The sequence below is a fragment of the Shewanella sp. SM87 genome (assembly GCF_025653705.1).
Classification (GTDB): Bacteria; Pseudomonadota; Gammaproteobacteria; order Enterobacterales; family Shewanellaceae; genus Shewanella; species Shewanella oncorhynchi.
This window is the reverse complement of sequence record NZ_JAKKSC010000004.1, coordinates 57,672-173,014: the sequence shown is the minus strand read 5'-3', so window position 1 is coordinate 173,014 and position 115,343 is coordinate 57,672. Positions and strand designations below refer to the sequence as shown.

Sequence of the window (115,343 nt, the reverse complement as noted above, 5' to 3'; positions counted from 1 at the left end):
GTATTAAAACCCTCTGAAAAGTCACCCTTAACGGCTATCCGTATGGCGCAACTGGCTATTGAAGCTGGGATCCCAAAAGGCGTACTCAACGTGTTGCCAGGATTTGGTCATACTGTGGGTAAAGCCTTAGCGTTGCATATGGATGTGGATACGCTGGTTTTCACAGGTTCCACCAAAATTGCCAAGCAATTAATGATTTACGCTGGTGAGTCGAACATGAAACGCGTGTGGCTAGAGGCAGGAGGCAAGAGCCCTAATATCGTCTTTAATGACGCGCCAGATCTGAAAGCCGCTGCTGTTGCTGCGGCTGAAGCCATTGCTTTTAACCAAGGTGAAGTTTGCACCGCAGGTTCGCGTTTGCTGGTGGAATCCGGGGTGAAAGATGAGCTTATCGCGCTTATTGCTGAGGAGTTAGCCTCATGGCATCCGGGGCATCCACTCGATCCCGCCACTGTAAGCGGCGCCGTTGTCGATAAACAGCAGTTAGACACAGTACTCAGTTACATCAAAGCGGGTAAAGATGAAGGTGCAACCTTAGTCCACGGTGGCAGCCAAGTTATGGCCGACACGGGCGGTGTGTATGTGCAGCCAACGGTATTTTCTAACGTAAATAACCAGATGAAGATTGCCAGTGAAGAAATCTTTGGCCCAGTGTTATCTGTTATTGAATTTAATGGCATGGAAGAAGCGATATCAATAGCCAACGATACCATCTACGGTTTAGCCGCTGGCGTGTGGACATCGGATATCAGCAAGGCCCATAAAACCGCTAAAGCCCTGCGTTCTGGTATGGTATGGATCAACCATTACGATGGCGGCGACATGACAGCGCCATTCGGTGGCTATAAACAGTCTGGTAATGGCCGAGATAAATCTCTGCACTCCTTCGACAAATACACAGAACTGAAAGCGACTTGGATCGTGCTATAAGCGGACTATTTTTATAACCGCTCTTTTTTTTCTATATAAGAGAAGGAGCCGCTTTCGCTCAATACTAAAACCTCTTTTCATATAACATGGAAAGAGGTTTTTTATTTTTTGGAGCTCAAGCCGTCCCCATTTTTTCTAAGCCATATTTTACTTGTAAAATCTGTATCTGTTGCCGTGAATAACATGTTACCGTCTTGATTCATAATATTATTGCTCACTTATGCCCGATAGAATATTGACTTTAAACACTCCCATTAATATCTCAATTTACTTCCATTCTTATCTGCTTCATAAATATCGTATGCTATCGCTTATAAATTTGTGGCTTTCAAACATTACCATTAATGCACTTAGTCATAGTGTAGTGGCATAGTGTGAAAAGTGTTGTAAGTTATTTGTGATATTATAGGGTGCTTAGATCATTGAATAAGAAGATAAGTATGAACAACGTAGAAGAGTTTGGGGCAATCGTCAATAAAGCTCTCGATAGTTACAAATCCGATTTTATGGAACTTGTTAGGGAATATGCGATTTCTTGTAAGAATCAAGGTGAAGCATATTGCGATTTTTTTGTCGATATCGCCTCTATGATGAATGGCGCATGGCTTTTAACCGCAGTATGTGAGTTTGAGGATGTTTCTGAATTTAAAGCCTTTAATTGGTATCAATTATTGAATGTTGATATAGACAATATGCCAGAAGATGATTTGTTCTCCCTACAAAATAAGCTATATGAAATCGGTTATATTTGGTTGGTGGAGCAATTAAATTCCTCTAAAAAAGAAATAAAATGTATCGAAATTAGGTTCTTTCATAATGGCAGCAATGAATACCAATCTTTGGCATAATTAGCTTCTAACAGAGCTAAACGACATCAGTCACTGGGCTCATTGGATAGAATTTTTGTGTGTGGTTATGTCATATCGTTGGTAGTATTTATCTCTAGGGCAAGTATGAAGAACTTTATTAGCAAAGATCTAGATATTGAAGAGTTCAAAAAAAGATTCGATAACACCAGAGAAAGTTTTATAAATTCTCTAAAAACAGCAAGTAAAGGTTATCGAAATGTAAGGTTCTTCGCTTGTGATGAAAGTGGAGTCCCCATTAAATGGGTATGGGATGATGAAACGTTCACACATAACTGGGAAGAGGGCACTCTTGAAGACGCTATTCAGTTTGCCCGTCACATGATAAATAGTGGAATGTATTTTGCGTTTATGGGTTGTTTGTCTGGTTCCAGTGATCTTGATATTTGGCTGACCACCTTTGAAAACCCCATAAAGAAACCTACATGGCCAAGTGGTAAAGAACCCAAATTTGAGATTATCCATGAAGTGTTAACTCGTTAGGGCTTTGTTTACCGATCTAAATTAGGAAACAAAGCCTCGTTATGACTGCATATTTTATCTCAACGTAAGAGCATTCACCTGTAAATACGTGATTTTAGCGTGCAACTGCTGTAGCCTCGTGGAAATTTATTGTTTCTTATTTTGATCTTTTAGGATGCAGGTATTGAGCTTTGCCATCTAAGGTTGTTCGTTATTTCCCTGTGATTTTTGCTGAGCCTATCACTCGTCAGCAAAGCGTTCACTCATTAGAGAGGGTGTCATGTGAATGCACTTCAAAACCCAATTAGGCAGTTCAATGTCGTCAAACTATTTGTACTGGCATTGCTAAGCTTTTTGGCCGGCTGTTCTTCAATGCAGACGGGTGAGAATGGAAACTGGGTGGGATTCACGGAAGCTGGTCAGGCTTCATTTTATGGGGATAAACATCAGAATAAGCAGACGGCCAGCGGTGAACTTTACCAGCATAAATTAAAGACAGCAGCGCATAAAAAGTTACCCTTTGGCTCGAGTGTTAAGGTCACCAATGTCGATAATGGCAAAAGTGTGATTGTAAAAATCAATGATAGAGGGCCTTTCGTGCGTGGCCGCATTATTGATCTGTCTAAATCGGCGTTCAGTAGCATAGGCAACACTTCTTCTGGCTTGATTGACGTGAAAATTGAAGTCATTAAATAGCGGCTATTTTGAACACTGCTATCTCGAAAAGATCGTTTTGAAAGCAGCATCATTAAAAATGAGCAGTTTGAAAGCACTCTCTTCAAAACACGGCTTCGACGCAATCTAATGATTGAATGTACTAATGATTGAGTGCATAAAATCGAGTCCACGCTTTTAAAGAAATATCAAAACAGGCAATTTGTTAAGCCGATATTTGGGCTTTACGGTATTTGATGAGAGACTAGCGGCAGATTTGGATAACAGTAAAAGGACCCGCTATGGAATACCCACTTGTTAGTACGCAGTGGCTCGAAGCACATCTCACCGATCCCCATTTAGTCTTGCTCGATGCCAGTATGGAAACCGTTATTGGTAAAGAACCTCTGGTTTACGATGAGCCTATTTGCATTCCGCGCTCACGTCGATTCGACTTGGAAAATGTGTTTTGCGATAAGACTTCAACCCAAATTCATGCCTTGCCGACGTTTGAGCAGTTCATCCAAGGGATAGCTCAACTTGGGATTGAGGTCGACAGTGTTATTGTTATCTATGATAACCAAGGCATTTATTCATCTCCACGGGCGTGGTGGACCTTTAAAGTCATGGGCTTTAATCGAGTCTATGTGCTTGATGGTGGCTTGCCTCAATGGATAGAAGAAGACCGCATTACCTCATCGCGCTATCAAGCCGAAGGCGTCGATTATGGCCCGACGGATATTGATACTTTGGCGGATGTGCTGCAATACCACCCCGAGCTTGTGATGGATGCCGAGGCAGTGTTATCACGAATTGAAGATGCCGGAACGGCGATTGTCGATGCCCGTGGTGCACCACGCTTTTTAGGGCAAGTGAGTGAGCCGCGCCCAGGTGTGCGCTCAGGACATATTCCTTGCTCGGTTAATTTACCCTTCGCTCAAGTGCTCGATGGTAATAAAATCAAAACGGTCAGTGAGCTACAGTCTATTTATCAAGGGCTAGCAGCGGATAAATCCGCACGGATATTCAGCTGTGGTTCTGGGATTACGGCGTGTATTTTGATCTTAGCTTCGGTCGCCGCGGGGCATAAAAATCCTATCCTCTATGACGGTTCATGGGCGGATTGGGGCAGCCGTAACGATCTGCCGATAGAGTGTTAATTGAGTATCACCATTGAAATTAGTGCTGTAGATTAATTAAGTTAGCGTGGTTTTTGTTGAACATCATGTGACTTCTACGTCGTTTGGCTAAATGCCAAGGAGAAACCTTTGATAGCGAGATTGATCGATAAGTTGGTATTTGGATTTATTTTAGTGATTGCCTTACAGTTACCACAACTGGCTGATCATTATCAGCAATTTTTATCAGGCCTTTATGAATCCACTCGATGGCAGGTAGAAGGTTACGAGGCAACGGCTAAGGAATATCATTACGCCGATGTTGATGCCATGATTGCCCGCCACCAGCAAAATGAGGAGCCAAGTGTGCGTGCCGACGCTGAGCAAAAGGTACAGACACTGGCGCTTTATAAAGCGTTAACACAGGGCGTGGCGATCTTTAATACGGGCAATTTGTTTGAGAAAACTGCCTATATGTTTAACCCTGTTCGCTTTGATTATCTTGAGAAAACCATCAGCAACTTTAAGCCAGGGATACCTTTAACTTCTAGTGGTATTGGCTTTGGTGTGTTGGTGGCTTTAGTCGTGCATTATCTTGGATCTATCCCTTTTATCCTGTGGGCAAGGCGTAACAAGCGACTTAAAACAAGTCCTTAAATCTGTGATACAGCATGCCTGCAGCGAGCATAGGTGAGCGGAATGTTGGGCCGCCGGGGAAGGTGATGTGTTTGATTTTAGCAAACACATCGAAATGTCCCGCCTGTTGGCAAATGGCCTCGGCAAGCAGTTTTGCCGCCATGTGAGTGGCATTCACACCATGTCCCGCATAGGCTTGGGCGTAAAAAATATTATTGGCATCAGGAAGGCGACCAATTTGTGGCATACGGTTAGCACCGATACCTATCATGCCGCCCCATTCATAATCGATACGTACCCCTTTTAATTGCGGGAAAACTTTCTCAAGATTCGGTCTCAGTGCCGCTTCAATATCTTTCGGATCTTTACCCGAATAGGTACAAAGGCCGCCAAACAGCAAACGACGATCTGCCGATAAGTGAAAGTAATCTAGGGCAATTCGCATATCCGCGAAGGCCATGTTTTGCGGGATAATACTCGCGCATTGGGCCTCAGTTAGGGGCTCTGTCGCCAATAAATAACTGCCTGCAGGTAATACTTTTCCCCCTACAAAGCTATTAAGTTTGTGGCCGATATAGGCATTGCCCGCCAGCACTAAGTATTGGCATGTGACTTCGCCCTTAGCGGTAATGACCTTAGGTTTGGCGCCTTGAATGATTTTTTCAGCAGCGCTGTACTCAAACAACCTAGCGCCGAGATTACGGGCGACGCGAGCTTCACCCAGAGCAAGATTCAGCGGGTGTAAATGGCCGCTGCCCATATCTACCAACGCACCTTGATAAAAATCTGAGCCTATGATTTCACCTAATTGTGGCTTAGTTAACAGCTTGATTTCTTGCTGATAACCCATGGCCTTGAGTGCGCTAAATTCTTCTTCAAGCTCATCCATGTGGCGAGGTTTTACCGCTAAGTCGCAGTAACCCATTTGCAGATCGCAGTCGATATTGTGTTCTTGTATGCGATTTCGCACAATTTCGACGGCTTCAAAGCCCATCTGTTGAATTGCTTGAACACCTTCAGTGCCGATTTCACTTTGAAATTGTGCAGGGTCATGCCCTATGCCGCGAATGAGTTCGCCGCCATTACGCCCCGATGCGCCCCAACCAATTCGCCTCGCTTCTAACAGCACTACACTCATACCGCGCTGTGCGAGTTCTATGGCGGTATTGATACCGCTAAAGCCGCCGCCCACGATACAGACATCGGCACTGATATTGCCTTCGAGTTGTGGATGCGCGTAAATTTCTTTAGCAGTATCAACATAATAAGAGTGTGGATACTGTTCGCTGTGCACTGGAGGTTTGCTTGCCATTATGGCTCCAAAAAATTGTTTTTATTGTAAATTGGACTTGTCTCAGTATACTCATCACACTTTTAATATGACGCAAAAAAGTGTTCGTTTTATTTAACACGCTTTTTATGTAGAATACAATGAAAGCAGTAAAACATGCGCTTTTTGGGCGAAAATGCGTTCTGGATGGTGTTTATCCTGAACAACCTGTTCGTCATCTATCGGGATCGACCCGAGCCTTTAGGGGGATGTGAAATTTGGATATTGGAGCCAACCTCAAAACTGTTCGAAAAATGAAAGGCTTATCTCAACGAGAATTAGCCAAACGTGCTGGTGTGACTAACAGTACGATTTCAATGATCGAGAAAAACAGTGTTAGCCCGTCAGTCAGCTCTTTAAAAAAAGTGCTGTCGGGTATCCCGATGTCTTTAGTGGACTTTTTCTCCATTGAAGCCTCAACGGATAGTGAGCAAAAGGTCGTCTATCGATCCAATGAATTACTGAATATCGGTACTGGACCACTTGAATTTAAACTGATTGGCCGTGATTACCCGAACCGCGCAATGTCAGTGATGAATGAGATTTACCCACCCGGTTCAGATACGGGTGAAGAGATGCTAAAGCACGAAGGTGAAGAGGCCGCTATGGTGATAGAAGGTAAATTCGAACTCACTGTTGGGGATGAAGTGTATATTTTGGAAGCGGGTGACAGTTATTATTTTAACAGTGAATTGCCCCATAGATTCCGCAATCCCTTCGATGAACCTTGTCGCCTAGTGAGTGCGACTACGCCTGCAAACTTCTAATTAAGTCATTAACTTACCCTATTATTCAACATATTAGGCCACTTATTCGCTAAAAGTGAGTGGCCTAATACTGTTATTCAACATTCCTGCGGATTTATACCAATCACATTAAATATCTAATCAGTTCAGAGCCTCACAGGCATTTCAATCCAAGGCGCATTGACGCAGAAATGGTCATTCCCTTTTAAGTCAATGCAACACGGGAGTGGGATGCCTGTGAGGCTCCCGAAGGGCGGGTTTCAACGCACTTTATACTGCGTTTAAGGCTTTCGACAGAGCACCACTATGCCTTCAAGCCTTCGCCTTGTCTAAAGCGCGTTGAACTCCCGCTGAATGAACAGATATTTAATACGATTGGTATTACCTACTTTCTAACCCTGTCATATTGGTTATATATCCTCTTCTTTGTGTAAATAATATTGGTTCAAATTTGGTTCGAATACGGTTTAATTTACCCTGTAAAAAGTGAGCTTTATGCTGGTGTAACCGCTGGTTTATATACATGAATTAGCGAGAAATGGGGTAAATATACATTTAACTACATGTTATTTATGCTTATTAAGAATAAGTGGATTAAATAACCTTTAACAAGTGTTTAACCTCTTGCCTAGTGCTAAATTTCGGTGTACTGTGTGAAAAAATGAACATTTAAAGGCAAAGTGTTCGTTATGCTAGTAAAATCAATTCTAAAGGTGAGATATGTCAGCCGATTTACCCCTCATAGGTGTTATTGCATGCAATCAACAATTGGGATCACACCCCTTTAATATTGTTGGTGAAAAATACCTTTTAGGCGTAGTTAATGGCGCGAAAGGCTGGCCGTTAGTGATCCCATCTTTAGGTGGCGATTTACCGATAGACGCTATTTTAGAGCGTCTTGACGGTATTTTGTTTACTGGCTCTCCTTCTAATGTAGAACCCCATCTTTATGCAGGCCAGCCGAGTGAGCTTGGTACACACCATGATCCTAAACGTGACGCGACAACCTTGCCGCTGATCCACGCTGCTATTGCTGCTGGGGTACCTGTATTAGGTATTTGTCGCGGTTTTCAAGAAATGAATGTGGCTTTTGGTGGCAGTTTGCATCAGAAGCTCCATGAGGTGGGTGGCTTTATTGAACATCGAGAAGATAAAACCGCATCCTTAGATGTGCAGTATGGGGCTTCTCACAGTATTACTGTTGAGCCCGGGGGGCTTATTTACGAGGCCTGGGGCCGTAACTCTGCAGAGATTAACTCTGTACATACTCAAGGCGTGGAGCGCCTGGGTGTTGGGTTGCGGCCAGAAGCTTATGCTCCAGATGGGTTAGTGGAGGCTTTCTCCGTAATTGGTACTAAAGAATTTGCCCTCGGTGTGCAATGGCATCCAGAGTGGAAGGTGAGCGAGAATCCGTTTTACCTCTCCATTTTCAATGCCTTCGGTGATGCATGCCGACGTAGGGCTACAACTCGAGTGAAATAATAATGAATAAGCTAATCGCTTTTTTAAAAGAACGAAAAATCACAGAAGTCGAATGTGTTATCAGTGACATGACTGGCATCGCCCGCGGCAAGATTGCTCCAGTCGATAAGTTTCTCGATGAAAAAGGCATGCGTTTGCCCGAAAGTGTGTTGTTGCAAACTGTGACCGGTGATTTTGTCGACGAAGAGATTTACTACAGTTTGCTCGATGCAGCCGACATCGATTTTGTTTGTGTACCCGATGAAAATGCCGTCTTTATGTTGCCTTGGACCATCGAAGCCACGGCACAGGTTATCCACGATTGCTACGACAGAATGGGTAATCCTATTGAGCTTTCACCACGTAACGTATTGAAAAAAGTGTTGTCTCTCTATGACGAACAGGGCTGGGAACCTGTTATCGCTCCCGAAATGGAGTTCTATTTGACTCGTCGTAGTGACGACCACGATTTACCCTTAAAGCCTCCAATTGGTCGTTCAGGTCGCCCCGAAGCGGGTCGCCAGTCATTCTCTATTGATGCTGCCAACGAATACGATCCTATGTTTGAAGACATGTACGATTGGTGTGAGCTTCAAGGTTTAGATATCGATACTTTAATCCATGAAGATGGTCCCGCACAGATGGAGATTAACTTCAGTCATGGCAATGCATTATCTTTAGCTGATCAAGTGTTTATCTTTAAACGCACTTTACGGGAAGCCGCGCTGAAGCACGATGTGTGCGCCACTTTTATGGCAAAACCCGTGACGGATGAGCCTGGCAGTGCGATGCATATTCATCAAAGCGTGATCAATAAAGAGACGGGCAAGAATATTTTCACCAATGAAGATGGTACTAAGAGCAAGCTATTCTTGGGATATATTGCAGGCCTACAAAAATTCATTCCTGAGTTGCTGCCACTGATGGCGCCAAATGCGAACTCGTTTCGTCGTTTCCTCCCCGGCACTTCGGCACCTGTAAACTTAGAATGGGGCGATGAAAACCGTACCTGTGGTTTACGCATTCCAGAATCTTCACCACAAAACCGTCGCATTGAGAACCGCATTCCCGGCGCCGATGCTAACTGTTATTTGGCGATTGCCGCGAGCTTGTTGTGTGGCTATATCGGCATGGTTGAGTCGCTAAAACCTTCGACGCCTGTGCAAGGTAAAGCCAATGAAAGCCGTAGCAATAATACCCATTGTTTACCGCTGACATTAGAGGAAGCATTAGCGGCGATGGAAGAAAGTGATGCCTGTAAGCAATATTTAGGCGAATCCTTCACCACTGGATTTGTGGCGGTAAAACAGGCTGAACTTGAAAACTTCCGCCGTGTTGTCAGCTCATGGGAACGTGAATTCCTATTACTCACTGTGTAATGTTTTGGATTGATTGCACTGACCGTGTTGCCGCGTTAACCCAAGGAATAAGGGGTTAACGTTGGCCATAACGATACTGATGCGTGCACTGTTTTAGTGAGGTTGCACTTAACTGGTGCAACTCGCTTGTTAAATAATATGATGGTTTTTAATGGCTTGTCCGTTAAAGTGATTATTCAATTCCATTGCTTGTCTGCAAGGGAAGTAAAATAGGTTTAACAATTTTAGGTTGTTCGCTTACTAGCGTTACTAACTAATTGTTAGTCATATTTAAAATGTGTTTATCTAAGTGTTTTTTTGCGATTGCTTAGGGACTTGAGGCATTTGCCTTAATGTTGCAAAATGTACAAGCAGTGTCATATCTAGTCTATTTTTTTGAGTGTTAATGCAATACCGATGCCTCGAAAATTTGGCACGAAACCTGATACTTAACAAATTGCAGCAAGATATAAAGTAGGCATGGTTATCATGCCGTAGAGACTGCCGATGCGGTTTTTAAGGTGTAGCATTGGTCGAAAATAACAACAATATCCGGGCAGCCCGGTGACACAATGTCAGAATTTGCTTAAGCAGTTCTGCTACCCGAGAAAGGAGAAAGCATGAAGCTATTTAATAAGACGACCACATTAGCGCTGGTGACTGCGAGCGTATTTGCGAGCGCAGTGGCCCAAGCGGAAGAAGTGGTTCGCGTGTATAACTGGTCAGATTATATCGCGGAAGATACCTTAGAAAACTTCAAGAAAGAAACGAGCATTAGGGTAATTTACGATGTATTTGATAGTAATGAAGTGCTTGAGGCTAAATTACTGTCTGGTCGTAGTGGCTACGATATCGTTGTACCTTCTAACCACTTTCTCGCTAAGCAAATCAAAGCGGGTGCTTTCAAACCTTTAGACCGCGCTAAGTTACCTAATTTTAAAAATTTAAATCCAGCCCTGATGAAGTTGCTTGAAAAAGCCGATCCGGGTAACCAATATGCCGTGCCTTATTTATGGGGAACCAATGGTATTGGTTACAACATAGATAAAGTGAAAGCCGCTGTGGGGGAAGATGCGCCATTTAACTCAATGGAACTGATCTTCAATCCTAAATACGCTGAAAAAATTTCTAAGTGTGGCTTTGCTATGTTGGACTCTGCCGACGACATGGTGCCACAGGCGATGATTTATTTAGGCTTAGATCCTAACAGCACTAAGGCTGAAGATTATGAAAAAGCTGGTGAGTTACTGGAAAAAATTCGTCCTTATGTGACGTATTTCCATTCTTCACGTTATATTTCTGACTTAGCAAACGGTGACATCTGTGTCGCTTACGGTTTCTCCGGTGATGTATTCCAGGCGAAGGCCCGTGCTGAAGAAGCAAAAAATGGCAATAAGATCGGCTACTCCATTCCAAAAGAAGGTGCCAATCTGTGGTTCGATATGTTAGCTATCCCAGCTGATTCAACGAACGTTGATAATGCACTCACGCTGATTAACTATTTTCTACGTCCAGAAGTCATAGCGCCTATCTCTAACTATGTGGCCTATGCTAACCCGAACGATCCCGCTCAACCTCTGGTTGATGAGGCTATCCGTACCGATCCTGCGATCTATCCACCACAAGAAGTGTTAGACAAACTTTATATCGGTGAAATTCGTCCTTTGAAAATTCAGCGCGTATTAACCCGTGTTTGGACCAAAGTGAAGTCAGGACAATAGTCGATAGGGGGCAAGCCTAGCTTGCCCCCAGCTTGGCAAACTTCTATGTCCAATCCTATGCATAGTTAATCCACGTATAGGATTTGACACAGTTTGTTTAACCACTTTTCATTCATTAATCGTGTTGAACCTAGAGTTTGAGCGTATCTACGCCTCATTTTCGGGTGGAGAAGTACTATGGCAATCACCTCGAGCGTCACCAATAAACCGACAACAAAGACGCAAGAAAAAGTACTGCTCAAGATTGAGCGGGTAAGCAAATTATTCGATGACGTGCGGGCTGTCGACGATGTGTCATTAACTATCAATAAAGGCGAAATTTTTGCCTTACTTGGCGGGTCAGGCTCGGGTAAGTCAACACTACTGCGCATGTTGGCGGGTTTTGAAAAGCCCACCTCTGGCCGTATTTTCCTTGATGGGGAAGATATCACCGATTTACCGCCATACGAACGTCCCATCAATATGATGTTTCAATCCTATGCTTTGTTTCCCCACATGACAGTGGCACAAAACATTGCATTTGGTTTGAAGCAAGACAAGCTGCCTAAAGCCGAAATTGAACAGCGTGTGCAAGATATGCTGAAACTCGTGCATATGGAGCAATACGGTAAGCGTAAACCGCATCAGTTATCCGGTGGTCAGCGCCAGCGTGTTGCACTGGCCCGTTCACTGGCGAAACGGCCTAAATTATTACTGCTCGATGAGCCTATGGGCGCATTGGATAAAAAACTGCGTACCCAAATGCAGCTAGAAGTGGTTGAAATCCTTGAGCGTGTCGGCGTGACCTGCGTGATGGTGACCCACGATCAGGAAGAAGCCATGACAATGGCAGGTCGAATTTCGATCATGAGTGATGGCTGGATTGCTCAAACTGGCTCGCCAATGGATATTTACGAAAGCCCTAACAGCCGCATGATCGCCGAGTTTATCGGTACTGTGAATTTGTTTGGTGGCGCGATTGAAGTGGATGAAGTCGACCATCTGATCATTAAGTCTAATGATTTGGCCCAACCTTTCTATGTTGGTTATGGCGTCACGACTAACGTTGAAGATAAGAATGTTTGGCTAGCAGTGCGTCCCGAAAAGACCATTATTAGCCGTGAGCAGCCTGAAGGTCAGTACAACTGGGCGAAAGGAATCGTACATGATATCGCGTATTTAGGTGGTATTTCAGTCTATTACATTCGTTTAGAGAATGGTCAAATCGTACAGTGCAGTATGACTAACCGTGAACGCCGCGCCGATCATGCCACATGGGATGACGAAGTGTTCATTAGTTGGGAGGACACCAGTGGAGTGGTGTTGAGATCATGAAGAAACCCATTAAATTAAAGTGGCTTAAGGGCCGCTTCTGGACCATAGGTATTCCCTACGCTTGGCTGCTGCTGTTTTTTGCCTTACCGTTTGCGATTGTCCTTAAACTGAGTTTTTCGACGGCGGCGATTGCTATCCCGCCCTATGAAGCAACATTCCAATATGCTGACGATGTATTAAATATCTTCCTGCATTTGGGTAACTATTTGATGTTGCTCGATGATTCGCTATATTACATGGCTTATCTCAGCTCATTGAAAATGGCGTTAATTTCGACCTTGGGCTGCTTGATTATTGGCTACCCAATGGCCTATGCCATTGCCCGTGCCCCTGCGCGGTTGCAAACCGTGCTGTTGCTGTTAGTTATGTTGCCTTCTTGGACCTCATTTTTAATCCGTGTTTACGCTTGGATGGGGATCTTAAGTAACACAGGGATCATTAACAATTCACTGATGTGGTTGGGGATTATTTCTGAGCCGTTACAGATCCTCAATACCAATATTGCCGTGTATATCGGCATCATCTATGCGTATTTACCCTTTATGATTTTGCCCTTGTACGCCACCTTAGTGAAACTTGATATGAGTTTGATTGAAGCTGCGTCTGACTTAGGTTCGAGCCGTTTGAATACCTTCTGGAAAATCACTTTCCCGCTGTCAAAAAGTGGTGTGATTGCTGGTTCTATGTTGGTGTTTATTCCTGCCGTGGGTGAGTTTGTGATCCCAGAGCTACTCGGTGGTCCCGATTCCTTGATGATAGGTCGAGTGTTATGGCAAGAGTTTTTCAATAACCGCGACTGGCCTGTGGCTTCGTCACTGGCGATTGTGATGTTGGGTCTATTGATTATTCCGATCACTTTATTCCATCGCTATCAGGCGCGTAGTTTGGAGAAAGACCTATGAAAAAATTAAGCTTTTCTTCAGTGATGCTCTGGTTTGGCTTGTTTTTCTTGTATGCACCTATGTTAGTGCTGGTGATTTATTCCTTTAACGACTCTAAATTAGTGACGGTATGGGGCGGATTTTCACCTAAATGGTATGGCGAGTTATTTCAAGACCAACAGATTTTAGATGCAGTATGGACCAGCCTGCGGATAGCGTTTTATAGCTCAACTATGGCGGTCATTATCGGCACTATGGCAGCCTTTGTGATGACACGCTTTAAGCGTTCATGGGCAAAACTGACCCTGTCGAACATGATTACTGCACCGCTGGTAATGCCTGAAGTGATCACTGGTCTGTCTTTGCTTTTACTGTTTGTGCACATGGCAGATTTGTTGGGCTGGCCTAGGGAGCGTGGCATGATGACAGTGTGGATTGCACACTCAACATTTTGTGCTGCCTATGTGGCTGTGGTGGTGTCTTCAAGATTGCGCGAGCTTGATATGTCAATCGAAGAGGCGGCAATGGACTTAGGGGCAACACCGCTCAAGACTTTCTTCTTGATCACTGTGCCTATGATTTCGCCGGCGCTGGTGGCGGGTTGGTTGTTGTCATTCAGTTTGTCCTTAGACGATTTAGTGATCGCAAGTTTTGCCTCTGGTCCTGGTGCAACGACCCTGCCTATGGTGGTGTTCTCTTCGGTACGTTTAGGAGTTTCTCCTAAGATCAATGCCTTAGCGACGCTGATCATACTGTGTGTTTCACTCATCGCTTTCCTTTCTTGGTATATGGCAAGACGGGCAGAGAAACGCGACCGTACACCAATGAACTAGTTAGTTTAATTTGGGGATGGCTTTGGTATTGCTAAAGCCATCCTTGATATTTGTCACCGCTCCCATCACCCGCTTTGCTTTGCAGGCTAGTCCTGTTACTCAAGATCACCAGAATTGAATCACTGAGCTAAAAATAATCTCGTGTTTGATATATCAAACAAAATGTAAATTATTGCGCTTTTCTGGCTAGTGTTTCGTTTTATGAAGGTGTAGGATGTGATGGCTGTTTAAAATAATGAACATTAGAATTCAAGGGAACAACATGTCTGCCATAGCTCACGCTGGATCATATTATGCGGCATCGGCCAACGATAAGGTTGAACGTCCGCGTCTACAGGAATCGATTGAAGCCGATGTTTGTGTGATTGGCGCAGGTTATACAGGCCTTTCTGCCGCGCTGCATTTATTAGAATCGGGCATGAGTGTGGTGGTGTTAGAAGCCGCTCGCATTGGCTGGGGCGCCTCGGGCCGTAATGGCGGACAAATCGTTAATAGTTATAGCCGTGACATTGATACTATTGAAAAAACAGTCGGTAAAGAACAAGGTAAACTCTTTGGCCAAATGGCCTTTGAGGGCGGGCAAATCATCCGCGATCGGATTGCTAAGTATAATATTCAATGCGATCTAAAAGATGGCGGCGTGTTTGCCGCGATGAACGAAAAACAAATGGGTCATCTACGCCATCAAAAACAACTGTGGGAAAGCCACGGCCATGTTAATCAGCTCGAACTTCTCGATGCTAAAGGTATTCGCGGTGTGGTAAATACTGAGCGTTATGTCGGTGGTCTACTCGATAAAAGCGGTGGCCATATTCACCCGCTTAATTTAGCCCTAGGCGAAGCGCGCGCGGTTGAATCCCTCGGCGGTAAAATTTTTGAAGACTCAGCAGTGCTGAGTGTCGATGAAGGCGATAGCCCGGTTGTGCATACGGCGCAGGGCAGTGTAAAAACCAAGTTTGTGGTCGTGGCGGGTAACGCCTATCTAGGTAAGTTAATGCCAGAGCTGCAGGCAAAATCTATGCCCTGCGGCACGCAAGTGATTACCACAGAGCCTTTGAGTGCCGATCTGGCTGCGAGCTTATTACCGCAGGATTACTGCGTCGAAGACTGTAACTATCTGCTCGATTATTTCCGTCTGTCTGGCGACAAGCGGATGATTTACGGCGGCGGCGTAGTGTATGGTGCCCGCGATCCGGCGGATATCAAATCGATCATTATTCCGAACATGCTCAAAACCTTCCCGCAATTAAAGGATGTGAAGATCGATTATGCGTGGACAGGCAACTTCCTACTGACGCTATCGCGCCTGCCACAGGTCGGTCGTATCGGTAAGAACATCTATTATTCACAGGGGTGTAGTGGTCACGGTGTCACTTATACCCATCTGGCAGGCAAGTTACTTGCTGAAATGCTCAACGGCCAAGCCATGCGCTTCGATGCCTTTGCTGCATTGCCACATTATCCTTTCCCCGGCGGTCACGCACTTCGCGTCCCTTTTAGTGCTATCGGAGCTTGGTATTACACGTTAAGAGACAAACTAGGTCTTTAACATCATCACTTTTAAGAAGCTAGGTAGCTTCATAATACGAGGAAATCCTTGTGCAATTAAATGATCCGAGTTTGCTACGTCAACAGTCTTTTATTAATGGTCAATGGTGTGATGCCGTTTCTGGTGACACGCTAAAGGTGTTTAATCCCGCAACCAATGCCGTAATTGGCTACGTTCCTAATATGGGACAAGTTGAAACTGAAATGGCGATTAAGGCGGCAGAAGCGGCTTTACCTGCATGGCGAGCGCTCACAGCCAAAGAGCGCGGCGCTAAGTTAAGGCGTTGGTTTGAATTACTCAATGAAAACAGTGATGACTTAGCATTGCTCATGACGACTGAGCAGGGTAAACCGCTGGCAGAAGCGAAAGGTGAAGTAACCTATGCCGCTTCGTTTATCGAGTGGTTTGCCGAAGAAGCGAAACGTATTTATGGCGATACCATTCCTGGGCATCAAGTAGATAAGCGCTTGATGGTAATTAAGCAGCCTGTCGGCGTAACCGCCGCGATTACGCCGTGGAACTTTCCTGCCGCGATGATCACCCGCAAAGCCGCTCCAGCGTTAGCTGCGGGTTGCACTATGGTGGTAAAACCTGCGCACCAAACACCCTTTACCGCATTAGCGATGGCTGAACTCGCTAAGCGTGCCGGTATTCCTGCGGGCGTATTTAGTGTGTTAACGGGTGATGCGGTGCAGATTGGTAATGAAATGTGCAGCAACCCGATAGTGCGTAAGCTGTCTTTCACTGGCTCAACCAATATCGGTATTAAATTAATGGCGCAATGTGCGCCTACCTTAAAAAAACTGTCACTAGAGCTTGGCGGCAATGCACCATTTATCGTATTTAACGATGCCAATATCGATGCCGCTGTCGAAGGCGCCATGATAGCTAAATATCGTAATGCCGGCCAAACCTGCGTCTGTGCTAACCGTATTTATGTACAAGACGGTGTATACGACGAGTTTGCCTTAAAACTCAGCACTGCTGTGGGCAAGCTTAAGGTTGGAGAGGGCATCAAGGAAGGTGTGACTACTGGCCCGTTGATCAATGCTGCCGCAGTCGAGAAAGTACAAAGTCACCTTATCGATGCCATCGCCAAAGGCGCCTCTGTGCTCGCAGGCGGCAAAGTCCACGATCTTGGCGGTAATTTCTTCGAGCCAACCGTGCTCACCAATGTCGATAAAAGCATGCTTGTTGCCCGTGAAGAAACCTTTGGTCCACTCGCGCCGCTGTTTAAATTCAGCGATGTCGACGATGTGATCAAACAAGCTAATGATACTGAATTTGGCCTCGCCGCCTATTTCTATGGCCGCGATATTTCATTGGTGTGGAAAGTCGCCGAAGCCTTGGAATATGGCATGGTTGGGGTCAACACTGGTTTGATTTCGACGGAAGTCGCGCCCTTTGGTGGGATGAAATCCTCTGGACTGGGCCGTGAAGGCTCTAAGTTCGGTATCGAAGAATATCTAGAAATCAAATACATCTGCATGTCCGTTTAATACGGTCCGATTTGGCGAGTGAGGAACACTAAATGACAACAACCAATGATTCATTGATGGCACGTCGCCAAGCCGCAGTTGCGGGTGGTGTCGGGCAAATTCACCCTATTTTTACCGCCCGCGCCGAAAATGCGACTGTGTGGGATGTTGAAGGTCGTGAGTTTATCGATTTTGCGGGTGGCATTGCCGTGCTCAATACGGGTCACCTTCACCCTAAAGTGAAGGCGGCGGTTGCAGCTCAGCTGGATAATTTCTCCCATACCTGTTTTATGGTGCTCGGCTACGAGAGCTATATCCAAGTATGTGAAAAGCTCAATCAACTGGTACCAGGGGATTTTGCCAAGAAGACGGCACTATTCACTAGTGGTTCAGAAGCGGTTGAAAACGCAGTTAAAGTGGCGCGTGCCTACACCAAACGTGCTGGCGTGATTGCGTTTACCTCGGGCTACCATGGTCGTACTATTGCGGCTTTGGCATTGACCGGAAAAGTCGCGCCTTACAGTAAAGGTATGGGGCTGATGTCGGCGAATGTGTTCCGCGCTGAGTTTCCGTGCGAAATGCATGGCGTGTCCGATGATGATGCTATGGCCTCGATTGAACGTATCTTTAAAAATGATGCCGAGCCGAGTGATATCGCCGCCATTATTTTAGAGCCAGTGCAGGGCGAGGGCGGTTTCTACGCCGCATCGCCCGCCTTTATGCAACGTTTACGCGCACTATGCGACCGTGAAGGCATTATGCTGATCGCCGATGAAGTGCAAACAGGCGCGGGCCGTACTGGCACTTTCTTCGCTATGGAGCAAATGGGGGTTGCTGCAGATATCACGACCTTTGCTAAATCTATTGCGGGTGGTTTTCCACTCTCAGGTATTACCGGCCGCGCCCAAGTCATGGACGCAGTGGGTCCCGGTGGTCTTGGCGGTACTTATGGTGGTAATCCGTTAGCGTGCGCTGCTGCGCTTGCTGTCATTGAAGTGTTTGAAGAAGAAAAGTTGCTAGAAAGAGCCAATGCCATTGGTGAGCGAATTAAGTCTGCCCTGAATGTAATGCAGGTCGAACATGCGCAAATCGCCGATGTGCGTGGTTTAGGCGCTATGATCGCCATCGAATTGATGGAAGAGGGTAAACCTGCGCCGCACTATTGCGCGCAAGTGTTGGCTGAAGCCCGTAACCGTGGATTGATTTTATTATCCTGCGGTACCTACGGTAATGTGCTGCGTATTTTGGTGCCATTAACGGCGCCGGATGCACAAATTGATGCAGGCCTTGGTATTCTTAGCGCCAGCTTTAATGCCGTACTGAAAAGCTAATATCGCTTTGATATAAAAACGATTTAGATGACAGTTTTGCCCAATAAAAATCCCGCTTCTGCGGGATTTTTTATGGCAGTCGTTTTGACTGCCAATGACTTTTAGAACGAGTCAGTTTACTGAATCACTACTTTTTAATATCCATTAGGATCTGTAATGCTTTTTTGCGTTTATCAAGATCATACAAGTCATTGGTGAAGATAAACTCATTCACGCCGAGTTCTTTGACGATCATTTCCAAACGATGCTTAATCGTCGCTGGGCCACCAGTAACGGATAAACCTAAGAAATTATCGACATAGGTTTCTTCTTGCGCACTCCACAAGCCATCCATAGTATCAACTGGTGGCTTTAGCCATAACTCGTGACCACGGATAAGTGCCAGCACGCGCTGTTTTGAGGTCGTTCCCAAATATTGGGCCTCTTCATCTGTATCGGCGGCAACTAACGGCAAGCCAAGCATCACATAGGGCTTATCAAGCACTTGAGAAGGTTTAAAGTCGCGGCGATAGATTTCAATCGCATCGTAGAGAAAACGTGGTGCAAAGTGGCCCGCAAACACATAGGGTAAACCGCGCTGCGCCGCTAACTGTGCGCTAAAGAGACTCGAGCCCAATAACCAAATTGGCACATTAGTGCCTTCTCCGGGAATCGCTCGCACCGCATGACGACCATTGTAAGGGCCAAGTAGAGTTTGTAATTCACTGACTTCTTCAGGGAATTGTTCGGCGCGACTGGTATCACGATTCAGTGCTCGGCTGGTAATTTGATCGCTGCCGGGCGCGCGGCCTAGTCCTAAATCGATTCGACCAGGATATAAGCTTTCAAGGGTACCGAACTGTTCGGCGACCACTAACGGCGCATGGTTTGGCAGCATAATGCCACCCGCGCCGACGCGAATACGCTGCGTATTGCCAGCAATATAACCAATTAATACCGAGGTCGCCGCGCTGGCGATACCGGGCATATTGTGGTGTTCGGCAAACCAAAAACGATTAAAGCCGAGTCTGTCGGCTTCCTTGGCATACTGCAAACTGTTTTGAAGCGTTTCGCCCACGGTTGAGCCTTGGCGCATAGGCGCGAGTTCCAATAGCGAGAAGGGAATATCGGCCAATATTGATGTCGGTTGTGACATAGTGTCTCCAAGTGACTGCCGTTTTTTGCTAGCAACAAGAGGCGCTAACAGTGTTAGGCGTTTTGTTGCATTGCTAGGCTCATTGCTAAGAAAAAGCGTTAACGGCTCAGTCTTGATGAATAAAAGGTATTCAGTGTTATTGATATGGGGTTAACGACACGGCTTATCAAGCTTTAATGGATAACACTTTCCCCTTCATTATTTCAATGTGAGTCTGCACTTGAGCATCGCCATGCAACTGAGAGTGTACTCGCTTTGTAACAAATTGAGGGGCTGAAGTCATCCGCGTGTGAGGGCCGATAATGTGGAACTGAAGTTCTTATTCTCAGCAACTCAGCGCTAAGCCAGTCACAGTAAGATTGCATGACTTTCGCTAAAGCACATTTGGTTATGAGTAGCAATATAAGGGTATAAACGATGTTGAATGAAGTGATAAAAAACTGCCGATAGCAGGGCTATCGGCAGTTAATGTTATGCAATAGAAAAATTGCTATTGTCAGTCGAGTATTACTGCTCGGCTTTCACATCCCGTAGCGATGCTGCAGCACTTTCATTAAGATCATGATCAGCAGCATTGTTATGTGAATGGTGAGTCTCAGTCAGGCGACGCATCAGAGGTAATACCGCAAGTGCGATAAAGGTACAGACCACAGCGGCTATACCTAGTTTATTAAACAGACTTGTGTATACGGGTAAGGTTTGCAGTGGGTCGACTAAATCCTTGGGTACACTGGCGAAGTTAGCAACTACACCGCCCAGATACTGTGAAATACCTGATGCGACGAAATAGGCACCCATCATAAAACCGCCCATGCGTGCAGGTACGTAGCGAGCAATCATGGCAAGTCCAAGACCACTCACCAGCAATTCCCCTAAAGAGTAAGAGGCATAGCCCCAGATCATGATCCATGAAGAGGTTTTACCATTGACGGCAAATTGGCCCGCAAAGCCATAGATAAAGAAGCCAATCGCCACAACGGCAAAACCGAGAGCAAACTTCGCCGCGATAGAAAAGTCTTTATCATTGCGTCCTGCCCACGAATAGCTCCATGCGAGTACTGGACTTAATACCATAATCCATAATGGATTTAATGCTTGGAACTGGGCCGGAGACCAAGTCCACAAGTGGGTACCAAAAACTTGAAAATCCCAATCCACGTTACGCAGGGCAAACAGCGCGAGTGACGTTGACATTTGTTGATAGAAAATAAAGAAGAACACGGTTTGCACGGTAAGGATCAGTGCTGCAATCAGTCCCGCTCTTTCACTGGTTTCGCTGGTGCGGATCAAGTGGAAGAAGATTGCCAATACGGCTACGCCTGCTGCATAAACGAAGACGCGCGCAACAGCTTCGTATTCAAGAATAATGGCTGAAGCGACAACCGACAATGCGGATAGACCCAATACAATCGCGAGGTTTTTCTTGTTCACTGGGCGAGTATCTGGCTCAGAACCGTAATGGACTAGACTCTTACGCATGAGTGCATAGTTACCTAACCCCACCAATATACCGACACAGCACACAGCAAAGGCCGCGTGCCAGCCAAATTCGTTGCCATATTGGGCGTTAACGTAATCTTTAATCCAAGGCGTGAGCAACATAGAGAAGGTCGAGCCGACGTTGACCGCCATGTAATAGATGGTAAAAGCACTGTCGATTTTAGAATCGTCACCTTCATAGATTTTACGGACTAAGTTACCCGCATTCGGCTTGAATAGGCCGTTACCGACCACAATCACGCCGAGCGCTGAAAACATAAACCACGTATTTTCAGTGGGTACGGCCATTAGCGCATAACCCAGAGAGAGGATCCCCGCACCGAGCAGCATAGTGCGTTTGGTGCCGAGAATTTTATCCCCAACCCAGCCACCAATCGCCGGTGATACATAAATAAGTGCCGCACAGGCACTCCATACTAAGTTTGCACGTGAGTCATCAAAGCCAAGGCGCTGCACCATAAAGTACACAATCAGCGCTTGCATGCCGTAATAACCAAAGCGTTCCCATAATTCGATAAGAGACACAGTCATAAATGAATGTGTTTTACTTACCGGAGCAGTCCCAATAGTCATATCGCTTGCTTCCAACATTGTTGTTTTAATATTTGAGCTCAAAAGTATAAGGCGATAACCAATTCAAACCAATGGCAGACATAGGCAAAAACAGACTTTGTTACAAATGACCTTATCAATTTTAAGGTGGATTTAAGCGGAGACAGTTCTATCCAAGTTTTTCTGCTGCGGATAAATCAAGGAACATTCGCAGTACTATCGGATAAGCAGATAATGGCATGTGCGGGTATGCGCTATGGTGTATTTAAATACATTGAGGTTGATTGCTGTTTGTCCAGCAGGCATAGTGCGCTTGGAAATTCTAATGTAGATAACTTTAAAACGAAAAGTTCTACTTAGCAGCGTCTCTACAGTTGCAGATATGCATCAGGTTGTTAATGTACCGCTTTGCGTTAAATATATTTAAACGGAGTATATGAATGTTACGAATTGGTATCGATCTTGGTGGCACAAAAATCGAGGTAGTCGCATTAGATAGCGATGGTAACGAAGTCTTTCGTAAACGCATCCCGACACCGAGAGAATATGTTGCGACAGTCAATGCTTTGGTTGCATTGGTAACTGAAGTCGAAGACAGCCTGCAGAAAACCGCCACTATCGGAATAGGTATTCCTGGGGTTGTTTCTCCTTTTACTGGCCTAGTAAAAAACGCTAATTCAACTTGGATCAATGGTCATCCACTTGATGTGGATCTGGGGACTCGATTAAATCGTAAAGTAAAAATTGCTAATGATGCGAACTGTTTTGCCGTATCAGAAGCGGTAGATGGCGCTGCCGCAGGAAAGTCAGTTGTATTTGGTGCCATTATTGGAACGGGATGTGGTGCTGGTATCGCAATTAAAGGCCAAGTACATGATGGTGGCAATGGTATTGGTGGTGAGTGGGGCCATAATCCTTTACCGTGGATGAAAGCCGATGAATTTAATACCACGACGTGTTTTTGTGGTAATAGAGACTGTATCGAAACGTTTATATCTGGAACAGGCTTTGTTCGCGACTTTCGCGCTGCGGGCGGTATTGCTGACAGCGGTATTGAAATTGCCCAAATGATGCAAGCGGGAGATCCGCTGGCAACTCAAGCATTTAACCGCTTTATTGATCGTTTAGCCCGTTCATTGGCCCATGTGATCAATATGATGGATCCTGATGTTATCGTCCTTGGTGGCGGCGTGTCTAACATCGATGCTATTTATACCGAATTACCGAAAATTTTGCCGCTCTATGTGGTTGGCCGAGAGTGCCACACACCCGTTGTTAAAAATTATTATGGTGCTTCATCTGGGGTGCGTGGCGCCGCTTGGTTGTGGGGACGCTAATCCTAGACTCAATCAAGAATAGTGTTTGATATTAAAGGCTGAATTCATTTATTTGAATTTGGCCTTTTTTTGATTTAGTCATTCAAAAGTTTTACATTTCATTGACAACTCTTTATCTTAAGTACTGGTAATTCTTACCCTAAGTGCTATTTTTAATGCTGTATAGAAAGTATAAAAATAAAGTAGATCAAAATAATTACGCTATTGTCGTTCTCTTGGGAGTTTACTAGATGAAGCATTTATCCATCAGTACTAAATTGTTGTGGATTACTTCCGCATTGTTCTTATTGATTGTTGCAATTTTAACGATAAGTCTTTGGCAGGCATTATCCGCACAAAATATCCAGGTTTCTGAACAAGTACAAAAAACCCTGCAACTGGAGACTCGCGATAAGCTAGAGGCACGAGCAGGCGAGTATGGTGAAATGGTTGCGGGGTTTATTAATGAAGCTTCTCGTATTCCTTTTTCTTTTGCGGGGATTGTTGAAAGCACCGCTGAAGAATTACCCTTAAAGCGCGATAGGTTAGAGCTTGCTCTTGCGGCCGTGCTAAAGAAAAGTTCGCAAACCTCTTCTATGTACGCGCAATTTGAACCGAATGGTTACGATGGTCTCGATAGCGAATTTTTAAATGTAGAGATTAGTCATAGTGTGGCATCTTCTGGTGCATTAGAAGTGTATTACACCCGTAATAGTGATGGCAGTGTGAAACAAAGGCAAGTTGATGATTCACAAGAAAAATATCTTACTAGCCTGAATGAGTTTGGTGTGCGTGATGCAGAATGGTATCTGTGCGCTAAAGAAACGCTAAAACCTTGTTTAATGGAGCCATATTTAGACGAAATCAGCCCTGGTCATACTGAGCTAATGACCTCCCTGACAGTACCGATAGTCAAGCATAAGCAGTTCATCGGTGTAATAGGTATTGATGTAAACTTACCGGTATTCCAATCGTTAATTGATCGATTAGCAAAGAGCCTTTATGACGGACAAGCTAAGGTCACATTGCTGAGTAATCATGGCTTTATTGTTGCGTCCAGCTATGACAGTAAAAAAGCCCGTCCTCTATCAGAATCAATAGATCCTAAATTAGCGACTAAAATTAGTTCATTGCATAAGAATGGTCAATACATGACGGACGGCGATGAAATTATTGTCGCTTATCCGATTAAAATTTCACTCGCGAATACTGAATGGTCACTTGTTATTCAAGTCCCTAACGCTCAAGCCTATAAAAGCTCAATTGAACTCAATAATAAAATGGATGAAATGGCTACATCACTTGGCAGCCTACTATTGATAGTGGGGTTAGTCGTATCAGTTATTGCCGTTATCACCATTAGTTTGGTGCTTCGCAGCATTATTTCGCCACTGAAGATGATTCAAAATAGAGTAGAGCATCTTGCTAGTGCAGAGGGTGACTTGACCCAATCGATTGAAGTCGACTCACATGCTGAGCTCATCGCTCTAGCAAAAGGCTTTAACTCCTTTATTTATAAGCTAAAGAGTCTCATTGCAGAATTAAAAGTTTTAGCGAGTCGTACTCAGCAAGAAAGCCAATCATCAGCAGAAATAGCCCAATTAACTCGTGATAGCGTCCAACGACAACATGGTGAGATTGAAAGTGTTGTTACTGCAGTAAATGAAATGAGCGCAACAGCGCTCGAAGTCGCTAAAGCATCAGAGCAAACGGCGGTAGAAACAGAGGCGATGTCGCGTAACATTCGTGCAAGTGAGGAAAGTTTAACTAAAGCAATGGATTATGTAGACACGATGTCGAAAGAGTCATTGCAAGCTAAAATAGCCGTTAGTAAAGTGGCCGAAAGTAGCACCAATATTAGTCGAATTCTTGAGGTGATTAGTTCGATTGCGGCGCAAACAAATCTACTCGCTTTGAATGCGGCAATTGAAGCCGCTAGGGCGGGTGAGCAAGGTCGTGGTTTCGCCGTCGTTGCCGATGAAGTCAGGGCGTTGGCGTCCAAGACTCAAAGCTCCACCGATGATATTAGTGTGCTTATCGATGCCCTCCAAAAAGAAGTACATAGTGCTTCAAATATTATCGATAAAGGGGCTGAACGGGCGCAAATGGCCGTGACTCAGACAGAACAAGCTTTATCTTCTTTGAATTCAATGGTAAGCCAAATTGAGGAAATATCAGGGCAAATTACACATATAGCAACTGCAGCAGAAGAGCAAAGTGCCGTAACTGAGGAGGTTAACCGTAATATTACTGGGATTTCAGAGTCCGCATCTGAACTTGCTCATCTTGCCGATGAAGCACAGCGAAGCAGTGTGGTATTGGCGGATTTAGTTAGACAACAACATGAAGAATTAGGTAAGTTAAAAACCTAAACGTCAGTTTGACAGTGTTCTATGTATTTAAAAACTCTTAGAATGAAGGCGATTCATCTAAGAGTTTTTTATTAGATAAATTAAATTTATCACGTTGTTATTCTACGTAATTTATATCACGTAGAAAGAATATTACTTATAGAACCAATAAGCAACGCGACTATTTTAAATACGAAAAAGCCGTAGTAGGGGTTAACCTACTACGGCTTATCTGAATTGGTGGCCCCTCACGGACTTGAACCGTGGACCTAACGATTATGAGTCATAAAAATGGCAAGATTCAATGAGATAATAAATTAATCTAATGAGACATAAAACTTAGTAAGATTAATGCTTTACTATGTTGCTGGTGGTCTTGTATTGTTTTGTTATATCTCATTCAGTCTTGCCACTACGTCACCCGTTACAGCAACTGTAACACTAGGCTATGGCAATGCTTTAACTCAAGGCCATGCCATGACAACAAAAGCCCTCACGGAACGCGAAGTCAAAGGTGCAAAACCCAAAGACAATAAGTATGAATTAATTGACTCATCCCGCGAGCGTGGAGCAGGTCGTTTAGTCATTGCTGTTTACCCTTCAGGTGCCAAAGTCTTTTCGTTCAAATATCAAATTGACAGTAAGCGGCAATATGTTCAATTAGGCCGTTACCCCTCTATGACGCTTGCACAAGCGCGCGAAATTTCTCAGCCGCTAGCGGGGATGTTAAAGCAGGGGCTTGATCCCAAAATTGAAATTGAAAAGGAGCAAGCAAAAGAAAAGGCCGCTCAGCAAGTTGAGGCAAAGAAAGGTAGCCTAGGCCAGCTATTTGAAGGTTATACCCAGCAAATGAAGGTTGACGGCAAACGAACCTTTAAAGCCGTGTTACATGCGCTTGAAGCGGAAGTTTACCCAATAGTAAAGCCTGAAACTAAGGCTAAGGACGTAAGCGTAGATGACATTAAGTTGATTCTAGGACGGATCATTCGCAGAGGGGCAGCAGTTCAAAGCAACCGTATTCGCTCATACCTTAGTGCCGCTTTTAACTATGGTCTTAAGCATGATAATGATCCTGCCAAAATGGGCTGTGATGTTTTATTTGGCATTGGCTTTAATCCTGTACTCGCAATACCAAAGCAGACGGCCGCCGAAAGCGTTGGTGAAAATTACCTTACCTTTGATGAAACGCGAGAGTTATTAGCCATACTCGAAACCCGCGAAGGTTTTAGGATGGGGTTTCATGTAGCCAAGTTAATACAGCTTTGTTTTTATACTGGTGGGCAACGTCCCTACGAGCTAGCGGCTAGCCGATGGGATGCAATCAACTGGAATGAAGCGACACTTGAAATTATTGCTGATGTATCAAAAAACAAACGTGCTCACCTGTTACCTTTGGTTGAGTCTGCAATAACAATACTTGAACAGCTTTATGCTGAAAGAGATCCATTAAACCCCTTCATTTTTCCGCATAAATTCGACCATAGCCAGCATATGCGGCTTGATTCCTTATCGCAAAGTCTTTGCCGTTATCGGGAAGCTAGACCAGACGCGAAACACTTTGTTGCTCGTGATATTAGGCGCACTTGTAAAACACTTATGGGCGCGCTAGGCATATCTAAGGACATTAGGGACAGATTACAGAACCATGCCCTTAATGACGTATCTAGCAAGCATTATGACCGTTACAGCTACTTGCCCGAAAAGCGCATAGCCCTTGAAGCATGGGAAGCTAAGTTAAACGAAGTTGAGCAGGGAAATGTTGTTAGTTTGAGGCCATGTCATGCCAAATAAGAGATTAATTAATGCAGGATCTGATGGATTTTCATCTACAGAAGACATAAAGGTGTTATTGAAAAGTCTTGAAAAAATGATTTCAAAATTAGAGTTAATAGATGATGTAAATATCCCAGATGACATAGGGGAGATTAAACGCGAAATGCTAGAAAAGGCTAATGACAGTGTTTTAAATTATCGAGATGGGAAGCGTCTGACTGTGCTCAGCGATATGTTCAAAGGAATCGTAACAGACCCTAAACTACTGGAGATTCATAATTCACTACTTGCCGCAGCATTATTGGCAAGAGCGTGTGGTCTTGAAGGAATGTATTCTCATTATTATAGGCAAAGTTTTGTATTAATTGAGAAGTTTGTAACGGAAAGGCTAGCGTCTGTTCATCATTCTGAAAAAAGAACTACTTCATCGCAGACGGAAGCTAGAACGTTAGCTAAACAATTCTGGCAAGAATCCCCTCACTTTACTTTGCAAAATGTATCCGAATTGGTGGCTAGTAAAATGAACCTTGCTCCAGTGACAATTAGACAATACATATCCGATTTGAACCCACGAAAAGGTCAGCGTGGACGCCCAAAAAAGTAGGGAGTTAGTAACTACCTTTTTTTTATATCTCAAAAATGCCTCATTCTTACGATGTCTTTTTAAGTAACATTGAGGTTCAACACATGACACAAACTAATCAACTACAACCGCTTATCAACTATAAGCAAATGGAAGTACTTACAGGTCGCGATCGTCGCTCTATCTGGCGTTGGTGGGCCAAAGATAAATCTTTCCCGAAACCAATAATGAAAGGCGGGCGCGCAATAGGCTGGAAGCAAGAGCAATACAATGAGTGGCTAGCTCAGTTAGAAGGGGCTAATCATGAGTAAAGATAATAAAAAGGGCTGCGTGTATCTTGGCGGATCGGACGCAGCCCGTGTAACAGCCTTAAGCAAAGCTATCGGTTCAAATACTAGCCTAATTAATATTGAAGGGCTACCAAATGATTTAAAGCATGTTAGTGGTGGATATTGTGGTCAGCTTCTTTTATTGCTTATTTATCACAACCCTCTAATTGATACCCATAAAATTCATGAAATACTGGGCGTTTCAAATGCCCATGATATTAGCAAAAAGCTATCAAAGCGCCTTGCTAAAGCTGGCTATAAAATTGAAAAACTACCGCGGTATGGAACGAAAAAGCCCTATTGCTGGCAGTTAAGAGAGGTCGATCATGAGTGAGAACTTAATTCGTGATGTGGTTACCCTCGCTAGCGGTCAGTGGCTGAATATCGTGAATAGTCTTTGTGGTGACATAGTTTATAAGAAGGCGCAACCATGCCCTAATTGCGGTGGCTATGACCGTTTTACCTTTGATGATTTAGAAGGTCGTGGAACCTATGTTTGCCGTGGGTGTGGTAGCGGTGATGGTTTATCGCTGGTGGCAAAGGTGCACAGCGTAAACGCACGAGGAGCGGCTTTAATGGTCGCGCCTTATGTTGGTTTATCCATTGGCCATAAAGTTGATACCGCAGCCCTTGAGAGCAGTAAACGAAAGGCTGAACAAGCAAAGGTACAAGAGGGGCTAAAGCTTACCGCTAAACAAGCAAAAGCCGCTACAAGGGCGCTCTGTACAATTAAAACCTGTAAGCCTGCCCTCGCCAGCAATATTTATCTACAGGCAAAACAAGTGCAGCCATTTGATACGTTTGAGCTAGCAAACACGCTTTACTTATACGGCGATCACAAGATGGATATTGGCTCGCTGGTGGTGCCAGTATTTAACCCGCAATTGGCTGGCTTGCAGTTTATAAAGCCTAACGGTGAAAAGCATATTTTGGCAGGCACAAGGCTAAAAGGCGGCTTTTATCCGTTATCAGGTAAAGACAGCAATCAGGTCTACATTGGTGAAGGTTTTGCCACTTGTGCAGCGGTGGCTGAATGCGTACCCAATGCGTTGGTATTGTGTGCCTTCAGTGCAGGTAATTTGATTAATGTTGCTTTAGGTGTGCGGAAATGTAGGCCAAAGGCTGACATTGTGATTATTGCCGATAATGACGAAAGCGGAACGGGCGAGCGCGAAGCTATCAAGGCTGCCTTAGCGGTAAATGGCGCATACATAATGCCACCAGCAGTACAGGAGGTGGCCTAATGAGTACGGACTGTGCTGATATTTCAAAAGCTGAACGAATGGACGTTATTGATCACCCTATAAAGCCGCAAGTGGCTGATGTTTATTTAGAACCACTAGCAAAGATAAGGGAGCGTGAATCACTGTTCTCGCTAGCGCAGGGGTGGGAGGGCTACGATCAACAATTTAGCTATTTAATCAAAGGCTTTTTACCTGCTAATTCGTTTGGCATGATTTACGGGGCATCGGGTAGCTACAAATCATTTCATGCGTTGTCATGGGCTGTTCATATCGCTTTAGGCTTAGATTGGAATGGCTGCCGTGTTCAGAGTCGCCCAGTCCTTTATATTGCGGGTGAAGGTGGCGTTGGTGTTAGCCGTAGGTTGAAGGCTTTAGCCATGAGATACCATAATGGTTTGCAGCTTTCACGGCTGTACCGTATTGATTTTGGTGTGCAGGTTACAGACGGTTTCCAGATGAATGAATTAGTGAAGCTTATTCAGAATAAAGCGAAAGAAGTTGATGAGCCTTTTGGGTTAGTCATCATTGATACTTTGGCGCGGAGTTTTGGCGGTGCGGATGAAAACCAAGCTAGAGATATGGGGGCGTTTATATCTGCTTGTGATCAAATAAGGGCTAATACTGGTGGTGCTACATTGTTGATCGTTCATCATAGCGGAGTACAAGACAAGGAGAGGGCGAGAGGCTCATCATCGTTACGGGCGGCATGTGATTTTGAATATCGCATAGAGCGAGAAAGCGGGCCTAAATTGGCTTACATTCTCACAGCGACTAAATCCAAAGATGAGAAAGAGCAACCCGCTCAGGCGTTCGAGTTAGTAGAACATAAGTTATTTACAGATGATGATGGTGATGACGTACGATCATTAGCTGCTTTAAATGTGGGCATGGTGCCTTTAGAGCCCGTTACCCAAGATATAAAGCCACTATCTGCTAGCGAGCAGGCATTGTATCAGGCGGTTCGCTCAAGAATGGTCAGTGAGGAATCTACCGCCATTGCTGTGATAAGGGATGACTTAAAAGCTCAAGGCCAGAAGGGGATCAGTAACTTCTCAAAGTGGCTTAAGGGCTGTATTGATAAAGGCACTTTAAAGGAAATTGACGGTAGGTTAGTCACTGTGGTTGTAGATCCTGATTGACCTTTTTTGCTCGTTCGTTTGCTATGGCTCTTAGGGGGAAATAAAACGAACGAGTAAAATAGAGGCTAATCACAAGTATTTTTTGCTGCTAGCTAGACCTTTGAACTAAGCCTCCTTAGCTGGGGGCTTTTTATTAGGTGGGTGCCGCAAGGTTTTACGGGGATCTATACACATTCAAATACAGCTTTCAAATGAGTAGCGTAACTGGCGTATTTTTAAGCTGTGGCGGTCAAGAAAATTACGCACACGTTAGTTAATCTAAATTCGATACGCATTAGCGATAGTTTTCGGAAGTCATGCTCATTGTAAAAATGAGCCAAATAATGTTCTTTCTAAAAGGTGTTAAACAATAATATTTGGAAGTCACGTGGGCATTAAAAGAGCTAGAACTATGAGATTCTGCGCACGTTAGAGGATTAAGGCTTATCAGTAGTTTTGTGATGTGTTTAGTCATGGTCGATAGCCGTTTGACTCATTAGCAATGGAATATGGTTATTCAGATTAAATCTTGATAAATTGAGCTTGAAATTTAAACCTTCAGCGTTTAGTTCGGTTGATATTTTAGTCCTATAAAAGACAAAGGAATGCTTAACTTATGATTTCACTTGCCCGTTTTTTAGCTTGGTTTTACCTGATTATTAGCACAATTATCGCAGTTTTTATCCTTGTAAGTGATTCAGCTGTAGCAGAAAGCTACTTGATGGTTATTGGTATTTTCATGCAAGGCTTGGTTATTTTTTGCGTACTTTCACTAGTCGCACAGATAGCCGAAAATACTGCCCCTGCGCTTACCCAGCTAAGTGATGCAGGAGTTGAGGCTGCATCTAAACCTAAAGTTGTTACTAATGACTATAAACTACATGATGCTGCTTGGAGTGGGAACTATTTAGGCGTTAAGAATCTGATACTTTATGGTGCAGATGTTAATCTGAGAAATTCCGATGGAAAGACACCATTAGACTTAGCCAAAGAGCGAAGAGATGATTTGATCGTTAAGTTGCTTCAAGCTCATGGCGCAGCGTAACTAATAGATGATATTAGGCCCAAGATTAATACAACCTTGGGCTACGCAACCTAAATTGCAGCTTCACAGCCTTTACGGCTTTTATCAATAATTAGATCACCCTCAACTCTAAAGCCAATTGAACCGATTAAAAATGAGTGATTTAGTTGTGTAACCACAATATCTGTTAAGCCCACCGCACATTTATCACTTTCAATCGCTCTATCCATAGCTGTTTTAACATTAGGTATTCCAAAGGGGAATATAAAAACAGGATATGAATCCTCACCCGTTACTCTGGTTCCTTTAACAAGTTGACCAGAATTTAAGTCAAAGTTTTTTGTACTTCCAACAGTTAAATCTGCCACACGGACAGTACAGCCTGACATGGCTAGTAAACTAAGAGATAGTGCGATTAGTGGAATTTTTTTCATTGTTATTTCACTTATGTGGATGAGTTATTATTTAAGTCGTTTGGTACAAGATGTGATTAAATTTATGACATTTTTTAATGCGAGTTTAAACACTACGTCACCCATTACAGCAACTGTAATGCCTAGATATGAAAAAGGCGTAGTGGTTACTAACCAGCTACGCCTTATCAGAATTGGTGGCCCCTCACGGACTTGAACCGTGGACCTAACGATTATGAGTCGTGTGCTCTAACCAACTGAGCTAAGGGGCCGACTAAAGACAGTCGTCACTGTCTAAAGCGAGTGGAATTATACTAAGCTTGTTTGCGCTTGTCACTGGTGTTTTTGCTTCTAATTCACCTAATTGATTCAAGTGGTTATCTGTTAATCAACTTTATTGATTTATCGGGTGTGCGCTTAGCTATTTTTATCCTATTACAGGTTGTGACCTTAGTGAAGACGGATTAGTGACATAAAAAAGCCCTGCAAGAGCAGGGCTTTGTCGTTTTAGCTTAGTGTGGATTTTATATCCAACTATTCATCTAAGAACGATTTTAATATTTCTGAGCGTGAAGGGTGGCGAAGCTTGCGCAGCGCTTTAGCTTCAATTTGTCGAATACGCTCGCGGGTCACGTCGAACTGTTTACCCACTTCTTCAAGTGTGTGGTCAGTGTTCATATCGATACCAAAACGCATACGCAGTACTTTCGCTTCACGGGCGGTTAGACCTGCTAACACTTCGTGAGTGGCGTTTTTCAAGCTTTCGCTGGTCGCTGAATCCAGTGGTAATTCGAGGGTAGTATCCTCGATAAAATCACCTAAATGCGAATCTTCATCGTCACCGATTGGGGTTTCCATGGAGATAGGTTCTTTAGCTATTTTCAGTACCTTACGGATCTTATCTTCCGGCATCATCATACGCTCAGCCAGTTCTTCAGGTGAAGGCTCGCGGCCCATTTCCTGTAGCATTTGGCGAGAGATACGGTTCAGCTTGTTGATCGTTTCGATCATATGTACTGGAATACGAATCGTGCGCGCTTGATCGGCGATAGAACGGGTAATCGCCTGACGGATCCACCAAGTTGCATAGGTCGAAAATTTGTAACCACGACGGTATTCGAATTTATCTACGGCTTTCATTAAGCCAATGTTACCTTCTTGGATTAAGTCCAAGAATTGCAGACCACGGTTGGTGTATTTCTTCGCGATAGAAATTACTAGACGTAAGTTCGCTTCAACCATTTCTTTCTTCGCACGGCGTGCTTTGGCTTCACCGATTGACATACGACGGTTGATGTCTTTTATGGCAGAAATCGCTAAGCCAGTTTCTTCTTCTACTGCAGCAAGTTTGCTGCGACAACGAATGACATCATCTTCAACCATTCTTAGGCCTTCGGCATAAGGTTTCGTTGAGGCTTTCTCAGTATTGAACCAATCGAGGTTGGTTTCGTTGCCGGTAAAGAATTTGACGAAGTTTTTCTTCGGCATTTTGGCTTGTTCAACGCACAGTTTTAATACTAAACGTTCTTGAACACGCACGCGGTCCATCATAGTGCGCATGCTTTTGACTAAACGGTCAAACTGCTTAGGCACTAAGCGGAATTCTTTGAATATTTCGCCGATTTCGAAGAGGGCTTTTACCGATTCAGGGTGTTCACGGCCCTTAGCTTCGATAATTTTCAGTGCGCTTTCGTAAGCGGCTCTAAGTTGACCGAATCTTTCACGAGCTTCTTCAGGATCAGGCCCTTTGTTGCCTTCTTCTTCATCTTCGCTGTCATCGTCATCTTCTTCGTCATCTTCATCGTCCAGCTCTTCTTCAGATAATTCTGAGCCGATGTGAGTGGCGGTCGGGGCGACGTCATCTTCGTCCGGGTTTACAAATCCAGAGATAATATCAGATAAGCGCAGTTCGTCGGCTTCAAATTGGTCGAATTGCTCAAGGATCATAGCGATCGCTTGTGGGTATTCGGCGACTGAACTTTGAACTGTGTTGATGCCTTCTTCGATGCGTTTGGCGATAACAATTTCGCCTTCGCGGGTCAGAAGCTCAACGGTACCCATTTCACGCATATACATGCGTACGGGATCGGTTGTGCGGCCAAGTTCGCTTTCTACTGTTGCCAGTGCTGCGGCGGCTTCTTCTGCTGCATCTTCGTCTGTGTTGTCTTCCGACATCATCATGTCATCGGCATCGGGGGCTTCTTCGAACACCCGGATACCCATGTCATTTATCATCTGGATAATATCTTCGATCTGGTCAGAATCGACCATGTCTGCAGGTAAGTGATCGTTCACTTCTGCATAGGTTAAGTAACCTTGCTCTTTACCTTTGGCAAGCAACAGCTTAAGTTGCGACTGCGGAGTATGATCCATAGATATCATCCAAGTTGGGAAACTGTTACAACGACGGACACTTAGCATAAGCCAAGTGCCGCGCAAATCGTCAATTATAGCCGTGTGCACATATCTGTGCTAGTCACTGGGGTAGCGAATGAGGACATTTTTGCCTCAGTTTAACCCTTTCATGACTGAGATCAGCTTCGAGAGCTGTATCTTCTCTTCTTTTGTATGAGTCTGTTTTAGACTCAATTCCTGATATCGTTGTTCAATATATTGATTGTTCAACCAAACCAGGGTTTGTTTAAACTTTTCGAGCAAGTTTTCATCCGCCACTTGATGGTCCCATTGGGCCAATTTATGGAGAGTGCCGCTGTAGGGGTGCTCTCGGAATTGTTCAAGTAGTTGTGCGCTGTTTAACGTTTGCTCTCGAGTCATCTCCAATAACAGTGGCAGCAATTCTATGCCTGGCATCTGCAAGTGGGCGAGTGCGGGTTGTGGGGGTAAACCCATACCCAGTTTAGGATGTTGTACTAACAGTGCGATGGCGAGTCGCAATGGTGTACCGCGTCCTTTTAATCCTTTACTTGCCATTGGTTTAGCTTGTTTCACGCTAAAGCCTAGCTTCTTTTTCATATCTTCTGAGCTGTTCATTCCTAACTTGTGAGCTAAGTTCTCAAGCAGTAAATTTTGCAGCACAGTGTCTTGAATTTTTTCAATTAAGATAAAAGCTTGTTTCGCTAAGTTGCCTTTATCTGTACCGTATTTTGTCGCTAACGTGTCAAATAGAAACTCGGGTAGTGCAATGGCAGAGTCCATTAAGGTTTCAAATGCATCTTTACCAATTTTACGTACCATAGAATCAGGATCTTCTGCCTGAGGCAGGAACATAAATCGCACTTGATCGCCCGGCTTTAATAATGGCAATGCTGTTTCTAAGGCGCGCCATGCCGCTTCAGTACCCGCTCTGTCGCCGTCGTAACAGCAAATCACTTCTTTAGCGCTGCGCAGCAAAAGCTGGAATTGCTCTGCTGTGGTCGAGGTGCCTAATGATGCGACAGCATAATCGACGCCAAATTGCGCCAATGCCACCACATCCATATAGCCTTCAACGATCAGTACTTTGTTTGGATCGCGATAGCGTTGCTTTAGTTCATAGAGACCATAAAGCTCATTGCCCTTATGAAATATGGGCGTTTCTGGAGAATTCAAGTATTTGGGTGTGCCATCACCTAAAACTCTGCCACCAAAACCAATGACTCGTCCGCGCCTGTCGCGGATAGGAAACATGAGGCGGTCACGAAATCTGTCGTAACGTTTCCCACTGTCGTTGCTAATTAACATCCCCGCAGTCAGTAACTTATCCTGCGCATCTTGATTCTGACGATAGCGGCCCAATAAGCCATCCCAACCGTCTGGCGCAAAGCCAATACCAAAATGTTCTACTACATCATCGGATAAACCGCGATAGGCAAGATAATCGATAACTTTTTGTTTATCTTGGTGTTGTCTAAGTTGGTTTTGAAAGTAAAGGCTTGCTTCTTCCATGAGTTGATATAAGTCACGGCTTAAACCGTCATCATGTCGCTTGCCTGTGCCTTGTTCTCTGGGAACCTCTAATCCAAGCTGGCCCGCCAAATCTTCAATGGCATCAATAAAATCGAGTCGGTCATACTCCATCACAAAATCGATGGCGTTGCCGTGAGCACCGCAGCCAAAGCAATGATAGAACTGTTTATCACGGCTGACGGTAAACGAAGGTGATTTTTCGCTATGAAAAGGACAACAGGCCGAGTAGTTCTTACCCGCCTTTTTCAAGGGCACCTTACGATCGATAAGTTCGACTATGTCAGTGCGAGCGATTAGCTCATTGATAAAATCACGAGGTATTGCCATTGAGTGCTTAAAATCCCGCCTTGCGCGAATTTAAACAAACAAGCCGCGCATAGGCACGGCTTGTTCATACAGTGAAACGCTAATTATTGCAATTTAGCACGGATCATAGCGCCGATAGCGCCCATGTCTGCACGTCCTTGCACTTTAGATTTCAATGCTCCCATTACTTTGCCCATATCCGCCATGGCGGATGCACCTACTTCTACAATAGTTGCATCGATGAGCGCCGCGATTTCCGCCTCTGTAAGAGGGGTAGGCAGGAAAGCTTCAATAACTTGAATCTCTGCTGCTTCCACGTCGGCCAACTCGTTACGACCCGCTGCTTCAAATTGAGCAATCGAGTCACGACGTTGTTTCACCATTTTGGTTAAGACCGCTATAACCTGTTCATCAGTCAGAGATTCGCGGGTATCCACTTCAATCTGTTTGATGGCGGCTAATGCCATACGAATAGTGCTCAAGCGCGCCTTCTCTTTGGCGATCATGGCCTGTTTCATATGGTCTTTTAGCTGATCAATTAGGCTCATATGAGATTAATATAAACGTACGCGACGTGCGTTTTCGCGAGAAAGCTTCTTAGCTAAACGTTTAACTGCAGCTGCTTTTGCGCGCTTACGTGCAGTAGTTGGCTTCTCGTAGAATTCACGAGCACGCACGTCGGCTAAAATACCAGCTTTTTCACAAGAGCGCTTGAAACGACGCAGAGCTACGTCGAATGGTTCGTTTTCACGTACTTTAATAATTGGCATACGCCATCACCCCTTAGGTGTAGGTTGTTCTGGTTCAATTGCTCGAACCAAGTCTATTTAAAATGGTGCGGAATTTTATACCGAGACACCTAGGCTTGTAAAGCCCTAAAACTGAGCTCAGTCCTATAGTGGACTCAATATGGCCTGCGCGACTGGAGTAATCGAGCGCTTGCAGGTAGAATTGGCGCCCTTTAGTTAGCAATTGATGAGACACCATGCGGGTTTTAGGTATTGAAACATCCTGTGACGAGACAGGTATCGCCGTCTATGACGATGAACTGGGCTTATTATCTCATACTTTATACAGTCAGGTTAAGCTGCATGCTGACTATGGTGGTGTGGTGCCTGAGTTGGCGTCGCGTGACCATGTACGCAAAATTGTGCCGCTTATTCGTCAAGCGCTGAAAGATGCGAATACTGAAATTGCTGATCTCGATGGGATTGCCTATACCAAGGGCCCAGGTTTGATTGGTGCTTTGCTTGTTGGCGCCTGTGTGGGGCGGTCTCTGGCATTTGCTTGGGACAAGCCTGCCATTGGTGTGCATCATATGGAAGGACATCTACTGGCGCCTATGCTTGAAGATGACGCGCCCGAGTTCCCATTTGTGGCCTTATTGGTCTCTGGTGGCCATTCTATGTTGGTTAAAGTCGATGGAATTGGCCGCTATGAAGTATTAGGCGAGTCTGTTGATGATGCTGCGGGTGAAGCGTTTGATAAAACAGCTAAGTTAATGGGGCTGGATTATCCCGGCGGTCCGCGTTTAGCAAAGCTTGCTGCTAAAGGTTTACCTGCAGGGTATAAGTTTCCGCGGCCTATGACCGATAGACCTGGACTCGATTTTAGCTTTTCGGGTCTAAAAACCTTTACCGCTAATACCATTGCTGCCGAACCTGACGATGAACAGACTCGTGCCAATATTGCGCGTGCTTTTGAAGAAGCTGTGGTTGATACGCTAGCGATTAAATGTCGCCGTGCACTGAAGCAAACAGGCTATAACCGCTTAGTGATCGCCGGTGGCGTGAGTGCGAATACGCGCTTAAGAGAAACCTTGGCTGAAATGATGAGCTCGCTTGGTGGACAAGTGTTTTATCCCCGTGGTGAGTTTTGTACCGATAACGGCGCCATGATTGCCTTTGCAGGATTGCAGCGTTTAAAGGCGGGGCAGCACGAAGATTTGGCGGTAAAAGGTCAGCCCAGATGGCCGTTAGATACCTTGCCACCTGTGGCATAAAACGCCTTTGATGTTGATAGGTTATGTTGAGACAAAAAAACTGCGCTTATAGCGCAGTTTTTATTGGGATAATGTTGTCACATTAAGATTTTTTAGGCGTTTTTTTACGTGAAACTTTGGACTCTTCACCTTTAAGTAACCGTTGGATATTGTCTTTATGACGAATAATGATAAGCGTCGATAGCATGGCAACGGGAATGGTAAATCTGTCGTCTAACAACCAAGTATAAAGTGGTGCAAGTAAGGCCGTCAGAATGGCTGCAAGGGACGAGTAGCGGCTAATTAAGAGTAGAACAATCCAAGATGCCATTAAGCAAATGGCTAAATCATCGCCAATGGGAGCCATAGCACCAAAAGCTGTTGCGACACCTTTTCCCCCCTTAAATCCAAAAAATACGGGATAAATATGCCCAAGGCAGGCGGCGATAGCGATAAGTCCGAGTGAGACTGCATCTATGCCCATCAGATAGGCTAAATAAGATGGCAGGGCGCCTTTGAGCATGTCGAAAAACAACACCATGGCAGCCGAACTCGCGCCGCCAATTCGCAGTACATTGGTGGCTCCCGGATTACCTGAACCCTGTAATCTTGGATCGGGTAAACCCCTCATTCTACAAACCAGCACAGCACTCGAGATTGAACCTGCCAAATAGGCGGCCAAAATCATCAAAAGTGTCAGTGTTAATGGACTCACATTGGTTTCCTTACGCGTCTTAAGGTATTATCGCGCAACAATTTAAAAAGCTGACTCAGTTGTCAATCCCGCTATAGGTTTGTGGAATAACTCGCCCATTTGAGGTTGAGATATTTTCTGAATGAGCAAATCCTTTTAGGGCGTTATCCTACTGTGGATTGGCTCGAGTAGAAAGCAAATTAGTTATCTGTCAGAAGATTGCGGATTATACAGCTAGGATCGCTTTTAGCTTATCAGACCTCATAGTAGTAAGTTAGTTGGAGAAAGCATGGATAAAGTACTTATACGGCAATTACGCGTCGATACTGTGATTGGTGTCTATGAGTGGGAAAAGACAATCCATCAGAGCCTGTTGCTAGATTTAGATATGGCGTGGGATAACAAACCTGCCGCCGCGACAGACGATTATCAATATGCGCTTTGCTATGAGACAGTTTCCAATCGATTAACAGAACTTATTACTGAACATCCAATCGAGTTAATCGAAACGGTTGCCGAGCGCGTAGCGGATTGCTTACTTCAAGAATTTAACGTGACTTGGGTGAAAGTTGTCGTGATGAAGCCGGGGGCGTTAGCCACTGCCGCTTCTGTTGGCGTTGAGATAGAGCGTTCACGTTAGATAAGAGTTTGATCAACTCGACTGTTGATTAAGAAATCATATTTATCTTCAGATAAATTGGACATTGCATGGCACGTATTTTTATCAGTTTAGGTAGCAATATCGAGCCTGAACAACATCTGCAAGCGGGATTAAAATCGCTGCGAGCGTGTTTTGGGCCACTGCGTCTCTCATCCATGTATGAAAGTGAAGCGGTAGGTTTTAGTGGCACTAACTTTTTGAATATGGTTGCTAGTGCTGAAACTGACCTTAATATTGCTGCGGTAGTTGCGCAGTTTAAGCAAATCGAGCAGAATCACGGCCGGCTTGTCGGGGCGAAGAAATTTAGCCCAAGAACTTTAGATTTAGACCTGCTGCTTTATGACCATGTGGTATGTGAAACGCCCGTTACGCTCCCCCGTGCAGAGATAGTTAATAATGCCTTTGTGTTATGGCCATTAGCCGAGTTAGCGCCGGAATTGATTCATCCCGTGGTTGATAAAAGCTATGCCAGTTTGTGGCAAGAGTATGATAAAAAGTCACAGCTACTTTGGCCTGTGATGTTTGAATGGCCCCAAGGGCTGACGTTTTAATTTATTGATAGGATTGTCATGGATACGTTTCAGGTCATTATTTTAGCGCTTATTCAAGGGCTAACTGAGTTTTTACCTATTTCTAGTTCTGCCCACTTAATTCTGCCTGCTCAGCTTCTAGGCTGGGAAGATCAAGGTTTGTCATTCGACGTGGCGGTGAATACTGGGTCGTTATTTGCTGTGGTGATTTATTTTAGACACGAGTTATGGACTATGTTTAATGCTTGGGTTGCAAGCATTTTTAAAGGTCAGCAATCCGAAGACAGCAAGCTGGCATGGTGGATTATTCTGGCGACGTTACCCGCTGTATTTTTTGGTTTTATGGCTAAGGATTTTATTGCAACTCACCTACGTAATACAGAGGTTATCGCGGTCACGACAGTCGTTTTTGGTTTATTGCTGTGGTGGGCTGATAAGATGTCGCGCCGCGATTTAACAATCTATCAGACTGGATGGCGCAAAGCCTTGTTAATTGGTTTCGCCCAGGCGCTTGCTTTAATCCCTGGAACTTCACGTTCTGGTGCCACTATGACAGCGGCGCTAATGCTAGGTTTGAGTCGAGATGCTGCGGCTCGCTTCTCATTCTTAATGTCAGTGCCAGTGAGCTTAGGCGCGGCAATTTTAGTGGGTAAAGATTTGGCGGAAAGCGAGCTGCCAATTGATTATCAAGCATTGATCTTAGGCACTTTGATTTCCTTTGTTGCAGCTTATGCATGTATTCATTATTTCTTGAAAATCATCAGCCGCATGGGAATGACCCCGTTTGTTATTTACCGTTTGGCACTGGGTGCTGTGCTGTGTGGATTTATTTTTTTGTAGTCATTCCAGCTTAGTCATCATAGTGAAATTATGAATAATAGAATCGGGTCAAGTACCCGATTTTTGTTTTTGGAGCTTCCTCTTTTTTCTGAAGCTTAATTTATTTTTGGAGCTTTATATGGGTCTCGAATATCAGTGTCCAACCTGCGGACTTGCGTTAAAACAACACAAAGCCTCCCAAGGTTTTTATTGTGTAAATAAGCATCATTTTGATCGAAATGAGCAAGGTTATTGGGTTTTTACTAAACCACAACGCCAAAAGCCGACAGGGGATTCGCGCGAGCAAGTTAGGGCTAAGCGTTTTCTTCTCGAATCAGGCATCTTTTTGCCTTTAATCGATAAATTGGCTGAGATAATCACCGACTCTATCAAGCCTGACGCTTGTTTATTGGATTATGAATGTGCTGAGGGCTTCTATTTGCGTGCTTTAGCTTCCAAGTTGGCAGAGGTCGAAAATCCGCGAAACGTCCAGTATGTGGGTGTAGCGGACGCAGAAAATGCTATTTTTGCTGCAGCAAAAGCGCAGACTCCTGGGATCTTGTGTTTAAGCTCTTCTAAAAAATTACCCTTTGCCGATAATTGTGTGGATTTTATTACTGTTATTGATAGGCCGTTAAAGGGAAAAGAGTCAGTCAGGGTATTGAAAGATGATGGGACCATGTTACTGGTTATGCCTGGGCCACGACATCTATGGCAACTCAGAGAATATATTTATTCCGACTTGGCTGAAAAACCTTTCCAAGTGAATTTACCCTCAGCATTATTGGTAAAAGAAACTCAGTCACTGCGCTTTACTTTATCAGTTACCGGTGAACAGGCATTAACGTTATTGGATATGGCACCCTATGCGTGGCGTGCAACTGACAAGATGAAACACGATATTCAAGCTAATCATTTTGAGTCGCTAGAAATTGACTATGTATTAGTCTTAGCACATAAACGCGTGAGTGAATCGCTATAGGTTAAAACTTGCAGTCGATGCGGTTAATTTTAAGACAATTCATAGGCTTAGTTAGATGGTTTTTTGATGTTTTAAAAGGCTATATTACTCAAGTCTATGATTCTGTTTGACGTTTTGATGTTATTTTTATGTTGGATAGGCTGGAGGTGTTATTATTTTTAACTTTAGGCCTATTTGTTCAGTGACAAATACAACCTTCTTATTGCCTTTGTTTCCCATATAACCTCGATTTTTTTATCTATAGCTGTGCTTTAAATTAATAGCTTTCACTTCCCATAAATACATTTTTTATGATAAATGAGGCTGATTGTTAGGGATGCTTAAAAATGCAAACGAGAAGTTTAGATTAATAACGCGACTTTATTTAAAAGAGGAATAGCACTCGTTTATACAGAAGTATGCCAAGGCTAACTTTTAGGGGGAGGTAGGCGAATCGCCTTTAACATGCTTTTGGAAGTTTAAAACCAATTTAGCGATTTTGTATTGCAGCATTCGCTATTCTTTGCATGGCAATCTTGAATTGCAGGCATAAAAAAAGGCTTAGATTGATGTGCTTATCGCTTTCATCTTTCTTAAGCCTTTTGTCTTAACTTACTAAATAGTAAGCTAAATTACCTTTCATTACTTCTTGTAACGAGAAGCAACGTTGTCTAAACGGTCGTTTGCGCGTTTAGCTTCTGCTTGTGCGTCCATAGATGCTGCTTTTGCATCTTTAACGTCTGCAGACAGTTTGCTTTGCTCTGATTTCAGAGAACCAACATCAGCTGACAATTGATCAACTTTGTTGCCCAGAGTTGCAACGCTTTCTTCCAGAGCAGTAGTGTTCGCGCAACCACCTAGTAGGGCAGTCATTGCTAAACCAGCAATCATCAGTACTTTTTTGTTCATTGTAAAAAATCCCTTAAAATAGGTTGGATTTGAATGTTTCGTTACTTTGTAAGCGAAACTGCCTAATTATGACATAGCTATTTTAATTTGCTACGAATATTAATGTGTTTAACCACTATAGGCATATAAATTTTTTTTAAAAGCTTTTTTTCTATGTGATATCGACATTTCTAATCGTAAAAAGGGGCATTATTCACCATGCAGTGATGCACGACTTACAAATCCTTTACAAATTACTGGTTATCCGTCGGCAGTTTTGTTTGCATTTTTTGTTTAAACTGACAGACGGCTTCAACTCGATGTAAATTTACGGCTTGTTTTATCTCTGCGCCTTGGAAACCAGTGGCAATGATGGCGGCAATATCGACATTATTGGCGACAGTGAAGCACTGAGTTAAATACTCTCCCTGAGGATATGGGATGTTTTCAAATCCTGTGCGGCCACGCATATCTGCGGTGCAAGCTAATATAAGTTGCGTTAAGCGCTCTGGTTTACGCCAAAAGTCAGCTTTATCGAATATTTTAACGATAGTTTCGGCTCTGAGCTCGAATGCCTGATGGACGTTCTGATGTTGGTCGCTGACGAGCAACGCCAGATCGCGTGCCTCATTCGGTACTCGTAAACGTGTACAGAGTGCTTTTATGAGTGGCAAGCCTTTCTGGCCGTGGCCGTGATGCTTTGGTAAATGCTCTTTTGGGCTCAGTGCTTTGCCCAAATCATGTACTAGGGCGGCAAACCGAACGCTTTTATCCTCAGTGAGCAGTGCGGCTTGAGCGAGCACCATTAAGGTATGCACGCCAGTATCTATTTCAGGATGCCATTTTTCAGGTTGAGGTATGCCAAATAAGGCGTGAATTTCAGGGAATAGGACTTCGAGTGCGGCACATTGGTGCAGTACCTCAAAAAAGACCTCTGGGTGAGGTCCGCCTAAACTTTTATCAACTTCTTGCCAAACTCGCTCCGCCGTTAAAGCGCTAAGCTCATCGCTTGCGCTAATTTGACGCATCAGTGCCAGGGTTTCTGCGGCAATTTCAAATCCTAAGGCATGAAACCTTGCGGCAAAGCGGGCGACGCGTAACACTCGCAGTGGATCTTCAACGAAAGCATCCGACACATGGCGTAACAGGCGCGCGTTAATATCCTCAATACCATTGAAAGGATCATATAAGTTGCCCTTTTCATCTTGGGCGATGGCATTGATGGTTAGATCTCGGCGCAACAAATCTTGCTCTAAAGTCACATCAGGGCTGGCGTGGCAACTAAAACCACCATAACCCAGACCAATTTTTCGTTCGGTTCGGGCTAAAGCATATTCTTGTTGATTTTTAGGGTGTAGAAATACGGGGAAATCTTTACCCACTTGGCGGTAACCCTGTTGCAGCATTTGTTCTGGTGTTGCTCCAACGACGAGGTAATCTTTATCTTTAATGGGAAGATTGAGCAGGCTGTCACGTACAGCACCGCCGACGAGATATATTTTCACAGGCAAGATTCGGCTAATGTGTCATGAACATAGCTTATCACGCTCATTAAGATGATGGATAAAGTCGTTGCGAGATATTTGCGCACTTATCTGTCACATTGATGTTGCAGATATTTTGACAATAACATTGGGACGCTTTAACGTGGGGCGTTATTTTTAAATTAGGATGATTGGTGGTATGTACAAGGCCTTTTACGGACTCAGCGATAACCCTTTTTCAATTGCACCCAATCCCCATTATTTGTTTCTGAGTGATAGGCACAGAGAGGCGTTAGCCCATTTAACCTATGGGTTAGGGGAAACGGGCGGTTTTGTGTTGTTAACAGGGGAAGTCGGTACGGGTAAAACAACAGTATCTCGCTGTTTACTTGGGCAATTACCCGACAATACCGATACTGCTTTTATCCTTAATCCGTCGTTAACTGAGCTTGAATTACTCGCAACGCTTTGTGATGAGCTTAAAATTTCCTACGGCGACAATCCTACACTCAAGCAATTGACTGATCACTTGAGCCGTTTTTTATTGGCGAATCACAGCAAAGGTCGTAATACCGTGCTCATTATCGATGAAGCACAGCATTTACGTCCTGAGGTGCTGGAGCAATTGCGTCTTCTGACCAATTTGGAGACGGACACTAAGAAGTTATTGCAGGTGATTTTAATCGGTCAGCCGGAATTACAGCTGTTATTGAAGCGCCAAGAATTGCGTCAGTTAGCCCAGCGGATCACGGCTCGTTATCATTTATTGCCGCTCAATGAAGATGAAATCGCCCTCTATGTGCTGCATCGTTTGCAAGTGGCAGGGCGGTTTGAGCCTTTATTCACCCGTAAAGCCGTTAACGTTTTGCAGAAATACAGTGGCGGCATCCCTCGATTAATTAACCTTTTATGTGAACGTTCACTGATGGCAGGCTATGCACAATCGCGGGTGCCCATAGATCATCATATGGTGCGGCAAGCTGCGGCTGAAGTATTAGGTGAAGAAGAACCGACTCAAAATAGATATCTGTGGCCGACAGCAACTGCTGCGGCGTTATGTGTTGCGTTTGGTGTGTCTTATTGGTTATTTACTGATAAGTCAGTCAATACGGTGCCAGCGTCCAATTTGGTTTCTGAGTCTGTGCCAACTAATGTGGCGTCATTAAATGCTCAAACCTTAGGCGGGGAATACATCGCTGATAAGTCAGTAAAACCGACTAATCAACCAAGCGGTCAGACTTCCATTCCCGATCCCAATCAGCGTCTGTTAAACGAGGCGATTAATCAGAGTCGCAATATCGATACTGCTTTTGCAGGTTTATTTAGCGTGTGGGGCAAAGTGCCCTATAAAGGCTTGACGGCTTGCCAATCGGCGGTTGAGCAAGGATTAGCTTGCTATCAACAGCAGGGTAACTGGATGTCACTGACTCGGCTTAATTATCCGGCTGTCGTGTATTTGGTTGATGACAAGCAACAAGATTTTTATGGTGCAGTGCTTGCGGTAGAGGGGGAACAATTACTGATGCAACTGGGTGAGCAGCAACTTTGGGTTGATAGAGCTTGGTTTAATCAACATTTCAGTGGCACCTTCGAAATATTATGGCAAGCACCTAATTTGCCTATGATGGATATCAGTCAAAAATCGAGTCCTGGTCAATTACAGTGGTTAGAGAATGCGTTAGCCCATGTGAATGGTCGTAGCCCCCGTCGGGTTAATCAATTTGATGTGCAATTGGAAAATGATCTTAAAACCTTCCAAAGTCAGCATGGATTAAAAGCCGATGGTATTGCAGGGAATCAAACATTAGTGAGATTAAATTTGTATTTAAGTCAGCAAGGCCCACGGTTAACTGATGATGGGGCGCGCAGCTGATGTCCATTTTACTCGATGCCGTAACCCGCAATAAACAACAGCAACAATCACCGTTACCTGATGCTGTGATGACGCCAAGGGCGAATTATCCACAGCCTCGTAAATCGGGTGTGCCGATAGGAAAACTGTCTTTATTAGTCGTTGCAGTTGCCGCAGGAATCGGTGTGGCTTGGGGATTAAGCGTTTGGAATAAAACTCGACTTCCCCAAAGTAATACTGTGGCAGTGGCTAATGTACTGCCATCAACGTCATCATTGCCAGCTTCGACTGGGATTAAAAATGAGCTTCAGTCTAACGCGGTTGGATCTGCCTCTGAGCTCCAAGTTGAGCCCAGTGCTGCTTCAGGTGTTCGGCTTGCTGGGAAAGTGGCGCTTCCTCGGACGCAGACTTTACCCGAGCTAACGGTATCGCCGCAATTTCAGGCTGAGACTGTAGTATCAAATGCGCCTGAAATGAATGCTAGCGCGAATATAACGACCAATTCTGTTGGTATGCCGGCTCAAAGTGATAGCAATTCGGGTTTTAGTGATTCAAGCTACGCAGATTATATGTCAACGTCAGCTCAAGTTGATGCGGCAAGTCAGGAAGCGGTTGTGCCAGCAGCAGAGACGCAAGCACAGCAGCCTATGATGTTAGGCGCTAATGCCAATGAGTCGGGTCTAGCGAGTCTTGAAGCCCTGCGTCAGCAAGTCAGTGCCGCGGCGGAAGATGTCGGTTTAGAGACCAATAAAAGTCGCGATGAAGATAAGTTAGTGGCTTCCTTTCAAAATGCATTAAAGGATGTGGAATATGTTAATGCTGCAGAGACGAATGTCACTGAAGCTAAATTAGATCCTATTCCTAAAACTGCTGCGGATGAAATTCCGAAATATGGCCAATTACCTGCAGGTCTGCAATTACAAGTGCCTGAATTTAATATCGTTGCTCATGTTTATTCCAGCGACCCCGCCCAGAGATGGCTGAATGTAGACGGTGCAGAGTTACAAGAAGGGGATATGATTGCTGGTAAGCTGAAAATTATCTCTATTCGTCCAAGGGACATAGTGTTAGATATTCAAGGTACCCAGTTTAAGGTGCCCGCAATCTAATCAGGTATTACGATAAGTCATGCTAGCGGTTATTTGTGGTAACAATGAATAAGTAGTTGATAAAAAAGGCGCACTAGGCGCCTTTTTTGATCTTAGTGAATCTCAACTTAATCAAACAGTCTGTTGGCTAAGAATAGGGTCAGTGCGTAACCGACGCTGTAGCAGAGGAAAAGTGCAGGAACATATTTCAAGTAACTCACAAAAGTCAGTTCTTTCACTTTACTCATGGCAACAATACCTGATGCTGAACCGATAATCAGCAGTGAACCACCGACTCCGACGCTGTAAGTCAAGCCAAGCCATTCAGGAGTACTCAGCACTGGATTGGCTTTTAACAATGCCGCTGTTAGCGGTACGTTATCAATTAAGGCTGAGCCCATACCCGTGACGAAGTTAGAGATGTTTGGATTAAACTGAGTATAAGCTTCAGTCAACATGTCTAAGGTGCCAATTTCTTTAAGCATACCAACGAGCAGTAAAATACCTAAGAAGAACAACAGGGTGTCGTATTCAACTTGGCGAATATACTCTAGGATCTTGATTTCTTCTTTATCACTGCGCGTGGTATGGCCAATCAGGAACATAATTGATAGACCCGTTAAGAAGGTTAACACTGGCGGGATACCAAACAATATGTTGAGTAGCATGGTCATTAAAATGGTGCAGAAGAAGACGAGGGCAATCAATACATCAACGGTTTGATAAGTATGTTTGATTGGCGTCGTGCTCACAACACCTTCGGCTTTGAGTGAGAACAGGGTTGCCAGTAAAATCACGCTCACGGCCGATGGGATAAATAACATCAGCAGTTCAGACATATGCACATGCCCAGCTAAGAAGATCATCAGTGTCGTCACATCGCCAGTGATCAGGGCCACACCGCCTGAGTTCACCGCGAAGATAATCAACACTGCCATTCTACGGCGCATTTGCTTATCGAGTTTGAAGGTGGTTAATAAACCTAAAGACACTAAAGTCGCGGTGACGTTATCACAAAATGCTGAGAGCACGAGTGCAAACAGGGCGACTTGGATCATTAACATACGCACTGATACTTTCTGCGGAAACAGCTTTTGCACCATGATTTGGATCATACCCTTAGCATTCAAATATGCTACGAAGGTCATGGTCGACATCAGAAAGAGCCAAAGTGTGGCAATCTCGAGCAAATTTTCATTGAGCTGATGGGCAACGATTTTCTCATTAGCCGGTTCCCCTGCAGCCATAAACAGCGCTACCCAAGAGATACAACCAAAGAATAAGGTGGTTTTTGCTTTATTAAGGTGGGTCACTTCTTCGAAAATAATACTGAGCAATGCGAGCACGGCCAGTAAGATGAGAAAGGTATTTAACATAACTGCAATTCCAACTGCTGTTTTGATGTCGTAGGGCGACTTGAGTCAACCTAAAGATTGAGCATATCAAGGCTAAATTAAGCTAGCCGTGTTAGCGCGTGCGGATCAGAACATAATGGGCTAGAGAACGCAACTGTTAGCTGTAACTCAATTTAATGCTTCTTTGTGATGTCTATCTCATGCTTTTGGGTTGCTAATTAGTTTTATATATTGGTTATTGTGATTACTGCAGCGTTATTAACTGTATTGTTTGATTTGATTACCGCGTTAAAAGTGAGATCTACGATTAAAGTCTAAGCAGTTAGTTTGCATATTCTTCAATTAATTTTTATTCAGGTCGATATTTCTGAATTGTCATGCCTATGTAGGCAGGCATTTTTAATGCTTGTCTTTTGAATGAGTGCCACTCGGAAGTAGAGTGCTCTTAGCACTCAGTCCTGCAGAATTCTGCGTCTTGAGCTTGTTTGGGTATCAATACTGGATATTGTGTTTTTGAAGTAGAGGAAAATGACATTTGTTATCTGGAGTCTTTTGCTTTTAGGCTCACTAGTTTAGTTAACGTATTGTGGCAAGCAGCTTATTGCGCTGGGCGTGATGGGTTGGCCTTAGCACGTTATTGAGCATATCCACTTGACCTTACAATTCATGGTGGCTGGGATAATATTTAAATCGGCTTTAGGTTCAAAAAAGTCTGATCGTTATTAAAGTGACACAAAGCTAATTAAATCGGATAAAAGCAAAGGGACGCATTGGCGTCCCTTTGTTATGTTTAAACGGCTTAAATACTAAAGCTTAGGCTTAGCTTGCCGCTTTCATGCTAGCCAATACGCGATCAGCCGCTTCTAAGGTTAAGCGCATCTCTTCTTCGCCATGGGCCATTGACAGGAAGCCAGCTTCATAGGCACTTGGTGCTAAGTAAACACCTTCATCTAGCATGCCGTGGTAGAAAATACGGAACTGTTCGATGTTACATTGGGTCACTTGATCGAAACGAGTGATCTCGGGTTGTTCTGTGAAGAAGAAACCGAACATGCCACCAACATAGTTGATTGCCATTGGAATACCGTGCTTATCCGCAGCCGCTTTAAAGCCTTCTGCAATACGTTTGGTTTTCGCGCTCAGTGCTTCGTATAGACCTTCTTCACACAGGGCTTCCATTTGTGCCAGACCCGCTGACATTGCAATGGGGTTACCCGATAACGTACCCGCTTGGTAAACCGGACCCGTAGGGGCGATAAATTGCATCACATCTTTACGGCCACCGAAAGCCCCCACTGGCATGCCGCCGCCAATCACTTTACCAAGTGTGGTTAAGTCTGGTGTGACGCCGTAGTAACCTTGAGCGCCGCTTTGTGATACGCGAAAACCTGTCATCACTTCATCGATAATCAACAGCGCGCCAAACTCATCACACATATCACGCAGGCCTTGAAGGAAACCTGGGACAGGTGGAATACAGTTCATGTTGCCAGCAACGGGCTCGATGATGATGCAAGAAATCTCAGTTGGATACTGCTCGAACAGGGTTCTTACAGAATCTAAGTCGTTATACACAGCCGTTAAGGTGTGTTTGGCGAAATCTTCTGGAATACCTGGTGAGCTAGGTTGACCTAAAGTTAGTGCGCCAGAACCCGCTTTCACTAACAGGCAATCTGCGTGGCCGTGGTAACAACCTTCGAATTTTAAGATCTTGTCACGATTAGTAAAACCGCGTGCTAAACGGATAGCACTCATAGTAGCTTCTGTGCCTGAACTCACCATGCGTACTTGCTCGATTGAAGGCACCATAGAGATGACTTTTTCGGCCATTTGCACTTCAAGCTCAGTTGGCGCACCAAAAGATAAGCCATTTTCCACCGCTGCTAATACAGCTGCACGGATTTTAGGATGGTTGTGGCCGAGGATCATCGGGCCCCAAGAACCGACATAGTCGATATAAGCTTTGCCATCGGCATCGTAAATATAAGCGCCGTTAGCTTTTTCAATAAACAGGGGCGAACCGCCTACACCATTAAATGCACGAACCGGAGAGTTAACGCCGCCGGGGATGGTTTTTTTAGCCTGTTCAAATAGCGCTTCGGAACGGGTCATGTTTAGTCCTTAAAGTCTGTAGCCAATTAGCGATCGGCTTTACGTGAATACCAATTAACCGGACACTCATATTTTTCGAGTTGATTATCAACGCCGAGTGTCAATGCAAACAAAGCCATGCGAATTAACAGCCCATTATCTGCCTGTCTGAAGATGGCGAGATTGGGATGGCTGTTCAAATCATTATCTAACTCATTGGCTTGCGCGCGTGAATCCCTTGGAAGCGGATGCATAATGACAGTGTTAGATTTGCAATGCTGAGTGTAAATACTGCGATTTAAGCGGAACTTGCCGCGATACTTATTTGCTTCTTCCTGTGAAGGGAAGCGTTCTTCTTGAATGCGAGTGAGATACAAAATATCTGCTTGATCTAAATGGCCTTCAAGTTGGTCGGTTATTTTGATGCTATGGCCAGCATTTTCAATGTCGGAGATCACATAATCAGGCATAGCTAATTCAGCGGGTGAAATCAGTGTGAAATTGATGTTCTTATACATGCAGAGTAAGCGCGACAGTGAATGCACAGTACGGCCAAATTTTAAGTCGCCGACCATAGCGATGTGCATGCCATCGATACCGCGGCCAGCACACTTGAGTTCTTTTTGGATAGTGTATAAGTCGAGCAAGGCTTGGGTCGGATGCTCGTTCGAACCATCGCCGCCGTTGATCACTGGGACGCGGCTGCCTTCTGCAAACTCTTTTACCGAGTAAGAGTCTGGATGGCGCATGGCAATGACATCAGAATAGGTGGATAACACCCGCGCGGTATCGTACAGGGATTCACCTTTAGATAAAGACGATGAAGCCATGCCTGTGGTTTCACGTACATGGCCGCCGAGCAAGTTAAAGGCACAACCAAAACTCACGCGGGTACGGGTACTGGGTTCGAAAAACAGGTTACCTAAAATGGCGCCATCGAGCACATTATTGCGCTTCTCTCGAAGTGCATAGGGCATCATGCGGCTAGCGACATTAAAAATAGTTTGGATTGAGTCAAGATCTAACTGGTTTACGGAGAGGATATGGGATCCTTCGAACTGATTCATCAGCCTGTTTTCCAATTTGCTAGGGGGCATTTTAAGCAGCGGTATCGCGCTTATCTGCCCTGATGTTATGTAGGGTGGCTGAGGCGCGATTGTAGCAGAAGCACTGGGGCAACGAAATAGCCACATTGCCACTGTGTTAGATTTTTGCGATGAAGCCCAAAGCTTTTAATCTGCCGTCTCAGGTTTGAATCAAAATTAGGTATTGAATAGCGGCTAGATTTGAAGCGATATTAGGCTTGGCCTGAACGAATCTCATGTTGTAGGTTCGACCAACTGATCACCCCAACCACATTGTCTGGTGTATCTTGATAGATAAACACCTCACCGCAGCGTTTGGGCGACAATAGTGAATAGACTTCATTGAGGGTGGTGCTGTCGCTTAGCCCTTGCATGGGATGGCGTGATAGCGTGGTACTGTCATCATAGGATTGCATTTCAAGACTAAGCATTTCGATAATGCCATCGGCATTGCGGACTAGCACAGGGCGACCTTCGGCGCGTTTTAGCACTTCGAGTAACAATTCATCGTTGTTATTGACGATAACAAAGCGTTTATCCATTAAGGCTCGCACGCCTTTTTTCTGCAGTGCTAAATTCACGGGGGCGACCTTATAGCCTAGTCCCATAATTTCTAATTGCTTAAAGAAAATGGAGTCTGTCTTAAAACCCTGATAAGCAATTAAAAAAGCCGGAATTGTTACAAACATTGCCGGTAAAATAATGCTGGCGTCATTAGTCATTTCTAACAGGGCGACTAACGCCGCCAGCGGCGCGCTTAAACACACGCCCATCATGGCTGTCATGCCGATTACAGTGTAAAGCCCTACATAAGGGGCGATGGACGGGAATAAGATGGCACTGATGAGCGCCAAAATCGCCCCGAGCAGCGCGCCGATACCATAAAGTGGACCAATCAAACCACCGGGAATACCTAAGCCAATCGCCGCAATAGTGGCGATGGTTTTGGCAAATAACAGGGCGATTAACAGCAACAGGCTTGGATGTTGGCTAATGGCTTCGCTAATGGCGAGATCGCCCGTGCCAAGGGCTTGCGGCAACACGAGACCGATTAGGGTGGTGACACTGCCCGCCAGTAATAGTCGGTAAATCAGTGGCCAGTTTTGCCCCGTCGCGGTAACTTTTAAGAGTGAGTAATTAAACAGCGCCGCAGCGCAGCCTAATACTACGCCGCCGATGGCGAGAATAGGGTAGTGATCTAAGGGAATGTGGATCACTTGAATACGGTCAAATTCGTGCACATTACCAAACACTAATTGGCTTGAAACTGCGCCACAAATTGCGGAGAGCATAATCGGGAAAAAGTAATGGATTTTATATTCACGTACTATCACTTCGAGTACAAAAATCACCGCCGCCAAGGGCGCGTTAAAAGTGGCGGCAATCCCTGCTGCAATACCACTGGCACACATGATGCGTACGCTATTATTGGGAAGATTGAATTTTTCAGCGAGAAAACTGGCGCTGACAGCACCCAGATGAATGGCAGGACCTTCACGGCCGACTGAGAAATTTGTGCCTAGGGCAAAGAGTGCTTGAAAAAATTGCCCAGCGGCGGATTGTAGGGGGATTTTACCATAATGCAGTTTAACTCTATGTAACACATAGGCTATTCCCATACGTTTGTAGCGTTTGGAGCCCAACTTCGCCACTATCCAAATTAATATTGCGCCTAAAAGGGGTAACAGGGCTCGCCAGTCGGCGACGTTCCCCGTAAAATCCAGCGCCTGTATTTGGGTGTAATGATTAGCCCAAACGAGCAAGAGTCGAAACAGTAAGATCACACAGGATGCAAAAATAGCAAATAACAGTGCCAGTATGCACAGCTGTGCACTGATGCGGGCTTGAGATAAATGGTCACGTAGCTCATTGGTTAAATACTTTTTGGCAGTGACTATGGCATGTTGGATAGCGACTTTAATTATCGTTAATTGCACTACATTGGCCTGAGTTGTATTGTATCGAACTCGTTCTTGAGTTGATTGTATTTTATATAAGGGGCTGTTACCTAATGCCAAATTATCATCGTTGGCTAGATTGGCTGCAAGTGATGGATCTCAAGTATCGTCCATCTTCAGTGTATTTATCGCTTTTAGTGTTAGTTTCTATTCTTTTTGGGGCTTGGATAAGTTTTCTGCTATTAAGCAGCGATGAGCCTGTTGTTAAGCATATCAGCAGCAAGACTCAACGCTTGACCGCTGAGTTAGAGGCACAGACCCAACTACTTGCAACCCGAAATTTAGAGCTGTCCGTCGAGCGCGAGGCTAATACCCAAATGCAAGAAATGTTTGGCCAGCAAATGAAAAAGCAAAAAGAATTGGAACATGAGCTGGCGTTTTACCGCAGCATTATGACCCCGGATGATAATGCTGAAGGCGTCGCTATTCACGGACTTGAAATGACGCCGGGCGCTTTGGCCGATGAATATCATCTCAAGTTGGTGTTGACTCAGTTGCAAAAGCGTAAGCAAGCTATTCAAGGCCGAACAGAATTGACGCTCATTGGTGTGCAAGATGGCAAATCTGTTAGCTTGAGTGTGAACAAACTCACGGGTTCTAAGTTGGAATTTGATTTTCGCTATTTTCAAGTCATAGATACCAAGGTCACTGTTCCTGCTGGCTTTAATTTACAACAAGTGAAAGTCAAAGTGCTGGTGCCTTCGAGCCGCTGGACTAAGAATTCGCAGACCGAACATGTCTATAGTGCCCCTGAGTTATTACAGGGTGAAAAAGAACCACGGGTAATACTTGAACAAAACAGTCAGGTAAAGGATAATTTGCCCCAGAAAACTGATGTAAGAGGTAGTAATGACTGATCAAGCTGATACAGCAATGCCAATCCAATTTACCGATGCGGCAGCCGCCAAGGTGAAAGGTTTGCTGGAAGAAGAGCAAAATCCTGCACTTAAGCTACGAGTCTATGTGACTGGTGGTGGTTGTTCTGGATTTCAGTACGGCTTTACCTTTGATGAAAAGGTCAATGACGGCGATTTTACGATAGAAAAACAAGGCGTTCTCTTGGTTGTCGATCCTATGAGCCTACAATATTTAGTCGGTGGTGAAGTGGATTACACTTCAGGACTGGAAGGTTCTCGCTTCTTCGTGAAAAACCCTAACGCAACCACAACTTGTGGCTGTGGTGCCAGTTTCTCTGTGTAAAAAGTTTTTCTGTTTAATGATGACTAACTTTGCATCTTTTTAGGCGTAGAGTGAGATCAAAAAAGCCGTCGCAATGACGGCTTTTTGTTGGGCTAAATTTATTTTCTACAAGAGCTTAGTTCATGATGTTCAGGTTAAGCTTAGGTTTAAACCATGCCTTTACCTTTTTATCAAAGGCTATCCAAACTTGCAGTAATGACAAGACGATCAAAGCGATAAAAATCACATAGTCAGGCAGTTTTCCCTGCCATTCACCTAGATACACTGTCGTTGGACCTACCACTAAGTTGCCCGGATCGTACATGATCACTGGCAGCATGCTAATCAATCCAAGCTGCACGACTGTGTAGCCGCGCAGCATGATAAGCCCTGCTTTTTGCCGACCGATAATGGCAATCACCATCAGGAGGGTTAGCAGACAAAATAACACCCCTTGTTTAGCGATTAAGCCACTCACTGAGGCAACAACATACACTAGCAATAGGGCAATGAGTCGTTTCGGAAAGTGTTGACTCAGAGCTGTACTTGCCTCTGGTGTCGGTATCGCCGATTTTTGCTCGCTCATAGGCATTCTCGTTTAGCGATAGCGATTAGTGGCTTTGCTTAGGCGCTAATCTTTGATCTAACTCATAAGGCGGGATTACCACACCTAAATCATCTAATACTGGGAATACGGCGACAAAGAGTTCGTCATCTTCCATGCCTGGCACCCATCTTTCGTGAAATTCGTCGAGTGGAATCGCTAACGTTTGACAATCACTCCATTCATCCACTGCCCAAGAATCAGCGGCTTCTTCGGTTGGCCACATTGGGATGCAATCTTCTTCTTCAGTGGTTAACATCACGCAACCGTCTTGGTCTTGTAATGTCCAAAGTATTTTGTGTTCTTTAACTTGTTCAACGAGGTAATCGTAACGGGCTTCTGGCGTCATTGCTGCTGTCTCAGCGAGGTTTTTAACAGTCTTGCTCATGAAAAATATCTCTTTTGCTTGGATAGGGCGAAGCCTGTTGTGTCTCTAATGTAAAAACCTAGGGCACAGCAAAATTCGCCAGTTGGCTAAATGGTAACATTAGAGCGGGATTAGAAAAAGAACAACAGCGCCAAGAGAGCGCTGTTGTGTTAGATCTTCGGCTTTTATTCTACCGAGCGGAAGTAGCGATAGATAAAGCCCGCCAAAATGGCGCCGACAATCGGTGCTACCCAGAACAACCAGAGTTGTGATACCGCCCAGTCACCGACAAACAGTGCAGGGCCTGTGCTACGCGCTGGGTTTACCGAAGTATTGGACACAGGAATACTAATAAGGTGAATTAAGGTTAAACCTAACCCTATGGCAATTGGGGCAAATCCCTTAGGAGCTCGCTCATCGGTGGCACCTAAAATAATAATCAAGAAGAACAGTGTCATAACGATTTCACAAATCATCACCGACAGCATGCTATAGCCACCCGGTGAGTGCTCACCAAAACCGTTAGAGGCAAATCCGCTAGCGAGTGAAAATCCCTCTTGTCCTGAAGCGATGAGATACAAGATGCCTGCGCCAACAATTCCACCCGCGACTTGGGCTACGATATAGGGCAATAATTCTGCTGCCGGAAAACGTCCCCCAGCCCAAAGGCCGAATGACACTGCAGGGTTGAGATGACAACCTGAAATATGGCCAATCGCAAAGGCCATAGTTAATACGGTTAATCCAAAAGCTAAAGCGACGCCGAGTAAGCCTATGCCTACTTCTGGAAATGCGGCGGCGAGTACAGCACTACCACACCCTCCAAGGACTAACCACAAGGTGCCGAGAAATTCTGCCGCCATTTTTTGTGACATGTTCATTGTTTGATTTCCTATTCTTTTAAAGACGCTTGTTTGTTAATCAGTGCGTCTTTATTCCTAATTTACCTGCCTATTAACGGATCTTGTCTGAGTGAGCAAAATCGCGCTGTAGACACGAGTTCCCTTAAAACCAGTTTCTTATTGGACGCCTATGAGGCTATTCCTAAGTGTTTGAGCTGTTTAGAGCAATATCCTGTATCCGTTTTTACTATAGTGAGACTTGATTAAGCTTCAGTGACGAAACTTTTTTACTCATGCTTCTGTCACTAAATGCTTCAGTAATTAAGAATAGATGGCTTTAAAATAGCTGCTGATTTTCTTGAGAAATTTAGGCAGGAAGAGGGGAAAAGATTAGTTTGTCTTTTAAAGACAACAAGAGCTTCATGTAGAAGCTCTTGTTTAGGTTATCGCTTTAGTATTTTGCGAAGGCCAATTACTTAGCGCTAAATCGTCCGCCGAGTACGGCTTCGCGGGAGGCGCCTGTTACTGCAGGGAGATTAGCGGGTAAACCTAAGTGATTGCGCATGGCGAGCCAGGCAAAGGCGATGCCTTCTGCCCACTTAGGATCTACGCCAAGGGCCGAGGTAGTATCCAGCTTATAACCTGGTAATAAGGCTGCAAGACGCTGCATCAGTTGACCATTAAATGCACCGCCGCCACAGACGAATAATTCCCCTTCATTGGATAGTTTAATAATGTCTTGGGCTATGCTGTGGCAGGTTAAATCCAATAAAGTTGATTGAATATCTTCTTCATCTAAATGATTAAAGGGCGATAATTGCTGCTCTAACCAAGCTTGGTTAAACAGTTCGCGACCAGTGCTTTTAGGGTAAGCAAGGGAAAAATACGGATGCGAAAGCAGCTGAGTTAATAAGCTTTGATCAGTTTTTCCGGATGCAGCCCATTCGCCATTTTTATCGAAGGGCTCACTTTTAACCTGTTGCATCCAGGCATCAATTAAGGTGTTACCTGGTCCTGTATCAAAGCCTAAGACTTCTTCGCTATTGCCCGGCAGATAGGTGATATTGGCAATACCACCAATATTGAGAATGACACGTTTTTTACCGACTTGGGCAAAGGTTTGCTGGTGGAATGCGGGTACTAAGGGCGCGCCTTGCCCACCAAGGGCAATATCTTTGCGACGAAAATCGGCAATGACATCTATGCCTGTTTCGGTCGCAATAGTATTAGGATCGCCAATTTGTAAGGTAAAACCCACTTCGAGGTTTGGCATATGGCGCACAGTTTGACCATGGCTACCAATGGCGATGATATCTTCTTTCGCAATAGTACATTTAGCCATCAGATTATTGACTGCTAAGGCAAACAGCTGACCCACATTTCGATCTAAACGGCCGAGGCGGTTAATTTCATCTGAGCTGGGTAAGCACAGGCGCTGTAGACCTTTGAGCAAATGGCTCGGAATAGCTTCGGTATGGCTGGCGATAAGCTGCGGCTGTGCGCCTGAAAAGTCGACCAATACTGCATCGACACCGTCCATGCTGGTGCCTGACATAAGTCCAATATAATAAGCGTTTTTCATTGGGAGGAATCCATCCGTCGTTATTGCATTGCCAATTGCGTTTGCTTGTTTTGCGAAAGTGTAGTCATCAATTGCTTGCTAAGTGCATCGAATTGATTTTTTTCTTTTCTCGCAATTGATTCGGATTTCGGTAGCGTAATCGTTCTCGGGTTGCGGTGTACGCCATTGACGATAAATTCGTAATGTAAATGAGCCCCAGTGACACGGCCTGTTTTACCTAAAGTACCAATAATTTGTCCTTGCTTAACGTTGGCGCCTTTGCTGACATTACGTTTTGTGAGGTGTAGATATTTGGTGGTATAGGTATCGTTATGTTTGATAAACACATAGTTACCGTTGAATTGATTATAACCAGACTCAATAACGCGTCCACTACCCGCAGCTTTAATGGGCGTGCCAATGGCTGCGACATAGTCTACACCGCGATGGGCTTTGACTTGGCCTGTCACTGGGTGCAAACGTCTTGGGTTAAAGTTGGAGCTGACATACTTAAAATCGACCGGTGAGCGCAGGAAGGCTTTACGCATGCTAGTGCCATTTTCGGAATAATAGTTACCGTCGGTATAGCGAATGGCAGTATAGCGCTCATCTTGGTTAACAAATTCTGCAGCTAAGATATTGCCATTACGCAAAAATTCACCATCGGCATATTCTTGCTCGTAAATAATGGCGAAGCTGTCGCCTTCGCGTAAGTCTAAGGCAAAGTCGATATCCCAGCCGAATACGGTCGATAATTGTAATATCTGGTTAGCAGACATGCCTGCATCCACAGCGGCATTCCAGAAATTGCTCTTAATTTTGGCACTGGTGAAATGGTTGCGGATTTCCACATCCTTTTCGGAGATTTTTTCGTTGTATTGCTCTTGGCTTTTAGTGATGACTAGCGTGGAAATAGCATCGACCCGATAACGTACTTCAGTCAAATTACCGTTTGCATCCTTTGAAATCACAATTTCTTCGCCCGGCATTATCTTAAGTAAGTTTTGCTTGGCTAAAGGCAACTGGGTGATTTCATAAACGTCTTTGCTGGTTAAGCCAGCGCGGTCAAATACCGCGGCTAAAGTATCACCATTTTTGACGTTAAAATGTTCGACATCTCTGTGGAGAGCGCTTTCGTGGGATCCTGCGGCTTGATTATTAGCTCCAGCTGCAGCGAGCGCATCGGGTGAGGATAACGGTTCAGCCGTTGTCGGAGCATTATCTGTTTGACCTTCTAGTAACTCAGGGCGTTCAGGCGAGCGAAAAGCTAAGGGCACATCATAACGGGTGTTGATTTGAGCTTGGTCATCAATGCTAGTGGTTTGTCTTGAAGCTTGCGCTTCTTCAGAAGGTAGAAGCATGGTTATCATTGTGATAACTGAAAGAATGCTAAGGAGAATTTGATGCTTTTTAGGCAACAATTTAAATAACGTTATAACCTTTCCCATTGACGCCGATACCAATAACCAGAGACTTAAATAATCCCGTTAGTGTACACACTTTCAATTGTGGTGGCTAACAAGTAACATAAGTCTCTTCATTTTATGATCATGGCCTTAGGAGTCCCTGCCGAGATGGCTGATTTAGACCAAGTATTAGCAGAAATTAGACGTGGTACCGATGAGATTTTACTCGAAGCGGATCTGCTGGAAAAACTCAAAGAAGGACGTCCACTCCGTATTAAGTTAGGCGCTGACCCTACCGCTCCGGATATCCATCTTGGACACACAGTAATCTTGAATAAATTAAGATTATTCCAAGAGTTAGGTCATGAAGTCATTTTTTTGATTGGTGACTTTACTGGTATGGTGGGGGACCCAAGTGGTAAAAATAGCACACGTCCGCCGCTCACCCGTGAACAAGTTTTAGCGAACGCAGAAACCTATAAAGAACAGGTTTACAAGATCCTCGATCCTGCTAAGACTCGTATCGAATTCAACTCAAGCTGGTTAGAGCCATTGGGCGCCGCTGGTATGATCCGTCTCGCGTCTAAGCAAACTGTGGCTCGTATGATGGAGCGCGATGACTTTAAGAAGCGTTATGCTTCGGGTCAGTCTATTGCGATTCATGAGTTTATGTATCCTTTACTTCAGGGCTATGACTCAGTTGCGCTACAGGCCGATGTTGAGCTGGGTGGTACAGATCAAAAGTTCAACCTGTTAATGGGCCGTGAACTGCAAAAAGCCGAAGGCCAAAAGCCACAAGCTGTGATCATGATGCCGCTGCTTGAAGGTTTAGACGGCGTGAAGAAAATGTCTAAATCGGCGCATAACTATATTGGCGTGAGCGAACCTGCCAACGAAATGTTTGGCAAGCTGATGTCAATTTCGGATGACTTGATGTGGCGCTACTTTGAACTACTGTCATTCCGCCCACTGGCTGAAATTGAACAGTTTAAGCAAGATGTGGCGAATTGGTCTAACCCACGTGACATTAAAATCGCCTTAGCTAAGGAAATTATCACACGTTTCCACGATGCAGCGTCTGCCGAAAGTGCGCATCAAGCCTTTGTCGATCGTTCTAAGGGCATGATCCCCGATGATATCGAAGAAATTGAGTTAGCTGCCGGTGAAGGTATTGCGATTGCCAATCTGTTGAAAGACGCAGACTTAGTGTCGTCGACTTCAGAGGCGATGCGGATGATCAAGCAAGGCGCGGTGAAGATGGACGGCGAAAAGCTAGAAGATAGCCGTATGACTTTGTTCACGGGTACTGTTGCTGTATTCCAAGTCGGTAAACGTAAGTTTGCCAAAGTGACTTTGGTATAGTGACGTTGGTTTAGTTAGGTTTACGCTACAGTAAGTTTAAACAAACAAAAAGAGCGCCTTAGGGCGCTCTTTGTTTTTGAATCTTTTCACAAAACAAGATTAAGGCGCTGTATTGGCCTCATGCTCGGCGATATTACATCTGTCGGTGCCAAAGTGTTGCCCACCACTGCATTTCCATGCCAATTGGGCCGAACTTACCTGCCAAAGTTTAGCGTTTTGTTTCAGTGAGATAATCAACAGCATCTGTGGATGCTGCTTGGAAAGTTCGCTCACTTGATAGGTCAAAATGCCATCTTTATTGGTTTGAGTTCGCACTAAAGTAAATTTGTTGCCTGCATATTGGCTGCTGATTTTATTGGGATCTTCCGACCAAGGCTGATGTTGTGCCTGAGCGGTACGTAGTTGTTGATTAAAATGGCTTACTGGCTGAACGGCGTAGGAAACGATAATGGGCTGTAAGGCCTGTGCTTTGGGGGCCAGTATTAAGCCATTAAGGGCGAGTAGGGCAATCAATCCAAAAAACTTCATACAAACCTCATTGAAACGAAACGGCTCAGTCAATTTTTCAAAGGTGAAATACGCAGTGGTATTGACTCATTGTTAGTTTCGACTCGTTTTTAGGGATCAAGTTTCAAAGACGGGTAAATTTTGTGACTACTGCATCGCTAATTGGTCTGACATGGTCTGGTAATCGATTAGGTCGACATGTTCCGTTACTCTGCGATTGAGCATGTCGATCTTAAGGCTTGTCACACCAGGTATCGCAACATCGATAATTTTCCCCGGTTTGCCAAATTGTTCACCTGGACCCTTGAAATGATAGTTACCTATCATCACTACTAAAGAGCCTGCGTTATACATATGTTCTATGTTGAAGTTGTACTCGAGCACGCCCTCGTGGGCGCGCTCAAGGAAGTCGATGATGAAGCGGCCGCCAGTGTATTTACGGTTGGCGGTTTTGTCGAAGAAGACGCTTTCGCGGTTATAGAATTTTCGCAGTGTCTTATAGTCATGTTCAGTTAGCGCATTCATATATTTTACGGCTAACTGCTGTTCTTGTGGCATTTCACCTGAGTTGGCTTGCGCCGCTGCAGGATTGAGGGCTGGAACAAAAATGAGGCACAAAATAAAACACAATATTCGCAAACTATTCCCTCTTGGTCTTGAGATCAAAGGCCGGTAATGAAAGATGCCACTTGATGGCACTTAAGCGGATTAACAGGGCACTGGCCATCGCCAGAAATAGCGCCATTTTTTCGCCCATACCGTAGGCTAAGCTCACGGTATAGCCGATACCACCTATGATCGAAGCTGTGGCATAGACTTCTGTGCGTAAGACCATAGGAACTTGTCTACACAGTAAGTCTCGAATAATGCCTCCTCCCACGCCTGTGATCAAGCCCATTACGACGGCAATCATCCCACTCAAGCCCATATTGAGGGCCTTTTCGGCACCTATCACGGTAAAGAGGGCCAATCCAAAGGCATCTGCGACAGGTAAAATATACTCTGGTACCTTACGAGGGCGACGGACTAATAGCAAACAGACGAGCACGGTCGCGAGGATCACTATGATGTAATTCGGGTCGCGGATCCAGAACACTGGCGTTGCACCAATTAAGGCATCACGAATACTGCCACCACCGACAGCGGTAACCGAGGCGAGCACGATAACGCCAAAGGGGTCCATTCTATGGCGTCCAGCGGCAAGTGCGCCGGATAATGCAAATACAGCGGTACCCCATAAATCAAAAAAGTAGATCCACTGGCTCATTTACTCATCTCTTTGATATGGATATTTAATGCGTCAACAGAGATGCGGATTTCAATCACAGATAAAATCAGTGAATAGAGCAAGAGCAGTAGGCTAGCGCCAAAAATCACTGAGCCGGTTTTATTAAAGCCTATATAGATAAAAATCATACACAGTACGCATAGGGCAAAGCTTGACACGCCTGCTTCCTGCATTCGACGAATGATAGTAATACGCTGGCTCAGGTTCTTAATTTGATCTTTATGTACGGGTTTTTCACCATTGCTTAAATTTCGGATTAATGCGGCTAAGGCAAAAAAACGATTGGTATAAGCTAATAATAACAATGAGATAGCAGGAAATAACAACGCAGGTGTTGTTAATGAAACATGCATGTTTTCGAGCAAGATGGTCAGCCTTTAACTTCACGTTGAGATAATGCGGCATCATATCACAGGCTTTGTAACCAACGTAAACTTGCCCATAACAAGGGCAGTATAATGATAAAGCTAAACCAGATAGCACAGGCACGTGAGGTCAGCTTAATTGCAGGCGTGATGTCATCACAGGTTGGCTGCGGACCGTAGCACAATTTATCCACATTGATACGCACGCCAGCAAACTTCTGTGGTCCACCGAGCTCGATTCTCAAAATACTGGCCACGAGATTCACACTGAGAACATAACCTCGAATAGCGTGATGATTTTTAGGGGCTCTAAAAAGTTTTGCAAACGCCTTAGGCCCGCCTTGAATGGCGAGCGACAGGCTCCACAACCAAGCCGGAATCGCCAGCAAGATAATGGATACACCATTCACAGTACTGCAGAAATGTTGATACTTTGGTTGAATGGGCGGCCAGCTCAATTCGAGTTGTTTGAGCATTCGCACAGCTAGCACTAGCGGTGCTCCAGCAATAGCGAAAAAGAAAATGGTCGATGCTGTGCCGTAAATAGGTGCAGTGGCGAGTTTTTCTATGGTGGCTTTGGCTAGGCCGATTTCCGACAAACTATCGGTATCGCGCACCACCCAAGGCTGTAAAAGCTTTTTTGCGCTGGCATTATCTCCACGTTTTAAGGCCTTAGCGATTTCATCGGCAACTTGGCTAAACCCTGCATCGGTTAAACACAGATAAAGCACCAAAAATTCGAAAAACCATGGAAAGGCGGCCAGTTCGAGCAAAAAGGTGATAATGGCCCAAAACGGAAACAGTAACAGCATCATAGCTAAAAAGCCTGCTGTGGCTTGTTGGCTTGGAGAGCGTTCTGGGCGATTTACCTTGGCGGCGAGTTGCTTAGCTAAATGGCCAAACCAAATAAGCGGCTGCATTTCCCGTGGTAATGGCGCTAACCGCGCCAATAACAAAGCAAAAAAAAGTACCAAAAAGCCTTCAAACAAAGCGCCATCTATCTCGACAAGTTGTTGATAAAAAGAGGTGTGCATTCGGTACTTTCCACTTAAGTGATTATTTTATTGCGCTAGGATTCAGTTGCTCAAGCAGCAACATCACCATCAGAGCCGAGTGATAACCCGCTTTGACAATATAAGAGTCGAAATCCACTGGCGAGTCATTGTTGGCGTTATCCGATAAAGAGCGGATCACCACAAATGGCACTCCAAACTGATGACAAACTTGAGCGATTGCCGCGCCTTCCATCTCACAGGCAGCCATAGTAGGAAAGTTTTTGAGCATGGCTTGGGTGCGAACAGGATCGCAAATAAAGCTATCGCCAGTACAAATCAAACCTTCAATCGCTTTGACTTCACCCAGTTGAGCAATCGCTTTGTTGGCGGCTTCAACTAAATGTGCGGCAGGAATAAACGCAGCTGGTTGCTGCGCCATTTGGCCAATTTCATACCCAAAGGCCGTGACATCCACATCATGGTGACGCACTTCAGAAGAAATCACGATATCGCCAATGGCCAGCGAATCCACAAAACCACCGGCAGAACCAGTATTGATCACCGCATCCGGCGCATATTTTTCGATGAGTAGCGTAGTCGCAATACTTGCGGCGACTTTACCTATGCCTGAGCGAGTCACGACTACGTCTTTACCCGCGAGAGTACCAGCAATAAATTCAATACCAGCAATGGTTTGCGATGTCGCATTTGTCATGGCGGCGATCAGGTGAGCGACTTCTGGCTCCATTGCGCCAATAATTCCAATTTTCATGGGAGACCTTTTTGATTCAACACTTAAAGAGTGGGACACGGGAATGCTGGCTAATATACCACACAGTTTTATGCAGTCGTTATGGCGAGATTGGGATTGCTTGATAATCGCGGGGTAAAACGCGGGAGGGTTAACAGAAAAGTGCGCTCCTAAGATGCGCGCTTTATCTATCTATTTTATCCATCAACCGATTGCGATAAGCCACAAGCAAATGGCTGAACTCGTTTGCACGAGTCCAGCCATTGGAGTGCTTGTTAAAATGACAAGGGTAAAATGTTTTTTTACCGATAAAACAAACACGTTGGCGCTTAATCTATAGCACTTAGTCTAAGTAATTAAGAATACCTTGGGCGGCATCGCGACCTTCGGCAATGGCTGTCACGACTAAGTCAGAACCACGCACCATATCACCACCGGCAAACACTTTCGGGTTTGTGGTTTGGAATGGGTTTTCGTCTAACTTGCTCGCTTTGACTCGGCCCCATTGATCGAGCTCGATACCGTGTTCGGCAAACCAAGGGGCAGGGCTAGGCTGGAAACCAAAGGCGATAATAATCGCATCGGCTTCGAGCAACTGTTCGCTACCTGCAATCGCTTCGGCCCGTTGACGACCGCTGGCATCGGCTTTGCCCATGGCTGTTTCGACGCATTCAATGCCAACTACTTTGCCATCTTGGGTTTTAATCGCCACAGGTTGACGGTTAAACAGGAAGTTAACCCCTTCCTCCCGCGCATTTTGTACTTCGCGGCGTGAACCCGGCATGTTGGCCTCGTCTCGGCGGTAAGCACAGACTACGCTGCTGGCACCTTGCCTGACGGCTGTGCGTACGCAATCCATCGCAGTATCACCACCGCCTAATACCACAACACGTTTACCTTCAAGGTTCAGGTAGGGCGTTTGCGCATCTTGCGTGCCCATTAAATGATGGGTGTTACCAATCAAATAGGGCAGGGCTTGGTATACGCCTTGGGCATCTTCACCCTCAAGGCCTGCTTTCATCGCGGTATAGGTGCCCATACCGAGGAAGACGGCATCGTATTCTTCGAGCAGTTTAGTAAATGGGATGTCCTTACCTACAGTGACACCGAGTTTGAACTCAATGCCCATGCCTTCTAATACACTGCGACGGGTCGCCATAACGGCTTTGTCGAGTTTAAAAGACGGAATACCGTAGGTGAGTAGACCACCAATTTGTGGATATTTATCAAAGACCACAGCTTTAACACCGTTGCGAGACAGAATATCCGCGCAGCCTAAACCTGCAGGACCCGCACCGACAATCGCCACTCGTTCAGGGCGTGGCGTGACCTTGCTCATATCGGGGCGCCAGCCTTGGGCGATCGCTGTGTCGGTAATGTATTTTTCGACATTACCGATAGTGACAGCGCCAAAGTCGTCGTTCAGAGTACAAGCACCTTCACAGAGTCTGTCCTGTGGACAAACACGGCCGCAGATTTCGGGCAGAGTGTTGGTCTCATGCACTAAATCTGCCGCTTCCATGATGCGGCCTTGTTCCGCTAGCTTGAGCCAGTTAGGAATATAATTGTGTAGCGGGCACTTCCACTCACAATAAGGATTGCCGCAATCTAAACAGCGGTCCGCTTGCTCAGCCACTTGAGGCTGGGCAAAGGGCTGATAAATCTCAATAAACTGAGTCGCACGTTTAGCTGCAGGGTGTTTAGCGGGGTCTTTACGACCCACTTCAATAAATTGAAAATCGTTACTCATGCGCCATTACCCCGCTTTTACAACTAATTCTGGGCTCGATTTCTCTAATTTGAGCAGATCGGCCACGGCAATATTTTTAGGTTTTACTAATACGAAGCAATCTAACCAGTTACCAAAATCACTTAAGATCATCTTGGCATGTTCGCTGCCCGTTTCGGCCACGTGGGCTTCAATCAGACCTTTTAAATGTTGTTGATGGATCGGTGATTCGAGTTTTTGAGTATCGACAAGCTCAGTATTCACACGGCGATTGAAGCGGCCGAATTGATCGAACACATAGGCAAAACCGCCTGTCATCCCAGCGCCGAAGTTCACCCCTGTTTTACCAAGGACAACCACAATGCCGCTGGTCATGTATTCGCAGCCGTTATCGCCAAGCCCTTCAACCACAGCAATCGCCCCAGAGTTACGGACTGCAAAACGCTCGCCTGCTTGACCTGCGGCGAAGAACTTGCCGCCCGTCGCGCCGTAAAGACACGTGTTACCGACAATGGCGCTGCGCTCACTTTGGAACGGGCTGCCAATAGGCGGGTATATGACAATCTGGCCGCCAGACATGCCTTTACCCACATAGTCGTTGGCATCGCCGCAGAGTTTTAACTCAAGGCCAGGACTGTTCCACACGCCAAAGCTTTGGCCGGCACTGCCGTTAAAGCTCAGTTTGACCGGTGCTTTGGTGCCTTTGACGCCGAGTGTGCTTGCGATATAGCCTGACAACGTCGCGCCAACGGAACGGTCTGTGTTGTTGATGCTGTAAGCGGCATCGAAACTCTCGCACTTATCGACAGCGCTTTGGCATTCGTTTAATAAATGCTGGTTAAGCAGCCCTAAATCGGCCGGTGGATTGGTTTCTTGCCAAGTGCGTGACGAGGTTGCAGGCACCTTGGGTTGATACAAAATCGGTGACAGATCTAAGCCTTGTTGCTTCGCGGTTTGGCCTTCGAGGGCATATAACCATTCACTGCGACCGACTAAGTCTTCAAACTTGCTCACCCCTAAGGTCGCCATCCATTCACGTACTTCCTGTGCAACAAACTCAAAGTAAGTCATCACTCGCTCTGGCAGACCATGGTAATGGTTGTCACGCAGGTTTTTATCTTGCGTTGCTACGCCAGTCGCACAGTTGTTCAAGTGGCAAATACGCAGGTATTTACAACCTAGGGCGATCATAGGCACAGTACCAAAACCAAAGCTTTCGGCGCCTAATAACGCGGCTTTAATCACATCGGTACCGGTTTTTAAGCCGCCATCGACTTGCAGGCGAATTTTATGACGTAGACCATTTTCCACTAGCGATTGATGCACTTCGGCTAACCCTAGCTCCCATGGACTGCCCGCATATTTCACTGAGGTAATTGGGCTAGCACCTGTGCCGCCGTCATACCCTGAAATCGTGATCATGTCCGCATAGGCTTTGGCCACGCCGGTGGCGATAGTGCCCACACCGGGTTCTGACACAAGTTTCACTGAAATCAGCGCTTTAGTATTGATTTGCTTCAAGTCGAAAATCAGCTGGGCTAAATCTTCGATAGAGTAAATATCGTGGTGCGGCGGCGGTGAAATCAAGGTCACACCAGGACGTGCATGACGCAGTCCGGCGATTTCAACACTCACTTTATGGCCGGGTAACTGACCACCTTCACCGGGTTTTGCCCCTTGGGCGACTTTAATCTGCAACACATCGGCATTAACTAGATAATGCGCCGTGACGCCAAAGCGTGCCGAGGCAATCTGTTTAATTGCTGAGTTGCGTTCAGTATTAAAGCGGCGTGCATCCTCACCACCTTCACCTGAGTTCGAGCGGCCACCTAAGCGGTTCATCGCGATAGCCAGTGCTTCATGGGCTTCAGGGCTCAAGGCGCCGATACTCATGGCGGCGCTGTCAAAACGTGAATATAGATTTGATGCCGCTTCTACATCGGCGACATCAATCGATGTTTGCGCGCCCTTAATACCGATTAAGTCACGCAGTGTGGCCACGGGACGATTGTCGACGAGTTCGGCGAATTTTTTATAGCTCGCGAAGTCTTTGTCAATCAATGACGCTTGCAAGGTGTTGACCACATCAGGGTTGAAGCAGTGATACTCGCCGCCCTCAACGTATTTCAGCAGGCCACCTTGCGGTAATGGCACATGGGCACGGTAGGCCGCTTTGTGCAGAATAGCTTGGTCTTGGGCGATGTCTGCAAAGCCTGCACCCTCGATGCGGCTAATTACGCCTTTAAAACACAGTTCGATCACTTCGCTGGCAATGCCTATGGCTTCAAATTGTTGGCTGCAACGATAGGAGCCGACAGTGCTGATGCCCATTTTGGACATGATCTTACGCAAGCCTTTTTCGATGCCGTAGCGGAAGTTCAACATCAATGCCGTGGTATCGGTTAAGTCATGGCGTTTTGCCAGTTCGGAAATTGACTCATACACTAAATACGGATAAATCGCCGTGGCACCAAAGCCAAGCAATACAGCAAAGTGATGCGGATCTCGCGCCGATGCGGTTTCAACAATAATGTTGGTGTCGCAGCGCAGGCTCTTATTCACCAGCATTTGTTGCACAGAACCGACCGCCATGGCCGCGGGGATCACTTGCGCCGTTTTACCTATGGCTCTATCCGAAAGGATCAACAAAGTCGTGCCGCTGCGGGCTAAACGCTCGGCTTCGGCTGTGATACGGCGAATGGCACTTTCTAAGCCTTCCTGTGGTTCGTAATTTAAATCGACAATATTGGCGCGATAGTAAGTGCTATCTAATCCCAGTAACTGGTTAAAATCACTGAATAATAAAATAGGTGAATTGAACATTACCCGGTAAGCATGCCCAGTCGTTTCATTGAAGAGGTTCTGTTCACGGCCAATACAAGTGGTCAACGACATGACGTGCTTTTCACGTAAGGGGTCGATAGGTGGATTCGTTACTTGAGCAAATTTCTGCCTAAAATAGTCATACAGTGAACGTGACTTTTTCGACAATACCGCCATAGGTGTGTCGTCGCCCATGGAGCCTGTGGCTTCTTCACCTTGCTTCGCCAATACCCAAATGACTTGTTCTAATTCCTCACGGGTATAGCCAAATTGTTTTTGGTATTGCAGCAATAGTTCAGGGCTTAACTCGCTGGCACCGTGCTGCTCTGAGGCTAAATCTTCCGCTGGCGTTAAAGTACGGCTGTTTTTCGCCATCCACTCTTTGTAAGGGTGGCGGCGTTTAAGATCGTTATCAATTTCAAAGGATTGGTACAGGCGGCCGTTCAAGGTATCTAATACCAGCAATTCGCCAGGCCCAACACGGCCTTTTTCAATCACTTCATCGGCGGCGTAATCCCAAATTCCGACTTCGGAAGCTAAGGTCAAAATACGATCTTTTGTGATCACATAACGTGATGGACGCAGACCATTACGGTCAACAGCGCAGGCGGCATGGCGACCGTTGGTCATCACAATACCTGCCGGACCATCCCAAGGCTCCATGTGCATAGAGTTAAAGTCGTAGAAGGCTTTTAATTCGTCATCCATTTCCGGATTACTTTGCCAAGCAGGCGGGATCAATAGACGCATGGCACGGTATAAGTCCATGCCACCAGATAACAGCATTTCCAGCATGTTATCTAAAGATGAAGAGTCTGAGCCTGTTTCATTCACAAAGGGAGCGGCCTGCTGCAAATCTGGCAGTAGCGGTGAATTAAACTTATAGGCACGGGCGCGGGCCCATTGACGGTTACCCGTAATCGTATTGATTTCGCCGTTATGGGCTAAATATCTAAACGGCTGAGCTAATGGCCATTTAGGAGAAGTATTCGTTGAGAAACGTTGATGGAATAGGCATATAGAGCTTTTTAAGCGAATGTCCGCGAGATCGGGATAAAACGCGGGCAAGTCTACAGGCATCATCAGACCTTTATAGACGATAACTTGGCCTGACAAACTCGCGACATAGAAGTCTTTGTCGTCGGTGATCTGCTGCTCTAGGCGGCGACGCGCCATATAAAGGCGACGTTCCAAGTCTTTTTCACGCCAGCCAATGGGGGCGTTGATCAGCACTTGATAGATTTGTGGCAGGCTAGCCTTGCCAATTTCACCTAACACATCGGGATTGACAGGCACCTTGCGCCAGCCTGCAATACTTAAGGTTTCACGCTCGAGTTCGCGCTCAAGAATAAACTTGGCTTGGTCAGCCAGTTCATCATCTTGACTTAAAAACAGCATACCTACGGCAAATTTTCTGCTCAAATGCCAATCATTTTCCGCGGCAATCGCTTCAAAAAATTGCACGGGTAATTGCATTAATAAACCACAGCCGTCGCCAGTGCGACCGTCGGAGGCAATGCCCCCTCGGTGCTTCATGCGATCTAGACCATGGATTGCCGTGCGCACTATACGGTGGCTGGCTTCGCCATCCATCTGTGCTATCAACCCAAAACCACAATTGTCCCGCTCAAAACTGGGATGATATAAGCTCATACAAAAACCTCCCTAGACCTCAACTGATTACTACTCGGGGAGAAAATGTAAAGACTTTCTATAGATATGCACCCGAACCACCCAAATTAGCCTGAGATTCAATAAAGGTCAAACCAAAAATTTGCATAAAACATGGGTATTAATTCATGTTTCATACACAAATCACAATTGCCTTACGTTAACGTCAACAGTAAAATGTGCCGTATAACATTATGAATAAAAAGAATTTTAAAAACTATCAAACTCAAAATTTACCAAGGTGTAACATGCTGATGGGATTGTTTTTGATTTAGAAATAGTGATTTTTATTGCAAACACAGTAAATAGATAAAAAATTAAAATTGTTGAATTGTTATTCATTTTTGATGTGAGCAAGATCTCAGCGGTAAGCTGGCTAATTTGAGGATGCGCACATTTATGATAATAACGGTATGAGTCAGGCGGGAATTTGATGTAGCGCCAAGAAAACTCTCGCTACCTTATTTACACTAAGCTTTTTCTTCTATTTGTTCACGTATTTTCTTTTCTATTTGTGATTTTATCTTGGTTATTCTCAATGAAGCGATATGAAATTTGGTGGGTGCTCTGATGGGGCTTGATGCATATGTGAACACCTTTGGTGCCGTTTGTAAGGCGCGATATGGCACCCGACTGCGAAAACTTACTATAGATGCCAAGTTTACTTGCCCTAACCGTGACGGCACTTTAGGGCGTGGAGGTTGTACTTTCTGTAATGTGGCGTCATTTAGCCATCAAACCGCCGATGTATTGAGTATTACTGAGCAACTCGAACAGGGTAAGAGCCGCTATCGTGAGGCGAAGCCTCAGGCACAAGCCGATAAATTTATTGCTTATTTTCAAGCCTACACTAGCACTTACGATGAATATCAAGTGTTAATGGCTAAGTACGATGAAGCGGTTAAAGATGGCGAGATAGTCGGTTTATGTGTTGGAACTCGCCCCGATTGTGTGCCGAATAATGTACTGGATTTACTGGCGCGCTATCAGGAAAATGGTGTCGATGTGTGGTTAGAGCTCGGGTTGCAAACAGCCAAAGATGAAACACTGCGTAGAATTAACCGTGGCCATGATTTCGCTTGTTATTGTGACACTGTGTCGAGGGCGAGAGCTCGCGGTCTTAAGGTGTGCACTCATCTCATTCTTGGCTTACCCGATGAAACCCATAGCGATTATATGGCGACTTTAGCTGCTGTATTGCAGCAGGGCGTTGATGGCTTGAAGCTACATCCTTTGCATATCGTCGAAGGTAGCACTATGGCTAAGTCGTGGCGAAGTGGGCGCTTACCTTTATTGAGTCTTGAGGATTATGCTCACAGTGTCGGCGAGATGATCCGCCATACTCCCGCGGAAGTGATTTTTCACCGTGTCACCGCTTATGCGAAAAAACCTATGCTATTAGCACCCGATTGGTGTGCCTATCGTTGGGATGGATTGGTGGCGATTGTGGATAATTTGCAGCTTTATGGTGGACAAGGGCACGCATTAGCGCAACGATAGAGGCAAGTTAGTGGGATAAATTTACTCCCTAAATGTTATGTCGTCGCTATTATTTCGTAAGCGTTTATTTACGACTATTAGTTTGTTTTTTGTTAATTTTAATCTGAATTAGACCATGAATATCGCTATAAGTTGCACTGACAATTTTAGTGGGTATCATGTGATAAATTCGTTTTAAGCATTGAACTACTTAAGGGAGGCCTTATGGCCACAGTTGAATTAGAAGCAATCCTAGATCTCAATACTCTCGAACAGTACTGCAGCGCCATTGGTGCCGGTACCTTACTCAAGAGTGTGGTGTTATTTGAGCAGCTAATGCCTGAATATGTTGGAAATCTAGTGAAGGCTAACGACGCAGCAGACAAAGATACCTTATGTTCAGAAGCACATAAATTTAAAGGTGCTGCAGGTTCTGTGGGGTTAAAACGTATTCAGCAAATCGCCCAATTATTACAGCATGGCGAAGAAGCAAGATGGGATGCTGAACATGGCTCTTGGGTTGCTGACATCGTTGAACACGCGAGTGCAGATTTACAACAGTTAAAGTTATTCCTCCAAGCCAAAGCATAAAATATTATTTGCTAAGGTACGTTAAGGCGCAGCAATAATGTCTATTGTTGCGCTCAATTGAGTGAATCTTGCATTGGTTTTACGATTAAGTTTGTTGTTTTCGACATTTTCTTGTTAGTGCTTTTCCCATCTTATTTTGTTACTCCCACTTAAGTTTTACGGCGAACCGATTGAATATCGATTCGGGTCACAATCCTGATATCTTATGCCGCGTTATTGCTCATCACTTATGCTAAAGTAGATTTAATTTCTTAATTCATAACCTTAATGGCAATCGAGAAAATGAAAAGTTTACCTAGCTTAAAAAACTTATTCTATTTGGTGAATCTCCATCAAGAGCAGAATTTTAACCGCGCCGCTAAGGTGTGTTTTGTCAGTCAATCAACGCTTTCAAGTGGGATCCAAAACCTAGAAGAGCAGTTAGGACATCAGTTGATTGAGCGAGACCATAAGTCATTTATGTTTACCGCCATTGGTGAAGAAGTGGTGCAGCGCGCCCGTAAAATTCTCACTGATGTGGATGATTTGGTGGAATTAGTGAAAAATCAAGGTGAGCCGATGACGGGGGATATTCGCTTAGGCTGTATTCCAACCATAGCGCCTTTCCTATTGAGTCGTGTGATCCGCCAGTGTCAGCAATCTTATCCGGCGATGAGTTTATTATTGAAGGAAGATACCACTGAGCGTTTGCTAGATGCTTTGGGTAAAGGAGAGCTGGACTTATTGATCCTAGCGCTACCCGTTGATACTAGCGGTTACCACAGCATGAAAGTGGGCATAGATCCTTTCAAAATGGTTGCCCACAAAGATTTAGCGGGTGGCATACATCAACCTATTGATTATCAAACTCTGCCGGACGAGAGCATTTTTCTTCTGCAAAGTGAGCATTGCATCACAGGCCATGCTATTACTGCATGTCAGCTAGGTGATAGTGCGAAAGTCAATCCGTTTGCCGCCACCAGTTTGCATACTTTAGTGCAGATGGTGAACAGTAAACTGGGCACCACGTTTCTTCCGCAAATGGCGATTGATGCGGGTATTTTGAATGACACAGATTTAGTGGTGATGACGCCACCGGGTGAGGCACCTTACCGTGATATCGGCCTGGTCTGGCGTCAAACCACCAGTCGGATCTTAACTTTCCGCACTTTAGGTTTAATGATCCAAAAATTATTAACTAAGGACGAGGAATAAACTGACTGTAACTGCAAAGCATTAATTCAAGCTAAAGCTTAAAGTCGATTACAAATCAGAGCGGGGAAACGCCAAACACTTCAATTGAGTGTTGTTTCCCTTTGAGTTTGACTGGGCCTAGATTTGATAGGTGATACTGAGTGTTGGGGTTATCTAAACGTCCCGCGAGTGCACCCGAAATCAACATGCGCTGTCCTAGTGGATTACATTGGTCTTGCAGTCTTGCTAAGGTATTGAGCACGTCACTAAAGAAACTAATTTCTTGTTTCTGTACACCAACAACTGCAGCGACGACTTGGCCACAATGGGCCGCCGCTTTAAATTTCGGCACAAAGCCATAATGCTCTTCAAAGTAGCGGCGTTGCCAGTTCAGTTGTTGGCTAAATTCAAAATAGATATTCATGCAGCGGTCGTGAACTATCCCTTCTTCTAATGGCCAGTGAAGCAGCACTGCATCTCCCATATAGCGGTAGATTTCAGCTTCGTTATTGGACACAGTATCTGAAAGTAAACTAAAGCTGTCTTGGATCAATCGACTAAAGCGGTAATCGCCAAGTGATTCGGCATGTGTGGTTGAGGCGACCATGTCTAAATAGAGGAATAAGCGCTGCTCATATCTTGGCTTATGGTATTTACCAAGGCCTATGTTGAGTAAAATACGCGGCCCGACTAATAATGCCATTTGTTCGACAAAAGCTAAGCTGACTCGTACGACGACCAAATATACGATCAATGCTTGGAATGAAGGACTATAGAGAATGTGCGCCGTCAGCATTTGTCTGAGGGTCGACATGTGATTTTCGATGGCCCACATATTTAAAAACTGAGTCATATAAGCTAACGTCGTAGCACCCAGTAATAAAAACAAGCCCTTAAAGATGACTGAAAACACATAGGGGAGACGATTGATTGCACTGAAATCGGCAATGACGTTCGACATCCAATGTAAGCTGCCGAAAATAATCCCCATGTAGATAGCAAGTGTTGCGAGATCAGCCGAACTTACCGCCCATTGGGGCAGCTCTGGTGATTGGGCATATCGAAAAAACACGAATGCAGCCATGGCAATCGCCCAAGCTAAAATCGCAAAAAGGAGTTTTTTCGCTTGTCTACGTGCTCTCACTGCTTGATTGGTATCCGAATACGGCTGTAATTTCAGGATGCCGTAGTTTATAGAAAAGAGTCACCTTAGTGCCAGTGAAATTTGTGATCTGGATCAATCCAAGTCCATATCGTTACTAAAAATTAACCAAATACCTTATTAAGTATTATAGCAGTGAAACTGGTCTTTAAATAAAAGCCCCTAGGGTTGGTCATTTTGAGGCTACCATCTTCGGCAATGCTTTGTGTTAACGCCTTACTATTCGCGGCCTTAGGTCGCAATTGCAGCACTTCTCCGTGGCGCGCTGTAAGCCTCTCTACTTTTCCGAGGGCGATAAGCTCCATGATCTCTTCCCAATCCTGTTGCAGTAATTGCAACTCGTGCGGATCCGGTTCCCACAATATTGGCGTACCTATACGGCGCTCACCCACAGGAATATGCCTCTCTCCTTCAACGGGTACCCAAAGTACTCGCTGTAACTTATGGCAGACTAAGCTGTTTTGCCAGGTTAATCCTTGGATATTCGATAGCGGCGCCACGCAGACATAAGTGGTCTCCAGCGGTCGCCCCTGTGTATCAATGGGGATAGTTTTAAGCTCGACCCCTAAATGCAGAAAATCTTGCTCAGGTTTAGAACCCGCCGTTGCGCCTAATTCCATTTCGATTAATTGACCGACCCAACCTTTATTGCGTTTAAGATCCTTGGGGACACGAATGCTTCTTTGGCTTGCTATCTGCGCCAAACTCACGCCCGCCATCATGTTGGCACGTTCGAGTAGTTCAGATAGATTCTCGGGGGGGATAATTCGATTCATGGCTGGATTTTACTTAAAAATAACTGCTTAGCAATGGTGGTTAAAAAATGAGCCCTACAGGGTGGATTAACTTGTACCGAATGTTTTTATTCTAAGTGACTGATTTTAAATTTTATATCCGTGTTAACCCCCGTTTTGCAAAAAAGTGTTCAAAGTTACTCTCTGCTTTCCCTTGCGTTCCCCACATACTTATCCACAGATATTATGGATAACTCAGTAAAGTGAGCCTCTTAACCTAATAAAAACCCTAAGTCAATGCGAATAAAGTGCATTTATTCTGGCTTTTGTGGACAGTTGTGGACACTATTTGTGTATAAAGTTGAGTTATATCGCGAGAATGATAGAAATACTTCTTGCTGGTCAAATAATGAGCTTTATTGGTTTTTCAGTCTAAAATAAATCGTGATAAAAATGCAAGGCTATGAATTTATTTGTTATTAAGTTTTAACTCTAATTTTTTAAAATGATGGTAAATAGATGTTTTTTGAACGTTATAACAAGTTCACCTGAGTTTCAAACAGAGATATCCACAGAAAATGTGGATATCCCCGGATTTCATCCCCTAGCGTTGTTGATAAATGTCTTTTAAGTCAGATGTTATCCAAAGCTTAGGATAAAATAGAGGTTTGCTGAGAGACTAGCTTTATGAAACAATCAGTTTATTAAAATTTAATGTGATTTGGAGTCCATGTGATTGATAGCGACGGCTTTCGCGCAAATGTGGGCATTATAATTTGTAATAGATATGGCCAAGTCATGTGGGCTAGACGTTTCGGTCAACACTCATGGCAATTTCCTCAAGGTGGCGTCGATGATGGCGAGACAGCAGAAGAGGCTATGTACCGTGAGTTGTATGAAGAAGTGGGCCTAAGACCTGAACACGTGCATATATTAACCTCGACACGTTCTTGGTTGCGCTATCGTTTGCCAAAGCGTTTAGTGAGGCAAGACAGTAAACCTGTGTGTATCGGGCAAAAACAAAAGTGGTTTCTGTTACAACTGAAAAGCCAAGATAGTGCGATTAATTTGAGTTCTTCTGGGCATCCTGAATTTGACGATTGGCGCTGGGTAAGTTATTGGTATCCTGTGCGGCAAGTCGTGTCATTTAAGCGTGATGTTTATCGTAAGGTGATGAAAGAGTTTGCGGTAACGGCATTGTCATTCCAAACCCTAGAAATACCTAGGAAACGGGGAAGACAAAAAACAACGGGCTGATTTCAAAAGAGGATTGAAAACAGTGTTAAATACGCTTAGGGATATTACTCAGGCTGTGGCATCTGCCCACAGTTTGGAAACCGCATTAGAAATCTTAGTTTCATCGACTAAAGCGGCGATGGAAACCCAATGTTGCTCCATCTATATCCTAGAAGAGCAAGAACTCGTGTTATCTGCAACCGATGGTCTTGAAAAAAGCGCCGTTGGTCGAGTACGTATGCCGCTGACTGAAGGTTTAGTTGGACTTGCTGCCCAGCGAGAAGAGGCCGTTAATTTAGCGGATGCTCGGCTTCATCCAAGGTTTAAGCTTTTTCCTGAAGTCGCCGAAGAAGAATACCGCGCTTTTTTAGCTGTACCTATTATCTACCAGAAGGCTGTGGTAGGGGTGATAGTGGTACAGCAGGCGAGTGCTCGCCAATTTAGTGAGGGCGAAGAAGCCTTCCTGATGACGCTCGCCGCCCAATTAGCGATGGCGGTGCGTGGCTTAAAACAAAAAGCACAAGTCAGCTCCCATCACCAACAAATTCTGTTTCAAGGTACTTCAGCATCAAACGGTATCGCCATTGCGTATGCCTTCGTGCTTGGTGGGGAAATTCCCCTTGAACAGCCTGAGATGCGTTCTGACGATATTGCCTATGAATCGAGTCGCTTAACCACGGCTATGGTGCGTTGTAAAGAAGCAATAGGTGCCTTATCTCAACGGTTTGATCGCGAGCAAGATGACGAAGTTGTCTCCATTTTCAATGCATTACAGTTACTGCTCGATGATGCTAGTTTAGGCGGCGAATATACCCGTGAAGTGCAATTAGGCTGGGCTGCTGAGTCGGCGGTGAGCCGAGTGTCTCTACGCTATATTCAACAGTTTTTAGCAATGGAAGACCCTTACCTTAAGGAGCGGGCTAGCGATATTCGCGACTTAGGTCAAAAAGTATTGCGCCAACTTATTGAGCCTGAACGTCTAGAGCTTGAGCCCGATAAACCTGTAATCCTCATTACCCGTGAAGCCGATGCGACTATGTTGGCTGAGTTCCCAAGGCAAAAGCTTGCGGGTATTGTCACTGAGCTTGGTGGCGTAAACTCCCATGCCGCCATTTTAGCCCGTGCCTTAGGTGTGCCTGCTATTACAGGTGTAGAGCAACTGTTATCCGCCAATATTGACCAAAAACTTTTAGTCGTAAACGCAAGCCGTGGTCAGTTATTGGTGTCGCCATCACCTGCGATTGTCGGTGAGTATCGTAGCCTGATTTCGGCACAAAAAGCCTTGCAACGCCAGTATGCCCAAGAATTAGCGCTGCCTTCTGTAACCTTAGATGGTTCACGTATTCGCTTGTATCTCAATGCGGGATTACTCAGTGGTGTGGCCTCTGAAATTGCAGAGGGCGCCGACGGTATTGGGCTTTATCGCACTGAAATTCCTTTTATGTTACAACAGCGCTTCCCGAGTGAATCTGAGCAAGTCAAAGTCTATCAACAGGTCTTATCGGCAGCGTCCGGTCGACCTGTGGTGATGCGTACTTTAGATGTGGGAGGCGATAAACCTTTACCGTATTTCCCGATTAAAGAAGACAATCCTTTCCTTGGATGGCGCGGTATTCGCTTGTCTCTGGATCATCCTGAGCTTTTTTTGGTGCAGTTACGGGCCATGCTACAGGCTGGGGGAGACGGTAAACAGTTAAGTATTTTGCTGCCTATGGTCAGCAACTTAGATGAAATCGATCAATCCTTAGAATATTTGCAACAAGCCTATGTCGAATTAAAAAACGATGTTAACAGCGACATAGTGATGCCACGAATAGGCATTATGCTCGAAGTGCCTGCCATGTTATATCAGTTGGATGATGTGGCAAAACGAGTGGATTTTGTCTCTGTTGGTAGTAATGATTTAACCCAATATTTGCTGGCTGTTGACCGTAATAACCCGCGGGTGAGCTCGTTATTTGACAGTTATCATCCTGGAATATTGCGGGCTTTGCATCAGGCGCACCTCGATTGTCGATACCATAAACTCGATATTAGTATCTGTGGAGAGTTAGCGGGCGAACCTATGGGGGCCATTTTGCTGGTGGCTATGGGATACGATCAGTTGAGTATGAATCAGGGCAGTTTAGCGCGGATCAATTATCTATTGCGACGTGTTGCGCGGGCCGATTTAGATCAATTACTTGCTAAAGCGCTGAGCCTATCAAACGGCTTCCAAGTGCGTGAGCTGGTTAAAGAATATTTGACCCAGCAGGGTCTCGCAACAATTCTTAATTAACTAATGCTGTGTTTTGCTTTAAGCTAAGGCCCTCAATTTATCACGCTGTAGGTACTCGTGTGGATAGTTTGTTGTTGGTGTTCTTTATTTGCTTGGCTTTAGGCGCATTTGTCGGCTTTATGGCAGGGTTATTAGGTATCGGTGGCGGCTTGATTGTAGTGCCGGCACTGCTTTATATTTTGCCATCGGTCGGTATTAGCTCTACTCAGCTCCCCCATATTGCAATTGCCACTTCGCTAGCAGCCATTATTCTCACCTCTATTTCGTCGGCACGTGCCCACCATAAGCGTGGCAATGTGCCTTGGGATTTATTCAAATCAATGTTACCGGGCCTGATTATAGGCGCGCTGGCTTCAGGTTTTATTGCTGAGCGTATTCCCGCTGATAAGTTACAACAAGGTTTTGCCATCTTTGTGATTTTAATGACAATTCAAATGGCTTATCCCGTTAAGGCCGAATCAAATCGTCAATTACCTAATTCAGTAGTGCTTTTTGTTGTATCGGCTTTTGTTGCGGTTTTGGCAGGTTTGACCGGGATAGGTGGCGGTATACTGATAGTGCCATTTTTGACTTTTTATGGTTTACAGATGCGTCAAGCCGTGGGCTTTTCTGCGGCGATGGGCTTCTTAATCTCTCTTTCTGGCAGTTTCGGCTATATTATTGCAGGAATGAATGCCCCTGAGTTGCCCTATGGTACCTTAGGCTATATCTATTTACCTGCATTGTTTGGTTTAGTGATCACTTCTGTCTTGATGGCGCCTGTGGGGGTAAAAGCGGCGAGCACTTGGCCAACACCTGTACTTAAAAAGATATTTGCACTGTTACTTCTATGTGTCGGCCTTAAGTTAATTCTGACCTAGTTTTTATGTTTATCTCAGTTTGAGGCTGCTAATGGATGTGTTATGGCGTTGAGTTTCCCCAATATCGATCCCGTGATCGTTTCATTTGGACCGTTTAATCTTTTTGGACAAACCTTTGAACCGGCACTGCGTTGGTATGGTTTTACCTATTTAGTCGGATTTGTTGCGGCTATGTGGTTGTTGAACCGCCAAGCCGACCGTTCAAAGGGGATATGGACGCGGGAGCAAGTTTCAGATTTACTCTTTTATGGTTTTCTTGGGGTGATTTTAGGTGGCCGTATCGGTTACGTGCTTTTTTATCATTTCGATTATTTCCTCGCCAGTCCCCTATATTTATTTAAAATCTCTGAAGGTGGCATGTCCTTCCACGGCGGTTTGATGGGCGTGATTACGGCGATGCTTTATATCGCGTGGAAACAAAAACGTACTTTTTTTGCTGTCGCCGATATGGTGGCACCTGTTGTGCCTATTGGTTTAGGCGTTGGTCGTATTGGTAACTTTATTAACGGCGAGCTTTGGGGACGAACCACTGATGTGCCTTGGGCTATGGTGTTTCCAACCGGTGGGCCTGACCCACGTCATCCATCCCAGTTGTATCAGTTCGCCCTTGAGGGCGTAGCATTATTCCTATTACTTTACTGGTTTAGCAAACGTACCGATAAAGTCGGTGCGGTCTCTGGTATGTTCTTAGTCGGTTACGGTATGTTCCGTATTATGGTTGAAACTGTGAGGCAACCCGACACACAGTTGGGACTCTACTGGGGATTTATGACTATGGGGCAGATACTCTCTGTGCCTATGGTGTTAATCGGTTTGTACTTGATTTTTCGTAAGCAAGGTAAGCAGCAATGAAACAGTATTTAGACTTAATGAAGCACATATTAGCCGAAGGCGTGGATAAATCGGATCGCACAGGTACTGGGACTCGCTCGGTATTTGGCTATCAAATGCGCTTCGATTTGAGCAAAGGTTTTCCTTTGGTGAGCACCAAAAAATGCCATATGCGCTCTATCATCCATGAATTGCTGTGGTTTCTGAAGGGTGAAACTAACGTCGCCTATTTACGCGAAAATAAGGTCAGCATTTGGGATGAATGGGCCGATGACAATGGTGATTTGGGCCCAGTTTATGGTGCCCAGTGGCGCAGCTGGCCAACCCAGAGTGGTGATGCTATCGACCAGATTTCGCAAGTTATCGCCCAGATAAAATCTCAGCCAGATTCTCGCCGTCTTATCGTTTCTGCTTGGAACGTGGGCGAACTGGATAAAATGGCTTTGGCACCGTGCCACGCATTTTTTCAGTTCTATGTAGCCGATGGTAAATTATCTTGTCAGCTGTATCAGCGTAGTTGTGATGTGTTTCTTGGTTTGCCATTTAATATTGCCAGCTATGCTTTGTTAACTATGATGGTCGCCCAGCAATGTGACTTGGCCTTAGGTGATTTTGTGTGGACGGGTGGCGATACCCATTTATATTCTAATCATATGGAACAGACGGCACTGCAGTTAAGTCGTGATCCAAAACCGTTGCCGACCATGACTATTGTACGCAGACCTGAGTCGATTTTTGACTATCAATTCGATGATTTTGAATTAACAAACTACGCTCCACACCCTCATATCAAAGCCCCTGTTGCTGTGTGATGTATGTTTTTTAGTCTAACACTTCGGGATAGCCGAGGTGTTAGGGAGAAACTTACGATTATATTTGTTATTACAATTCGTCTACACTCAATTCATTATGATTTTTAGGAGTGCAAGATGGAAAAAGCAATTAGAAATTTTCTGAGCCAAGAGTCGGCTGGCGGTATCCTGTTATTGGTTGCTGTTGCCTTAGCCATGCTGATGGCCAATTCCCCCTTATCTGGACTTTATCAAGGCTTTTTAGGCACTGACGTTCAAGTCAAAATTGGCGAGCTCAATATACACAAGCCACTCATCCTGTGGATAAACGATGGCTTGATGGCCATATTCTTTTTGCTGATTGGTTTAGAAGTGAAACGTGAGTTACTTGAAGGCGCCTTATCGAGTGTCGCTCAAGCTTCCCTGCCTACCTTTGCAGCCATTGGCGGCATGTTAGTCCCTGCTGGTGTGTACTTACTGTTTAACTACGGTGATCCTGTCACACAAGCGGGCTGGGCGATTCCTGCCGCGACCGATATTGCCTTTGCCTTAGGTATTATGGCGCTGCTCGGAAGCCGCGTTCCTGTTTCACTGAAAGTCTTCTTACTTGCTTTAGCTATCATCGATGACTTAGGCGTCATAGTGATTATCGCGCTGTTTTACAGTACTGACTTATCAACCATCAGTTTAGTGATTGCCAGTTTAGCGATTGCGGGCCTGGTCGGGTTAAACCGCAAAGGGGTTACTTCACTTTTACCCTATGGCATCTTAGGGTTAATTCTTTGGGTTGCCGTACTTAAGTCTGGAGTGCATGCGACTCTGGCTGGCGTCATCATTGCTTTTTGTATTCCATTGCGGGCAAAGGATGGCAGTTCACCCTCAGAAGGCTTAGAGCATAGTTTGCATCCTTGGAGTACTTTCCTCATTTTGCCAGTGTTTGCTTTTGCCAATGCGGGCGTTTATGTCGGCAATATGAATTTGGAGACGTTAATTTCTCCTGTTCCTGTTGGTATTGCATTGGGCCTGATGTTAGGTAAGCCAATCGGTGTAATGTTATTTAGCTTTATTGCGGTGAAACTAAAATTAGCTCAATTGCCCGATGGCGTAGGTTGGAAGCAAATTGCCCCCGTCGCGGCCATGTGCGGTATTGGTTTTACTATGTCTATGTTTATTGCGTCGTTAGCCTTTGAACATGCAGACCCTATGTACGGTGACTTAGCACGCCTAGGGACCTTAATCGGTTCGATTATGGCAGCGTTAGTCGGGTATTTCTGGTTATCAAAAGTGTTACCTAATAAAGGAGTATAACTATGATAAAGTTGAAATTAATGGGAATAGCAACGCTCTTATGTTTATCGACATCCGCGACGGCATCGCAAATTTCGGCCTGTAATCAGGATGCAAACTCGCAGACTTGCCAAAGCTATCTTGAAGGGATAGTGGATGGCGCTTTGATGTTTAAATCTGATTCCTTAGGGGCGAGATTAGAAACTAATGGTTATGAATCGAGGGCACTTAAGTATCGCGGTGGTAAACGTTTCCAAGAAGCGAATCGAACCTATTGCGCCGAACGTATTCCAGAACGTAACGTTTTAGTTTCAGGAGTCACTGAAGCGGTAAGTCTGGGGAATGCTGCCGATTTGGAGCAGTTACAAGGCATAGTTACTAACTTACTCGACTGCCAGCGTTTAAAGTAACTTGACTGGGAATCATCAGGTTTTTAATCATCTGATTTTAAACTAATCGAGTTTAAAATAACACAGTAACCCCTCAGCGCTTTGGCGTTTGAGGGAGCATTAACAGCGGGTTAGCATGCTGCACTTGAATTATAACCACTTGTATTATTTTTGGATGATTAAGAAAAAGGGCTCAGTCGCGAAGGCGGCCGAAGCCCTATGTTTGACGCCGCAAACGATAACGGGGCAAATTCGTGCCTTAGAAGATAGGTTAAACGGCAGTCTGTTCAAGCGAGTCGGGCGGACATTGGAGGCGACAGAATTAGGTGAATTGGTTTTTCGCTACGCCGATAAGATGTTTAGCCTTAGCTATGAAATGCTCGATTTACTTAACTATCAAAAAGCGGATGCCATGTTATTCGAGGTGGGTATTGCCGATGCCTTATCTAAAGCTTTAGTCAGCCGAGTTTTATTATCCGTAGTGCCTAATGACAATTCTATGCACTTAGCCTGCTATGAGGCGACTCACGAGAGCCTAATGGCGCGTTTACGTGAGCATAAACTGGATATGATCCTTTCGGATTGTGCAGGTGAGTCACTGAAATACCCTGAAATTTTATCTAAAAAATTAGGCGAGTGTGGCGTGAGTTTTTTCTCCGCTGAGACTTATAGCGCTGATTTTCCTGCCTGTTTAGAACAAGGCCAGCTATTAATCCCCGGCCGTAGAACTTCACTCGGACAACAGCTATATCGCTGGTTTGACGAGCAAAATCTTAAAGTCAGTATTTTGGGCGAGTTCGATGATGCGGCCATGATGAAAGCCTTTGGTTACCTTAAACGAGGTATTTTTGTCACTCCGTCGATTTATCGCCAAGAAGTGATTTCCCATGGTATGAATTTGCTCGGTGAAACCACCGATGTGAAAGAGGAATACCATGTGATGTTTGCCGAACGTATGATCCAACATCCTGCGGTAAAGCGATTATTGGATACAGATTTTAGCGATCTCTTTGAGGGGCTCGATACGCAAGTACAACAATGCTAATTTTGTAAGTCAATATGAAGGGTTAATCGACACTTTAGTCAGTGAACTGATAGACTAATGCCAAATCTGTGTTGGGAGAAATACCTTGGAATTAATGAACATCGCAAGGGTTCGCTGGGCATGTCGCCGTGGGATGCTGGAATTAGACGTCTTGCTTCAACCTTTTGTTGAAAACTTCTATCAAGAAATGTCCGATGAAGATAAAACCGCGTTTATCCGTTTGTTGGAATGTGAAGATCCAGAATTGTTTGCTTGGTTTATGGGCCATGAAGTGTGCCCTGATATTGAACTGGCTCGTATGATAGTGAAAGTCCGTGGAAGACCGGCACCATAGTTTCAGTGTAAAAGCCTCTTTCGACCAACGACTCTCGTTGGTCGTTTTTATTGGTGTCTGTTCTAGCTCATTTCTGCTTTGGCCCCAAAGCGACATTATCGCCTTATCTCTGCTTAAATATTTGTTTATCGTACTTGTTAGTATTTTTTTGCTGTCGCAGTTGTGGCGACTGCAGCATTGGCGTTTAGATTTTGTGCTGAGTGATAAAGGCGAGGGACGTTTGTCAACGGGGGAGCACTTTCAGGTACTAAAACGCACTTGGGTCACGCCCTTTGTTTGCTTGATTTATATCGAAGTGGATACTCAGCTGCGGCTCTTGCTGGTTTGGGCTGATATGTTAAATGATACTGACTATCGACATTTATGTCGGCTGTTGCTGCGGGCTAAAATGCAACAGACTAAACCTCATTCTGAGATTTAGTCTGTTTATGATGAAGTCACCTATGCGGTTACTTTTCTGGTAGTAAAATAGTCGGGCGAGGCGCGTCTAATTTCTCTGGATGATCGATATTAAAATGCAGTCCACGGCTTTCTTTACGCTCCATGGCACAGCGAATAATTAATTCGGCCACTTGCACTAAGTTACGTAATTCGAGCAAGTTATTGCTAACCCTGAAGTTACTGTAATATTCCTGAATTTCTTGCTGTAACATCAGGCAGCGGCGCAGTGCTCGCTCCAGACGTTTATCAGAGCGTACAATTCCAACGTAGTCCCACATGAATAACCGCAGTTCGTGCCAGTTATGGGCGATGACCACTTCCTCATCCGAGTTCGACACTTTACTTTCATCCCATGCTGGAATTTGTCCCGGGATTTGAATTTTATGCAGTTGGCTTTCTATGTCCTGTGACGCCGCACGGGCAAACACTAAACATTCGAGTAACGAGTTACTCGCCAGACGATTGGCACCATGTAAGCCCGTATAGGCGACTTCACCAATAGCATAGAGACCATTGAGATCCGTCTGACCGTGCATATCTGTCATTACTCCACCGCAGGTATAGTGAGCAGCAGGCACGACAGGAATCGCATCTTTAGTGATATCGATTCCCAGCTCTAAGCAACGGCTATAGATGGTCGGGAAATGCTTCATCACAAAGTCAGCATCTTTATGGCTGATATCCAGATACACACAGTCGGCACCCAGACGTTTCATCTCATAGTCGATGGCGCGGGCAACGATATCACGGGGAGCTAATTCGGCACGTTCATCAAAGTCCGGCATAAAACGGCTGCCATCTGGACGACGCAGATAAGCCCCTTCACCACGCAGGGCTTCGGTGAGTAAGAAGTTGCGCGCATCTGCGTGGTACAAGCACGTCGGATGGAATTGGTTGAACTCCATATTCGCCACGCGGCAACCTGCACGCCATGCCATGGCAATACCATCGCCGCTGGCGACATCAGGGTTTGAGGTATATTGATAAACCTTAGAGCTACCACCAGTCGCTAACGCGACAAACTTAGCCTTAACGGTTTCGACGTGTTCTTCATTGCGATTCCAGACATAAGCGCCTAACACACGATTACCTGGGCGATTTAATTTACGGGTGGTGATGAGGTCGATGGCGTTATAGCGTTCTAAAACTTGAATATTGGGGTGGGCGAGTGCGCGTTCTTGCAGTGTGGTTTGCACTTCTTTGCCTGTGGCATCGGCAGCATGCAGAATACGTCTGTGGCTATGGCCGCCTTCACGGGTTAAATGGTAAGGTGCATCTTTTGCGTTCCCGTCTGTGGTTTCTTCTTTATCGAAGGCGACGCCACATTCGATAAGCCATTGCATCGCACTCTTGGCATTTTCAGCCGTGAAAGTGACAACGTCTTTGTCACATAAACCCGCCCCTGCGATTAAGGTGTCTGCAACATGGGATTCGATAGTGTCACTTTCGTCGAAGACGGAGGCGATACCGCCTTGGGCGTAGTAAGTCGACCCTTCCGAGAGTGGGCCTTTTGAAAGCAGAATTACTTTTGCTTTTTCAGCAAGATGCAAAGCTAGTGTCAGACCTGCGGCACCGCTACCTATGACTAATATGTCAGATTGGTGTTCAACTACTTGTTTCATCGGGTATCATGATGTGACTGAAGAGTGCCAACTATGGTAAACCAACTCACCGATTATGGGTACTTTCCTTTTTACCTTACTTTTTTTGTATAATTTTTAGAACTTTTTCAAAGCCCGCGAGTCTACATAAGTGAATATGATTCGAGCGACTGAGAAATCAGCATTTTAGATTTAGGAGAAGTCGGCTCGGATGAGTGGACAATTAAGTGATCAACAATTAGTTGAGCGCGTACAACAAGGTGATAAAAACGCTTTTAACCTGTTAGTGCTTAAATATCAAAGTAAAGTCATTAGCTTGATATCCCGTTATGTACGGAACCAAGCGGACGTTGCTGATGTCGCACAGGAAGCGTTTATCAAAGCTTACAGAGCTTTGCCAAACTTTCGCGGTGAAAGTGCATTTTATACTTGGTTGTACCGCATCGCAGTAAACACTGCGAAGAATTATCTCGTATCACAGGGGCGTAGAACGCCTGCGAATGATGTTGATGCAGAAGATGCCGAATATTACGAAGGTAGTGACGCGCTGAAGGAGTTTGCCTCCCCAGAACGGCTAATGTTATCGGATGAAATCAAAAAAGTGATTTTCGATACATTAGAGACCTTGCCTGAAGAATTACGAATGGCCATCTCATTGCGTGAACTCGATGGTATGAGTTACGAAGATATTGCCATAGTCATGGATTGTCCTGTCGGGACCGTAAGATCACGTATCTTCCGAGCACGAGAAGCAATCGATAAAAAGCTCCAGCCTTTGCTGGAAGCCTAAATTCTTATTTTAAGAAACCCTTATATTTAGACAGGTGAAAAATGGATAAATTAGGTCAAGAATGGGTATCTGCCGCAGTCGATGGAGAGACTGATGCGCAGACCATGGCAGAGTTATCTGCTGATACACATTCACATGATAAATGGCATAACTATCATATGATAGGCGATGCCATGCGTGGCGAGTTGCCGCAGAATATTGTGTTAGATCTCTCTGCTAGCATTGCTGCCGCCATTGAACTTGAGCCAGCGATAGTTGCGCCTAAGCATCATGCGTCTAACGTTGCTGCACCTGTAACGCCACAAATTGCCGCCAATTCGGAGCAAAGCCGCGTCATACCTTTATTTAAGCAATTTGGTCAATATGCCATTGCTGCGACGGTTGCTATGTTTGCGATTGTGGGTGTGCAGAATTACAATCAAACCGCCGATGATGCCGCGTCACCATCGCCCGTGTTAATTACAAGGCCGCTTATTGGTAGCGCATCACCTGTGAGCCTACAAACCGGTCCTGTACAACAGAATCAAGGCTATACCAATGATCAGGTGAATGAGCAACGTCGCCGAATTAATACTTATATCCAAGATCATATGTTGCAACAACGATTGAATACTGGTGCGGTTGTAGAGGACAATACCGAGGTCGTACCCGTTCCGGTCAATCAATAACGAGGAGTTAGCTTGCGTCTAATCCTGTTGGCTTTATTAGCCTTGGTCTTTCCTGCAACCGCGCAGGAGGACATGCCTGCCAAAGCTTGGCTCGAGAAAATGAGTCAGGCTTTACGAGAGAAAGAGTTTAAAGCATCGATTATTCAACTTCAGGCCGATCATATTCGGCCTTTGGTTTACCTGCACGGTAAGGTGAATAATCAAGAAGTTGCCTTTCTAGAATACCTTAACGGTCCACCCAAAAATGCAGTGCGTGTCGGTAATCGTGTCACCTTTATTGAGCACGATGAGCCTGCGTATAGTATCGTTTCTAATCATATTCAAGGTGTCTGGCCCGCTGCTTTCTCTGCCAATATGGCGGACTTAGAAGTGGGTTATCAGTTTGTACTCGGTGGCCGTACCCGTATCGCTGGGCGTCCGGGGCAGATGATCCGCCTGTTGCCTAATGATGAATTCCGTTATGGCTTTCAAATTTGGCTTGATATGGAAACCTATCTACCGCTGAGATACGACATGCTGACTCAAGATAAGCAATTACTTGAGCAGATCATGGTGATTGAACTCATTGAATTCAGCGAGCCGCCAGCCATTTTGCAAGAGGCCTATAAGCAAGAGTGGCCGGCAGTTATCGATCAAGCCGAGCGCCAAGACGGTCAAAACTGGCAATTTGCTTGGTTACCCGCAGGTTTTACTGTGGTAGTGCGCGACCACCATAGATTAATTGGCAGTCACGAAGCGGTGGAATACATAGCACTGACCGATGGACTGGCAAATATTTCTGTTTATGTGGCGCGTGCGGGCACGAGTCCATTGCCTGAAGAATTAATTACCCGTAATGGCTTGTCGTTAGTCTCAGAAAAAGTCGGTAATGCCGAAGTGGTTGCTGTGGGTAAAGTGCCGACAGAAACTCTAACGCGCATTGCTAAAAGTCTGACGCTAGAATAGGACGCCGATTATGATGGAAGAAATTGCCAGAGTCGTCTCCAGTGATAGTCAAGGCTGGTTGACGGTTGAAGTGGAACTTAAGAGTACCTGCAAGAGCTGCAGTAACAGTGAGTCTTGCGGGACCTCTGCAGTCGCTCAGGCTTTTTCCTCGAAAACCCAGCAATTTTCTATTCAGAGTGACCGCCGCTGCGAGGCTGGTGAATTACTCAAATTAGGCCTTCCCGAGAGCGTGATCCTCAAAGCCGCGGCATTAATCTATTTAATGCCGCTGTTTGGCCTGTTTGTCGGCGCAGCATTAGGACAATTTTTAGGCCAGTTGCTTGAGTTTAATCCTAACCTAGGTGCCATGGGCTTTGCGGCCGTTGGTGCCTTGATTGCGTGGTCTTTTGGTAAGCAACAGGCTAAACGTTTAGAAGTTGATGCTCAGCCTGTGATTTTGGCCTATTTAGGTAGGAGCATCAATTTAAACGAATTAGCTCAATAATTTCAATGTTTTATTTTTTATCAAATAGCAGCTAACTGCGGTTTTGGGCGTTGTTTTATCGGCCTGTCTTAAGTAGGAGTGAATGTGATTGGTATTGAAACCGCAATCAGGTACAATTTCGCTCCTTTAAACCGTATCCATTTTCAGTATTAGTCATTGCAGCATAATGAAACAAATTAGAAACTTCTCAATTATTGCCCATATCGACCATGGTAAATCGACGCTATCAGATCGTCTTATTCAGGTTTGTGGCGGTTTAACCGACCGTGAAATGGATTCTCAAGTTTTAGATTCTATGGATCTAGAACGTGAGCGTGGTATTACGATTAAGGCACAAAGTGTCACTTTGGATTATAAAGCCAAAGATGGCCTTGTCTATCAACTCAACTTTATTGATACCCCAGGTCACGTTGACTTCTCCTACGAGGTCTCGCGCTCATTAGCTGCCTGTGAAGGTGCTTTGCTGGTGGTTGATGCGGGTCAGGGCGTTGAAGCTCAGACACTGGCAAACTGTTATACCGCGCTGGATATGAATCTAGATGTGGTACCCATTTTAAACAAGATTGACTTACCACAAGCCGATCCAGAACGTGTTGCTGCCGAGATTGAAGATATCGTCGGTATTGATGCGATGGATGCTGTGCGTTGTTCGGCTAAAACCGGTGTCGGTGTCGATGAGGTTTTAGAAGTCATTGTTGCCAAAATTCCACCGCCAGAAGGCGATCCTGACGCACCATTGCAAGCCTTGATCATCGATTCTTGGTTTGATAATTACTTAGGCGTAGTGTCGTTAGTGCGAATTAAACACGGTAGCCTGAAAAAAGGTGACAAGTTTAAGGTAATGTCTACAGGGCAAAACCACACTGCGGATCGCGTGGGTATTTTCACGCCAAAACAAACTGACAAAACCGAACTTAAAACCGGTGAAGTCGGCTTTGTGATTGCGGGTCTGAAGGAAATTCACGGCGCGCCCGTGGGCGATACGTTAACTTTAGCCAAAAATGGTGCTGAAAAGCCGTTACCTGGTTTTAAGAAAGTGAAGCCACAGGTATACGCTGGCGTATTCCCAATTTCGACCGACGAATATGAAAACTTCCGTGATGCGTTGAACAAACTCAGCCTGAACGATGCGTCATTATTCTTTGAACCTGAAAGTTCATCGGCACTCGGTTTTGGTTTCCGCATTGGCTATTTAGGCCTGCTCCACATGGAAATCGTACAAGAGCGTTTAGAGCGTGAATACAACCTAGAGTTGATCACCACTGCGCCAACCGTAGTGTACGAAGTCGTCATGACCAGCGGTGAAACGATTTACGTTGATAACCCGTCTGATCTGCCTGCGATTAACAACATTGAAGAAATGCGTGAGCCGATTGTTGAGGCCAACATTTTAGTGCCAAAAGAATACTTAGGTAACGTGATTACCCTGTGTATTGAAAAACGTGGCACTCAAGTGAACATGGTTTACCACGGTAACCAAGTGGCTGTAACTTACCATCTGCCAATGGCGGAAGTGGTCATGGACTTCTTCGACCGTTTGAAATCCACTAGCCGTGGCTATGCATCCCTCGAATATAACTTTATTCGTTTCGATCCTGCAGACATGGTGCGTTTAGATATTCTCATCAACGGCGACCGAGTCGACGCCTTGGCTATGGTTATCCATAGATCAAACATTCGTCACCGTGGTTTAGCTTTAGTGGATAAGATGAAAGAACTTATTCCACGTCAGATGTTTGATATTGCGATTCAAGCGGCGGTGGGCAGTCAAATTATTGCCCGTTCAACCGTGAAAGCCCTGCGTAAAGACGTAACGGCTAAGTGTTATGGCGGCGACGTTTCTCGTAAGAAAAAACTCTTAAATAAACAAAAAGAGGGTAAGAAACGGATGAAGCAAGTAGGTAACGTTGAGGTGCCGCAAGAAGCATTCTTAGCGGTACTTAAGCTAAACGAGTAATCGTTAGCATAAGAAGTGACAATTTAGTTGACTATTGCGCCGCTGTTTGCGGCGCTTTAGTTAGGTTATCGCATTGGTTTATCACTTTGGTTTACCAAGGTCGAATACGGTAAGTTAACTAAAGTATGATATTCGCTGAGTTAGGCACCTTTAATTATTTTTAAGGCAGGAGTTCAATAAGCAATGGCAGCGTATTTTTCCATTATTCTAGTGCTAATCACCCTGATCTCAGGACTTATTTGGTTAGTCGATGTGCTCGTTTTCGCCCCAAAGCGTCGTGAGAGTTTAGCGTTAGCAAAGGCATCACAAGCGAATTTAACTGAAGAAGCTGAGTACCAAATCATTCGTGAGTCGACCATAGTCGAAACCGCGCACTCTATCTTCCCTGTGATTGCCTTTGTGTTGATCCTACGTTCATTCATTTATGAGCCATTTCAAATCCCATCGGGTTCTATGATGCCAACCCTCTTAGTGGGCGACTTCATTCTGGTGGAAAAATTTAGTTATGGGCTTAAAGATCCCGTATGGCGCACTAAACTGGTTGAAACTGGCGAGCCCAAACGCGGTGATGTGGTGGTATTTAAATATCCTGAAAATCCGCAAATTGACTACATTAAGCGTGTTGTCGGTTTACCGGGTGATAGAATTATTTACCGTAACAAGCAGTTGATGATCCAGAAGGCCTGTGGCGTTGAGCAAACAGCTTGCCCAGAACCGCAAGTTATCGCCCGCACAGAGATAAGTCGTGGTGATTACAGCCAAGATGGTGTGCCGTTACTGCGTTATAAAGAGGAATTGGGCGAGGTCGCCCACGATATCTTGATCAACCCAAGTCGACCTGACATGCTGGGATATTTTAAACGCGAAGGTAATTTACCCGCGGGTGAGTTTTTAGTGCCAGAAGGCCATTACTTTGCCATGGGCGATAACCGCGATAACAGTACCGACAGTCGTTTCTGGGGCTTTGTGCCAGAAGAAAACCTGGTCGGTAAAGCGGTAGCGATTTGGATTAGTTTTGAATTTGACCGTTCAAAAGCCGACTTCCTCCCAACTTGGGTGCCTAGCGGTGTGCGTTTTGAGCGTGTAGGTGGAATTAAATAGCATGGAACCGATTAAAAATTTGCCACGTTTGTGTCGTACTTTAGGTTATGAGTTCAAGAATATTGAGCTTTTGACTCAAGCGCTGACCCACAGAAGTGCGGCAAATAAGCATAATGAGCGCTTAGAGTTTTTAGGTGATTCAATTTTATCTATCGTGATTTCTGATGCTTTGTATCATCAGTTTCCGAAGGCAACCGAAGGCGATTTAAGCCGGATGCGTGCCACCTTAGTTCGCGGTGATACCTTAACTATCATCGCCCAAGAGTTTAAGCTCGGCGATTATTTATATCTCGGTCCTGGCGAGTTGAAAAGTGGCGGATTTAGACGCGAGTCGATTCTTGCCGATGCGGTTGAAGCCATTATTGGCGCCGTTTACCTTGATTCCGATCTCGAAGTTTGCCGTGCATTACTGTTGAAATGGTATGCCGAGCGTTTGGCCGAAATCCAACCTGGGATCAGTCAGAAAGACGCTAAGACATTACTGCAAGAACATTTACAAGGGTTTAAAAAGCCGCTGCCTGATTACCAAGTCATCAACATAGAAGGCGATGCCCACGATCAGACATTTACCGTTGAATGTCGTATTGAAGACTTGAGTCAAAGCGTCATTGGTGTGGCGAGTTCACGCCGTAAAGCCGAGCAAATCGCGGCCGCTCAAGTATTGGAGTTACTAAAGAAATGACCAAAAAAACAGACTTGTCAGGTATCGATGCTGCAAAAGCGGCAACTGAGCCGAGTTTAGATGAATTACTGGCAAGGATGAATGCGGCCGCGCCAACGCCGTCGGCCCAATACGATGTCACTTATTGCGGCATGGTGGCGATCATTGGTCGCCCTAACGTCGGTAAATCAACGTTAATCAACCGTTTGCTTGGTCAGAAGGTAAGTATTACTTCTAAAAAGCCACAAACCACGCGCCACCGTATCATGGGTATTCATACCGATGGTCCGAAGCAAATTGTGTTCATCGATACACCAGGTTTACACATAGAAGAGCAGCGGGCGATTAACCGCCTGATGAACCGCGCAGCAGCCAGTTCGCTTGCCGATGTAGCTATGGTGATTTTCGTGGTTGATGGCATGACGTGGACCGCCGATGATGAGATGGTGTTGAGTAAATTACGCCGTGGCGGTGAAGAGCGTCAGACAATTCTGGCGATCAATAAAGTCGACAATATCAAAGACAAAGAATCGCTATTCCCGTATTTGGAAGAAGTCGCCAAAAAATATCCTTTCGATGAAATTTTGCCGATTTCTGCCAGTAAAGGCACTAACGTTAAGCGCATTTTAGAGCTAGCGGCGGCGTCTATTCCTGAAGGACCTTTCTTCTTCCCTGAAGACTATGTTACCGACCGTTCGCAACGTTTTATGGCGTCGGAAATTGTGCGTGAAAAACTGATGCGCTTCTTAGGTGATGAATTACCCTATGATGCGACAGTTGAGATTGAACAGTTTAAGATGATGGAAAATGGTGTTTATCAAATCAATGCCTTGATCCTTGTTGAGCGTGAAGGTCAAAAACGTATGGTGATTGGTAGCAAGGGCGAACGTATTCGTACTATCGCAACTCAAGCTCGCTTAGACATGGAGACCTTGTTTGATAATAAAGTTTTCCTCGAAGTGTGGGTGAAAGTGAAATCCGGTTGGGCCGATGATGAACGCGCCCTGCGTAGCTTAGGTTACGGCGACGATTAAGCATTAATTCCAGCGAGCGCGCTTACCGATGAAACGTGGTTACGTTTTGCATCATCGTCCGTATAGAGAGTCCAGTGTCTTAGTTAACCTCTTAGTTGACGGCATTGGACGGGTCGATGTGGTTGCCCGAACCGGCAGCGGTAAGCGCTCTATCAAAAGTATTCTCCAGCCCTTTCAACCGCTGATCTTCGAATTTAGCGGTAAGTCTGAATTAAAAACCTTAACTCAAGTCGAAGCCGCTGCGCCTGCTGTGCCTCTTTCTGGTCAAAGCTTGTTTGCTGGCATGTATATCAATGAGTTATTGGTTCGCACTTTGTCTGTACAGCACAATGCCGAAGAGTTGTTCCTCATTTATCATCAAGCCTTAGTTGGCCTTGCCGCGAAGTTTTGCCAATCCCAACTGCGTTATATTGAGCTTGCCTTGCTGCGGGAATTAGGTTTTATGCCTTCTCTTAGCCGCGATACTCAAGGTGAACCACTCGTGCCTGATGATTATTACCAGCTCGTGCCTGAGTTAGGCTTTCAATTTGTGCTCAACTCCCGTGCTCGCAATGCCTATCAAGGTGCAATGTTGACGGCGCTTAACGATAACCAGCTCACCGACGCACATTTTTTGAGCGCTAAGTTGTTGATGCGTTCCCTGTTAACGCCATTACTCGGGACTAAACCTTTGTTGAGTCGACAATTGTTCGTCAGCACTGCCGTACCAACTAAGATTGATGGGAATAATTCGCCCTAGCTCCTGTTTTTTAGCGTGAGCCTAAGTACAATAGGCCGCAATATCAGCGTTAAACATTAAGGAGTTCCCGATGAGCCGTATCTTATTGGGCGTGAATATCGACCATATTGCTACTCTGCGCCAAGCCCGTGGCACCAGTTATCCTGATCCTGTGCATGCTGCTGCCGTTGCTGAACATGCTGGTGCCGATGGCATCACTATCCATTTGCGTGAAGACAGACGCCACATCATAGACCGCGATGTATATTTGTTGGCAAAAACCTTGAAAACCCGCATGAATTTTGAATGCGCTGTGACCGAAGAAATGCTTAACATCGCCTGTGAAATTAAGCCGACCTATGTCTGTTTAGTACCAGAAAAACGTCAAGAAGTCACCACTGAAGGCGGCTTAGATGTGGCGGGGCAGTTAGATAAAATCACTGCTGCAGTGACTCGTTTAGCTGCTGAGGGTATTCAAGTCTCCTTATTTATCGATGCCGATAAAACTCAAATTGATGCCGCCGTTGCCTCTGGCGCACCGCTTATTGAAATTCATACGGGCTGTTATGCCGATGCTAAAACTGAAGCGGAAGAAGCTATTGAGTTAGCGCGTATTCGCGAAATGGCAAAATACGCCCATGGCAAAGGTTTAGTGGTTAACGCGGGTCATGGTTTACATTATCACAACGTGAAACCCATCGCGGCGATTCCTGAGTTATATGAACTCAATATCGGCCATGCGATTGTCGCACGTGCCGCCATTGACGGTTTAGCGACAGCAGTGAAAGACATGAAAGTGTTAATGCTTGAAGGTCGTCGAGGCGAATAATGGCGATTGTCGGCCTAGGCACAGATATCGTCGAGATTGAGCGTATTCAGGTCCATGTGGCACGCGCAGGTGACAAGCTGGCGAAACGTGTGCTGACCGAGTCTGAGTTAGCCATTTATACTGCCCATAGTCAGCCAAGTCGTTATCTTGCCAAGCGTTTTGCTGCAAAAGAAGCCGCAGCCAAAGCCCTCGGTACGGGTATTGGCCGCGGCGTGTCGTTTCAGCATATTCACATTGGCAACAATGAGGATGGTGCACCGACGATTCACTTTACCGAGGGGGCGTTAACGCGCTTACAGCAGCTTAAAGCGACGGTTGGGCATATCTCTATTGCCGATGAAAAATCCTACGCGATTGCGACGGTAATCATAGAGTCTCAATAAACCCGAGTTTGTGTCTGTTGGCGGTAAAAAAGGAACCTTAGTGTTCCTTTTTTCATTTCTGGATGGGTATCCAAATAAGTGCTAAATCAGCGAATGCAACAATTTATTTACTTTTACTGTTCAGCTTAATTGTTTTACGTTAGTTTATGGCTTGCGCGTCGCTCAATTTGGCGCAGGCAAAAGCAGGGGCAAATGAAGAGGAACCCGACATGAAATCCGCCGCAGAGCAGTTATCGACCTACAAAAGTGTGCATTTAAATCAGCGTAATATTCAGACCCATTTTATTGGCATCCCACTGATTATTTGGTCTGCTTTCCTGTTGTTGGCCACAGTGCGTATTCCGCTGGGCAGTATGGGGGAGACAAGTTTAGCAGTGATAGTCGGTATATTCGTGTTGGCCTATTATGTCCGTTTACACTTAAGGCTTTCAATGGGGCTCATATTATTCATGGTACCAGTGCTGCTCACGACTGAGTGGGCGGCGCATATCGCCGGTGCCACTTGGCTTGCCCTAGGGGTATTTGTGGTGGGCTGGGTGTTCCAGCTAATCGGCCATCAATATGAAAAAGCCAAGCCAGCCTTTGTGGATGACTTAAATCAGCTATTAATTGGGCCATTTTTCTTAATGGCGGAAGTGTATTTTATGTTGGGCTTAGAAAAGGCGCTGAATGCCCAGATAACGCCAATCGCGCTTGAGAAGCGTCGTATACTTGAGGCGAAAAAGTCTGCATAGCTTGGCTAGATAGTGAATTAGAGTCGATAGATTAGCACTAAAGGTATAGCTCGGGGGGAGCATCATCGCTTGGAGGAAATCATCGGCCGGACCACATCTTAACTTGTGTGGTTCGGCCAATTTTTATGCTCAAAATTGAGGATTAAACTCTGGGGGGATGATAATACAGCGGGATGATTCTCACTGTATTAATCATATTTTCTGACACATCAATTATCTCTAATGGATAACCTGCTAAACGTAAACTGGTATTCGCAGATGGAATTTCCTCCAGATACTCCAGAATCAGACCATTGAGGGTTTTAGGGCCATCGGTGGGAAAGTTCCACTTCATTTCTTTATTCAAATCGCGGATCGTAATGCCCGCATCGACTAAGTAGCTGCCATCTTGCTGCACCTTAATGTCTTCACTCGGGGTGGTCAACATAGAAGTGGTAAAGTCACCGACAATCTCTTCAAGAATATCTTCGAGTGTTACTAGACCTTGAATATCACCATATTCATCAACGACTAAGCCGATGCGCTCTTTATTTTGTTGGAAGTTAGCTAGCTGCACATTGAGTGGCGTACCTTCTGGCACAAAGTAGAGTTCTTTCACTGCACGTAGCAAAGATGACTTGCTAAATTGCTCTTTAGATTGGAGGCGCAGGGCATCGCGTAGATGAATAAAGCCCACTGCATCGTCTATGGTGTCGCGATACACTAACACTCGGGTATGTGGACTTTGGATCACTTGACGATTGATAACCTTAAATTCGTCATTGACGTTAATTCCGTAGATATCTGAGCGTGGCACCATAATATCTTCAACGGTGACTTTCTCTAAATCCAAGATAGATAACAGCATTTCTTGGTGGCGTCGGGGGATGAGTGCCCCAGCCTCATGTACCACTGTGCGCAACTCTTCTTGGCTTAGTGCATCGCTACTATTAACTGTTTTTATCCCCATCAAACGTAAGATACCTGTGGTTATTAAATTAACGCTTGAGACAACATAGGCAAAGGTCGAGGAAAGTATAAGTAGCAGTATGCTAGAGGGAAAAGCAATACGCTCAGGATTTAGCGCGGCGATAGTTTTTGGCGTGACTTCAGCAAAAACGAGCACGACTAATGTAAGCACGCCAGTTGCAACAGCGACCCCTAAGTCGCCCCAAAGACGCATCCCAATGATAGTCGCAATAGCAGATGCGGAAATATTGACTAAGTTATTGCCAATTAAGATCAATCCAATCAAACGGTCAGGACGCTCAAGTAACTTCAAAGCTCTAATCGCCCCTTTATGGCCATTGTTGGCTAAGTGGCGTAGACGGTAACGGTTGAGAGTCATCATTGCGGTTTCTGAGCCTGAAAAATAGGCAGAGAATAGGATAAGCACTAGTAAAACGATCAGGAGTGCGCTTGTCGATATAGCGTCCAAAAAAGGCTCCAATGTGGCCAGTAAACTTAAGTAAATACCGACATTTAAAAAAAGTGTCAAGTCGGCCGCAGCAATAACTGCCCCAGCCGACATAAATGTTTAGTTGAGGATTAACTCTTTGACAATGCGCGCGCCAAAATATGCGAGCGAAAGTAAGGATGCGCCAGTCAGAGTATAAATGACTGCGGTACGAATTTTACAACCGACCCAATACTGTTGCCACAGCATAGTAATGTATACAAACCAAGCCATTATCGACAGAATTGCCTTATGACCTTTACCATCGGCGAACATATCTTCAAGGAAGATAAAACCAGTCGCGAGCGACAAACTGAGCAAGATAACGCCGATAATCACCAGATGATAAAGCTGTTTTTCAACTGTCATCAGCGGCGGAATGCCAGGGCTCAGCATAAATTGTTTTTTCTTCAGTTTATTTTGGATCATCGCCAGTTGTATCGCATACAGGGCGGCAATCATCAGGGCGCTGTAGGCCATGAGTGACAATACGACGTGGGCTAATACTTCAGGATAAAGCTCAAAATGCGTGATGAATTTAGGTGGCAATAACCAGAGTAGGGCAACCGAAAGCACTGAGCAGGCGTAAACCACGGGCACGACGACGATGACTTTCAGCCTGAACATCAATATCGTAAAAGTAAAAGCGATAATCCAGTTCACTAAGGAAATCACATTCGTCAGGCTAAAGTTTTGGCCATCTGTGGTGAAAATCACTTGTGATAATGCTGCGGCATGTAAAATAACCGCAATAGCGGCAAAACCTGCGACAGCACGGCGATTCGGACCGTCTGGGTGAAACAATCTACTCGTCACTAGTACCAATGCAATGCAATAAAAAAACATGGCTGAGGCAGAAAAGATGACCATGGGTAATTAACCTATTTGTGTAGTTAAAGGTGCCTTAAAAACGGGGCATACAGATCAATATTTTCCCTAGAATAACATGAGCAGTCGGCAAATGGGCAGTGACATGAGTTGCAAAATTTAGCAGATTCTTATTGTTAGGGTTAAATAGTGTGTCGATGACAATAAAACATGACTCAGCGCAAGTAAAACACTTAACCACAATCAAGATGGGTGCAGCAGTAGCATAATGCGCATGCATCGTTATAATACAGCCCATCAATCGAGATTCTTAAAGGTATAGAACAGGACGATGTTTGAGAACCTAACCGACAGACTGTCACGCACACTGAAAAATATCAGTGGCCGTGGTCGCTTAACTGAAGAAAACGTTAAGGAAACCCTGCGCGAAGTGCGTATGGCACTGCTGGAGGCCGATGTTGCCCTGCCTGTGGTGCGCGAATTCGTTAATAATGTAAAAGAACGTGCCGTTGGCCAAGAAGTCTCTAAAAGCTTAAGCCCAGGTCAAGCCTTTATTAAGATAGTTCAAAGTGAACTTGAAAAATCCATGGGTGAGGCGAATGAAGCCCTAGATTTAGCCACTCAGCCGCCAGCTGTGATTATGATGGCGGGTTTACAAGGTGCAGGTAAAACCACCAGTGTGGCCAAACTGGGTAAATTTTTACGCGAACGCCATAAAAAATCGGTATTAGTCGTCAGTGCTGACGTTTATCGCCCCGCGGCGATTAAACAGCTTGAGACGTTAGCCCAAGAAGTGGCGGTGGAGTTTTTCCCATCGGACGTTAGCCAAAAGCCAATCGACATTGCGAAAGCGGCGATTGCCCACGCTAAATTAAAGTTTATCGATGTGGTGATCCTCGATACCGCGGGTCGTCTGCATGTCGACGAAGCCATGATGGACGAGATCAAAGGCTTACACGCAGCGGTCAAGCCTATCGAGACCTTGTTCGTTGTTGATGCTATGACAGGTCAAGATGCGGCGAACACGGCTAAGGCGTTTAACGAAGCTTTACCACTGACAGGGGTGATTTTAACCAAAGTCGATGGTGATGCGCGCGGTGGTGCGGCGTTATCGATTCGCCACATTACGGGCAAGCCGATTAAATTCCTCGGTGTGGGTGAAAAGACCGACGCGTTAGAGCCATTCCATCCAGACCGTATTGCCTCACGCATTTTGGGCATGGGCGATGTGTTATCGCTTATCGAAGAAGTTGAGCGCGGCGTCGATAAAGAAAAGGCCATGAAGCTGGCTTCGAAAGTGAAGCAAGGTGGCAGTTTCGATTTAGAAGATTTCCGTGAGCAGTTACAGCAAATGAAAAACATGGGCGGCATGATGAATATGCTGGAAAAACTGCCCGGTGTCGGTCAATTGCCCCCTGAAGCCTTAGCGCAAATCCAAGACGGCAAGATGACGGGCCAAATGGAAGCCATCATTAATTCGATGACTTCCAAGGAGCGTAAGAACCCTGATTTAATCAAGGGCTCACGCAAACGTCGCATCGCAGCTGGTTCTGGCACGCAAATTCAAGATGTAAACCGTTTATTGAAACAGTTTACTCAAATGCAAAAGATGATGAAAAAAATGTCTGCTAAGGGCGGCATGCAAAAAATGATGCGCGGAATGCGCGGCATGATGCCGCCAGGAATGAAGTTTCCGGGACGTTAATCGGGCATTTTTAGTTAAACTTAGCACTTTATCAGTCGGTTGACTCTGGCAACAATGAACCGCTTACTGAGGGCACAGGCGTAATAATCGCCATCTTTGGTTGCATTCGTTGGAAAGTCAGGTAAAATCTTCCGGCTTTCTATCTGGGACTCTTCGCGAACACGGGGTTCCAGTTTTTATTTTTGCTTCAAGCAAATCATTAGAGGATTGAAAACGCATGGTTACCATTCGTTTAGCTCGTGGCGGCGCAAAAAAGCGTCCATTTTACAACATCGTTGTTGCTGATAGCCGTAACGCTCGTGACGGTCGTTTCATCGAGCGTGTTGGTTTCTTCAACCCATTGGCCCGTGGCCAAGAAGAAACTTTACGTTTAGACCTAGCTCGCGTTGAGCACTGGGTTTCTAACGGTGCAGCTGCTACAGAACGTGTAGCAAAACTGATCAAAGACGCTCGTAAAGCAACAGCTTAATAGCGTTAAGGTATAGATTGATGAGCAGTAACCAACAGCCAGTCGTACTGGGGAAATTAGGCTCCTGTCATGGCATTAAAGGTTGGCTGAAAATCACCGCCTATACCGATTCTGTTGAAGGTATCTTTGACTATTCACCTTGGCTTATTAAAGAAAATGGTGAGTGGCGCGAAATAAAGGTCACCCAGTGGCGTTATCAAGGCAAGGCTGTTGTTGCCTTACTTGATGGCGTAGAAACACGGGAGCAAGCGCAAATGCTCACAAATTGTGAGATTGCGATTTTGCCGGAACAGATGAACGATTTGCCAGCAGATGAATTCTACTGGCGTGATCTCATCGGTTGCGAAGTGGTCAATACAACAGGCTATAACATGGGAATTGTCGATCAGATCGTGGAAACAGGATCGAACGACGTATTACTCGTTAAAGCCAACGCTAAAGATAGTTTCGGCAAAGTGGAACGTATGATCCCCTTTGTCCCTGAGCAGTTCATCAAAACGGTGGATCTGCAAGGTAAACAGATTTTAGTGGATTGGGATCCTGACTTCTAAGTCGAGGTACAACAGATGTGGTTAGGGGTAATAACCCTGTTCCCAGAGATGTTCCGTGCCGTGACAGACTTTGGTGTTACGGGTCGAGCCGTGAAAAACGGCCTGCTCGAGTTGCACACGTGGAATCCCCGTGATTTCACCCATGATAGACATAATACGGTAGATGACAGGCCTTACGGCGGTGGTCCCGGAATGTTGATGATGGTGCAACCCTTGCGCGATGCCATCCATGCAGCGAAAGCCGCAGCGGGTGAAGGTGCTAAGGTGATTTACTTGTCACCTCAAGGACGCAAGCTGGACCAGCAAGGCGTCACTGAGTTGGCTCAATCATCACGTTTGATTTTGGTCTGTGGTCGATACGAAGGTATTGACGAACGCATCATTCAAACGGAAGTGGATGAAGAGTGGTCGATAGGGGATTACGTGCTTTCGGGCGGCGAATTACCGGCGATGACTCTGATAGATTCAGTATCGAGATTGGTTCCTGGCGTGCTAGGAAAACAAGCTTCGGCGGAGCAAGATTCTTTCTCCGACGGTTTACTGGATTGTCCACATTACACTCGCCCTGAAAGCTTGGATGGTCTTGACGTACCGGCAGTGCTGCTAAGTGGCAACCACGAACAAATTAGACTCTGGCGTTTACAGCAAAGCCTTGGTAGGACTTTACTTAGACGGCCAGAATTATTGCAAAATCTAGCTCTGACTGACGAACAAACGACTCTATTAGCGCTGTTCGTTGAAGCAATGAACAAGCATGCTTAGTCGTAGCTCAGTTAATTCTAGAACGGAGTAAGTTATGAACAACATCATTAAAATGCTCAACGATGAGCAAATGAAACAAGACGTACCTGCATTTGGTGCTGGTGATACAGTAGTCGTTCAGGTTCGTGTTAAAGAAGGCGATAAAGAGCGTTTACAGGCTTTTGAAGGCGTTGTAATTGCTAAGCGTAACCGTGGTCTGCACTCTGCATTCACAGTACGTAAAATCTCTAATGGCGAAGGTGTTGAGCGTGCTTTCCAAACGCACAGCCCACTGATCGCTAGCATTGAAGTTAAGCGTCGTGGTCGCGTTCGTCGCGCCAAACTGTACTATCTGCGTGATCGTTCAGGTAAATCTGCACGTATCCGTGAGAAGCTGGCAACTAAGTAATAGTTACCGCTACAGAAAACAAGACGTAGTGTTCGCACAGAAAACCGCCCTCGTGGCGGTTTTTTGTTGCTGTTTTTTGAGTATTTATACTTGATCTAAAGAGAATGAACAGGCATAGTGGTCGCCTAATTGTAATGATGTAGCATTACAAAAGTACATTGCGATAGATTTACGCTATTTTTCTTCCGAAATGAATGCCCAAGCTGACTTGAAGTCCTGCTTCGACAACTGGGTTAAACACTAAGTCTTAGGTGGTAAGCATGCAACAAGATACGATTAACAACGTACACATCAGTTCAGAGAAAGTCTTAATCACGCCGCAAGAGCTTAAAAATGCCTTGCCACTCTCTGAGCATGCTTATCGTTATATCCTCAATGCCCGCAAAACCGTGGCTGATATCGTCCATAAGCGCGACAATCGAGTATTGATCGTCACTGGCCCTTGCTCCATCCATGATATCGCCGCCGCTAAGGAATACGCTTTAAGGCTTAAAACTCTGCACGATGAACTCAGTGATGAGTTTTACATCTTAATGCGAGTCTATTTTGAAAAGCCGCGTACCACGGTAGGTTGGAAGGGCATGATCAACGATCCCGATATGGATGAATCCTTCGATGTCGAAAAAGGCCTGAAAATGGCCCGTGAGCTGATGATTTGGTTGGCTGAGTTAGGACTGCCTGTTGCCACCGAAGCACTCGATCCTATCAGTCCTCAGTACATTTCTGAGCTTGTCACTTGGTCTGCCATTGGCGCTCGCACCACTGAATCGCAGACCCATAGAGAAATGGCATCGGGTCTTTCTATGCCGGTGGGCTTTAAAAATGGCACCGATGGTAAGCTCGATGTAGCGATTAATGCGCTAAAATCGGCGGCCAGTAGCCACAGATTTATGGGCATAAACCAACAGGGCCAAGTCGCATTATTGCAAACTGCAGGTAATCCCGATGGCCATGTGATTTTACGCGGTGGTGCAACGCCCAACTATGATGCGGCGAGTGTGGCAGAGTGTGAAACGCAGCTCCATAAAGCCAAACTCAATGCACGTTTGATCATCGATTGCAGCCATGGCAATTCATCCAAAGACTACAGCCGCCAAAAGCCTGTCTGTGAAAATGTGTTCGAGCAGATTTTTAACGGCAATAAGTCGATTATTGGCGTCATGCTAGAAAGTCATTTAAATGAAGGCAATCAAAGTTGTGATAGGCCATTAAGCGAGCTAGCTTACGGTGTTTCTGTAACAGATTCTTGTATTAGTTGGGAAAAAACAGAAACCATTTTACGGGAAGGCGCAGCGAAGTTATCTTCAATACTTCCAACGCGTTTCGATATGCTTAAAGTAGCTAACGCTTAAATTAGTTACAGCTTAATGGACTCAGGTATGAATGAAAAAACAACGGCCGAATTAGAACACCTTCGCGGCCTGATTGATGGTGTTGATCAGCAATTACTGCACTTACTGCGTAAGCGCTTGGATCTCGTGGCGCAAGTGGGCACGGTGAAACACGGCGCCGGTTTACCTATTTATGCACCTCAGCGTGAAGCAGCCATGCTGGCTAAACGCCGTGAAGAAGCAAAAACTATGGGAATCGAGCCGCAGTTGATCGAAGATATTTTGCGTCGCTTGATGCGTGAGTCTTATCTCAATGAAAAAGATGTTGGCTTTAAGCAAGTTAAAAAAGATCTCGGCTCAGTGGTGATTGTCGGCGGTAAAGGGCAACTCGGTGGACTGTTCTCACAAATGCTGACCTTATCTGGCTACCAAGTGAATCTGCTCGATAAAGATGATTGGCAGCAAGCGGATAACCTATTTGCCGATGCGGGGATGGTGTTAGTGACTGTGCCGATTGCGATTACTTGCGAGCTTATTCGTGAAAAACTGACCCAATTACCAGCCGACTGCATTCTGGCGGATTTGACCTCCATCAAGACTGAGCCAGTTAAAGCCATGCTTGAGGCGCATTCTGGTCCCGTCGTTGGTTTTCATCCTATGTTTGGCCCTGATGTGGGCAGTCTGGCGAAGCAAGTCGTGGTGGTGTGTCATGGTCGCTCGCCGGAAAAATACCAGTGGTTGCTTGAGCAGATCGCCATTTGGGGGGCGCGGATTGTCGAAGCAGAACCAGAGCGTCACGACAATGCGATGCAGCTAGTGCAGGCAATGCGTCACTTCTCGACCTTTGTGTATGGTTTGAATCTGTGTAAGGAAGAGGCAGATATCGATACTTTACTGCAATTTAGCTCGCCGATTTACCGATTAGAATTGGCTATGGTAGGGCGCTTATTCGCCCAAAGCCCAGAGCTTTACGCCGATATTATTTTTGCCCAGCAAGATAGCCAGCATGCTATTGGTGATTATTTAGATAACTACCGTGAAGCGTTAGAGCTACTAAAACGGGGTGACAGGAACGAGTTTATTAAGCAGTTCCAAAGTGTCGCCAAATGGTTTGGGGATTTTGCACCTCAATTCCAGCGTGAAAGCCGTATTATGCTGCAGTCGGTTAATGATATGAAAACCAATTAATAAATAAACAGTTACTTTTTAAAACGCCCATCATTGATGGGCGTTTTTTTATGGATTTTTAACAGTTCACATTGTATTAATTAGCAATTGCTTAAGGTGATCTTTCTCTAACATTTAGCATCTCACTTTAGAAATGACTGTCGCTTATGGCACGTTTAGGTAGACTAGTTTTAAACATGCAAAAATAAAGCATGAATTTAAATTAGGAGTCTATCCATGTTCTGTATTCAGTGTGAGCAAACCATTCGTACACCCGCTGGCAATGGTTGTAGTTATTCCCAAGGTATGTGTGGCAAGTTGGCGGCAACGTCCGATCTGCAAGACTTGCTGATTTACATGCTACAAGGCGTGTCTGTATATGCGGTTAAAGCTCGCGAGCTGGGCATTATCGATGCTGAAATTGATAGTTTTGTGCCTAAAGCCTTTTTCGCGACCCTCACCAACGTCAACTTCGATGATGAGCGCATTATGGCCTATACCCAGCAGGCGGCTAAGTATCGTGCTCAGTTAAAAGCTTCTTACGAAGCGGCTTGTGAACAAGCCGGTATTGCTGCTGAGCAAGTGCCGCAAGTCGCTCAGTTAGTGCTGGGGACCAGTAAGATTGAAATGCTAGCGCAGGCGCCGATTGCACTGCTGAATAAAGATAAGCATGAAGTTCATGAAGACATCATGGGATTGAGGTTATTGTGTTTATATGGCCTTAAGGGCGCAGCTGCTTATATGGAGCATGCTCGCGTGTTGGATCAGACTGATGCTGATGTGGCAGGGCGCTTCCATGAAATCATGTCTTTCTTAGGTGAGCCGAGTGTAGATGGCGATAAGCTGTTTACTACGGCTATGGACATAGGTCAGTTGAACTACCGCATAATGGCAATGCTGGATGCGGGTGAAACTCAGGCCTTTGGTCATCCTGAGCCAACTGTGGTCAACACTAAGTCAGTTAAGGGCAAAGCCATACTAGTCTCTGGCCATGACATGAAGGATTTAGAGCTTATTCTCGAGCAGACTGTAGGCAAGGGTATCAATGTGTTTACCCACGGTGAAATGCTTCCTGCACTGGCGTATCCAGCCTTTAAAAAATATGCACATCTTGTCGGAAATTACGGCAGTGCTTGGCAGAATCAACAGCAAGAATTTGCCAATTTCCCTGGTGCTGTGGTGATGACATCTAACTGTATTATCGATCCAAATGTGGGTAGTTATAGTGATCGTATCTTTACTCGCAGCATAGTGGGTTGGCCTGGTGTGGTGCATATCGAAGGAGATGATTTCTCGGCTGTCATTGATAAAGCGTCAGCCTTAGAAGGCTTTATCTATGATGAAATCCCACACACTATCACTATTGGTTTTGCCCGTAATGCCTTGATGGCCGCAGCGCCCGCCGTGGTTGAAAATGTGAAGAGTGGTGCGATTAAGCATTTCTTCCTTGTTGGCGGTTGCGATGGCGACAAAGCCGACAGAAGCTACTTCACTGAACTTGCTAAATCCACACCTAAGGATTCAATAATCCTGACGCTAGGCTGTGGTAAGTACAAATTCAATAAGCTCGAATTTGGTGACATTAACGGTATTCCACGTTTGCTCGATGTGGGCCAATGTAACGATGCCTATTCAGCGATTCAGTTAGCGATTGCATTAGCTGAAGTGTTTGAATGTGATATCAATGAATTACCTCTGAGCTTAGTGCTTTCTTGGTTTGAGCAAAAAGCCATTGTAGTACTGCTGACACTGTTGTCACTTGGCGTTAAAAATATTCGAACAGGCCCGACGCCACCTGCGTTCCTGACGGCCAATTTAGCCAAAATTTTGGAAGATAAGTTTGGCTTGCGTAATACCACGACAGTCGAAGCCGATTTAAAAAATATGTTAAACGTGGCTTAAATCAACCAAGAATTGTTGCTGAACTGCGGTTTTGGCTTGTTTACTGAGGCCGCAGTGTTTTGTGGGTAAATGCTATGAACATGAGTGTGATAGCGGGAGCGCGGGCATTATCGGTTTCGCCCCATAAACCTGGAAGTGTTAATCAATTAGTGTGCGTCGAACGCTGGAATGAAACCTCGGATGTTGTGAGTTTTCGTTTTCAAGCAGGCGAGCCGATGAAGTTTGACTATAAACCCGGTCAGTTTATGACCTTTGTGCTTGAGATTAATGGCGAGCAAGTGTGCCGCAGTTATACCTTGTCATCATCGCCATCTAGGCCCTATTCCTTGATGGTGACGATTAAGCGTGTTGCGGGTGGACTCGTATCTAATTATCTTATCGACAATCTATTACTCGGCCAGAGTGTACGAGTGCTGCCGCCCGCGGGGCAATTTAATCTGTTTGATATTGCTCGGCTAAGCCATACACAGCCAGAGACTGAAAAGTTAGATGCTAATCTGTTAGCTATAACGGTGCAGAAATACCTTTTTTTGAGTGCTGGTTGCGGTATTACCCCCATGTACTCTATGTCGCGTTATCTGACTGATACGCAAATTGGTGCTGATATTGCTTTTGTGCACAGTGCGCGATCAGAGAATGATATTATTTTTAAGTCATCATTGGCGACTATGGCCAACCGTTTTAATACATTTAAGCTCAGCTATGCACTTGAGACTGTCACTGAAACACTGGGGTGTTCACCAAAGATAGCATTCGATTTCGGACGGTTAAGTGCACAGATGCTACAAACCTTAGTACCTGATTTTGCAGAGCGTACTATCTACCTTTGTGGGCCAGAACCTTATATGCAAGCGGTAAAAGCCTTATTGGTCGAACTCAATTTTGATATGGGTCGGTTATACCATGAGAGTTTTGCCACGGCCGAGAAAGTTGCCCGCAGTCAGCTTATGCAAGCAAACTCGTCAGATGGAACGAGTGAAAACCCACCAGAAGTGGCTTTCGCCTTGTCTATTGGCGATCGAAGCACGACGCTAAATCAAGGGCAAAGTCTGCTTGAGGGAATTGAGGCGGAAGGGTTGCCGATTATTGCGGCCTGTCGTTCGGGCGTTTGCGGCGCGTGTAAGTGTCAAGTCTTGGAAGGAGAAACAGTATCCACGAGCGTGATGACACTGACTGCTGCAGAAATTGAGGCCGGTTTTGTACTCGCTTGCTCCACAACATTAGCATCCGACGTGACACTTAAACTTTAACGTGCTGCTAATTAGCGTCATTTACTTATGACTTATTTTTAAATGGATGGAAATATTTCTAATCCTTAGTTGCGCTTATCTCAGTGAGAACGTAAGGTTAATGACAAGGGCGTATGATGTTTGCGCCCAGTCTATTAGTCTGGCTGGAGTCTCTCAATGACAATGACAACCACTTATGCCGCAAAAATTGAAGACCGTACTCTGGGACATTTGTTGTACGCCTTGATGTCGGGTTTTCCCTTATTATTACTTCCCGTGCTGCTAAGTTTGTTCATTAATGTTTCCCAACGCCAATTCCATGGTAATCCATTATTGGCGTCGCATTTACGTTGGCAACGGCATTCTAATCTCGCTTTTCTTGGCTTGCTAGTGCTTGGCTATTGCGTTCCACTGACTTGGCTCAGTCTTTCGATTTATCTCTTTGGGATCATTTGGTTTTGCCACAGGATCATTAAAGGGTGGTTAAGTCTATTGGATGGTTTAGAAATCTAAACTTGTGCTAGAGTCTCTAAATTGATGATTTTTAGAGGCTCTTATGTCCAGCTACCAAATTTTGTGTGTCCTCTGCGCGTTGGCGCTAGTGACTTCGGTTATCTCCTCTCGCGTCCATAAACTGCAGGAAACTGTTGCCATTACTGCTATTGCCCTAGGAATGAGTTTGTTGTTGCTCCTTGGGGGAAAGGCTTTAGGTGGGGACGTTTATGTGTATTTTGTCTCTGGCTTAGAGAAACTCGATTTTCAAGCTTTACTGCTCAATGGCATGCTCGGTTTTTTACTCTTTGCCGGCGCATTACAAATCCGCTTAAAAATACTGAGGCATCAAAAGTGGGAGATCCTAATCCTTGCTTTTATAAGCACCTTATTGTCGACATTTATTATAGGTGGGCTGTTATTTTGGTTCGCGCCTATGCTGGGTCTCACGCTACAATTCAGCCACTGCTTACTGTTCGGCGCCTTGATTTCGCCCACCGATCCTATCGCTGTTTTGGCTATTTTAAAGAAAATGGGTGCGCCGGAAGATATTGCGATTCAAGTAGAAGGAGAATCTTTATTTAACGATGGCATAGGGTTAGTGATTTTTGTGGCAATATCGCAATTGGCTTTCTCCACCGAGCCACTGACGTTTATCCATATCTCTGAGTTATTTATTCGTGAGGCTGTAGGTGGGGTTATTTACGGTGGCGTGCTTGGTTTTCTGCTGCATCATTTTTTCCGCTACTGCGAGGAAGAAACGCAATTAATGCTGGTTACCCTGCTGATCCCAACCGCGGGATATGTCATGGCGGATGTGCTTGGTGTTTCTGGTCCTTTAGCTATGGTGAGTGCGGGGATCATCATAGGAAATTTCAGCGTGCCTAAGTTTTTTGCTCGCAACGAGCGAGTGAAACTATTTACTTTTTGGTCGCTGATTGAATCCTTCTTTAATGCCTTACTCTTCCTATTGCTTGGTTTATTACTTTTGTTAGTCACTTTTAAAGCGCCATTGTGGTGGTTTATGTTTGTGGCTATACCAATAGTCTTGTTGGCGCGTGCAATGAGTGTGTTATTACCTTATTTGGGCTTTCGATTGTTTAAGTCATACAACCCCTATGCAGAGACGATTTTGATTTGGGGTGGTTTAAGGGGAGGATTAGCCCTCGCTATGGCGATGAGTTTGCCTGAGGGTATCGTCATAGATGCTATTGGTGGTGTAGATCTGCGGGAGTTGTTGTTAGTGATGACCTATGCCGTCGTCGTATTTTCGATTCTAGTGCAGGGCTCTACTATGACAGGGCTTATCCGTAGGAGTAATGCCGTTACTGAACCATCGAGTGCTGTTGGCTCTTATTAAAATGCATAAAGGCTCACTGCGCTGCAATACTAAACAATATTAAGCCTGCTAGTCATCACACTGGCTAGCAAGCTTGTCTGAGTCAATTAGGGATAAAAGAAGCCTCATTTATCCCTTAACACATTTCGAACTAACCACATTTCACTTTAAATTAAATCACTCAAGATCAAAGCTTTAGTTCGCCCGATATAATTCCCGTACCACAGCGCTTATTAAGTTAAGCGACTCATGGTCATCACTGCTAGCTAGTGGACAATTGAGTATCAATCCATCCACTTTAAGCTGTTTAATTCCTTGTGTTTGAACCAATAGGGCATCATCTGATACGGCATAACTTGGGTTGATTAAAATCGGCAAATGGCTCGTGGCTTTAATCTGGATCAGACTCGCTAAATCGAGTGAAGGTAGATTGGCGTTATTTAAGGTTCTAATGCCTGAGTCACACAGAACCAGTTGCTGATTGCCTTGGCTTAAAATGACTTCTGTTGCCGTGAGTAATTCTTCAAAACTTGCCATATCGTTACGCTCAAGTATTAAAGGTATCGGTAGGGTTCCTGCTTGAGTCAGTAAGGTTTGATTAAACATCTGCTTGCCAGCGAGGAATAACATATCGGCGTGCTGGACTGCTAATGGCATATCGGCTTCTTGCGCTATGGCAATAATGCACACTAGGCCATATTGATGCAGGATTTGGCGTAGTTTAGCGAGAGTAATTTCTGCCATAGTCAGTTGATTAACAGCGCTGAGTAAAACGGCTTGGAATCCCGCTTCTTTAAGCTGCTTCACTTGCTGCTCGAAAGCCGATAATGCTAAATGTGAAATGTCATTATTCAGTGTGATTTGGGCTATGGCACAGACATGCCCTGCACCGATTGTCATTGCGCCACAGTTGATTTCACTGGCTTGCTCTTTATAGACTTTGCTATATCGAACTGGACTGGCATTAGAACCATTTTCGCTGATGACTTGATCCTTAGAGGTGCTGGGCTCAATCAGTAGCTGGCTGTTGCTCAGCTGTGTGGGCTTGACTGTTTCACAAGGATAACAGCCTAATACTTTGATAAAACGGGTGATTCGCTCGAGTTGCTTTAAACCCGCCTGCATGGATTCACTGGAGATATTCGCGTCGATATCCAAATAGAACATCTCTTCCCAAGGTGTTCCTGGAATCGGGCGTGACTCTAATTTGCTCATGTTTAACTGATGCGCTTTTAGAACCAGTAAGGCTTCCACTAAAGCACCGGCTTTTTGGCCTGTTGCCATGATCAATGTAGTCTTAGCGGGTAACTGCTCTGGTACGGCAACGGCTTTGCGAGCAACAACGATAAAGCGACTTTGGTTGATCTTCTGATTAGCTAAACCTGCTTCTATGGACTCAAGTTGATAGAGTGCACCACCTTCGGCGCTGCCAATCGCTGCTGCACTGTTATCTGGACTTTGGTTTACCTTTTCCATTGCTTCTGCGCTGCTTGAGCAGTATTCCAGTCTCAAGTTTTTGTGTTGAGTTAAATATCTGCTGCATTGGCTAATAGGCTGAGGGTGGGCATAGACAGTTTTGATCTCAGCTAATTTACTACCAGCTTTTCCTAGTAGGCAATGGCTGACTTCAATCGTCGTTTCGCCAACAATCGACAGACTGGTGTGCTGTAGCACGTCGTAGACTTCGTTGATTGAACCTGAAGATGTGTTCTCAATCGGCAGGAAACCATAATCAGCATGTCCAGACTCAACGACTTGCACTATTTCATCGAAACTTTGGCAACCTAAGTCCAGCATTTCAACTTGGCGACGTTGGCAATAGCGTGTAGCTGCGAGATAAGAGTATGAACCTCTAGCACCGAGGTAAGCGATACAATACTGTTGTTTTTGTGTCTCTGGATTGGCGCGGCCGTGAAGGTAAGCTTGTTGATTCAATACTGAATCTTCAATGATGCTCTGGTAAAGGGAGATAACATAGTGGGCATCTAATCCTTTCTCTCTGCCTTCTTTCACGAGTCGAGCGAGCAGTTCTTTTTCCCTTTGAGTATCTCTGATGGGTCTGACATCTACTTCTTTGCTACGGGCTACTTCTAAACTTAAGCGACGGCGCTCAGCGAGTAATGCCAGCAGTTCATTATCCAGATGGGTGATCTGCTCTCGGGTTTGATTTAAAGGCTGTGGTGTATGCATTCTGACCTCAATTGCCGCCATGTATTTTATCAATCGTTTAAGACAAAAAAGCCTCCCAGTTGGGAGGCTTTGGATTTTTACTTTCGTTTTTACACAGTAAATCCGCCTCCTAGAGTGGGGGTGTAAAAAAGAAAGTAAAAAAAGCTGCTGTTATCATTTTCATGGTCTTAAAACTAAAGGGCTAGGGCTTAGCTGTCAATCAAAACTTTCTTAAAGGTAATCTAAAAAAAGCGCACCCGAGGGTGCGCTGGTTTGGTTCAAGTATGTATATATGGTCAAGCGAGTTTATCCTCCTTATGGTCAGTGTGGGACAAGGTAACACATTCGTTTATCTTACATTTACGTGTAACAGTAAAACGTTGACAACTCACTAGATAACGACTTGCATTTACAATGAACATTAACAAGTACTTTATGCGGCATAGCGTATAACCTTGAAACTATGCAGTTTGCAGTACCAGCGAACTTACGTTGACATGTCTTGCACTTATATTTTAACAATTAACACTTGCATGGAGCTATAACATTAAAAACTAACACTAACAAAACGAACATTTAAAAATAAACGATTTACGGCTCATTGGTTGTACTAGGTACATTTTGCTGTAAGAACAGCTTAGCCTTGTCACGCGTTTAGGTCTTGCTACTTACATTATTACCATTATTACCATTATTACTTTTTAATTTAAAACCTAACATGTTAATACATGGAGCGTATAAAAAGCTCTCATTTACTGTTATTACAATTTTCGTCAAGTCTAGATTTCCTCCTTTTTAGTTGATAAGTAAACATTATTTAAGGTGTCTGTAAATATCAAAACTCAACTAATGGTAAACGTTAACACATTACATAAATAAACATTTATACGATTTACAGTTTTTACTATACAAATAACACTAAGTAAACTAATGACTTTTAATCAAACCAACGTATTGCACTTACATTAAACACTTACATTAAATCACACGCTAAAAACGCTAACTAACATATCAGTATAAATATGACTCTCTTCATATAACTAATCTACATCTCTACATCTAACTAAACGTGACAGTTGTTACCTCATTTATCTCAGTGTTTAGCAATCATTGGTGCCGGCCCATTTTACAATAAACGCTTTTATTCATGTAGCTTTTGTAAATGTGATTTTTGTTTATGTTTACCTGAGCCTCCATTGTGGATATAAAAAATTTGATAGTTAAAGATTTTGCTAATGTACTCGTTGTACTGTACTCGGCTCCTTATGTTAACTCTGGTATTCAGCAATGCCGCCTGTTTCTGGTGGTCATCCTGATATTGGGTCAAAATTGAGTACTGCTTTTAGTGAATGCCAACATACTTGATTGTTTCTAAAATCAAATTGTTCGCTCTTGTGTTGCCTCCTTTCCAAACTTGCTATTGAAAGTGGAACCTAGTTGAAAATAAAAATTGAACTTTTAAACGTAGAAATTATAAGTAAAATTAATCATTAACAGTAAACCTTAGTACTTAAAACTATATAGCTTAGATTAGTAGTGCTCCTTAGTTATATCCAGTAACGTTACTTAGAACTTAAGATCTGTTAATCAATATTTGTAAATCAAAATTTAAAGTAAATCAACATTTCAAACGATTTAAATCCGCACCACTTCGATTCTTGCTGTCACTTTGTAAAGTGTAGTAGGTATTTAGTCAAAAGAACTGTTTTTTTCATCATTAAAATGATTGCACTAAGCTTTTGTAAAAACTGTGATCTGATTAAATATTTCTACTTTATTGCTCTCAAAGTGATGCGTTTCTCGCACTCACCAGATTTAAATTATGCCGCATCTTCCTCCTCGTACTCGTCGTCAATTTCAACAACATTATTAGTCGGTGTTAGTGATGTGGAGCGTTGAGCTTCAGGTTTGTGTGTTATGCGATT

Annotated in this window: 106 protein-coding genes, 1 tRNA gene and 1 other annotated feature (2 of these 108 cut by a window edge); of the genes, 71 read left to right on the top strand and 36 right to left on the bottom strand. The window is 45.0% G+C overall.

The genetic code is table 11. From position 1 onward, the window contains the following. From L5M11_RS04920 to L5M11_RS04895, 6 genes are all read left to right on the top strand, one after another. Window positions 1-930, top strand: partial view of an aldehyde dehydrogenase gene (locus tag L5M11_RS04920; RefSeq protein WP_263191536.1) — the 3' portion only. The gene continues 567 nt to the left of window position 1, outside the view; only the last 930 of its 1,497 coding nucleotides appear in the window; its start codon lies off the left edge, out of view; the stop codon is at window positions 928-930. Between the two features lie 440 nt (window positions 931-1,370). Beyond that, entirely contained in the window at window positions 1,371-1,778 is a 408-nt protein-coding gene (locus L5M11_RS04915; protein ID WP_263191534.1) for a hypothetical protein, read from the top strand. 105 nt (window positions 1,779-1,883) lie between these two features. Next, complete coding sequence (locus L5M11_RS04910; protein ID WP_105249914.1) at window positions 1,884-2,279, top strand: hypothetical protein; 396 nt, start codon at window positions 1,884-1,886, stop codon at window positions 2,277-2,279. Between the two features lie 261 nt (window positions 2,280-2,540). Beyond that, window positions 2,541-2,954: a septal ring lytic transglycosylase RlpA family protein gene (locus tag L5M11_RS04905; protein WP_263191533.1), complete on the top strand. Its 414-nt coding sequence runs from the start codon at window positions 2,541-2,543 to the stop codon at window positions 2,952-2,954. Window positions 2,955-3,214: 260 nt separating this feature from the next. Next, on the top strand, window positions 3,215-4,072 hold the full coding sequence (locus L5M11_RS04900; protein ID WP_168823497.1) for a sulfurtransferase: 858 nt from the start codon (window positions 3,215-3,217) through the stop codon (window positions 4,070-4,072). Between the two features lie 108 nt (window positions 4,073-4,180). Further along, the gene (locus L5M11_RS04895; protein WP_028760887.1) at window positions 4,181-4,687 is read left to right on the top strand and encodes a DUF2937 family protein; all 507 of its coding nucleotides are present in this window, start codon (window positions 4,181-4,183) and stop codon (window positions 4,685-4,687) included. Here the strand turns inward: L5M11_RS04895 and L5M11_RS04890 are convergent. Continuing rightward, window positions 4,671-5,978 (bottom strand): NAD(P)/FAD-dependent oxidoreductase, encoded by a 1,308-nt coding sequence (locus tag L5M11_RS04890; protein WP_263191532.1) that lies wholly within the window; start codon window positions 5,976-5,978, stop codon window positions 4,671-4,673. The two genes, L5M11_RS04895 and L5M11_RS04890, sit on opposite strands and share 17 nt — an antisense overlap. 236 nt (window positions 5,979-6,214) lie before the next feature. Between L5M11_RS04890 and L5M11_RS04885 the strand changes: the two genes are divergently transcribed. The 10 genes from L5M11_RS04885 to gabT all read left to right on the top strand — a co-directional run bounded on the left by L5M11_RS04885 (window position 6,215) and on the right by gabT (window position 18,668). Next, on the top strand, window positions 6,215-6,763 hold the full coding sequence (locus tag L5M11_RS04885) for a cupin domain-containing protein (protein WP_263191529.1): 549 nt from the start codon (window positions 6,215-6,217) through the stop codon (window positions 6,761-6,763). Between the two features lie 699 nt (window positions 6,764-7,462). Beyond that, window positions 7,463-8,224, top strand: a complete 762-nt coding sequence (locus L5M11_RS04880) for a gamma-glutamyl-gamma-aminobutyrate hydrolase family protein (RefSeq protein WP_105249909.1) — start codon at window positions 7,463-7,465, stop codon at window positions 8,222-8,224. A gap of 2 nt (window positions 8,225-8,226) precedes the next feature. Further along, window positions 8,227-9,582 (top strand): glutamine synthetase family protein, encoded by a 1,356-nt coding sequence (locus tag L5M11_RS04875; RefSeq protein ID WP_028760883.1) that lies wholly within the window; start codon window positions 8,227-8,229, stop codon window positions 9,580-9,582. Between the two features lie 599 nt (window positions 9,583-10,181). Then, complete coding sequence (locus L5M11_RS04870) at window positions 10,182-11,282, top strand: polyamine ABC transporter substrate-binding protein (protein WP_131525446.1); 1,101 nt, start codon at window positions 10,182-10,184, stop codon at window positions 11,280-11,282. Window positions 11,283-11,459: 177 nt separating this feature from the next. After that, window positions 11,460-12,596 (top strand): polyamine ABC transporter ATP-binding protein, encoded by a 1,137-nt coding sequence (gene potA / locus L5M11_RS04865; RefSeq protein WP_028760881.1) that lies wholly within the window; start codon window positions 11,460-11,462, stop codon window positions 12,594-12,596. Continuing rightward, the gene (locus L5M11_RS04860) at window positions 12,593-13,498 is read left to right on the top strand and encodes an ABC transporter permease subunit (RefSeq protein ID WP_028760880.1); all 906 of its coding nucleotides are present in this window, start codon (window positions 12,593-12,595) and stop codon (window positions 13,496-13,498) included. The genes potA and L5M11_RS04860 overlap by 4 nt, the downstream gene beginning before the upstream one ends. Further along, complete coding sequence (locus L5M11_RS04855) at window positions 13,495-14,310, top strand: ABC transporter permease subunit (RefSeq protein WP_105249905.1); 816 nt, start codon at window positions 13,495-13,497, stop codon at window positions 14,308-14,310. Before L5M11_RS04860 ends, L5M11_RS04855 begins: the two co-directional genes overlap by 4 nt. A 262-nt stretch (window positions 14,311-14,572) precedes the next feature. Next, entirely contained in the window at window positions 14,573-15,859 is a 1,287-nt protein-coding gene (locus tag L5M11_RS04850; protein ID WP_263191526.1) for an NAD(P)/FAD-dependent oxidoreductase, read from the top strand. 50 nt (window positions 15,860-15,909) lie between these two features. Further along, the gene (gene gabD / locus L5M11_RS04845) at window positions 15,910-17,358 is read left to right on the top strand and encodes an NADP-dependent succinate-semialdehyde dehydrogenase (protein ID WP_263191525.1); all 1,449 of its coding nucleotides are present in this window, start codon (window positions 15,910-15,912) and stop codon (window positions 17,356-17,358) included. Between the two features lie 32 nt (window positions 17,359-17,390). After that, the gene (gene gabT, locus L5M11_RS04840; RefSeq protein WP_263191524.1) at window positions 17,391-18,668 is read left to right on the top strand and encodes a 4-aminobutyrate--2-oxoglutarate transaminase; all 1,278 of its coding nucleotides are present in this window, start codon (window positions 17,391-17,393) and stop codon (window positions 18,666-18,668) included. Between the two features lie 127 nt (window positions 18,669-18,795). Here gabT and L5M11_RS04835 read toward each other — a convergent pair whose 3' ends face one another. Together L5M11_RS04835 and L5M11_RS04830 are read right to left on the bottom strand one after the other, a co-directional pair. After that, the gene (locus L5M11_RS04835; RefSeq protein ID WP_263191522.1) at window positions 18,796-19,803 is read right to left on the bottom strand and encodes an LLM class flavin-dependent oxidoreductase; all 1,008 of its coding nucleotides are present in this window, start codon (window positions 19,801-19,803) and stop codon (window positions 18,796-18,798) included. Between the two features lie 507 nt (window positions 19,804-20,310). Continuing rightward, complete coding sequence (locus L5M11_RS04830) at window positions 20,311-21,876, bottom strand: peptide MFS transporter (RefSeq protein ID WP_263175532.1); 1,566 nt, start codon at window positions 21,874-21,876, stop codon at window positions 20,311-20,313. A 419-nt stretch (window positions 21,877-22,295) separates the two neighbouring features. Between L5M11_RS04830 and mak the strand changes: the two genes are divergently transcribed. The 9 genes from mak (at window position 22,296) to L5M11_RS04785 (ending at window position 31,614) form a co-directional block, all read left to right on the top strand. Further along, on the top strand, window positions 22,296-23,192 hold the full coding sequence (mak, locus tag L5M11_RS04825; protein ID WP_263191521.1) for a fructokinase: 897 nt from the start codon (window positions 22,296-22,298) through the stop codon (window positions 23,190-23,192). Between the two features lie 230 nt (window positions 23,193-23,422). Further along, a complete protein-coding gene (locus L5M11_RS04820) occupies window positions 23,423-25,543 on the top strand; it encodes a methyl-accepting chemotaxis protein (protein ID WP_263191520.1) in 2,121 nt (706 codons plus the stop codon). A 456-nt stretch (window positions 25,544-25,999) separates the two neighbouring features. Beyond that, the gene (locus L5M11_RS04815) at window positions 26,000-27,313 is read left to right on the top strand and encodes a tyrosine-type recombinase/integrase (RefSeq protein WP_261271917.1); all 1,314 of its coding nucleotides are present in this window, start codon (window positions 26,000-26,002) and stop codon (window positions 27,311-27,313) included. After that, the gene (locus L5M11_RS04810; RefSeq protein WP_263180788.1) at window positions 27,303-27,899 is read left to right on the top strand and encodes a hypothetical protein; all 597 of its coding nucleotides are present in this window, start codon (window positions 27,303-27,305) and stop codon (window positions 27,897-27,899) included. Before L5M11_RS04815 ends, L5M11_RS04810 begins: the two co-directional genes overlap by 11 nt. 83 nt (window positions 27,900-27,982) lie before the next feature. After that, on the top strand, window positions 27,983-28,189 hold the full coding sequence (locus tag L5M11_RS04805; RefSeq protein ID WP_259514757.1) for a helix-turn-helix transcriptional regulator: 207 nt from the start codon (window positions 27,983-27,985) through the stop codon (window positions 28,187-28,189). Next, the gene (locus L5M11_RS04800; protein WP_263180789.1) at window positions 28,182-28,541 is read left to right on the top strand and encodes a hypothetical protein; all 360 of its coding nucleotides are present in this window, start codon (window positions 28,182-28,184) and stop codon (window positions 28,539-28,541) included. The genes L5M11_RS04805 and L5M11_RS04800 overlap by 8 nt, the downstream gene beginning before the upstream one ends. Then, window positions 28,534-29,451 carry a primase-helicase zinc-binding domain-containing protein gene (locus L5M11_RS04795; RefSeq protein WP_263180790.1) on the top strand — a complete coding sequence of 306 codons (918 nt, stop codon included), beginning with the start codon at window positions 28,534-28,536 and terminating at the stop codon, window positions 29,449-29,451. Before L5M11_RS04800 ends, L5M11_RS04795 begins: the two co-directional genes overlap by 8 nt. After that, window positions 29,451-30,590 carry a helicase RepA family protein gene (locus L5M11_RS04790; protein ID WP_263191518.1) on the top strand — a complete coding sequence of 380 codons (1,140 nt, stop codon included), beginning with the start codon at window positions 29,451-29,453 and terminating at the stop codon, window positions 30,588-30,590. The genes L5M11_RS04795 and L5M11_RS04790 overlap by 1 nt, the downstream gene beginning before the upstream one ends. Before the next feature lie 595 nt (window positions 30,591-31,185). Further along, window positions 31,186-31,614 (top strand): ankyrin repeat domain-containing protein, encoded by a 429-nt coding sequence (locus L5M11_RS04785; protein WP_263191517.1) that lies wholly within the window; start codon window positions 31,186-31,188, stop codon window positions 31,612-31,614. Window positions 31,615-31,664: 50 nt separating this feature from the next. On the opposite strand, the gene L5M11_RS04780 is transcribed toward L5M11_RS04785, so the two are convergent. The 6 genes from L5M11_RS04780 to rpsU form a co-directional block, all read right to left on the bottom strand. Next, window positions 31,665-32,027 (bottom strand): hypothetical protein, encoded by a 363-nt coding sequence (locus tag L5M11_RS04780; protein WP_263191516.1) that lies wholly within the window; start codon window positions 32,025-32,027, stop codon window positions 31,665-31,667. Between the two features lie 174 nt (window positions 32,028-32,201). Next, a tRNA-Ile gene (locus L5M11_RS04775) sits at window positions 32,202-32,278 on the bottom strand. A 262-nt stretch (window positions 32,279-32,540) separates the two neighbouring features. Beyond that, window positions 32,541-34,379, bottom strand: a complete 1,839-nt coding sequence (gene rpoD, locus L5M11_RS04770) for an RNA polymerase sigma factor RpoD (protein WP_131523063.1) — start codon at window positions 34,377-34,379, stop codon at window positions 32,541-32,543. A 135-nt stretch (window positions 34,380-34,514) separates the two neighbouring features. Next, window positions 34,515-36,239 carry a DNA primase gene (gene dnaG, locus L5M11_RS04765; RefSeq protein ID WP_263191512.1) on the bottom strand — a complete coding sequence of 575 codons (1,725 nt, stop codon included), beginning with the start codon at window positions 36,237-36,239 and terminating at the stop codon, window positions 34,515-34,517. 83 nt (window positions 36,240-36,322) lie between these two features. Further along, complete coding sequence (locus L5M11_RS04760) at window positions 36,323-36,766, bottom strand: GatB/YqeY domain-containing protein (protein ID WP_028760869.1); 444 nt, start codon at window positions 36,764-36,766, stop codon at window positions 36,323-36,325. Between the two features lie 6 nt (window positions 36,767-36,772). Beyond that, window positions 36,773-36,988, bottom strand: a complete 216-nt coding sequence (gene rpsU / locus L5M11_RS04755; RefSeq protein WP_006080725.1) for a 30S ribosomal protein S21 — start codon at window positions 36,986-36,988, stop codon at window positions 36,773-36,775. A gap of 215 nt (window positions 36,989-37,203) precedes the next feature. Between rpsU and tsaD the strand changes: the two genes are divergently transcribed. Continuing rightward, window positions 37,204-38,220: a tRNA (adenosine(37)-N6)-threonylcarbamoyltransferase complex transferase subunit TsaD gene (tsaD, locus tag L5M11_RS04750; RefSeq protein ID WP_131523062.1), complete on the top strand. Its 1,017-nt coding sequence runs from the start codon at window positions 37,204-37,206 to the stop codon at window positions 38,218-38,220. A gap of 82 nt (window positions 38,221-38,302) precedes the next feature. Here the strand turns inward: tsaD and plsY are convergent, their stop codons facing one another. Continuing rightward, on the bottom strand, window positions 38,303-38,914 hold the full coding sequence (plsY, locus tag L5M11_RS04745) for a glycerol-3-phosphate 1-O-acyltransferase PlsY (RefSeq protein ID WP_113940690.1): 612 nt from the start codon (window positions 38,912-38,914) through the stop codon (window positions 38,303-38,305). Window positions 38,915-39,182: 268 nt separating this feature from the next. Here plsY and folB point away from each other — a divergent pair, with 268 nt between their 5' ends. The 4 genes from folB to L5M11_RS04725 all read left to right on the top strand — a co-directional run bounded on the left by folB (window position 39,183) and on the right by L5M11_RS04725 (window position 41,885). Continuing rightward, window positions 39,183-39,533: a dihydroneopterin aldolase gene (folB, locus tag L5M11_RS04740; RefSeq protein WP_263186489.1), complete on the top strand. Its 351-nt coding sequence runs from the start codon at window positions 39,183-39,185 to the stop codon at window positions 39,531-39,533. A gap of 68 nt (window positions 39,534-39,601) precedes the next feature. Further along, window positions 39,602-40,105: a 2-amino-4-hydroxy-6-hydroxymethyldihydropteridine diphosphokinase gene (gene folK, locus L5M11_RS04735; RefSeq protein WP_263186488.1), complete on the top strand. Its 504-nt coding sequence runs from the start codon at window positions 39,602-39,604 to the stop codon at window positions 40,103-40,105. Between the two features lie 18 nt (window positions 40,106-40,123). Then, entirely contained in the window at window positions 40,124-40,924 is an 801-nt protein-coding gene (locus L5M11_RS04730) for an undecaprenyl-diphosphate phosphatase (protein ID WP_168823474.1), read from the top strand. Window positions 40,925-41,042: 118 nt separating this feature from the next. Beyond that, window positions 41,043-41,885: a putative RNA methyltransferase gene (locus L5M11_RS04725; RefSeq protein ID WP_263186487.1), complete on the top strand. Its 843-nt coding sequence runs from the start codon at window positions 41,043-41,045 to the stop codon at window positions 41,883-41,885. Between the two features lie 621 nt (window positions 41,886-42,506). On the opposite strand, the gene L5M11_RS04720 is transcribed toward L5M11_RS04725, so the two are convergent. Continuing rightward, window positions 42,507-42,773 carry an Lpp/OprI family alanine-zipper lipoprotein gene (locus L5M11_RS04720; protein WP_006080732.1) on the bottom strand — a complete coding sequence of 89 codons (267 nt, stop codon included), beginning with the start codon at window positions 42,771-42,773 and terminating at the stop codon, window positions 42,507-42,509. A gap of 233 nt (window positions 42,774-43,006) precedes the next feature. Beyond that, on the bottom strand, window positions 43,007-44,257 hold the full coding sequence (locus L5M11_RS04715) for a multifunctional CCA addition/repair protein (RefSeq protein WP_263186486.1): 1,251 nt from the start codon (window positions 44,255-44,257) through the stop codon (window positions 43,007-43,009). A gap of 178 nt (window positions 44,258-44,435) precedes the next feature. Between L5M11_RS04715 and L5M11_RS04710 the strand changes: the two genes are divergently transcribed. Both L5M11_RS04710 and L5M11_RS04705 read left to right on the top strand, forming a co-directional pair. Continuing rightward, the gene (locus tag L5M11_RS04710) at window positions 44,436-46,109 is read left to right on the top strand and encodes an ExeA family protein (RefSeq protein WP_263186485.1); all 1,674 of its coding nucleotides are present in this window, start codon (window positions 44,436-44,438) and stop codon (window positions 46,107-46,109) included. Next, on the top strand, window positions 46,109-47,197 hold the full coding sequence (locus L5M11_RS04705; RefSeq protein WP_263186484.1) for a general secretion pathway protein GspB: 1,089 nt from the start codon (window positions 46,109-46,111) through the stop codon (window positions 47,195-47,197). Before L5M11_RS04710 ends, L5M11_RS04705 begins: the two co-directional genes overlap by 1 nt. A 107-nt stretch (window positions 47,198-47,304) precedes the next feature. On the opposite strand, the gene nhaD is transcribed toward L5M11_RS04705, so the two are convergent. From nhaD to L5M11_RS04685, 4 genes are all read right to left on the bottom strand, one after another. Beyond that, window positions 47,305-48,552: a sodium:proton antiporter NhaD gene (gene nhaD / locus L5M11_RS04700; RefSeq protein ID WP_028760859.1), complete on the bottom strand. Its 1,248-nt coding sequence runs from the start codon at window positions 48,550-48,552 to the stop codon at window positions 47,305-47,307. A 798-nt stretch (window positions 48,553-49,350) separates the two neighbouring features. Then, the gene (gene hemL, locus L5M11_RS04695) at window positions 49,351-50,643 is read right to left on the bottom strand and encodes a glutamate-1-semialdehyde 2,1-aminomutase (RefSeq protein WP_263184814.1); all 1,293 of its coding nucleotides are present in this window, start codon (window positions 50,641-50,643) and stop codon (window positions 49,351-49,353) included. A 26-nt stretch (window positions 50,644-50,669) separates the two neighbouring features. Then, window positions 50,670-51,689, bottom strand: coding sequence for an aspartate carbamoyltransferase (locus L5M11_RS04690; protein WP_263184813.1), 1,020 nt, complete (start codon window positions 51,687-51,689; stop codon window positions 50,670-50,672). Between the two features lie 230 nt (window positions 51,690-51,919). After that, window positions 51,920-53,644, bottom strand: coding sequence for a chloride channel protein (locus L5M11_RS04685; RefSeq protein ID WP_263184812.1), 1,725 nt, complete (start codon window positions 53,642-53,644; stop codon window positions 51,920-51,922). Between the two features lie 74 nt (window positions 53,645-53,718). On the opposite strand from L5M11_RS04685, the gene L5M11_RS04680 reads away from it, so the two are divergent. Further along, window positions 53,719-54,522 carry a DUF6776 family protein gene (locus tag L5M11_RS04680; protein ID WP_263191511.1) on the top strand — a complete coding sequence of 268 codons (804 nt, stop codon included), beginning with the start codon at window positions 53,719-53,721 and terminating at the stop codon, window positions 54,520-54,522. Next, window positions 54,515-54,865, top strand: coding sequence for an iron-sulfur cluster insertion protein ErpA (gene erpA / locus L5M11_RS04675; RefSeq protein ID WP_006080742.1), 351 nt, complete (start codon window positions 54,515-54,517; stop codon window positions 54,863-54,865). The genes L5M11_RS04680 and erpA overlap by 8 nt, the downstream gene beginning before the upstream one ends. A 115-nt stretch (window positions 54,866-54,980) precedes the next feature. Here the strand turns inward: erpA and L5M11_RS04670 are convergent, their stop codons facing one another. The 5 genes from L5M11_RS04670 to L5M11_RS04650 all read right to left on the bottom strand — a co-directional run bounded on the left by L5M11_RS04670 (window position 54,981) and on the right by L5M11_RS04650 (window position 59,666). Next, window positions 54,981-55,430 (bottom strand): hypothetical protein, encoded by a 450-nt coding sequence (locus tag L5M11_RS04670; protein ID WP_263184811.1) that lies wholly within the window; start codon window positions 55,428-55,430, stop codon window positions 54,981-54,983. A 25-nt stretch (window positions 55,431-55,455) separates the two neighbouring features. Then, complete coding sequence (locus L5M11_RS04665) at window positions 55,456-55,836, bottom strand: DUF2750 domain-containing protein (protein ID WP_131523053.1); 381 nt, start codon at window positions 55,834-55,836, stop codon at window positions 55,456-55,458. A 164-nt stretch (window positions 55,837-56,000) separates the two neighbouring features. Next, window positions 56,001-56,696, bottom strand: coding sequence for an aquaporin Z (gene aqpZ / locus L5M11_RS04660; RefSeq protein WP_263184810.1), 696 nt, complete (start codon window positions 56,694-56,696; stop codon window positions 56,001-56,003). 433 nt (window positions 56,697-57,129) lie between these two features. Beyond that, a complete protein-coding gene (locus L5M11_RS04655) occupies window positions 57,130-58,239 on the bottom strand; it encodes an anhydro-N-acetylmuramic acid kinase (protein ID WP_212599972.1) in 1,110 nt (369 codons plus the stop codon). A gap of 20 nt (window positions 58,240-58,259) precedes the next feature. Further along, window positions 58,260-59,666, bottom strand: coding sequence for a peptidoglycan DD-metalloendopeptidase family protein (locus L5M11_RS04650; protein ID WP_113940678.1), 1,407 nt, complete (start codon window positions 59,664-59,666; stop codon window positions 58,260-58,262). Between the two features lie 126 nt (window positions 59,667-59,792). Between L5M11_RS04650 and tyrS the strand changes: the two genes are divergently transcribed. Continuing rightward, window positions 59,793-60,986, top strand: a complete 1,194-nt coding sequence (gene tyrS, locus L5M11_RS04645) for a tyrosine--tRNA ligase (RefSeq protein ID WP_263191509.1) — start codon at window positions 59,793-59,795, stop codon at window positions 60,984-60,986. A 99-nt stretch (window positions 60,987-61,085) separates the two neighbouring features. Here tyrS and L5M11_RS04640 read toward each other — a convergent pair whose 3' ends face one another. The 8 genes from L5M11_RS04640 to gltB form a co-directional block, all read right to left on the bottom strand. Continuing rightward, a complete protein-coding gene (locus L5M11_RS04640) occupies window positions 61,086-61,514 on the bottom strand; it encodes a hypothetical protein (protein WP_028760848.1) in 429 nt (142 codons plus the stop codon). Window positions 61,515-61,640: 126 nt separating this feature from the next. Continuing rightward, the gene (locus tag L5M11_RS04635) at window positions 61,641-62,132 is read right to left on the bottom strand and encodes a nuclear transport factor 2 family protein (RefSeq protein WP_028760847.1); all 492 of its coding nucleotides are present in this window, start codon (window positions 62,130-62,132) and stop codon (window positions 61,641-61,643) included. Between the two features lies 1 nt (window position 62,133). After that, window positions 62,134-62,760 (bottom strand): trimeric intracellular cation channel family protein, encoded by a 627-nt coding sequence (locus L5M11_RS04630; RefSeq protein WP_105249873.1) that lies wholly within the window; start codon window positions 62,758-62,760, stop codon window positions 62,134-62,136. Next, window positions 62,757-63,134 (bottom strand): DUF2721 domain-containing protein, encoded by a 378-nt coding sequence (locus L5M11_RS04625; RefSeq protein WP_012088590.1) that lies wholly within the window; start codon window positions 63,132-63,134, stop codon window positions 62,757-62,759. The genes L5M11_RS04630 and L5M11_RS04625 overlap by 4 nt, the downstream gene beginning before the upstream one ends. A 56-nt stretch (window positions 63,135-63,190) precedes the next feature. Beyond that, window positions 63,191-64,180, bottom strand: coding sequence for a cobalamin biosynthesis protein (locus tag L5M11_RS04620; protein ID WP_028760845.1), 990 nt, complete (start codon window positions 64,178-64,180; stop codon window positions 63,191-63,193). Window positions 64,181-64,202: 22 nt separating this feature from the next. Further along, a complete protein-coding gene (locus L5M11_RS04615; protein WP_173246143.1) occupies window positions 64,203-64,913 on the bottom strand; it encodes a 5'-methylthioadenosine/adenosylhomocysteine nucleosidase in 711 nt (236 codons plus the stop codon). A gap of 322 nt (window positions 64,914-65,235) precedes the next feature. Then, window positions 65,236-66,642, bottom strand: coding sequence for an FAD-dependent oxidoreductase (locus L5M11_RS04610; RefSeq protein ID WP_263184808.1), 1,407 nt, complete (start codon window positions 66,640-66,642; stop codon window positions 65,236-65,238). Between the two features lie 6 nt (window positions 66,643-66,648). Next, window positions 66,649-71,097 carry a glutamate synthase large subunit gene (gene gltB / locus L5M11_RS04605; RefSeq protein ID WP_263173314.1) on the bottom strand — a complete coding sequence of 1,483 codons (4,449 nt, stop codon included), beginning with the start codon at window positions 71,095-71,097 and terminating at the stop codon, window positions 66,649-66,651. A 588-nt stretch (window positions 71,098-71,685) separates the two neighbouring features. Between gltB and L5M11_RS04600 the strand changes: the two genes are divergently transcribed. The 3 genes from L5M11_RS04600 to oxyR all read left to right on the top strand — a co-directional run bounded on the left by L5M11_RS04600 (window position 71,686) and on the right by oxyR (window position 74,379). Then, window positions 71,686-72,615, top strand: a complete 930-nt coding sequence (locus L5M11_RS04600) for a TIGR01212 family radical SAM protein (protein WP_263184806.1) — start codon at window positions 71,686-71,688, stop codon at window positions 72,613-72,615. 204 nt (window positions 72,616-72,819) lie between these two features. Continuing rightward, a complete protein-coding gene (locus L5M11_RS04595; RefSeq protein ID WP_028760840.1) occupies window positions 72,820-73,185 on the top strand; it encodes an Hpt domain-containing protein in 366 nt (121 codons plus the stop codon). Window positions 73,186-73,467: 282 nt separating this feature from the next. Further along, window positions 73,468-74,379: a hydrogen peroxide-inducible genes transcriptional activator OxyR gene (gene oxyR / locus L5M11_RS04590; protein WP_105249867.1), complete on the top strand. Its 912-nt coding sequence runs from the start codon at window positions 73,468-73,470 to the stop codon at window positions 74,377-74,379. A 55-nt stretch (window positions 74,380-74,434) separates the two neighbouring features. Here the strand turns inward: oxyR and L5M11_RS04585 are convergent, their stop codons facing one another. After that, window positions 74,435-75,502: an adenylate/guanylate cyclase domain-containing protein gene (locus L5M11_RS04585; RefSeq protein WP_105249866.1), complete on the bottom strand. Its 1,068-nt coding sequence runs from the start codon at window positions 75,500-75,502 to the stop codon at window positions 74,435-74,437. A 122-nt stretch (window positions 75,503-75,624) separates the two neighbouring features. Further along, the gene (gene mutH / locus L5M11_RS04580; protein ID WP_263184805.1) at window positions 75,625-76,296 is read right to left on the bottom strand and encodes a DNA mismatch repair endonuclease MutH; all 672 of its coding nucleotides are present in this window, start codon (window positions 76,294-76,296) and stop codon (window positions 75,625-75,627) included. Between the two features lie 690 nt (window positions 76,297-76,986). On the opposite strand from mutH, the gene rppH reads away from it, so the two are divergent. From rppH to L5M11_RS04530, 10 genes are all read left to right on the top strand, one after another. Continuing rightward, complete coding sequence (gene rppH, locus L5M11_RS04575; RefSeq protein WP_006080762.1) at window positions 76,987-77,511, top strand: RNA pyrophosphohydrolase; 525 nt, start codon at window positions 76,987-76,989, stop codon at window positions 77,509-77,511. Between the two features lie 22 nt (window positions 77,512-77,533). Beyond that, window positions 77,534-79,768 carry a phosphoenolpyruvate--protein phosphotransferase gene (gene ptsP / locus L5M11_RS04570; protein WP_263191507.1) on the top strand — a complete coding sequence of 745 codons (2,235 nt, stop codon included), beginning with the start codon at window positions 77,534-77,536 and terminating at the stop codon, window positions 79,766-79,768. A 59-nt stretch (window positions 79,769-79,827) separates the two neighbouring features. Continuing rightward, a complete protein-coding gene (locus tag L5M11_RS04565; RefSeq protein ID WP_028760835.1) occupies window positions 79,828-80,628 on the top strand; it encodes a sulfite exporter TauE/SafE family protein in 801 nt (266 codons plus the stop codon). A 42-nt stretch (window positions 80,629-80,670) separates the two neighbouring features. Continuing rightward, window positions 80,671-81,480 carry a prolipoprotein diacylglyceryl transferase gene (lgt, locus tag L5M11_RS04560; RefSeq protein WP_263191504.1) on the top strand — a complete coding sequence of 270 codons (810 nt, stop codon included), beginning with the start codon at window positions 80,671-80,673 and terminating at the stop codon, window positions 81,478-81,480. Further along, window positions 81,477-82,271: a thymidylate synthase gene (thyA, locus tag L5M11_RS04555; RefSeq protein ID WP_105249861.1), complete on the top strand. Its 795-nt coding sequence runs from the start codon at window positions 81,477-81,479 to the stop codon at window positions 82,269-82,271. Before lgt ends, thyA begins: the two co-directional genes overlap by 4 nt. Before the next feature lie 117 nt (window positions 82,272-82,388). Further along, entirely contained in the window at window positions 82,389-83,558 is a 1,170-nt protein-coding gene (nhaA, locus tag L5M11_RS04550) for a Na+/H+ antiporter NhaA (RefSeq protein WP_028760832.1), read from the top strand. 2 nt (window positions 83,559-83,560) lie between these two features. Then, entirely contained in the window at window positions 83,561-83,947 is a 387-nt protein-coding gene (locus L5M11_RS04545) for a hypothetical protein (RefSeq protein WP_212599984.1), read from the top strand. Window positions 83,948-84,062: 115 nt separating this feature from the next. Then, window positions 84,063-84,971 carry a transcriptional activator NhaR gene (gene nhaR, locus L5M11_RS04540; protein WP_028760830.1) on the top strand — a complete coding sequence of 303 codons (909 nt, stop codon included), beginning with the start codon at window positions 84,063-84,065 and terminating at the stop codon, window positions 84,969-84,971. Window positions 84,972-85,056: 85 nt separating this feature from the next. Beyond that, complete coding sequence (locus L5M11_RS04535) at window positions 85,057-85,305, top strand: succinate dehydrogenase assembly factor 2 (RefSeq protein ID WP_263191503.1); 249 nt, start codon at window positions 85,057-85,059, stop codon at window positions 85,303-85,305. Beyond that, window positions 85,286-85,726, top strand: coding sequence for a protein YgfX (locus L5M11_RS04530; RefSeq protein ID WP_105249859.1), 441 nt, complete (start codon window positions 85,286-85,288; stop codon window positions 85,724-85,726). The genes L5M11_RS04535 and L5M11_RS04530 overlap by 20 nt, the downstream gene beginning before the upstream one ends. A 28-nt stretch (window positions 85,727-85,754) precedes the next feature. Here the strand turns inward: L5M11_RS04530 and nadB are convergent, their stop codons facing one another. Further along, window positions 85,755-87,368, bottom strand: coding sequence for an L-aspartate oxidase (gene nadB / locus L5M11_RS04525; protein ID WP_168823426.1), 1,614 nt, complete (start codon window positions 87,366-87,368; stop codon window positions 85,755-85,757). Window positions 87,369-87,558: 190 nt separating this feature from the next. On the opposite strand from nadB, the gene rpoE reads away from it, so the two are divergent. The 12 genes from rpoE (at window position 87,559) to L5M11_RS04465 (ending at window position 97,651) form a co-directional block, all read left to right on the top strand. Continuing rightward, on the top strand, window positions 87,559-88,137 hold the full coding sequence (gene rpoE, locus L5M11_RS04520; RefSeq protein WP_028760826.1) for an RNA polymerase sigma factor RpoE: 579 nt from the start codon (window positions 87,559-87,561) through the stop codon (window positions 88,135-88,137). Between the two features lie 41 nt (window positions 88,138-88,178). Continuing rightward, window positions 88,179-88,805, top strand: coding sequence for a sigma-E factor negative regulatory protein (locus L5M11_RS04515; RefSeq protein ID WP_263184801.1), 627 nt, complete (start codon window positions 88,179-88,181; stop codon window positions 88,803-88,805). 12 nt (window positions 88,806-88,817) lie between these two features. Next, window positions 88,818-89,750, top strand: a complete 933-nt coding sequence (locus tag L5M11_RS04510; protein WP_028760824.1) for a MucB/RseB C-terminal domain-containing protein — start codon at window positions 88,818-88,820, stop codon at window positions 89,748-89,750. 10 nt (window positions 89,751-89,760) lie between these two features. Beyond that, a complete protein-coding gene (locus L5M11_RS04505; protein ID WP_105249858.1) occupies window positions 89,761-90,234 on the top strand; it encodes a SoxR reducing system RseC family protein in 474 nt (157 codons plus the stop codon). Window positions 90,235-90,400: 166 nt separating this feature from the next. Continuing rightward, the gene (lepA, locus tag L5M11_RS04500; protein WP_028760822.1) at window positions 90,401-92,191 is read left to right on the top strand and encodes a translation elongation factor 4; all 1,791 of its coding nucleotides are present in this window, start codon (window positions 90,401-90,403) and stop codon (window positions 92,189-92,191) included. Between the two features lie 183 nt (window positions 92,192-92,374). Next, window positions 92,375-93,292, top strand: coding sequence for a signal peptidase I (lepB, locus tag L5M11_RS04495; RefSeq protein ID WP_263191499.1), 918 nt, complete (start codon window positions 92,375-92,377; stop codon window positions 93,290-93,292). Between the two features lies 1 nt (window position 93,293). Next, on the top strand, window positions 93,294-93,974 hold the full coding sequence (gene rnc / locus L5M11_RS04490) for a ribonuclease III (RefSeq protein ID WP_012088603.1): 681 nt from the start codon (window positions 93,294-93,296) through the stop codon (window positions 93,972-93,974). Then, complete coding sequence (era, locus tag L5M11_RS04485; RefSeq protein WP_028760819.1) at window positions 93,971-94,987, top strand: GTPase Era; 1,017 nt, start codon at window positions 93,971-93,973, stop codon at window positions 94,985-94,987. Before rnc ends, era begins: the two co-directional genes overlap by 4 nt. Before the next feature lie 28 nt (window positions 94,988-95,015). Continuing rightward, on the top strand, window positions 95,016-95,726 hold the full coding sequence (recO, locus tag L5M11_RS04480) for a DNA repair protein RecO (protein WP_028760818.1): 711 nt from the start codon (window positions 95,016-95,018) through the stop codon (window positions 95,724-95,726). Between the two features lie 70 nt (window positions 95,727-95,796). Beyond that, the gene (pdxJ, locus tag L5M11_RS04475) at window positions 95,797-96,534 is read left to right on the top strand and encodes a pyridoxine 5'-phosphate synthase (RefSeq protein WP_263160819.1); all 738 of its coding nucleotides are present in this window, start codon (window positions 95,797-95,799) and stop codon (window positions 96,532-96,534) included. Then, window positions 96,534-96,917 (top strand): holo-ACP synthase, encoded by a 384-nt coding sequence (gene acpS, locus L5M11_RS04470; protein WP_028760816.1) that lies wholly within the window; start codon window positions 96,534-96,536, stop codon window positions 96,915-96,917. Before pdxJ ends, acpS begins: the two co-directional genes overlap by 1 nt. A 209-nt stretch (window positions 96,918-97,126) precedes the next feature. Then, complete coding sequence (locus L5M11_RS04465) at window positions 97,127-97,651, top strand: DUF962 domain-containing protein (protein ID WP_263160818.1); 525 nt, start codon at window positions 97,127-97,129, stop codon at window positions 97,649-97,651. A gap of 142 nt (window positions 97,652-97,793) precedes the next feature. On the opposite strand, the gene L5M11_RS04460 is transcribed toward L5M11_RS04465, so the two are convergent. Together L5M11_RS04460 and L5M11_RS04455 are read right to left on the bottom strand one after the other, a co-directional pair. Beyond that, a complete protein-coding gene (locus L5M11_RS04460; RefSeq protein WP_113940661.1) occupies window positions 97,794-99,068 on the bottom strand; it encodes an HlyC/CorC family transporter in 1,275 nt (424 codons plus the stop codon). A gap of 99 nt (window positions 99,069-99,167) precedes the next feature. Further along, complete coding sequence (locus L5M11_RS04455; RefSeq protein WP_028760813.1) at window positions 99,168-99,956, bottom strand: inner membrane protein YpjD; 789 nt, start codon at window positions 99,954-99,956, stop codon at window positions 99,168-99,170. Between the two features lie 289 nt (window positions 99,957-100,245). On the opposite strand from L5M11_RS04455, the gene ffh reads away from it, so the two are divergent. The 11 genes from ffh to L5M11_RS04400 all read left to right on the top strand — a co-directional run bounded on the left by ffh (window position 100,246) and on the right by L5M11_RS04400 (window position 111,270). Continuing rightward, entirely contained in the window at window positions 100,246-101,619 is a 1,374-nt protein-coding gene (ffh, locus tag L5M11_RS04450) for a signal recognition particle protein (protein ID WP_006080787.1), read from the top strand. A gap of 217 nt (window positions 101,620-101,836) precedes the next feature. Next, window positions 101,837-102,088, top strand: a complete 252-nt coding sequence (gene rpsP / locus L5M11_RS04445) for a 30S ribosomal protein S16 (protein ID WP_006080788.1) — start codon at window positions 101,837-101,839, stop codon at window positions 102,086-102,088. A 20-nt stretch (window positions 102,089-102,108) separates the two neighbouring features. Continuing rightward, window positions 102,109-102,639, top strand: coding sequence for a ribosome maturation factor RimM (rimM, locus tag L5M11_RS04440; RefSeq protein WP_006080789.1), 531 nt, complete (start codon window positions 102,109-102,111; stop codon window positions 102,637-102,639). A 15-nt stretch (window positions 102,640-102,654) separates the two neighbouring features. Next, entirely contained in the window at window positions 102,655-103,401 is a 747-nt protein-coding gene (gene trmD / locus L5M11_RS04435) for a tRNA (guanosine(37)-N1)-methyltransferase TrmD (RefSeq protein ID WP_263191497.1), read from the top strand. A 34-nt stretch (window positions 103,402-103,435) separates the two neighbouring features. Beyond that, on the top strand, window positions 103,436-103,789 hold the full coding sequence (rplS, locus tag L5M11_RS04430) for a 50S ribosomal protein L19 (RefSeq protein WP_006080791.1): 354 nt from the start codon (window positions 103,436-103,438) through the stop codon (window positions 103,787-103,789). A gap of 260 nt (window positions 103,790-104,049) precedes the next feature. Continuing rightward, window positions 104,050-105,141: a 3-deoxy-7-phosphoheptulonate synthase gene (locus tag L5M11_RS04425; protein WP_263146076.1), complete on the top strand. Its 1,092-nt coding sequence runs from the start codon at window positions 104,050-104,052 to the stop codon at window positions 105,139-105,141. A gap of 27 nt (window positions 105,142-105,168) precedes the next feature. After that, on the top strand, window positions 105,169-106,308 hold the full coding sequence (gene tyrA, locus L5M11_RS04420; protein WP_113940659.1) for a bifunctional chorismate mutase/prephenate dehydrogenase: 1,140 nt from the start codon (window positions 105,169-105,171) through the stop codon (window positions 106,306-106,308). A 216-nt stretch (window positions 106,309-106,524) separates the two neighbouring features. After that, on the top strand, window positions 106,525-108,189 hold the full coding sequence (gene hcp / locus L5M11_RS04415; RefSeq protein WP_263184797.1) for a hydroxylamine reductase: 1,665 nt from the start codon (window positions 106,525-106,527) through the stop codon (window positions 108,187-108,189). 74 nt (window positions 108,190-108,263) lie between these two features. After that, window positions 108,264-109,439 carry a hybrid-cluster NAD(P)-dependent oxidoreductase gene (locus tag L5M11_RS04410; RefSeq protein ID WP_263184796.1) on the top strand — a complete coding sequence of 392 codons (1,176 nt, stop codon included), beginning with the start codon at window positions 108,264-108,266 and terminating at the stop codon, window positions 109,437-109,439. 156 nt (window positions 109,440-109,595) lie between these two features. Further along, a complete protein-coding gene (locus L5M11_RS04405; protein WP_105249849.1) occupies window positions 109,596-109,931 on the top strand; it encodes a hypothetical protein in 336 nt (111 codons plus the stop codon). A 43-nt stretch (window positions 109,932-109,974) separates the two neighbouring features. Further along, a complete protein-coding gene (locus L5M11_RS04400) occupies window positions 109,975-111,270 on the top strand; it encodes a cation:proton antiporter (RefSeq protein ID WP_263184795.1) in 1,296 nt (431 codons plus the stop codon). A gap of 174 nt (window positions 111,271-111,444) precedes the next feature. Here L5M11_RS04400 and L5M11_RS04395 read toward each other — a convergent pair whose 3' ends face one another. Both L5M11_RS04395 and hpf read right to left on the bottom strand, forming a co-directional pair. Continuing rightward, a complete protein-coding gene (locus L5M11_RS04395; RefSeq protein WP_263191496.1) occupies window positions 111,445-113,439 on the bottom strand; it encodes a chorismate mutase in 1,995 nt (664 codons plus the stop codon). A 41-nt stretch (window positions 113,440-113,480) separates the two neighbouring features. Beyond that, window positions 113,481-113,597: a sequence feature (Phe leader region), on the bottom strand. 1,641 nt (window positions 113,598-115,238) lie between these two features. Further along, window positions 115,239-115,343, bottom strand: partial view of a ribosome hibernation-promoting factor, HPF/YfiA family gene (gene hpf, locus L5M11_RS04390; RefSeq protein WP_105249847.1) — the final stretch only. The gene runs 252 nt beyond the window's last position; the window shows 105 of its 357 coding nt (coding positions 253-357); its start codon lies beyond the right edge, outside the window; it ends in the stop codon at window positions 115,239-115,241.

Bases quoted from the DNA above. Each gene is read 5' to 3' on its own strand.
- L5M11_RS04915 (WP_263191534.1), top strand. From the start codon at position 1,371: ATGAACAACGTAGAAGAGTTTGGGGCAATCGTCAATAAAGCTCTCGAT.
- L5M11_RS04910 (WP_105249914.1), top strand. From the start codon at position 1,884: ATGAAGAACTTTATTAGCAAAGATCTAGATATTGAAGAGTTCAAAAAA.
- L5M11_RS04900 (WP_168823497.1), top strand. From the start codon at position 3,215: ATGGAATACCCACTTGTTAGTACGCAGTGGCTCGAAGCACATCTCACC.
- L5M11_RS04890 (WP_263191532.1), bottom strand. From the start codon at position 5,978: ATGGCAAGCAAACCTCCAGTGCACAGCGAACAGTATCCACACTCTTAT.
- L5M11_RS04880 (WP_105249909.1), top strand. From the start codon at position 7,463: ATGTCAGCCGATTTACCCCTCATAGGTGTTATTGCATGCAATCAACAA.
- L5M11_RS04875 (WP_028760883.1), top strand. From the start codon at position 8,227: ATGAATAAGCTAATCGCTTTTTTAAAAGAACGAAAAATCACAGAAGTC.
- L5M11_RS04870 (WP_131525446.1), top strand. From the start codon at position 10,182: ATGAAGCTATTTAATAAGACGACCACATTAGCGCTGGTGACTGCGAGC.
- potA (WP_028760881.1), top strand. From the start codon at position 11,460: ATGGCAATCACCTCGAGCGTCACCAATAAACCGACAACAAAGACGCAA.
- L5M11_RS04860 (WP_028760880.1), top strand. From the start codon at position 12,593: ATGAAGAAACCCATTAAATTAAAGTGGCTTAAGGGCCGCTTCTGGACC.
- L5M11_RS04855 (WP_105249905.1), top strand. From the start codon at position 13,495: ATGAAAAAATTAAGCTTTTCTTCAGTGATGCTCTGGTTTGGCTTGTTT.
- L5M11_RS04850 (WP_263191526.1), top strand. From the start codon at position 14,573: ATGTCTGCCATAGCTCACGCTGGATCATATTATGCGGCATCGGCCAAC.
- gabT (WP_263191524.1), top strand. From the start codon at position 17,391: ATGACAACAACCAATGATTCATTGATGGCACGTCGCCAAGCCGCAGTT.
- L5M11_RS04835 (WP_263191522.1), bottom strand. From the start codon at position 19,803: ATGTCACAACCGACATCAATATTGGCCGATATTCCCTTCTCGCTATTG.
- L5M11_RS04830 (WP_263175532.1), bottom strand. From the start codon at position 21,876: ATGACTATTGGGACTGCTCCGGTAAGTAAAACACATTCATTTATGACT.
- mak (WP_263191521.1), top strand. From the start codon at position 22,296: ATGTTACGAATTGGTATCGATCTTGGTGGCACAAAAATCGAGGTAGTC.
- L5M11_RS04820 (WP_263191520.1), top strand. From the start codon at position 23,423: ATGAAGCATTTATCCATCAGTACTAAATTGTTGTGGATTACTTCCGCA.
- L5M11_RS04815 (WP_261271917.1), top strand. From the start codon at position 26,000: ATGACAACAAAAGCCCTCACGGAACGCGAAGTCAAAGGTGCAAAACCC.
- L5M11_RS04810 (WP_263180788.1), top strand. From the start codon at position 27,303: ATGCCAAATAAGAGATTAATTAATGCAGGATCTGATGGATTTTCATCT.
- L5M11_RS04805 (WP_259514757.1), top strand. From the start codon at position 27,983: ATGACACAAACTAATCAACTACAACCGCTTATCAACTATAAGCAAATG.
- L5M11_RS04800 (WP_263180789.1), top strand. From the start codon at position 28,182: ATGAGTAAAGATAATAAAAAGGGCTGCGTGTATCTTGGCGGATCGGAC.
- L5M11_RS04795 (WP_263180790.1), top strand. From the start codon at position 28,534: ATGAGTGAGAACTTAATTCGTGATGTGGTTACCCTCGCTAGCGGTCAG.
- L5M11_RS04790 (WP_263191518.1), top strand. From the start codon at position 29,451: ATGAGTACGGACTGTGCTGATATTTCAAAAGCTGAACGAATGGACGTT.
- L5M11_RS04785 (WP_263191517.1), top strand. From the start codon at position 31,186: ATGATTTCACTTGCCCGTTTTTTAGCTTGGTTTTACCTGATTATTAGC.
- L5M11_RS04780 (WP_263191516.1), bottom strand. From the start codon at position 32,027: ATGAAAAAAATTCCACTAATCGCACTATCTCTTAGTTTACTAGCCATG.
- rpoD (WP_131523063.1), bottom strand. From the start codon at position 34,379: ATGGATCATACTCCGCAGTCGCAACTTAAGCTGTTGCTTGCCAAAGGT.
- dnaG (WP_263191512.1), bottom strand. From the start codon at position 36,239: ATGGCAATACCTCGTGATTTTATCAATGAGCTAATCGCTCGCACTGAC.
- L5M11_RS04760 (WP_028760869.1), bottom strand. From the start codon at position 36,766: ATGAGCCTAATTGATCAGCTAAAAGACCATATGAAACAGGCCATGATC.
- rpsU (WP_006080725.1), bottom strand. From the start codon at position 36,988: ATGCCAATTATTAAAGTACGTGAAAACGAACCATTCGACGTAGCTCTG.
- tsaD (WP_131523062.1), top strand. From the start codon at position 37,204: ATGCGGGTTTTAGGTATTGAAACATCCTGTGACGAGACAGGTATCGCC.
- folB (WP_263186489.1), top strand. From the start codon at position 39,183: ATGGATAAAGTACTTATACGGCAATTACGCGTCGATACTGTGATTGGT.
- folK (WP_263186488.1), top strand. From the start codon at position 39,602: ATGGCACGTATTTTTATCAGTTTAGGTAGCAATATCGAGCCTGAACAA.
- L5M11_RS04730 (WP_168823474.1), top strand. From the start codon at position 40,124: ATGGATACGTTTCAGGTCATTATTTTAGCGCTTATTCAAGGGCTAACT.
- L5M11_RS04725 (WP_263186487.1), top strand. From the start codon at position 41,043: ATGGGTCTCGAATATCAGTGTCCAACCTGCGGACTTGCGTTAAAACAA.
- L5M11_RS04720 (WP_006080732.1), bottom strand. From the start codon at position 42,773: ATGAACAAAAAAGTACTGATGATTGCTGGTTTAGCAATGACTGCCCTA.
- L5M11_RS04710 (WP_263186485.1), top strand. From the start codon at position 44,436: ATGTACAAGGCCTTTTACGGACTCAGCGATAACCCTTTTTCAATTGCA.
- L5M11_RS04705 (WP_263186484.1), top strand. From the start codon at position 46,109: ATGTCCATTTTACTCGATGCCGTAACCCGCAATAAACAACAGCAACAA.
- nhaD (WP_028760859.1), bottom strand. From the start codon at position 48,552: ATGTTAAATACCTTTCTCATCTTACTGGCCGTGCTCGCATTGCTCAGT.
- hemL (WP_263184814.1), bottom strand. From the start codon at position 50,643: ATGACCCGTTCCGAAGCGCTATTTGAACAGGCTAAAAAAACCATCCCC.
- L5M11_RS04690 (WP_263184813.1), bottom strand. From the start codon at position 51,689: ATGAATCAGTTCGAAGGATCCCATATCCTCTCCGTAAACCAGTTAGAT.
- L5M11_RS04680 (WP_263191511.1), top strand. From the start codon at position 53,719: ATGCCAAATTATCATCGTTGGCTAGATTGGCTGCAAGTGATGGATCTC.
- erpA (WP_006080742.1), top strand. From the start codon at position 54,515: ATGACTGATCAAGCTGATACAGCAATGCCAATCCAATTTACCGATGCG.
- L5M11_RS04670 (WP_263184811.1), bottom strand. From the start codon at position 55,430: ATGAGCGAGCAAAAATCGGCGATACCGACACCAGAGGCAAGTACAGCT.
- L5M11_RS04665 (WP_131523053.1), bottom strand. From the start codon at position 55,836: ATGAGCAAGACTGTTAAAAACCTCGCTGAGACAGCAGCAATGACGCCA.
- aqpZ (WP_263184810.1), bottom strand. From the start codon at position 56,696: ATGAACATGTCACAAAAAATGGCGGCAGAATTTCTCGGCACCTTGTGG.
- L5M11_RS04655 (WP_212599972.1), bottom strand. From the start codon at position 58,239: ATGAAAAACGCTTATTATATTGGACTTATGTCAGGCACCAGCATGGAC.
- L5M11_RS04650 (WP_113940678.1), bottom strand. From the start codon at position 59,666: ATGGGAAAGGTTATAACGTTATTTAAATTGTTGCCTAAAAAGCATCAA.
- tyrS (WP_263191509.1), top strand. From the start codon at position 59,793: ATGGCTGATTTAGACCAAGTATTAGCAGAAATTAGACGTGGTACCGAT.
- L5M11_RS04640 (WP_028760848.1), bottom strand. From the start codon at position 61,514: ATGAAGTTTTTTGGATTGATTGCCCTACTCGCCCTTAATGGCTTAATA.
- L5M11_RS04630 (WP_105249873.1), bottom strand. From the start codon at position 62,760: ATGAGCCAGTGGATCTACTTTTTTGATTTATGGGGTACCGCTGTATTT.
- L5M11_RS04625 (WP_012088590.1), bottom strand. From the start codon at position 63,134: ATGCATGTTTCATTAACAACACCTGCGTTGTTATTTCCTGCTATCTCA.
- L5M11_RS04620 (WP_028760845.1), bottom strand. From the start codon at position 64,180: ATGCACACCTCTTTTTATCAACAACTTGTCGAGATAGATGGCGCTTTG.
- L5M11_RS04615 (WP_173246143.1), bottom strand. From the start codon at position 64,913: ATGAAAATTGGAATTATTGGCGCAATGGAGCCAGAAGTCGCTCACCTG.
- L5M11_RS04610 (WP_263184808.1), bottom strand. From the start codon at position 66,642: ATGAGTAACGATTTTCAATTTATTGAAGTGGGTCGTAAAGACCCCGCT.
- gltB (WP_263173314.1), bottom strand. From the start codon at position 71,097: ATGAGCTTATATCATCCCAGTTTTGAGCGGGACAATTGTGGTTTTGGG.
- L5M11_RS04600 (WP_263184806.1), top strand. From the start codon at position 71,686: ATGGGGCTTGATGCATATGTGAACACCTTTGGTGCCGTTTGTAAGGCG.
- L5M11_RS04595 (WP_028760840.1), top strand. From the start codon at position 72,820: ATGGCCACAGTTGAATTAGAAGCAATCCTAGATCTCAATACTCTCGAA.
- oxyR (WP_105249867.1), top strand. From the start codon at position 73,468: ATGAAAAGTTTACCTAGCTTAAAAAACTTATTCTATTTGGTGAATCTC.
- mutH (WP_263184805.1), bottom strand. From the start codon at position 76,296: ATGAATCGAATTATCCCCCCCGAGAATCTATCTGAACTACTCGAACGT.
- lgt (WP_263191504.1), top strand. From the start codon at position 80,671: ATGGCGTTGAGTTTCCCCAATATCGATCCCGTGATCGTTTCATTTGGA.
- thyA (WP_105249861.1), top strand. From the start codon at position 81,477: ATGAAACAGTATTTAGACTTAATGAAGCACATATTAGCCGAAGGCGTG.
- nhaA (WP_028760832.1), top strand. From the start codon at position 82,389: ATGGAAAAAGCAATTAGAAATTTTCTGAGCCAAGAGTCGGCTGGCGGT.
- L5M11_RS04545 (WP_212599984.1), top strand. From the start codon at position 83,561: ATGATAAAGTTGAAATTAATGGGAATAGCAACGCTCTTATGTTTATCG.
- nhaR (WP_028760830.1), top strand. From the start codon at position 84,063: ATGCTGCACTTGAATTATAACCACTTGTATTATTTTTGGATGATTAAG.
- nadB (WP_168823426.1), bottom strand. From the start codon at position 87,368: ATGAAACAAGTAGTTGAACACCAATCTGACATATTAGTCATAGGTAGC.
- rpoE (WP_028760826.1), top strand. From the start codon at position 87,559: ATGAGTGGACAATTAAGTGATCAACAATTAGTTGAGCGCGTACAACAA.
- L5M11_RS04515 (WP_263184801.1), top strand. From the start codon at position 88,179: ATGGATAAATTAGGTCAAGAATGGGTATCTGCCGCAGTCGATGGAGAG.
- L5M11_RS04505 (WP_105249858.1), top strand. From the start codon at position 89,761: ATGATGGAAGAAATTGCCAGAGTCGTCTCCAGTGATAGTCAAGGCTGG.
- lepA (WP_028760822.1), top strand. From the start codon at position 90,401: ATGAAACAAATTAGAAACTTCTCAATTATTGCCCATATCGACCATGGT.
- lepB (WP_263191499.1), top strand. From the start codon at position 92,375: ATGGCAGCGTATTTTTCCATTATTCTAGTGCTAATCACCCTGATCTCA.
- rnc (WP_012088603.1), top strand. From the start codon at position 93,294: ATGGAACCGATTAAAAATTTGCCACGTTTGTGTCGTACTTTAGGTTAT.
- era (WP_028760819.1), top strand. From the start codon at position 93,971: ATGACCAAAAAAACAGACTTGTCAGGTATCGATGCTGCAAAAGCGGCA.
- recO (WP_028760818.1), top strand. From the start codon at position 95,016: ATGAAACGTGGTTACGTTTTGCATCATCGTCCGTATAGAGAGTCCAGT.
- pdxJ (WP_263160819.1), top strand. From the start codon at position 95,797: ATGAGCCGTATCTTATTGGGCGTGAATATCGACCATATTGCTACTCTG.
- acpS (WP_028760816.1), top strand. From the start codon at position 96,534: ATGGCGATTGTCGGCCTAGGCACAGATATCGTCGAGATTGAGCGTATT.
- L5M11_RS04465 (WP_263160818.1), top strand. From the start codon at position 97,127: ATGAAATCCGCCGCAGAGCAGTTATCGACCTACAAAAGTGTGCATTTA.
- L5M11_RS04455 (WP_028760813.1), bottom strand. From the start codon at position 99,956: ATGGTCATCTTTTCTGCCTCAGCCATGTTTTTTTATTGCATTGCATTG.
- ffh (WP_006080787.1), top strand. From the start codon at position 100,246: ATGTTTGAGAACCTAACCGACAGACTGTCACGCACACTGAAAAATATC.
- rpsP (WP_006080788.1), top strand. From the start codon at position 101,837: ATGGTTACCATTCGTTTAGCTCGTGGCGGCGCAAAAAAGCGTCCATTT.
- rimM (WP_006080789.1), top strand. From the start codon at position 102,109: ATGAGCAGTAACCAACAGCCAGTCGTACTGGGGAAATTAGGCTCCTGT.
- trmD (WP_263191497.1), top strand. From the start codon at position 102,655: ATGTGGTTAGGGGTAATAACCCTGTTCCCAGAGATGTTCCGTGCCGTG.
- rplS (WP_006080791.1), top strand. From the start codon at position 103,436: ATGAACAACATCATTAAAATGCTCAACGATGAGCAAATGAAACAAGAC.
- L5M11_RS04425 (WP_263146076.1), top strand. From the start codon at position 104,050: ATGCAACAAGATACGATTAACAACGTACACATCAGTTCAGAGAAAGTC.
- tyrA (WP_113940659.1), top strand. From the start codon at position 105,169: ATGAATGAAAAAACAACGGCCGAATTAGAACACCTTCGCGGCCTGATT.
- hcp (WP_263184797.1), top strand. From the start codon at position 106,525: ATGTTCTGTATTCAGTGTGAGCAAACCATTCGTACACCCGCTGGCAAT.
- L5M11_RS04410 (WP_263184796.1), top strand. From the start codon at position 108,264: ATGAACATGAGTGTGATAGCGGGAGCGCGGGCATTATCGGTTTCGCCC.
- L5M11_RS04405 (WP_105249849.1), top strand. From the start codon at position 109,596: ATGACAATGACAACCACTTATGCCGCAAAAATTGAAGACCGTACTCTG.
- L5M11_RS04400 (WP_263184795.1), top strand. From the start codon at position 109,975: ATGTCCAGCTACCAAATTTTGTGTGTCCTCTGCGCGTTGGCGCTAGTG.
- L5M11_RS04395 (WP_263191496.1), bottom strand. From the start codon at position 113,439: ATGCATACACCACAGCCTTTAAATCAAACCCGAGAGCAGATCACCCAT.